This window comes from Dawidia cretensis (genome assembly GCF_018598175.1).
Classification (GTDB): domain Bacteria; phylum Bacteroidota; class Bacteroidia; order Cytophagales; family Cyclobacteriaceae; genus Ohtaekwangia; species Ohtaekwangia cretensis.
The window spans coordinates 1-115,343 of record NZ_JAHESE010000001.1 but is presented as its reverse complement, the minus strand read 5'-3'; the positions used below and the strand labels follow the sequence as shown (position 1 = coordinate 115,343).

At 51.6% G+C, this 115,343-nt stretch carries 93 protein-coding genes and 1 tRNA gene (1 of these 94 running past the window's edge); 48 read left to right on the top strand and 46 right to left on the bottom strand.

Going from position 1 to position 115,343, the window contains the following annotated elements; genetic code table 11:
* Positions 1-511, top strand: partial view of an N-acetylmuramic acid 6-phosphate etherase gene (murQ, locus tag KK062_RS00470; protein WP_254082263.1) — the 3' portion only. 293 nt of this gene lie to the left of the window's left edge; the window shows 511 of its 804 coding nt (coding positions 294-804); its start codon lies beyond the left edge, outside the window; the stop codon is at positions 509-511.
* 3 nt (positions 512-514) lie between these two features.
* Positions 515-1,081, top strand: coding sequence for a hypothetical protein (locus KK062_RS00465; protein ID WP_254082262.1), 567 nt, complete (start codon positions 515-517; stop codon positions 1,079-1,081).
* Here the strand turns inward: KK062_RS00465 and KK062_RS00460 are convergent.
* The 4 genes from KK062_RS00460 to era all read right to left on the bottom strand — a co-directional run bounded on the left by KK062_RS00460 (position 1,063) and on the right by era (position 4,239).
* Positions 1,063-1,689, bottom strand: coding sequence for a SprT-like domain-containing protein (locus KK062_RS00460; RefSeq protein ID WP_254082261.1), 627 nt, complete (start codon positions 1,687-1,689; stop codon positions 1,063-1,065). The genes KK062_RS00465 and KK062_RS00460 overlap by 19 nt on opposite strands.
* A 59-nt stretch (positions 1,690-1,748) precedes the next feature.
* Positions 1,749-1,928: a hypothetical protein gene (locus tag KK062_RS00455; protein WP_254082260.1), complete on the bottom strand. Its 180-nt coding sequence runs from the start codon at positions 1,926-1,928 to the stop codon at positions 1,749-1,751.
* Between the two features lie 74 nt (positions 1,929-2,002).
* Complete coding sequence (gene der / locus KK062_RS00450; RefSeq protein WP_254082259.1) at positions 2,003-3,313, bottom strand: ribosome biogenesis GTPase Der; 1,311 nt, start codon at positions 3,311-3,313, stop codon at positions 2,003-2,005.
* A gap of 35 nt (positions 3,314-3,348) precedes the next feature.
* Positions 3,349-4,239: a GTPase Era gene (gene era / locus KK062_RS00445; protein ID WP_254082258.1), complete on the bottom strand. Its 891-nt coding sequence runs from the start codon at positions 4,237-4,239 to the stop codon at positions 3,349-3,351.
* 151 nt (positions 4,240-4,390) lie between these two features.
* Between era and KK062_RS00440 the strand changes: the two genes are divergently transcribed.
* A tRNA-Met gene (locus KK062_RS00440) sits at positions 4,391-4,463 on the top strand.
* 369 nt (positions 4,464-4,832) lie between these two features.
* Positions 4,833-5,645: an adenine-specific DNA-methyltransferase gene (yhdJ, locus tag KK062_RS00435; protein WP_254082257.1), complete on the top strand. Its 813-nt coding sequence runs from the start codon at positions 4,833-4,835 to the stop codon at positions 5,643-5,645.
* 24 nt (positions 5,646-5,669) lie between these two features.
* Here yhdJ and KK062_RS00430 read toward each other — a convergent pair whose 3' ends face one another.
* Positions 5,670-6,644 carry a quinone oxidoreductase family protein gene (locus KK062_RS00430; RefSeq protein WP_254082256.1) on the bottom strand — a complete coding sequence of 325 codons (975 nt, stop codon included), beginning with the start codon at positions 6,642-6,644 and terminating at the stop codon, positions 5,670-5,672.
* A gap of 264 nt (positions 6,645-6,908) precedes the next feature.
* Between KK062_RS00430 and KK062_RS00425 the strand changes: the two genes are divergently transcribed.
* Positions 6,909-7,385, top strand: a complete 477-nt coding sequence (locus KK062_RS00425) for a hypothetical protein (RefSeq protein WP_254082255.1) — start codon at positions 6,909-6,911, stop codon at positions 7,383-7,385.
* Here KK062_RS00425 and KK062_RS00420 read toward each other — a convergent pair.
* Both KK062_RS00420 and KK062_RS00415 read right to left on the bottom strand, forming a co-directional pair.
* A complete protein-coding gene (locus KK062_RS00420) occupies positions 7,370-8,614 on the bottom strand; it encodes an adenylate/guanylate cyclase domain-containing protein (RefSeq protein ID WP_254082254.1) in 1,245 nt (414 codons plus the stop codon). The two genes, KK062_RS00425 and KK062_RS00420, sit on opposite strands and share 16 nt — an antisense overlap.
* Before the next feature lie 15 nt (positions 8,615-8,629).
* Positions 8,630-10,192: a T9SS type A sorting domain-containing protein gene (locus tag KK062_RS00415; RefSeq protein WP_254082253.1), complete on the bottom strand. Its 1,563-nt coding sequence runs from the start codon at positions 10,190-10,192 to the stop codon at positions 8,630-8,632.
* 239 nt (positions 10,193-10,431) lie between these two features.
* On the opposite strand from KK062_RS00415, the gene KK062_RS00410 reads away from it, so the two are divergent.
* From KK062_RS00410 to KK062_RS00400, 3 genes are all read left to right on the top strand, one after another.
* Positions 10,432-11,037 (top strand): short chain dehydrogenase, encoded by a 606-nt coding sequence (locus KK062_RS00410; protein ID WP_254082252.1) that lies wholly within the window; start codon positions 10,432-10,434, stop codon positions 11,035-11,037.
* 11 nt (positions 11,038-11,048) lie between these two features.
* Entirely contained in the window at positions 11,049-11,267 is a 219-nt protein-coding gene (locus KK062_RS00405) for a putative antibiotic biosynthesis monooxygenase (protein WP_254082251.1), read from the top strand.
* Positions 11,268-11,396: 129 nt separating this feature from the next.
* Entirely contained in the window at positions 11,397-12,032 is a 636-nt protein-coding gene (locus KK062_RS00400) for a hypothetical protein (RefSeq protein WP_254082250.1), read from the top strand.
* Positions 12,033-12,059: 27 nt separating this feature from the next.
* Here KK062_RS00400 and KK062_RS00395 read toward each other — a convergent pair whose 3' ends face one another.
* From KK062_RS00395 to KK062_RS00385, 3 genes are all read right to left on the bottom strand, one after another.
* A complete protein-coding gene (locus KK062_RS00395) occupies positions 12,060-12,929 on the bottom strand; it encodes a DUF808 family protein (protein WP_254082249.1) in 870 nt (289 codons plus the stop codon).
* A 220-nt stretch (positions 12,930-13,149) separates the two neighbouring features.
* On the bottom strand, positions 13,150-13,509 hold the full coding sequence (locus KK062_RS00390; RefSeq protein ID WP_254082248.1) for a hypothetical protein: 360 nt from the start codon (positions 13,507-13,509) through the stop codon (positions 13,150-13,152).
* A 28-nt stretch (positions 13,510-13,537) separates the two neighbouring features.
* Positions 13,538-14,461 (bottom strand): WD40/YVTN/BNR-like repeat-containing protein, encoded by a 924-nt coding sequence (locus tag KK062_RS00385; protein WP_254082247.1) that lies wholly within the window; start codon positions 14,459-14,461, stop codon positions 13,538-13,540.
* A gap of 161 nt (positions 14,462-14,622) precedes the next feature.
* On the opposite strand from KK062_RS00385, the gene KK062_RS00380 reads away from it, so the two are divergent.
* Positions 14,623-17,040, top strand: a complete 2,418-nt coding sequence (locus KK062_RS00380) for an ABC transporter permease (protein WP_254082246.1) — start codon at positions 14,623-14,625, stop codon at positions 17,038-17,040.
* 99 nt (positions 17,041-17,139) lie between these two features.
* Positions 17,140-17,517: a cupin domain-containing protein gene (locus KK062_RS00375; protein WP_254082245.1), complete on the top strand. Its 378-nt coding sequence runs from the start codon at positions 17,140-17,142 to the stop codon at positions 17,515-17,517.
* A gap of 80 nt (positions 17,518-17,597) precedes the next feature.
* Here the strand turns inward: KK062_RS00375 and KK062_RS00370 are convergent, their stop codons facing one another.
* Positions 17,598-18,251 (bottom strand): hypothetical protein, encoded by a 654-nt coding sequence (locus tag KK062_RS00370; RefSeq protein WP_254082244.1) that lies wholly within the window; start codon positions 18,249-18,251, stop codon positions 17,598-17,600.
* 119 nt (positions 18,252-18,370) lie between these two features.
* Here KK062_RS00370 and KK062_RS00365 point away from each other — a divergent pair, with 119 nt between their 5' ends.
* Both KK062_RS00365 and KK062_RS00360 read left to right on the top strand, forming a co-directional pair.
* On the top strand, positions 18,371-19,654 hold the full coding sequence (locus KK062_RS00365; RefSeq protein WP_254082243.1) for a hypothetical protein: 1,284 nt from the start codon (positions 18,371-18,373) through the stop codon (positions 19,652-19,654).
* 93 nt (positions 19,655-19,747) lie between these two features.
* Positions 19,748-20,566, top strand: coding sequence for a hypothetical protein (locus tag KK062_RS00360; protein ID WP_254082242.1), 819 nt, complete (start codon positions 19,748-19,750; stop codon positions 20,564-20,566).
* Here KK062_RS00360 and KK062_RS00355 read toward each other — a convergent pair.
* Complete coding sequence (locus tag KK062_RS00355; protein ID WP_254082241.1) at positions 20,555-21,388, bottom strand: helix-turn-helix domain-containing protein; 834 nt, start codon at positions 21,386-21,388, stop codon at positions 20,555-20,557. The genes KK062_RS00360 and KK062_RS00355 overlap by 12 nt on opposite strands.
* Before the next feature lie 138 nt (positions 21,389-21,526).
* Between KK062_RS00355 and KK062_RS00350 the strand changes: the two genes are divergently transcribed.
* Both KK062_RS00350 and KK062_RS00345 read left to right on the top strand, forming a co-directional pair.
* Positions 21,527-22,657 carry an acyltransferase family protein gene (locus KK062_RS00350; RefSeq protein ID WP_254082240.1) on the top strand — a complete coding sequence of 377 codons (1,131 nt, stop codon included), beginning with the start codon at positions 21,527-21,529 and terminating at the stop codon, positions 22,655-22,657.
* A gap of 6 nt (positions 22,658-22,663) precedes the next feature.
* The gene (locus KK062_RS00345) at positions 22,664-23,212 is read left to right on the top strand and encodes a cysteine hydrolase family protein (protein ID WP_254082239.1); all 549 of its coding nucleotides are present in this window, start codon (positions 22,664-22,666) and stop codon (positions 23,210-23,212) included.
* A gap of 3 nt (positions 23,213-23,215) precedes the next feature.
* On the opposite strand, the gene bla is transcribed toward KK062_RS00345, so the two are convergent.
* Positions 23,216-24,091 carry a subclass B3 metallo-beta-lactamase gene (bla, locus tag KK062_RS00340; RefSeq protein ID WP_254082238.1) on the bottom strand — a complete coding sequence of 292 codons (876 nt, stop codon included), beginning with the start codon at positions 24,089-24,091 and terminating at the stop codon, positions 23,216-23,218.
* A gap of 58 nt (positions 24,092-24,149) precedes the next feature.
* Between bla and KK062_RS00335 the strand changes: the two genes are divergently transcribed.
* Positions 24,150-25,343 carry a winged helix-turn-helix domain-containing protein gene (locus tag KK062_RS00335; protein ID WP_254082237.1) on the top strand — a complete coding sequence of 398 codons (1,194 nt, stop codon included), beginning with the start codon at positions 24,150-24,152 and terminating at the stop codon, positions 25,341-25,343.
* Positions 25,344-25,352: 9 nt separating this feature from the next.
* On the opposite strand, the gene KK062_RS00330 is transcribed toward KK062_RS00335, so the two are convergent.
* The 7 genes from KK062_RS00330 to KK062_RS00300 form a co-directional block, all read right to left on the bottom strand.
* Positions 25,353-25,994, bottom strand: coding sequence for an ankyrin repeat domain-containing protein (locus tag KK062_RS00330; RefSeq protein WP_254082236.1), 642 nt, complete (start codon positions 25,992-25,994; stop codon positions 25,353-25,355).
* Between the two features lie 187 nt (positions 25,995-26,181).
* Positions 26,182-26,454 carry a hypothetical protein gene (locus KK062_RS00325; RefSeq protein ID WP_254082235.1) on the bottom strand — a complete coding sequence of 91 codons (273 nt, stop codon included), beginning with the start codon at positions 26,452-26,454 and terminating at the stop codon, positions 26,182-26,184.
* Between the two features lie 183 nt (positions 26,455-26,637).
* Positions 26,638-27,402, bottom strand: coding sequence for an SDR family NAD(P)-dependent oxidoreductase (locus KK062_RS00320; protein ID WP_254082234.1), 765 nt, complete (start codon positions 27,400-27,402; stop codon positions 26,638-26,640).
* Between the two features lie 111 nt (positions 27,403-27,513).
* Positions 27,514-28,431, bottom strand: coding sequence for a helix-turn-helix domain-containing protein (locus KK062_RS00315; protein ID WP_254082233.1), 918 nt, complete (start codon positions 28,429-28,431; stop codon positions 27,514-27,516).
* A gap of 36 nt (positions 28,432-28,467) precedes the next feature.
* Entirely contained in the window at positions 28,468-29,310 is an 843-nt protein-coding gene (locus KK062_RS00310; protein ID WP_254082232.1) for a DUF3037 domain-containing protein, read from the bottom strand.
* The gene (locus tag KK062_RS00305) at positions 29,307-30,113 is read right to left on the bottom strand and encodes a HipA family kinase (RefSeq protein ID WP_254082231.1); all 807 of its coding nucleotides are present in this window, start codon (positions 30,111-30,113) and stop codon (positions 29,307-29,309) included. Before KK062_RS00305 ends, KK062_RS00310 begins: the two co-directional genes overlap by 4 nt.
* 15 nt (positions 30,114-30,128) lie before the next feature.
* Complete coding sequence (locus KK062_RS00300) at positions 30,129-31,136, bottom strand: helix-turn-helix domain-containing protein (RefSeq protein WP_254082230.1); 1,008 nt, start codon at positions 31,134-31,136, stop codon at positions 30,129-30,131.
* Positions 31,137-31,323: 187 nt separating this feature from the next.
* Between KK062_RS00300 and KK062_RS00295 the strand changes: the two genes are divergently transcribed.
* The 4 genes from KK062_RS00295 to KK062_RS00280 all read left to right on the top strand — a co-directional run bounded on the left by KK062_RS00295 (position 31,324) and on the right by KK062_RS00280 (position 38,451).
* Positions 31,324-33,747, top strand: coding sequence for an outer membrane beta-barrel family protein (locus tag KK062_RS00295; RefSeq protein ID WP_254082229.1), 2,424 nt, complete (start codon positions 31,324-31,326; stop codon positions 33,745-33,747).
* Between the two features lie 119 nt (positions 33,748-33,866).
* A complete protein-coding gene (locus KK062_RS00290) occupies positions 33,867-35,972 on the top strand; it encodes an IPT/TIG domain-containing protein (protein ID WP_254082228.1) in 2,106 nt (701 codons plus the stop codon).
* A 38-nt stretch (positions 35,973-36,010) separates the two neighbouring features.
* Positions 36,011-36,787, top strand: coding sequence for a carboxypeptidase-like regulatory domain-containing protein (locus KK062_RS00285; RefSeq protein ID WP_254082227.1), 777 nt, complete (start codon positions 36,011-36,013; stop codon positions 36,785-36,787).
* Between the two features lie 368 nt (positions 36,788-37,155).
* Positions 37,156-38,451, top strand: coding sequence for a hypothetical protein (locus KK062_RS00280; protein WP_254082226.1), 1,296 nt, complete (start codon positions 37,156-37,158; stop codon positions 38,449-38,451).
* A gap of 173 nt (positions 38,452-38,624) precedes the next feature.
* Here KK062_RS00280 and KK062_RS00275 read toward each other — a convergent pair whose 3' ends face one another.
* Both KK062_RS00275 and KK062_RS00270 read right to left on the bottom strand, forming a co-directional pair.
* Complete coding sequence (locus tag KK062_RS00275) at positions 38,625-39,197, bottom strand: pentapeptide repeat-containing protein (protein WP_254082225.1); 573 nt, start codon at positions 39,195-39,197, stop codon at positions 38,625-38,627.
* Between the two features lie 64 nt (positions 39,198-39,261).
* Positions 39,262-41,736: an ABC transporter permease gene (locus KK062_RS00270; protein ID WP_254082224.1), complete on the bottom strand. Its 2,475-nt coding sequence runs from the start codon at positions 41,734-41,736 to the stop codon at positions 39,262-39,264.
* A gap of 566 nt (positions 41,737-42,302) precedes the next feature.
* On the opposite strand from KK062_RS00270, the gene KK062_RS00265 reads away from it, so the two are divergent.
* From KK062_RS00265 to KK062_RS00255, 3 genes are all read left to right on the top strand, one after another.
* Entirely contained in the window at positions 42,303-42,650 is a 348-nt protein-coding gene (locus tag KK062_RS00265; protein ID WP_254082223.1) for a hypothetical protein, read from the top strand.
* Positions 42,651-42,785: 135 nt separating this feature from the next.
* Positions 42,786-43,130, top strand: a complete 345-nt coding sequence (locus KK062_RS00260) for a c-type cytochrome (protein WP_254082222.1) — start codon at positions 42,786-42,788, stop codon at positions 43,128-43,130.
* A 26-nt stretch (positions 43,131-43,156) separates the two neighbouring features.
* Positions 43,157-43,663 carry an anthrone oxygenase family protein gene (locus tag KK062_RS00255; RefSeq protein ID WP_254082221.1) on the top strand — a complete coding sequence of 169 codons (507 nt, stop codon included), beginning with the start codon at positions 43,157-43,159 and terminating at the stop codon, positions 43,661-43,663.
* Positions 43,664-43,763: 100 nt separating this feature from the next.
* On the opposite strand, the gene KK062_RS00250 is transcribed toward KK062_RS00255, so the two are convergent.
* A complete protein-coding gene (locus KK062_RS00250) occupies positions 43,764-44,663 on the bottom strand; it encodes an Abi family protein (RefSeq protein WP_254082220.1) in 900 nt (299 codons plus the stop codon).
* Between the two features lie 618 nt (positions 44,664-45,281).
* Between KK062_RS00250 and KK062_RS00245 the strand changes: the two genes are divergently transcribed.
* Together KK062_RS00245 and KK062_RS00240 are read left to right on the top strand one after the other, a co-directional pair.
* Positions 45,282-47,261, top strand: a complete 1,980-nt coding sequence (locus KK062_RS00245; protein WP_254082219.1) for a glycosyl hydrolase family 18 protein — start codon at positions 45,282-45,284, stop codon at positions 47,259-47,261.
* A 7-nt stretch (positions 47,262-47,268) separates the two neighbouring features.
* Entirely contained in the window at positions 47,269-49,419 is a 2,151-nt protein-coding gene (locus tag KK062_RS00240) for a discoidin domain-containing protein (protein ID WP_254082218.1), read from the top strand.
* Positions 49,420-49,491: 72 nt separating this feature from the next.
* Here KK062_RS00240 and KK062_RS00235 read toward each other — a convergent pair whose 3' ends face one another.
* On the bottom strand, positions 49,492-51,873 hold the full coding sequence (locus KK062_RS00235) for a PAS domain-containing sensor histidine kinase (RefSeq protein WP_254082217.1): 2,382 nt from the start codon (positions 51,871-51,873) through the stop codon (positions 49,492-49,494).
* A gap of 149 nt (positions 51,874-52,022) precedes the next feature.
* Here KK062_RS00235 and KK062_RS00230 point away from each other — a divergent pair, with 149 nt between their 5' ends.
* The gene (locus KK062_RS00230) at positions 52,023-52,358 is read left to right on the top strand and encodes a PH domain-containing protein (protein WP_254082216.1); all 336 of its coding nucleotides are present in this window, start codon (positions 52,023-52,025) and stop codon (positions 52,356-52,358) included.
* A gap of 99 nt (positions 52,359-52,457) precedes the next feature.
* On the opposite strand, the gene KK062_RS00225 is transcribed toward KK062_RS00230, so the two are convergent.
* On the bottom strand, positions 52,458-52,661 hold the full coding sequence (locus tag KK062_RS00225) for a hypothetical protein (RefSeq protein WP_254082215.1): 204 nt from the start codon (positions 52,659-52,661) through the stop codon (positions 52,458-52,460).
* Between the two features lie 155 nt (positions 52,662-52,816).
* On the bottom strand, positions 52,817-53,995 hold the full coding sequence (locus tag KK062_RS00220) for a LacI family DNA-binding transcriptional regulator (protein ID WP_254082214.1): 1,179 nt from the start codon (positions 53,993-53,995) through the stop codon (positions 52,817-52,819).
* Positions 53,996-54,232: 237 nt separating this feature from the next.
* On the opposite strand from KK062_RS00220, the gene KK062_RS00215 reads away from it, so the two are divergent.
* The 7 genes from KK062_RS00215 to KK062_RS00185 are packed head-to-tail and all read left to right on the top strand — an operon-like array spanning position 54,233 to position 68,182.
* The gene (locus tag KK062_RS00215) at positions 54,233-57,271 is read left to right on the top strand and encodes a SusC/RagA family TonB-linked outer membrane protein (protein ID WP_254082213.1); all 3,039 of its coding nucleotides are present in this window, start codon (positions 54,233-54,235) and stop codon (positions 57,269-57,271) included.
* Between the two features lie 33 nt (positions 57,272-57,304).
* Positions 57,305-58,816: a RagB/SusD family nutrient uptake outer membrane protein gene (locus KK062_RS00210; protein WP_254082212.1), complete on the top strand. Its 1,512-nt coding sequence runs from the start codon at positions 57,305-57,307 to the stop codon at positions 58,814-58,816.
* Positions 58,817-58,828: 12 nt separating this feature from the next.
* The gene (locus tag KK062_RS00205; RefSeq protein ID WP_254082211.1) at positions 58,829-59,644 is read left to right on the top strand and encodes a sialate O-acetylesterase; all 816 of its coding nucleotides are present in this window, start codon (positions 58,829-58,831) and stop codon (positions 59,642-59,644) included.
* A complete protein-coding gene (locus tag KK062_RS00200; RefSeq protein WP_254082210.1) occupies positions 59,641-61,626 on the top strand; it encodes a glycoside hydrolase family 2 protein in 1,986 nt (661 codons plus the stop codon). Before KK062_RS00205 ends, KK062_RS00200 begins: the two co-directional genes overlap by 4 nt.
* 15 nt (positions 61,627-61,641) lie before the next feature.
* Positions 61,642-63,918, top strand: coding sequence for an FAD-dependent oxidoreductase (locus KK062_RS00195; RefSeq protein ID WP_254082209.1), 2,277 nt, complete (start codon positions 61,642-61,644; stop codon positions 63,916-63,918).
* Positions 63,908-66,493 (top strand): glycerophosphoryl diester phosphodiesterase, encoded by a 2,586-nt coding sequence (locus KK062_RS00190; protein WP_254082208.1) that lies wholly within the window; start codon positions 63,908-63,910, stop codon positions 66,491-66,493. Before KK062_RS00195 ends, KK062_RS00190 begins: the two co-directional genes overlap by 11 nt.
* A 21-nt stretch (positions 66,494-66,514) precedes the next feature.
* Positions 66,515-68,182, top strand: coding sequence for a sodium:solute symporter family protein (locus KK062_RS00185; protein ID WP_254082207.1), 1,668 nt, complete (start codon positions 66,515-66,517; stop codon positions 68,180-68,182).
* Here the strand turns inward: KK062_RS00185 and KK062_RS00180 are convergent, their stop codons facing one another.
* Positions 68,183-68,668: a DinB family protein gene (locus KK062_RS00180; RefSeq protein ID WP_254082206.1), complete on the bottom strand. Its 486-nt coding sequence runs from the start codon at positions 68,666-68,668 to the stop codon at positions 68,183-68,185.
* A gap of 192 nt (positions 68,669-68,860) precedes the next feature.
* On the opposite strand from KK062_RS00180, the gene KK062_RS00175 reads away from it, so the two are divergent.
* From KK062_RS00175 to KK062_RS00160, 4 genes are all read left to right on the top strand, one after another.
* The gene (locus KK062_RS00175; RefSeq protein WP_254082205.1) at positions 68,861-70,702 is read left to right on the top strand and encodes a glycoside hydrolase family 9 protein; all 1,842 of its coding nucleotides are present in this window, start codon (positions 68,861-68,863) and stop codon (positions 70,700-70,702) included.
* Between the two features lie 355 nt (positions 70,703-71,057).
* A complete protein-coding gene (locus KK062_RS00170) occupies positions 71,058-71,780 on the top strand; it encodes a response regulator transcription factor (protein ID WP_254082204.1) in 723 nt (240 codons plus the stop codon).
* Positions 71,781-72,128: 348 nt separating this feature from the next.
* Positions 72,129-75,368 (top strand): SusC/RagA family TonB-linked outer membrane protein, encoded by a 3,240-nt coding sequence (locus KK062_RS00165; protein ID WP_254082203.1) that lies wholly within the window; start codon positions 72,129-72,131, stop codon positions 75,366-75,368.
* A 13-nt stretch (positions 75,369-75,381) separates the two neighbouring features.
* The gene (locus tag KK062_RS00160; protein ID WP_254082202.1) at positions 75,382-76,896 is read left to right on the top strand and encodes a SusD/RagB family nutrient-binding outer membrane lipoprotein; all 1,515 of its coding nucleotides are present in this window, start codon (positions 75,382-75,384) and stop codon (positions 76,894-76,896) included.
* A gap of 57 nt (positions 76,897-76,953) precedes the next feature.
* Here KK062_RS00160 and KK062_RS00155 read toward each other — a convergent pair whose 3' ends face one another.
* Positions 76,954-77,184, bottom strand: coding sequence for a hypothetical protein (locus KK062_RS00155; protein ID WP_254082201.1), 231 nt, complete (start codon positions 77,182-77,184; stop codon positions 76,954-76,956).
* A gap of 135 nt (positions 77,185-77,319) precedes the next feature.
* Between KK062_RS00155 and KK062_RS00150 the strand changes: the two genes are divergently transcribed.
* Positions 77,320-78,012, top strand: a complete 693-nt coding sequence (locus tag KK062_RS00150; RefSeq protein ID WP_254082200.1) for a hypothetical protein — start codon at positions 77,320-77,322, stop codon at positions 78,010-78,012.
* Positions 78,013-78,086: 74 nt separating this feature from the next.
* Complete coding sequence (locus KK062_RS00145) at positions 78,087-79,124, top strand: aldo/keto reductase (RefSeq protein WP_254082199.1); 1,038 nt, start codon at positions 78,087-78,089, stop codon at positions 79,122-79,124.
* Between the two features lie 100 nt (positions 79,125-79,224).
* Here the strand turns inward: KK062_RS00145 and KK062_RS00140 are convergent, their stop codons facing one another.
* Positions 79,225-79,836: a hypothetical protein gene (locus KK062_RS00140; RefSeq protein WP_254082198.1), complete on the bottom strand. Its 612-nt coding sequence runs from the start codon at positions 79,834-79,836 to the stop codon at positions 79,225-79,227.
* Positions 79,837-80,015: 179 nt separating this feature from the next.
* Between KK062_RS00140 and KK062_RS00135 the strand changes: the two genes are divergently transcribed.
* The 3 genes from KK062_RS00135 (at position 80,016) to KK062_RS00125 (ending at position 83,889) form a co-directional block, all read left to right on the top strand.
* Complete coding sequence (locus KK062_RS00135; protein ID WP_254082197.1) at positions 80,016-80,363, top strand: PadR family transcriptional regulator; 348 nt, start codon at positions 80,016-80,018, stop codon at positions 80,361-80,363.
* Positions 80,360-83,014, top strand: a complete 2,655-nt coding sequence (locus tag KK062_RS00130) for an ABC transporter permease (RefSeq protein WP_254082196.1) — start codon at positions 80,360-80,362, stop codon at positions 83,012-83,014. Before KK062_RS00135 ends, KK062_RS00130 begins: the two co-directional genes overlap by 4 nt.
* A gap of 62 nt (positions 83,015-83,076) precedes the next feature.
* Positions 83,077-83,889, top strand: coding sequence for a 3-keto-disaccharide hydrolase (locus tag KK062_RS00125; RefSeq protein ID WP_254082195.1), 813 nt, complete (start codon positions 83,077-83,079; stop codon positions 83,887-83,889).
* Positions 83,890-83,894: 5 nt separating this feature from the next.
* Here KK062_RS00125 and KK062_RS00120 read toward each other — a convergent pair whose 3' ends face one another.
* The 9 genes from KK062_RS00120 to KK062_RS00080 form a co-directional block, all read right to left on the bottom strand.
* Positions 83,895-84,275, bottom strand: coding sequence for a hypothetical protein (locus tag KK062_RS00120; RefSeq protein WP_254082194.1), 381 nt, complete (start codon positions 84,273-84,275; stop codon positions 83,895-83,897).
* 13 nt (positions 84,276-84,288) lie between these two features.
* Positions 84,289-85,416, bottom strand: coding sequence for a fatty acid desaturase family protein (locus tag KK062_RS00115; RefSeq protein WP_254082193.1), 1,128 nt, complete (start codon positions 85,414-85,416; stop codon positions 84,289-84,291).
* Positions 85,417-85,628: 212 nt separating this feature from the next.
* Positions 85,629-86,084 (bottom strand): VOC family protein, encoded by a 456-nt coding sequence (locus KK062_RS00110; protein WP_254082192.1) that lies wholly within the window; start codon positions 86,082-86,084, stop codon positions 85,629-85,631.
* Between the two features lie 63 nt (positions 86,085-86,147).
* Positions 86,148-86,504: a hypothetical protein gene (locus KK062_RS00105; RefSeq protein WP_254082191.1), complete on the bottom strand. Its 357-nt coding sequence runs from the start codon at positions 86,502-86,504 to the stop codon at positions 86,148-86,150.
* 16 nt (positions 86,505-86,520) lie between these two features.
* Positions 86,521-87,273: an SDR family oxidoreductase gene (locus tag KK062_RS00100; RefSeq protein WP_254082190.1), complete on the bottom strand. Its 753-nt coding sequence runs from the start codon at positions 87,271-87,273 to the stop codon at positions 86,521-86,523.
* Between the two features lie 103 nt (positions 87,274-87,376).
* Positions 87,377-88,114, bottom strand: coding sequence for an SDR family oxidoreductase (locus KK062_RS00095; protein WP_254082189.1), 738 nt, complete (start codon positions 88,112-88,114; stop codon positions 87,377-87,379).
* 100 nt (positions 88,115-88,214) lie between these two features.
* Complete coding sequence (locus tag KK062_RS00090; protein ID WP_254082188.1) at positions 88,215-89,147, bottom strand: helix-turn-helix domain-containing protein; 933 nt, start codon at positions 89,145-89,147, stop codon at positions 88,215-88,217.
* Positions 89,148-89,248: 101 nt separating this feature from the next.
* Positions 89,249-89,569 carry a hypothetical protein gene (locus KK062_RS00085; RefSeq protein WP_254082187.1) on the bottom strand — a complete coding sequence of 107 codons (321 nt, stop codon included), beginning with the start codon at positions 89,567-89,569 and terminating at the stop codon, positions 89,249-89,251.
* A gap of 189 nt (positions 89,570-89,758) precedes the next feature.
* Positions 89,759-89,986, bottom strand: coding sequence for a hypothetical protein (locus KK062_RS00080; RefSeq protein ID WP_254082186.1), 228 nt, complete (start codon positions 89,984-89,986; stop codon positions 89,759-89,761).
* A gap of 504 nt (positions 89,987-90,490) precedes the next feature.
* Between KK062_RS00080 and KK062_RS00075 the strand changes: the two genes are divergently transcribed.
* The 3 genes from KK062_RS00075 to KK062_RS00065 all read left to right on the top strand — a co-directional run bounded on the left by KK062_RS00075 (position 90,491) and on the right by KK062_RS00065 (position 93,957).
* Positions 90,491-90,940 (top strand): hypothetical protein, encoded by a 450-nt coding sequence (locus tag KK062_RS00075; protein WP_254082185.1) that lies wholly within the window; start codon positions 90,491-90,493, stop codon positions 90,938-90,940.
* A gap of 97 nt (positions 90,941-91,037) precedes the next feature.
* Positions 91,038-92,345: a chorismate lyase gene (locus KK062_RS00070; RefSeq protein WP_254082184.1), complete on the top strand. Its 1,308-nt coding sequence runs from the start codon at positions 91,038-91,040 to the stop codon at positions 92,343-92,345.
* 181 nt (positions 92,346-92,526) lie between these two features.
* Positions 92,527-93,957, top strand: a complete 1,431-nt coding sequence (locus tag KK062_RS00065; RefSeq protein WP_254082183.1) for a GAF and PAS domain-containing protein — start codon at positions 92,527-92,529, stop codon at positions 93,955-93,957.
* A 12-nt stretch (positions 93,958-93,969) separates the two neighbouring features.
* Here KK062_RS00065 and KK062_RS00060 read toward each other — a convergent pair whose 3' ends face one another.
* The 7 genes from KK062_RS00060 to KK062_RS00030 form a co-directional block, all read right to left on the bottom strand.
* Positions 93,970-94,935 carry an AAA family ATPase gene (locus KK062_RS00060; protein WP_254082182.1) on the bottom strand — a complete coding sequence of 322 codons (966 nt, stop codon included), beginning with the start codon at positions 94,933-94,935 and terminating at the stop codon, positions 93,970-93,972.
* A gap of 3 nt (positions 94,936-94,938) precedes the next feature.
* Complete coding sequence (locus tag KK062_RS00055) at positions 94,939-96,300, bottom strand: peptidylprolyl isomerase (protein WP_254082181.1); 1,362 nt, start codon at positions 96,298-96,300, stop codon at positions 94,939-94,941.
* Position 96,301: 1 nt separating this feature from the next.
* The gene (locus tag KK062_RS00050; protein WP_254082180.1) at positions 96,302-97,210 is read right to left on the bottom strand and encodes a peptidyl-prolyl cis-trans isomerase; all 909 of its coding nucleotides are present in this window, start codon (positions 97,208-97,210) and stop codon (positions 96,302-96,304) included.
* Entirely contained in the window at positions 97,164-99,137 is a 1,974-nt protein-coding gene (locus KK062_RS00045) for a peptidylprolyl isomerase (RefSeq protein WP_254082179.1), read from the bottom strand. Before KK062_RS00045 ends, KK062_RS00050 begins: the two co-directional genes overlap by 47 nt.
* A 24-nt stretch (positions 99,138-99,161) precedes the next feature.
* Complete coding sequence (locus KK062_RS00040) at positions 99,162-99,581, bottom strand: ATP-binding protein (protein ID WP_254082178.1); 420 nt, start codon at positions 99,579-99,581, stop codon at positions 99,162-99,164.
* Positions 99,578-99,916: an STAS domain-containing protein gene (locus KK062_RS00035; protein WP_254082177.1), complete on the bottom strand. Its 339-nt coding sequence runs from the start codon at positions 99,914-99,916 to the stop codon at positions 99,578-99,580. The genes KK062_RS00040 and KK062_RS00035 overlap by 4 nt, the downstream gene beginning before the upstream one ends.
* Positions 99,917-99,987: 71 nt before the next feature.
* A complete protein-coding gene (locus KK062_RS00030) occupies positions 99,988-102,057 on the bottom strand; it encodes a GAF domain-containing SpoIIE family protein phosphatase (RefSeq protein ID WP_254082176.1) in 2,070 nt (689 codons plus the stop codon).
* Positions 102,058-102,275: 218 nt separating this feature from the next.
* On the opposite strand from KK062_RS00030, the gene KK062_RS00025 reads away from it, so the two are divergent.
* On the top strand, positions 102,276-110,885 hold the full coding sequence (locus KK062_RS00025; protein WP_254082175.1) for a beta strand repeat-containing protein: 8,610 nt from the start codon (positions 102,276-102,278) through the stop codon (positions 110,883-110,885).
* 467 nt (positions 110,886-111,352) lie between these two features.
* Here the strand turns inward: KK062_RS00025 and guaB are convergent, their stop codons facing one another.
* Positions 111,353-112,825, bottom strand: a complete 1,473-nt coding sequence (guaB, locus tag KK062_RS00020) for an IMP dehydrogenase (RefSeq protein ID WP_254082875.1) — start codon at positions 112,823-112,825, stop codon at positions 111,353-111,355.
* Positions 112,826-112,985: 160 nt separating this feature from the next.
* Here guaB and KK062_RS00015 point away from each other — a divergent pair, with 160 nt between their 5' ends.
* From KK062_RS00015 to KK062_RS00005, 3 genes are all read left to right on the top strand, one after another.
* Positions 112,986-113,669 carry a septal ring lytic transglycosylase RlpA family protein gene (locus KK062_RS00015; protein ID WP_254082174.1) on the top strand — a complete coding sequence of 228 codons (684 nt, stop codon included), beginning with the start codon at positions 112,986-112,988 and terminating at the stop codon, positions 113,667-113,669.
* A gap of 101 nt (positions 113,670-113,770) precedes the next feature.
* On the top strand, positions 113,771-114,562 hold the full coding sequence (locus tag KK062_RS00010; RefSeq protein ID WP_254082173.1) for a sulfite exporter TauE/SafE family protein: 792 nt from the start codon (positions 113,771-113,773) through the stop codon (positions 114,560-114,562).
* A gap of 248 nt (positions 114,563-114,810) precedes the next feature.
* Positions 114,811-115,343: Glu/Leu/Phe/Val family dehydrogenase (locus KK062_RS00005; protein WP_317195726.1), on the top strand; the 533-nt coding region annotated here is incomplete at its 3' end.

The following is a 115,343-nucleotide window of genomic DNA, read 5'->3' as shown; positions in this document are numbered from 1 at the left end:
TGACAGAGCCATTCGCCGGGCAGTAGAGAACGCGGAAGACGACGCGGAACAAGCCTGGAAAGACCTGCAGGAATATAACATCAGCTCCCGCGATGTATTGGTGGGCATTGCCGCCTCTGGCCGCACGCCATACGTTATCGGGGGACTGACCGCGGCGCGGAAGCACAACATCGCAACGGGCTGTATCGTGTGCAATGCCGGCTCGGCCGTAGCCCGGGAATCGGACTTCCCAGTAGAGATTGTGGTGGGGCCGGAATTCCTCACGGGCAGTACACGGATGAAGTCCGGCACAGCCCAAAAGCTGGCCCTGAACATGATCACGACCTCGGTCATGATCCGTCTCGGCCACGTACGGGGCAACAAGATGATCGACATGCAGCTGACCAACCACAAGCTGGTGGAAAGGGCCGTCCGCATGATCGTAGACGAGCTGGGCATTCCGACCGAAAAGGCTGAGCAACTGCTGCGCGAACACGGTTCTGTCAGAAAGGCTATTGATAGCCAACAATGACACATGCACGAGATAGAACCCTATTACAACTGGCTTAAGTATTACGATCCGGCAGAAGACGAGCGCTCGCCCTTCTACGGTAAAGAGTATAACTTCGATCGGTACTCCGAAACCATCTACGGCTACTACATCGATCCCGCCTGGGACAGCATCGGCTCGGAAACATTATACATCAAGATTCTCTACGCCGACTACGACGCCGGCTATTGCGTTATCGAGTTTATCGGCGAGTGGAACGACACCCTGCATAACGACATCATGACGCTCAAGCGAAATATACTTGAAGTGCTCCTCCACGAGGGTATAAATAAGTTTATCCTGATCGGCGAGAACATCATGAACTTCCACGGCTCCGACGACTCGTATTATGAAGAGTGGTTTGAAGAAGTAGGCGATGGATGGATCGCGGCCGTTAACTTTCCCGAGTTTGTGCGCGCCGAATTTCAGAAATATCACGTCGACCAGTATATCAACATGGGCGGCACGCTGCAGCTAGACCGTTGGCGTACGCTGCTGCCCACAGTGTTTTATGACCTGGTCAGCAATTTCATTCAAAGAAGACTGAACTGAACGTCGCTCACCTGGGCATCGGCAGGCACCAGGTAGTCACGCTTCGACTTTAATTCGCGGCAGACTACCCGCGTACGGCGCAGCTTACCCTTTTGAAAATAACGGTCTTGAAGCTTAAAAATGCTGCCTTCGGGGATCTCCGACAGGGTAGCGAAACGGTGGGCATCCTTGTCAAACCTGCGTAGGGCCAGGGTTAGTTCGGCGTCGGCAAACGAACTGGCCTTTGGATTGATCATGTGGCGTCTTAGGACATGTAAGATTTCCTCCGGAAACACAGTTTCCCAGAGCATGGGCACCATCAATTCCGTAAACATCGTCTTCCATTCCTCGCCGTGTGGATCCACCCGGGCGCCATGCCTGAGATATACACGCAGGTGCGCAACCTCATGTACATACGTTACCAGGAAGGTATAGGGATTCAGGTCGTGGTTCAACGTAATACGGGGGTGGCTGCGCGTATTACGACTGGTAAAATCACCCACCTTGGTCTGCCGGCTTTTGGTCAGCTTCAGCTCAAAGGGGCTAGCCTGCCACAAGGCAAAACAATACTCCACCGAAGAGGGGGGTAGGTGTTGCTGTAATATGGGTAATACCTTGTCTGGGCGCATATAAAAGCAAAAAGGCTTTAGTTACCTAAAGCCTCTTAATAACAATCTTTGCAGTCGGATTAGTGAGCTGCAGTCGTGTCAGTTGCAGTTGTGTCAGCAGCAGTTGTATCAGCTACAACAGGTGCAGGAGTTTCAACTACAGTTGTGTCAGCAGCAGTCTCAGCAGTTTCTTTCTTGCCACAAGCAACGAATGCCAGTGCGAAGCCACAAACGGCTACAAATGCGATAAATTTTTTCATAGTTTACAGGTTTTAAAAAATTTAGCGCAAATATACTACGATTCTTTCGTTCGCTTTCAAGCGGGTAATAAAATTTATTTTTTACGAAAGATCAGGCGGACCGGTACCCCCTCAAAAGTGAAGTGCTCACGGATCTTGTTTTCAAGATACCGCTGGTACGACTCCTGGATATACTGAGGCAGGTTACAAAAGAATGCAAACGATGGAAACCGCGCATTTACTTGTGTTATGTACTTGATCTGGATCAGCTTACCCTTGATCGACGGCGGCGGATAATGCTCTATTTCACGTAACATGATGTCGTTAAGCTTCGAGGTTTGCACCTTTTTCGTCTTGTTTTCAAACACTTCAACCGCCTTCTCGACTACCTGGAAAATCCGCTGTTTTTCCAATACCGAGGCAAAAATGATCGGAATGTAGTCGATCGGTGCCAGCTTCTCCAGGATATCCTTCTTGAACTTGTCCGACGTCTTGGAGTCCTTCTCGATCAGGTCCCATTTGTTGACCATGATCACCATGCCTTTGCCCTGCCGTTGCGCCAGGCTGATAAGGTTTACATCCTGCGACTCCATACCACGCTCCGCATCGATTACGATAATAACAACATCGCTCTCTTCCAGCGCACGTAACGAACGCAATACAGAGTAAAACTCGACGTCGTCCTTTACCTTACCTTTTTTCCGGACCCCGGCTGTGTCGACCAGGATAAAATCTTTACCAAAAAGTTTATAGCGGGTATGGATCGCGTCGCGGGTGGTACCCGCTTCATCTGTTACAATCGTACGCTCGGTACCAAGCAGTGCGTTCAGGAATGAAGACTTCCCAACGTTGGGGCGTCCCACGATCGTGATCTTGGGAATGCCCGCCTCGGGATCTTCAGTTCCTTCCGATGGAAATACTTTTACCACCTCGTCCAGCAGATCACCCGTGCCTCCGCCGTTCTCGGCAGAGATCGGAAAGATCTCACTGTCCAAACCCAGTCCGTAAAACTCGGCAGCCAGGATCGACTTGTCGGGAGTATCCGCTTTGTTAGCGGCGACAAAAATGGGTTTCTTCGAGGCACGCAAAACATTGGCAAACTCTTTATCAAAACCCGTCAGACCATCGCGGCAGTCTACCATAAAGATGACAACAGACGCTTCGTCGATCGCCAGCTTTACTTGCTTGCGTATCTCCGACTCAAACTTATCTTCCGAACCGGTAACAAAACCGCCGGTGTCGATCACCGTAAAGAATTTACCGATCCATTCGGCATAACCATAATGCCGATCGCGGGTCACGCCCGGCTCGTTATCCATAATGGCCTGGCGTTTCTCTACCAGCCTGTTAAAAAAGGTAGACTTCCCGACGTTCGGCCTCCCTACTATTGCTACAATGTTTGCCATGTTGTCTTTTCCGTGTGTGCTATTTCGATCATTAATTATTCCAGGTATCCGAACTGCCGAAGCTTAAACTTTTCCTTGCGCCAGTTGTCGGCCACTTTCACGTGTGTTTCGAGGAATATCTTTTTCGCGAAAAATGATTCCATATCCTTTCGCGCCTGCATGCCTACTTTCTTCAGCGAGCTCCCCGCTTTTCCAATAATGATGCCCTTCTGTGAGTCGCGCTCAACATAAATGGTGGCAGCAATGCGGATGATATCAGGCTCTTCTTTAAAAGACGTCACGCTCACCTCCGTGCTATACGGTATCTCCTGCTCATAATTCAGGAAGATCTTCTCGCGGATGATCTCCTGCGCAAAGAAGCGTTCGGTGCGGTCCGTATATTCGTCTTGGGGGAAGTACGCCGGGTGTTCAGGCATCAACGAAAGCAGCTTCGGCAACAACGTATCTACCTGTTTACCAGTTTGAGCCGATACGGTCACGATCTCGCGCAAGTTGGGCAGGGAGCTTTTCCAATAAGCAACCTTATCCTCCACTTGCGAACCCTTCGCCAGGTCGATCTTATTTAATACGAGCAGAATAGGTGTCTTTATGTGCAGGAAGCGCTCAAAAAGCTCCGGTTCATAAACATCGTCTATCGCTACAACCAGCAAAATAGCGTCTGCATCTTCCAACGAAACCTTGACGTAGCTCATCATTGCCTCGTGCAAAGAGTATTTTGGTTCGAGAATCCCCGGCGTGTCAGAATAAACTACCTGAAAATCGGCACCATTCAGAATTCCCATGATGCGATGACGTGTCGTTTGTGCTTTTGCGGTGATGATGGAAAGGTTCTCTCCCATGAGTTTATTCATGAGCGACGACTTTCCCACGTTGGGTTTACCAACAATGCTGACGAAGCCCGCCTTAAAATTTGATGATTCAGCCATAAATGATTTTACAAAGGTAACTTGTTTTTTATATGTGAGAAGTCTACTTTTGCAAACGATTTGACAGAGACCCCTAAAAAGGAACAAAAATTCAGATCTATTTTCGCAGCCGGCGAACTTTTCAAAGAGATAAGTCATTATAAAGATACATCGCGGGGTGGAGCAGTTGGTAGCTCGTTGGGCTCATAACCCAAAGGTCACAGGTTCGAGTCCTGTCCCCGCTACACAGGAAAAGGCAACAGAAATGTTGCCTTTTTTGTTTTAGAATAGGTCTCTTTTTTCACATTTTTAAGTGAGGTTGTGTAGCATTTAAATATTCATTGCACTTATGAATAGCAGCGAAGTTATTATTTACCGAAGGATGGTGACATTAAAATCGATGTTCACCTGGACGACGGAGAGACTGTTTGGCTTACTCAGGCTCAAATGGCCGCACGCTTCAGTAAAAGGACAAAAGAACAATTTCGGAGCATATAGGGAATATTTTTCGGGAAGAGGAATTACGGGAGCCGACGGTAAGTCCTATGAAACCAACCACTACAGTCTGAACGCCGTTTGTAAATTACTTATAATTACTACACGAACTTTCTGTAATGGAAATACTGGGGAGTAATAGTCATAAAATAATCAAAGGGGATGCGTTGTTAGTCCTTGACTCGGCAGTGGATGATGAGTCTGTAGACTTGATCTTTGCCGATCCTCCTTATAATATCGGTAAAAACTTCAATGGATTAAAAGACAAGTGGAAGAATGATGACGAGTATGTCAGTTGGTGCTATACATGGTTGGAAATCTGTATTAGAAAATTGAAGCCAAACGGGAGTTTCTATGTAATGACATCGACTCAGTTTATGCCTTTTTTTGACATTTTTTTACGATCCAAAATGAAAATATTGTCAAGGATTGCGTGGCATTATGATAGTTCAGGCGTTCAGGCGAAAAACTACTTTGGGTCAATGTACGAGCCGATTTTGTTTTGCGTGAAAGATGACAAGAACTATACATTCAATTCAAAAGATATTTTAGTCGAGGCAAAAACCGGAGCGAAGAGAAAACTTATTGACTATCGCAAGAATCCTCCTCAGATTTATAAGTCTGAAAAAGTTCCTGGTAATGTTTGGGAATTTCCGAGGGTCAGGTATCGCATGGATGAATACGAGGAACATCCTACTCAAAAACCGACCGCCCTGCTTGACCGGATAATAAAGGCTAGCTCCAATGAGGGTGATTTGATTCTGGATCCATTTTCGGGGACATTTACCACTAGTTTTGTTGGTAAGACGCTAAACCGAAGGACTATAGGAATAGAGATGCAGGAAGGATATGTGAGGATCGGCCTTAGGCGATTAGGTTTGAGCGATGAATACAAAGGCGAAAAACTTGTGAAGAAAGTTCGCGCTCTTTGAAAACGAAGTTGAGCCTTGAATTTTTTATATGACGACTACTAATCTCTCTCCACTTGGCAGGTCCATGTCCCAAATCCGTTCAATGTCGCTGAGATCCATGCGCCTTGTAACCATTTTTAGTTTTTTCACTGCGGCTAGTTGAAACATCTCCGGAATAATTTCTGTGATCAGTTGCTTCATCTCATCCTTCGTCCAACTGCCCAACCCGGAGCCTGACAGCTGCAAATTAACGCTTCGCAAAATCTCAGAAGACAGCTGAATCGTATCACCCGCCATAGATCCTATCGAAACGAAGCGCGTTCGATGCGTAAAAGCACCGGTACCTTTTAATGTTTCGAGAATGAGCGCTGCAGTGTGTCCCCACAAATAATCCACAACAATGTCAATAGGCGTATGCTGATGTATGTCTTTTAGCCCTTTCACGAACGCTTCATCGTTGACCGTTAGCAGACATTGGTCTGCCCCGAGTTCTTTCAAGGATTGTAACGCTTGCTCATTTCTTCCGGTCACAATAATCTTTCCCGCGCCATAAATCCGGGCAATCTGTACTGCCATCTGGCCGGTAACGCCGGTGGCGCCATTGATCAGCACCGTTTCGCCAACCTTCATGTTTGCGCTAAATCGCAGCGCCATAGCGGACCCCGCAACGGCATTCGGAAGAGCTGCTGCCGTGGCATCATCGATACCATCGGGCAGCTTTATCATTTTACTTTTGTCAATGACTACCTTTTCTGCCAGCATGCCCGTTATGCCGAGCGCATAAACTCGTGTTCCGTCTGCCAGTAACCCTACACCGTCGCTACCAGGCACAATGGCTTGTTCTTTAGCGTCTTTCGTAGAATAATGTTCTCCACTCGCGCGTGACTTGTCCACGTTCTTAATGGCCACGGCCTTTACAAAGAGGGTATCTTGTTCGTTGCGATTGGTAATAGTAGGCTCCGGAAAATCTTCGGTGTATTGGGGGCTTCCGCCTTTTTGAAAAATTACGGCTGCTTTCATAGTGGTAGTAGCTTTAGTTGTAAATAATATTCTGATTACAACACAAAACTACAGCCGTACCAGGCGCCCCCGCGATAACATTTGTTAACAAATCACTTCTTTGCCAATTTACTTTTAATGCGGCTCAGATGAACCGTTGTAACTCCCAGATAAGTTTCGACTTAAAAGGTAATTTTTTCGTCTTTTAGACAAGTGTAGTAACTTGCCGCCATTTCTGCGAAGTCTGTATTCGAGGCTGCGCACCGTGAATTTAACCAGAATAATATGCTTTTGTTTTTAATGGGCATTGGAATGGATGCCCCAACGATTGCCGTGATCTTGTTTTTGTTAGTCCTTTTCGGATTTCTCGCCTTTTATACATCCCGAATGATCTTTCGGAAAGTGCTGAAAGATGCATCGAACGAAAGGATTAACAAGCTTTCCCGCATATCGGCGATCATCTTGTCGCCCATACTGCTCATTGGTGTTGTCACGCTGTTGATATATGTTATGATTTTGATGACTCCCGAGCTGTCGCCGGAAGAGGAGGCTATTCAATATTATGAGACGATCGAGGAGGACATTCAGGAAGATCTGAAAGTAGGAATGTCCAAAATAGATGTACTCGAAATGTTGGGAGACAACGACACAACGCAATCCGTCATGGTCTACGACTTGTCACTACCCGAAGAAAAGGGAAAATACCTGTTGGAAATCCATTTTGACAATGGACGCCTTTCCAGTTTTCAACGAAAGGAATAGGCAACCCGTTGCTTGTGGCTGATCGTAAACAACGCTATTTTTTCATCACGGCCCCGCAGCGCGCTTTCTCCCAACGACTGGGCCTTAAACCTTCCTGAAAGATCGAGGCGGTTCACGAGCGTCCCGGAAATCAAGATGTCAACATTATAGCTATTGCAAAGCGATTGTATACGCGCCGTGGCGTTCAGAACGTCGCCGGTAAAAATGATATCCTTCTTGACAACGCCTATTTCTCCCGTGGTTACTTTGCCGAAGTGAAGACCCGCTTTAAATGTCGGGACCACTCCGAACTTTTTCAGGTACTCTTCTTTTTGATGTTCAAGCGCCGACTGCATAGCATAAAAGCACTGAACACAGTGGGCATCTTTCAATCCCTTCCTCATGCGCCACGAAATGACAACTTCATCGCCGACATACTGATAAATCTCGCCTTCATGGCGCAGGATGGGGTCCGACAAGTCGGAAAAATAGGCCTTCAGCATGTCGAAATATTTCAGGTGTCCTATTTTCTCAGCGATCGTTGTCGATGACTTCATGTCTACAAACATAAATATCCTTTCTTCCTCCCGTGGCGTATGATATCTGCCTGTTAAAAAATTAAGGAGCACTGCCTGACCAAGATTTTCACTTACTTCCAGATAAAATAAGGATATAACGATGATCGCCGCGATGTAAGCCTCGACACTCCAGAACGCATAATGGGAAACGAAGAGCTTGACATGGTGTAACACCCGTGCATCGAGAATATGAGTGTCAAGAACCGTGGCATTATAGATGGTCGTGATGATGAGCAGGATCAAAACGATAATAGCCAGGTAAAGCAGCGTTTTGAACGCGATCTTCCTGGCCAGACTCATGCTGCTAAACAATCCATGCAGATACAGGGCCTCGATAGTGCCAAACGCCAGCCCGAGCAGGGTCGCCGATAACAGCGTGGCGAAAATAGTGGCTTCGAACTGATAGGGATTTCCCGTACTTGGGTAATATGTTAGATTCCCGAGAAGTCCTTTTTCAAGAAAGCTATATACGACACCCGCAATGCCCCAGATCACACCAAAAGAAATAATCTGAAATACATTGTGTCGAAATTTGTAGGATAGCATAAATACTGCGAGTAAACCCACTGAAATGTAGGCATGAAAACCCAGTTTTGAAATATGCGCTAAACACATCTTCATGAACATCGTGGAGCTCATAAGTAAAAGCATGAAGCTCATTACAAGCTCCATGCCTTTCTCATTGTATTACTTTTTAAGTAGCCGTTCAGTTTTTGTTACACCGTCTACTTCCAGGTGAATCAAGTACACACCTTCCTTCAAATGCGACAGGTTGATGGCTTCACCCGAGCCTACGGCCTTGGTGGGGACCACCTTGTGACCTTGCTCATCGGTAATGGTAAGCGTGGCCTGCTTGCCATCAAAGTTTATCACAACCTTGTCAGTCGACGGGTTGGGGTATATGGCGCTGGTAACAGCAGGCTTGGCCGTTGCAGCGGTAGCCGTTCCTTTTTCAAAGAATTCCAACTCTGCCAGCTGAAGGAGAGAGCCGCTGTTGTTGGTGAAAGTCAGACGATAGTAGCGGTACGCGGTACTGTTCGTGAATGTAAACACACGCTTCTGATAACGATAAGGAAAGTCTTCACCACTGCGTGTATCCAGATTTGTCCACGTCGTGCCGTTTGTGCTGCCTTGCAGCGTCCAGCTGAGTGGATCGCGCTCAACGGCATCGTTGGCCGAGGTGATACTGTAACGGTCCACGACATAGTTGGTCGTGGCTTGATATTGTACCCACGCTGCGTTGTGGAACGTCAGGTACTTGGTCGTATGGCTGTTGTCAATGAGGTTGCCAACGCTTTCCGCCGCCGGTGAATCGCTATACTGGGCGCTCACGCTTCCACCCAGGTTGGTAATATCATTGCCGTTGTTGACTGTATTCGAGTAAGGGAACGGGAATTGATATTGAGCTTGAATGAATTGAGCTTCCCACTCGGCAGGCCATCCAAAAGCAAGCGTAGCCTGTGCTTTCAGGTTCGCATTGGCGGCACCACTCCAGAAATGCACGAACTCGCCCCAGTTCATGTCGCGCGCATAATTGTTACCATTCTTAGGGAAGTGCTGTGCCAGCAGCACAAAGTAATTGTTCAATAGCGCGGTACCACCATGGTTGGCATAGATGGGATAGAACCAATCGCGGAACCAGAAAGTGTTATTCCTCGGAAAGTTGTCGCTATTATTGATCATCAGGTTGTACCAGCGGGTTACATCGCCTGTACGTCCCAGTCCCACATAAACATCATAGTTAAAGATCTCAGCCCACTTGCTATCACCCCATAGCGGACGGTGCGGCGAACCATGAATGCCTTTAGAAGCGCCTTCCACGATGTGGGCCACTTCATGTGTAGTTAAATCCAGATCGTTGCCGGCGCCGCTTGTCCAGGGGCCAGGACCGCAGTCTGTCACGTTTCGATTGTCGTGCCCGGCGTCGAAGTACGTGGAAGGATGTCCACCGCTGTAGCGGCCGGTGTGAAAGATGGCGTACAGGCGGTTTTCAGTACCGTAGTTTCCATAAACGCTTTTAGTGTAGCGCCATACGTCACCCATATACTGGAAGGGCCACGTAACACTGGAGCTTACGTTGTTATCGTAATACACAGCCAGGTCGTTGTCATAATAGACACGGTTCAAAACCTGGTTGTGTTCAAACCAATGCTCCTGCCAGGTGGCGGGAGGGGTCTGAGCATGAGCGGTGACGCACAACAGCACAACGGCTGTTATCAATGCGAATCTGTTGGTTAAAGTTCTCTTCATATTAGTTGAGTTTAAAGTATGGCCGATCGGGGGCATCGGCAACGGAGGGAAGGTAACAAACCACTCATGCAACGAACGGTATCAGTTATTGAACGGCACGGTCTAATTATTGTGCGGTATAATATTTAACCCAGGTAATGACTGGAGATTTGGGCATTTGTCCCATTCAATTTAATTTTTGTCCTACACGGCTACGCATGTGGAGAAGTAGTTTTGCATACGAATCAATATTCAACAGCATGAAAGCAAAAAAGAAAATCGTTATCGTAGGCGCTACAGGGACGATGGGCAAATACCTGGCCGGTGCCTTTGAAAAAGAGCACGAAGTCATCCGGGTTGGTACAAAAGGGGGAGACTTTCAGGTAGACATCACCTCGACAGAATCTATCGGAACCTTATTCAAAAATACCGGCTCGTTCGACGCGCTGATTTGTACAGCAGGCCCCACGTATGTTGGTCCCTGGAAAAACATGAGCGATAAAGAATTCCGCAAGGGACTGGAAGGCAAACTGATGGGCCAAATCAATTTGGTGTTGATCGGCCAACATCATATCAATCCAAAAGGATCATTCACACTCATCACAGGAGCATTAACACATGAGCCCGTCATGAACTTCGCCAACGCTTCCGCCGCTAACGGCGCAGTAGAAGCCTTCGTACGCGCCGCTGCCATTGAACTGAAAAATGGCGTTCGCATCAACGCCGTAAGCCCAACGGTAATCGAGGACTCATCACAATACTTCCCCTTCTTCCAGGATATCCCCGTCACCATGAAACAACTGGAGTATGGTTTTCGCAAGAGTGTCTTTGGAGCAAATACCGGCCAGGTAATCAAGCCCTACTAGGATAACGCCGGATGAAGACAAAAATGAAATGGATGATGACCCTGAAGATCTGGGTCGTCATCTTCCCATCCATAACCTTGTTCCTCTCAATGTTCGGTCCGGCGCTGTCAGCGCTGCCGTTATACCAGCGAACATTCCTACTGACTGTCGTATTAGTGCCATGGATGGTCTTCGTTGGCTTGCCTGTCATAGACGCCGTGATTCACCGGATCTTCAAAAGGAACGCTTGACCGGAACATTGGTCCGGCTGGTCCGATGTACGCTGGAAGGAGGATTATACAGTCGCCTTTCTGTTTTGTCCTTCAAAAACGCTTTCTGAATTGTCAGGAGAAATTTACCTTTGGAGTTAAGCGCTGAGTATGATAGACTATTTTCAGAAAGCAACAAACTATGCTATAAAGAAGTTTGGCAACGAGTTCGCTGTAGATCGGCGTAGTATTGTTGATGGTGAAGATTTTTTCAGCTTTGTATGCCATACAAAAGCATTTCTGGACACAGGCGACTTTTCCAAAATGACCGTTGGTCGAGGGTACACGTTTATAGTAAAGCGGGACAATAAAATTGTTTCGTTTGGAAGTGGGTTGTCATTTGAACACGCCCGGACAACATTGGAAAAATGGTTGGCGACAGAAGTTAGAATAAAAAAACATAAGCCTGAATTTGACCCAGAAAAAAAGTATGGCATTCAGATCACGCGTATCAACAAACGTTGGGTAATAGTTGATAAGCTCTTAAAGTTCGAAGTTTCCTACACCGTTCCCGAGATTGTAGGAGATTCGATTTTTAGAATTCCCCAAAAATATAATAGTAAGCTTCTTGAAAAAAGATTGGCCGAACTTCCCGCTACGTTTTGTGGCATTAAAGACAGGCTTTCTTTGATTGATGAATTACTGGCAGCGGATGCCTGCGATTTTAATCTGGTGGAACACCAGGAGAAAAGCTTCGCTAAATATACAGCCAGGGCTACTGAAGAGGATTTGATACCTGTTTGGTAATAACGGCTAGGTTATTGATCGGGTCCGTTAATCCCGTTTCAGCAACGCGAATATCTTCTTCCCACCGCTCACAACGGCGACTACGACGAGCCCCGCAGCGAGTCCCAATATAAACTCTTTAATGGTCGTCGGCATCTCCGGAAAAAGATGATGGAGATAATCAATGTTATGGGCAAAAATCCCACCGGAAACTAAAATCAAGGCGATGGTGCCAATGAAACCTATAAACTTAATGATGATCGGGAGCGACTTAACCATTAGATGGCCGAGTTGTGATACAATACCTTTGTCGGAAGAATGTTTAATGAGCTTGTAACCGATATCATCCATCCGAACAATAAGTGCCACGAGGCCATAGACGCCTACTGTTGCTAAAATTGCAACAATGCAAACTATAATGATTTGCATGCTTAAGCTCTTATCCAGGACAGATCCCAACGCAATAATGACAATCTCAACGGAGAGGATAAAATCGGTCGTGATAGCAGATTTAATTTTTACTTTTTCCAAAGAGCTGTTGTTTTCATCATGCTCTTCTATTACTTCATGACCCGCCTTTGAACGGTGAAAAAGATATTCAATAATCTTCTCTACTCCTTCATACGCCAGGTAGAGCCCTCCTAACACCAGGCTGACGATAATAGCGGTCGGAAAAAAAGCATTTAACAATAAAGCAATGGGGACAATAATAACCTTATTGATAAAAGAGCCTTTTGTAATCGCCCACAGCACGGGCAGCTCACGTGAAGCCAGAAACCCCGTTGCCTTCTCGGCATTGACGGCCAGGTCGTCGCCCAATATCCCGGCCGTTTTGCGCGTGGCCACCTTGCTTGCAACAGCAACGTCGTCCATCAACGCCGCTAAATCATCCAGAATAGAAAAAAAACCTGAAGCCATAGTGCTATCGTTCCAAACGGCAGCAAAGATAAAATTTAAATTCGATTCCGTGCCTTCAAATCCACGTCGTGGATACGTGGTTTTCTCTCCACAATTAATCTACAAAAAACAATTTTCGTTGTTTTATTTGCAGCGGCACAACACTTTCAGACATGAAATTGGCACTGGTCAGATAGATGCTTTTACGAGTAGAGTCTTTCAGGGCAACGCTGCATGCATGCTATTTCTTCATCTGCTCCTTTGCACGTACTGCCGACACGATTGCCACAGTAAGGATGATCATAGCCACCAGGAACACCCCCCGGAAAAAAAGGAACGAGACCAAGCCTAGAATAACGGCGAAGGCTGCTCTGATCAACGCCATGTTGTAGCTCGTTTCTGCCTGCTCGTGCACTTCTCGTTTCTGTTCGAGCATGACATCCATGGCTACCTGTCTGGCCAGGTTCGCCGGTACACCTTGTTTCTCAAGACGGGCATAAATAGTTTCGGCATCCAGGCCGGAACTTTTTAGTCGTAGCGCGGTCAGGTAGGCTTGCTTCCTGATTTCCTCTGCTGTTAACACTTCTTTTGATTCATTCATGCGCCCATAATGTTGTAAAGGTAAAGCTTCACCGCGACCACTGAGAGCTTCCAGCAACAATGGTGTTCCCGCTGACAACCAGCTCTAGAACCGGAAAATCCTTGGGAAGGCCTTGATTGGAAAGTGCCCAGCCCAATAAGCCGTGTTTTATATAAACACCATCCCATTGACCTGCCAGCAACGTATTGTCTTTTTCAATCACCTGAAATGTATATTTCGGAGGCATGCCAGCTTGATCACTTTTCCACGAAGCACCTTTGTCATCGGAAATAAAAAGCTCACTATACGTAAGCGCATAAATGTTTTTGCGATCCACGCCGAGATTGTGCAGGGAACGGCCCGGCATGATCTGTTTCCAATCCTGTCCGCCTTTGCTTTTTTTAAATAAGCCCCGATTGGTGCCGGCATAAAGGTCACCGTCCAATGCCCGCATGCCATTTACCTGTAATCCGTTTTCCTCATGCTCAGGAATCCACTGATTGGTGGATTCCTGAAGGACGTATAACCCGCCGTTGGTTCCGGCGTAAACCTTTTGTTCGAGATAGGTAAGTTTACGGATCGTCAGGTTTTTTAAACCGCGATTAAAAGACGCCCAGGTTTTGCCCCCGTCTGATGAGATGAACAGCCCGTTGTTTTTGGTGCCCACCAAGATTTTGCTCTGATGAAAGCAAAGCGCGTCAATTTCATCGGTTGTTGGAATAGTTGCCAGAGTAGACCATTCGCTTTTTGCAAAATTGAAGAGAAAGATGCCGTGCTGTTTTGTCGTTAAGCCCAGGAGCCCCGGGGCGACGGCTATATCCGATAAAAAAATATTGTCGGGAAGCCCGGCGCTGGTATTCTCCCAGGTCTGCCCGTTATCGGTGGAGAAATATACAATTCCCTTTGCTGGCTCCAGAAGTACTTCCGGACAGAAGCTCAAGGTAATCCAGATAAAAGATAACAACATCGTCATAAGTTTAGCGAAAGATAATAAGATGCAGTATACTGTGTAATGTCCGCCGGCGGACAAAAACGCCCATCCGCGACCAGGCAACACTTCTATTGGTACAAAACAACGTTATTTTGCGCATGGCACTATTTTAGCAATAACTCAGAACGCATCACCCCACCGCCATGTTATTCAACTATCTCCGCATAGCATACCGCACCCTTCTCAAGAACCGGATCTTCACGATTATCAATATCACCGGCCTGGCCCTGGGCATGGCAGCATTTCTTTTCATCGTACAATACATCCGCTTCGAACGGAGCTATGAAGACTTTCACAAAAACGCCGACAACATCTTCCGCGTGACCGTGGATTTTTATAATGGTGAGCAATACGACATGACAGATTGTGAATCGTATGCACCCCTGGGTCCGATGCTGAAAGAAAAAATGCCCGAGGTAATAGACTTCGTCAGACTATACGGCATGGACGGGTCTATCAACATACGGGTGGGATCCCAAAACTTTCTGGAGACAAAACTATATTGGGCCGACCCCTCCGTACTAACCGTGTTTAGCTATCCGTTGTTGCACGGCGACGCCGCCACCGCCCTTACCGCCCCCTTTGAAGTTATAGTGACCGAATCCGTGGCGAAAAAATACTTCGGTCGTACGGATGTCATCGACGAGCTGATCGAAGTCGACAATAACCCCTACCGCGTCAAAGCCGTCATGGCCGACCCGCCGCCCAATACGCACATAAAGTTTACATTCTTACTCTCCCGGCTGTCGTTAAAGACACTAAAGCCTTGGTACCCCGATGACAAATGGAATAATAACAACGAATATACGTATATACTGACCACCCCGGGTACAGACCTTCAGCAGCTGAATAAGAAACTCCATGCCCTGACAGAGACCGAGCTCAAAGGCAAGTTAGAGCAGGAATACTTCGTAGCCGAACCGATTAAAGACATCCATCTCTATTCCAACAAAGCATACGAGCCCGAGCCTCCGGGGAATATCAAAGCAGTATATTACCTCAGCTTCATCGCCGTGTTCCTCATCGTCATTGCCTGGGTGAACTATTTAAACCTGTCAACGGCCCGCGCCATGGAACGCGCGCGCGAAGTAGGCGTACGCAAAGTGATGGGGTCGCTCAAAGTGCAGCTCGTGTTTCAATTCTTATGGGAATCTATCCTCGTAAACGTACTGGCCGGTGCTATAGCACTGACGTTGCTACAGGTCGCATTCCCCTTGTTTCAGAATATCTCCGGGCAACCGGCGCCGCTCATCATGCTGCACGATCGTTCTTTCTGGTTATTATTCATCGGTTTGCTGACTGCCGGGTCATTACTGTCGGGTGTCTACCCGGCCTTTGTGCTCGCATCGTTTAGCCCAACCACGGTGTTGAAAGGAAAGTTCCAATCTTCTACACACGGACAGCTACTGCGCAAGGGCCTCGTGATCTTCCAGTTTAGCGCCACCGTTGTATTGATCATCAGCATGTGCACCGTCTACCTGCAAGTACGATTCCTGCAGCACTACGACCTGGGGATGAACATCAACCAAACCCTCGTGCTCACGGGCAAACAGGTGTCGTTACCCGACTCCATTGCCCGCCGCGCCAGTCAGACGCTCAAGACAGAGCTTATGAAGAACCCCGATATACAATCGGTCTACCGGGCGGCATCGCTCCCGGGCGTGAACATCCAGGAACTCAGCACCACACACATGCTTCGCCTGGGGCAGTCGTCCGAGAACGGTGGCGGGTACTTATACTCCTACATCGCTATCGATGCCGATTTTATACCGTCTCTTAATATGACCTTGCTGGCAGGACGCAACTTTGAAAACGGCGTTCCCAATCACGATCAGATAATCGTCAACGAAGAAGCCGCCAAAGCACTTGGATTCGCTAGTCCGGAACAGGCGGTCGGTACTAAAGTTACCTTCCGCACACGCCACAATGCCGAAGGCTCAACGATCATAGGCGTGCTTAAAAATTTCTATTTCCGGTCTCCCAAGGAACAGCACCTGCCCATGCTGTTCAACTATGGCGAGGCAGCCGACTATTTCGCCGTACAGCTCACAACTTCCGACATGAAAAAGACAGTCGCATCGGTGGAAGACGTATGGCGTAAAGTATATCCTAACACCGTATTCGATTATTTCTTCCTGAACGAACGCTACGACAACCAATACCGCGCCGATACAAACCTTCTCCAGGTCATGACCGCATTCTCCGGGTTGATCGTTTTCATTGCGTGCCTCGGCCTGTTCGGACTTTCATCGTACACCATCCTGCAGCGCAAAAAAGAGATCGGTATTCGCAAGGTCCTGGGCGCCTCGGTCAGTACGGTGGTCAGCTTGCTTTCGCGTGACTTTATGAAAACCGTGATCGTGGCCGCGCTCATCGCCGTGCCCGTCGCCTATCTCCTCATGCAGCAATGGTTGGCCGACTACGCCGTGCGCATCACGCTCCATGCAGGAATATTTTTGTTTGCCGTCGCCTTTGTATTGCTGTTGGCGCTGCTTACAGTGAGCGTCCAGACGATTAAATCAGCCATGGCAAATCCCACAGACTCGCTCAAGCAAGAGTGAGTTCCGGCGCCTCCCCCGCCATAAAGATTACCGCCTAACAATAGCATTTCTGAAGTTCGTACGCTAACATAGTGCCTGCATAACGAACCCGTACGAACCATGGAAAAGAAAATAGAGGCCATAAACATCATGCAAAAGTTCTCCTTGTTTGAAAAACAATGGACACCACACATCATTGGCGAGCTGAACGGCCAATATGTGAAACTCTGCAAACTGAAAGATGACTTTGTATGGCATAGCCACGAAAATGAGGACGAGCTATTTATGGTGTTTAAAGGCACCTTGCTGATGGACTTCCGCGACGGCCGCACAGTCGAGGTAAAAGAAGGCGAGATATTGATTGTCCCTAAAGGAGTCGAACATCGCCCGCATACCAACGGCGAACTGGTTTTTAACCTGCTCTTTGAACCAAAAGAAACATTACACACCGGCAACGTAGAAAGCGAAAAGACCGTGAAGCAATTAGATTGGATCTAACGCGGGATAGCACCATCCGAATACAAAAAAGAGGTTGCGGCACACAACCTCTTTTTTGTTCTTACACAACGACGTCAGCTCTACTGGCGTGTAATCTTAAGGTTGGCGAACATACCCGAAACACCGTCGTTCCACAAGCCGATGCGACCGGTCTTGCGGGTATTTAGTTTTTTGACTACCAGCGATGGCGTGGTGGCATTGTCGACATATACTTTCACGTCGGTACCCCCTACATCAATCCTGGCGTGGAACCAATCCGTAGCGACAGGCGCCGGCGTCACAGCCTTTTCATAGAGGCCGTTCTGCTCCTCGCGCAGCCGGTGCCAGGTATAGTCGGGGTGGCTTACATACTGTACCGCGTGAATCTTCCGCACGGGATCTTCCGCGCGGAAGTTAAAGGGCCGGAAGTACACCAGGTCATACGTCGTTGTGTCGACGCCGTGGAATGCAACACCGATGAAGCTCATCTGAAAGACATCATAACCCTTTAAGTCGACCTCAATAGTCCCTGTCGAAAACTCTTCGCCCGTGATCCAGGCCACACCCGTCAGGCTAATGCCTTGCTTCTGGTTTCGGGCGTCCGTTATCGGATACGGGTTTGGCAAATACACCTGAAACTTCCGTTCTTTGAGTAACTGCTGCAGATCGTACGTCCTGGCTTGTTGCGCAACGACCGGTAAAGCGAGGGCTAGCAACGTTAAAAGCAGGAGTGAGGATTTTACGTTTGTGTTCATAGTGACGATGGTTGAAAGATTTTCTAGTACAACGCAAAAATGGCGTTCACACCGGCCATCAACCCGGCCACAGAGCGTCCATTTACCGGTCATATGTCGTTTATTGTTGATGTTACCCCATGGCGGCCGATAAAGACTATATGGAACATTACCGCGCACAGGTGCAAGCCCGCCTGTGGAGTGATCCGCACACCCGGCCGCGCCAACGCGAGCTCGAACAGCTGGCCGACCAAATTGAACAACGCTCCGGCATACGCCTCAGCCTCTCCACACTCAAACGCCTGTGGCGCGACGACGTCACACAGGTACCGCACCCCTCCACGCTCAACGCCCTTGTTTCGGTACTGGGCCACACCAGCTGGGCCGACTTTAAACAGGCCACCGTCCTGACGCCCGAACTACAGACAACGTCAATACCCCCAACGAAACCCGTCCGTCGGATCGCCAGCGCCTGGTGGTGGGCCGCTGCCGCCTCTGCTGCGCTCGTTACCTTGCTGGTATTATTACAAGCCACTAACCGTACCGCAAGCCCGCGCCCGCTCGTCTTGCCGGCCGACATTCCCTTCCAGGCCGACAAGACGGTCACCGTTGGTGTACCCAACACCGTTCAGTTCCGGTACGACGTCAGCCATATCACCGCCGACAGCTTCTTCATTCAACAGTCGTGGGACCCACGCGACAAAGAAGCGATCGACCCCGCCAGCCATTATCGTTCCTCCGTATATTACCTGCCCGGCTTCCACCGCGCCAAGCTCATCGTAAACGACTCGATCGTACGCAAAGTCCGCATCCACATCAAAACTAACGGCTGGCTGCCCGTGGCGGACTATGCCGACAATAGCCGCGAGCCCTTTTACTTAGACAAGATAACCGAACCGGGCACCGGCGACCTGCACATCACCGAAGCGCAACTGGCCGCCGCGGGTGTAGACATCTCCAAACGCTTTCAATTGCGCTACTACAACATCCGCGACTTCGAGCATATCACTAGTGACAGTTTCACGCTGCAAGCACGTCTGAGACTTGACAGCCTGCAAAATATACCGTGCCCCAGGGCGCAGGTAACGATCGTAACCGAAGAAGATATATTCTACTTACAGCTCACCACGCCAGGCTGTGTAGGCAAATTATACCTGGGCATGGGAGAGACGAGGCAAGGCGCCGAAAACCATGACCTCTCCGCGTTGGGATGCAATCTATACGACTGGCAGACTGTACAGGTACACAATAAGGAAAAACAGGTCACCATATCCTTAAATCATCAACCCGTTCATACAGTATCGTATAAAAAAGACTTTGGTAAAATAGTAGGAATAGTCTTTAACTTCATCAGCCCCGGGGCAATCGATGACGTGATTCTAAAGAATGGGCAGGGGGATGTAATATACGAGACGGCGTTCTAGGGGTTCAGCGCCCATAAACCGTCATTCGGGTAGTATTGTTTGTTCTTTCATTTCGAAATCAAAAGCTTTACAAACATAACCCCATCCTTACCTATGGAAAAGCTAACAAAAGCAGGAAACATCGCCTTTGGTCTTGCCATGGCGTGTGTCGGCATACATCAACTCTTCTACGGCAAGTTTTGCGTTATGATTGTACCGGACTGGCCCGTACAAAGCCCGGCGTATACCTTCCTGGCGTACGTCGGAAGTATACTACTCGCCGGAGCAGGCCTGGCGATAGCATTCAACTGGTACGCGCGGGTTGTGTCCTTACTCCTGGGAGGATGCCTGTTGATGTTGCTCGTCGCGAGCTATATACCCTTTGAGTTTCTACACAACCCATATTATCATCACATCGCCACGTGGGCCAATGCTTTTAAAGAACTGGCCTTTGCAGGCGGAGCTTTTGTAGTCGCCGGCACCTATAAGACGGACGACCCGTATCGATCATCGTTGCTACGCCTGTTAGAAAAACTTATACCCGCCGGCCATTGGTTCTTCTCCATCACCATGATCATCTTTGGCTGTATACACTTTCTATACCTGGAATTTGTGCAGAAGCTCGTACCCGCGTGGATGCCCTACCCACAATTCTGGACAGCCTTTACCGGTGCATGCCTCATTGGCTCCGGCCTTAGCATCGTGACGCGCATTCAAACCCGCCTCGTAGCAAACTTGCTTGCACTCATGATTTTGCTTTGGTTCTTTATGATACACATCCCGCGTGCCATTGCCACACCCTTCGAAGCCGACGGCAACGAGGTCACATCTGCATTATCAGCATTAGCCTTTTGTGGCACCGCCGTCGTCATCGCCAACGCAGCCGCACGCCGTCGTGAGCAGGTAACAAAGCATTCCGCTTTAACAAATTGACCACTTACCCTCCTCGGCCAGGACCAGGTTAAGAGCCGAAGCATTGGTCGTAAACGCATGCGGCGTCAGGCCCGTAAAAAGCTTGAAGTCCTTGATGAAATGAGACTGATCGAAATACCCTGAATCGTAGGCGATACTCGTAAGATCCTGTTCATTCGAGTGAATCAGGTTCAGGCTATAGTTGAAGCGGTTTATTTTACATAACAGTTTCGGCTGCAAACCGGTATATTCGGAAAACAGCATCGCCAGGTAACGCGGAGAGATATTGTTGCGAGATGAAATGGCCGCAATGCGCTCGGTGCTGAAATTATACTTCAGACTATTGACGATCTCACCCACAAACTTCAGCTTTGCTTGCCGCCGGGTCGACACCTGCAATCGGGCCAGCAGATATTGTTCCAGCAACGTGATGCGCGTACGCAGATCGGAAATGTCCAGCAACCTGGTGTGCAGCGTGCGAAGCGTGGGGCCAAACAGATCGACCGCGTCGATCGTTTCATTGTTCAGGGCCTTCATGCTCTCCTCAAAAAAATAGGCAAGCGAGTGCGGATAGAACCGTATGCCTAACATGGTGTTGGCGCCGCTCGACTTGATGGCCAGTGGCTTGGTAATCTGCCCCCAAAGCTCTACGGAAGCCGTGGTATAGAATTCGTTGTTCTTTTGGAATTGCCAGTGGCCATTGCCGAGGTTGAAAATCACCTCCGTATTGCCGCTGGGGTATACCGTGTCGCTAAAAGCATCAATCGGCCCCGATTCGTAGAAGTAGAAACACTTCACGAAGGGCTTCAGCGTAGGGCTCGGCTTGATCTCCTGGAATACCATCGTTGTAAAAAAGAATCGTCTCTAAAGATACGTAATTCTTGTAAAACCGGTTTTCAGGCCGGTTACGGGCACAAAGAAACGACCTGACACGCTCCGGCGATTGTAAAAAACGGAAAAACGTTTGTATTTTAATCTTTCATGACTACTGCAACCCTGGCGAACAAGCCCCATTATCTCATCCTCGATGGCCTTCGTGGCGTGGCGGCTATCATCGTCGTAGCGTTTCACGTGCTGGAAGCCCATTCCACCAGTCACCTCGACCTGATGATCAACCATGGCTACCTGGCCGTGGACTTCTTTTTTCTGCTCTCCGGTTTTGTCATTGGCTATGCCTATGATGATCGTTGGGGGAAGATCACCATCGGCGAGTTCTTCAAACGCCGCCTCATACGTCTGCAGCCCATGGTGGTTATGGGCATGCTTGTCGGCGCAGCGTTCTTTTATTTTCAGGACTCCGTCATATTTCCCAACATCCATTCCGTCTCTATTGCACGGTTGCTGTTGATCATGCTCATTGGCTTTACCGTACTCCCCGTGCCGCCCTCCATGGACATACGAGGCTGGGTAGAAATGCATCCGCTGAACGGACCGGCGTGGTCGCTCTTCTTTGAATACGTCGGCAACATCCTCTACGCCATCGGTGTTCGAAAACTCCCGAACTGGGCGCTGGCGATCCTGGTAACACTAGCTGCCGCGGCACTTATACACCTTACTACCCGGGGCGCTACCGGCGATGTGATTGGCGGCTGGTCGCTCGAGCCTTCTCAGTTTTACATCGGGTGCGTACGCCTGATCTTCCCGTTCTTTGCCGGTCTCCTGTTGTCTCGCATAGCCAAACTCACGTATATCAAAAACGCATTCTTCTGGTGCAGCCTGCTGCTGATCATCGTTCTCAGCACACCGCGCATCGGCGATGCCGACCACCTGTGGATGAACGGCCTCTACGAATCCGTCAGTATCATCGTGCTCTTCCCGCTCATCGTCTACCTGGGCGCCAGCGGCGACGTAAAAGGCAAATACGCCGGCCGCCTCTGCAAGTTCCTCGGCGACATCTCGTATCCCATCTACATCACACACTATCCCATCATCTATACCTACTTCGGCTGGGTATACGATAATAAATACAAGCTGGAGGACGTATGGCCGGTCGGCTTGCTCGCCTTTGCTTCCAGCATAGCCCTGTCATATCTTTATTTAAAACTATACGACGAACCCGTACGGGCCTGGCTGACGAGAAAATTATTGTTGAAGCCTGCCAACACGAACTGACAGACCATGGGAGAAAAAGCATTACTGATTATCGACATGCAAAAGGGCGCTTACATGGAGGCGCCTTGCTTCGACGCGGAGGGAGTACTGATGCGCATCAATCAATTGGGAGAGATCTTCCGACAGGCCGGCTGGCCGGTCTTTCTCATTCAACACAACGGCACAAAGACAAATGAATTTATACCCCACACACCCGCATGGGAGTTTCTGGATGAATTGGTCGTCTCGCCGACCGACATCGTCATGAGCAAGCAGGCCCACGACGCATTCTATGAAACGACGTTAGAGGAAGAGCTTACCCGGCGCGGCGTTCGAGAACTGTACATTACCGGCAGCGCCACAGACTTCTGCGTGGAGTCGACTGTTCAATCAGCTTTATCGAAAGACTACCAGATAGTGGTCGTTAAAGACGGCCATACCATGAGCGACCGCCCCCACCTTTCCGCCAAAGCAATCATCGAGCATTACAATTGGATCTGGGAGCTATTGATTCCCACGCGCGGCTGCATTACAGTGCAACCCTTCGAAGTGCTTAAGGCCTCGCTTAGCCAGTAGCTATCATTTTTCTTCTTTTAAGCGCCGGTCATAATCTTGTTTTGCCCTATTAATAGAAGCTTCAAACAAAGGACGGTCGGCAAACACCTCAGGTTTGTACGGATCGCCCGGCTTGCGTTTATCGTGTAAATCAAATTGGCTGGCATGGGCCGCCACCCAAAGATCAAACGGCTGCTTCTTTAATACCTCGAATGTGTGGCGATAATCCTGGCCCACTTGCGGATAGGCAGCCATACCTTTCAGGCGCGTCTGCGGTAGGATAGTCGGTATATTTACAATCAATACTTTCCAGGCGCGCTTGTCGTCGCGAGTATCCAACAGAAAGCTGGTCGACCCCTTGGTATGCCCCGGGTGGTGCAGCACCCGCAGCGTTGTCGTACCAAGACGGATCGTGTCACCATCGTGCAGTAACCGGTCGGCCTGTAAGCCCACAAACGTCGGGCCGTTGCCACCCATTATAAAGTCCGAGTTGCCGCCATCGGCCAGTACCGTGGCGTCGGCTTCCTCTACCATCATGCGCGCGCCCGTAATCTTTTTGATCTCCGCCATGCCGGCCACGTGGTCGTAGTGCGCCTGGTTTGTCAGCAAGATTTTGACATCGCTAAAGTTAAAGCCCAGCGACTCGACGTTTTTGCGGATCATCGGTACCGACTCCGCCAGTCCGGTGTTGATAAGAAAGTGCCCCTTCGGCGTGGTGATCAGGTAAGACGCCAGGTCATACGTGCCCACGTAATACAAGTTACCGGCGATGCGAAACGGCTCATAGGGTTTTGACCAGGCAGAGTCGTTCCAGGGCAGCGGTGCAAGCTGTTGTGCGGTAGAAGAAAAAACGACAGCCAGCAGGCACACCGTCAGGCAGAGGCGAAGGGATGTAAACATGATCATGGATTTCGCTCTAAAGATTATAAAAAATCTTTATACTTTTAATTTTTACTCCATGGATCGTATCATCCTCACACCCGAACAAGCTCGCAAGATCATTCTGCACGCCGCAGGACTGTGGAAGCGTGCGCCCTTTGGCAAAGGCAAAGAGGCCGTATACAAATTCATCGACCACCTCGGCTTTCTTCAGATCGACAGCAACTGCGTCGTAGAGCGCGCCCATCACCACGTCATCGCCACCCGCGTGCCGGACTACCAACCCGAGTGGATCGACTCCCTGCAAGCCGACGGCCGGGTATATGAATTCTGGACCTTTGCCACGGGCTACATGCCCATGCACGCCTATCGCTACTCGCTGCCCGTACACGCCGCGTTTGACGGTAAATACGAAGTGGCACCCGCCGAAACAACACTCCAGCGCAAGATCCTCGACCGCATCGGACGCGAAGGCCCGCTCATGGCCCGCGACTTTGAAAACGACCGCACCACCAAAAGCACTGGCTGGTGGGACTGGCGCCCCTCCAAGCGCGCCCTCGAACACCTGCACCTCAGCGGTAAGCTGATCACACTACGCAAAAAAGATTTTCAGAAGGTATACGACCTGCCCGAGAATGTACTGCCTGCCGACCTCGACCTCACACCCCCGACCGACGACGAGTTCACGCACCATGCCATCCACCGCGCGCTCAAAGCCCTCGGCGTCGCCTCGCTAAAAGATATAGCCTACACGTGCCGGTTTGTAAAGATGCCGTGGAAGACCGCCCTACAGCAGTTAGTTGACACGGGGAAGGTATGCGCCGTCGACGTCACCGGACTGAAAGGTGGGCCGTACTACATGCTACCCGAATACCGGAAAAAATCCATCACCTTGTCCGGCGATGTTTTTATCCTCTCGCCGTTCGATATCCTGAACGTGCTGCGCCACCGCCTGCGCGATTTCTTTGAATTTGACTACCAGGTGGAATGTTTTGTGCCCGCGGCAAAACGTAAGTATGGCTACTTCTCATTGCCGATCCTGATCGGCGACAAGTTTGTAGCACGCATGGACTCGAAGGCTGACCGGAAGAAACGTACATTGCAGGTTAACAACCTGCACTTCGAATCCCTCAAACAAACAAAGACCATGATCGCCGAAATAGGCGAAGCCATTCAGGAGTTTGCCAAATTCAACCAATGCGAAGCCATCGTGCTGCAGAAATGCAACGACAAGGCTGTGCTCAAAACCCTCCGCCAGCAGTTTTCGGAGTAAGAGAAAAACTTATTGCAATAACGCTTTCAGCTCGGCATCGCTGTCGTCCAGGAATTGGGTGATATGTTTACCCTCATTATTATAGGTATTCTTTTCAGCCCCGGCTGCCAGGAGCATACGTATACAATCCACCTGGTTCCGTCGATTCCGGCCGCCGAGGTATTTATAGCCATGCACCGCCCAAAGCAAGGGCGTGCTGGTATGGTCGATACAGCGAAGGTGTATATCGGCCCCCGCGCGGATCAGCCGGTTGACAAGTTTCGGCAAGCCAGTCCATGCCGCCCAATGGAGTGCCGTAGCACCCCCACCGCCAACGTGGTGAATATTGGCACCCCGGATGGCATACAAAATCCCCGTCTGCTCCGCCAACAGACTCGCAGCCGTCATGAGCGGAGTATCCTTGCGCGCAATCAGTCCGAACCCGTCAATGTTGGCGCCGTGGTCCAGGAAGATCGACGCCAGCTTCACGGCATCGCCGTCGGAATACGTGCCCGTAAAAACGCCGTCGCAGATCCGGTGTAACGGATGTGCCAGAGCCCGGTTCTCTTCGTCAAAAGGAAGCCCTTCGTTGGCCGCCGCCGGATGTTCCGAAAGCGCCCGCCGTAACCCGTCGTAGTCCAGTGAATTCATCAACATCCTGATTGCTGCCATAGGCGGAAGATATCACTAATTCCGCGCCTGTCGAAGTAACCCGACGCACATGTGACATAATCCCTGTTCTTTGTGACGAACAGAATGTGGAGAGGAAAAAAGCAGCCGCCCGGCAGGGGGCGGCTGCTTACATTAGCTTCCAAAACGGGCTATCAGATGGCGTGATAGTCCCAAAATGGGGGGCATCTTAAAGCTCATCTACACGTTGCAGGCTATCCACCTTGGGTTTGATCTCCACCAGGATGGCGGCCGCCCGGCCATAGTTCGGATCTTCCTGCCGGACTTTCGTCAGACTGGTATAGGCTGCTTCGTAGTTCTTTTTGTTATAGTTTTCCACGCCATAGCGGAAGTGATCGATCGGAAACAATATGCTGAGGACAACAATGAAAACAGTAAAGCCAACAAAGCCCAGCAAAGTCCTTTTGCTGAAGAGGCTCTTTTCCTTCTCGGGGGTAGACATGGTTTAGTAGGTATAGTATTGCACAATCACAAACGCATTTTTCATGCCAAAGAAACGAGGTAAGATCTCAGCTTGCTAAAATTCCGATTTATACAACGCAAGAAGAATAGCCACATACTACCAAAACAATAAACCCCGCAACGGACCTGCCGTGCGGGGTTTCTTATTATTATAGTAAGATTATTACAGGTTCATCCCACCGGATACCTCCAGGCGCTGCGCGGTGATCCACCGAGCCTGCTCCGTACACAGAAATGCTACCACACCACCGATATCATCCGGTAAACCTACACGTCCGAGTGCCGTCTTTTCAGCCAGGTGTTTATTCAGGTGAGCGTTGTCACGCACCACACCCCCGCCAAAGTCCGTTTCAATGGCACCCGGTGCCACCGTGTTGACGGTGATGCCCCGCGCGCCCAGTTCCTTCGCCTGGTACCGCGTCAGCACTTCAATGCCTCCCTTCATCGCCGCATAGGCAGCATACCCCGGCTCGGAGAACCGTGCCAGGCCACTCGAGATATTGATCACGCGTCCGCCGTTGTTCAGAATCGGCAACGCATGTTGTGTCAGAAAGAACGGCGCCTTGAAATGAACGTTAAAGAGCTCGTCAAACTGCGCCTCCGTGGTGTCGGCAAATGTAGCATACACGCCCATGCCGGCGTTGTTCACCAGGAAGTCGAAGGCCTCCGCCTGAAATGTACTCTTCAATGTCGCCTTCAGCTGACCGAAGAACGGCTCGAAGTTTTTGCTGTCGGCAACGTTCAGCTGCAGTGCTGCCGCCTTCACCTTCAGCCCCTGCAGTTCTGTCACGACTGCGTCGGCTTCCTTTTGCGCTGTATTATAGGTAATGATTACATCAATTCCGTTTTCGGCCAGGTTCAGCGCCATGTCTTTTCCCAGCCCGCGGCTCCCACCCGTGACCAGGGCAATCTTGTTCTTAGATTCCATCGTTGTGTTGTGATTAATTGTAGCACAAAGATGGTGGGCCTGGCGCCCACAGCATTTGCGAGGATCAATCGAAGATTTGCGAATTTCAAATAAGGGGGATTCGCCCACCGGCTAAGCGCGGAAAGCCAGTGGTGTCAGGGCCGTGCGCTTCTTAAAGAAGTTCGAAAAGTGCGCCACCTCTTCAAAGCCGAGCGAATAAGAGATCTCGGACACAGTCCAATTGCTATTTTTTAACAGGATCTTAGCTTCTTGCAAAATGCGATCGCTGATGATCTTTGTCGTCGTAGAGCCCGTTGACTCCTTTAATACTTTATTGAGATGATTGACATGTATCGCGAGCCGGTCAGCATAATCCTTCGGCGTACGCAGGCCAAGCGACTGCTGCTGCGGCACCACCGGAAACTGCCGCTCCAACAATTCCGTAAACAACGACGACACCCGGGCCGACGCCCCATGCGCCGCCGGCACCGTAGCCCCCGGCCGCAGCTTCTGCCCATAATGGATCAACTCCATCACATAATTCCGCAGCAAGTCATATTTATAAGCATAGTCTGATGCCACTTCCTTCCGAATCCGCCGAAAGATATCCGCTATATCCGCCGCCTCATCGTCCGAAATCTCAAACACCGGGCAACCCCCGGGCTGGAACAACGGCAGGTTATCAAGCGTCAAACCATGCTGCGTCTTATTAAGAAACTCACCCGTAAAAATACAGAACGCCCCCTGCTGCCTTTCACCTTGCGGCAACCAATGATACGGCACCTTCGGCGTAGCAAAGAGCAGGGCCTGCTTCTCAATCTGAATCACCTTGTCCGCATACTCCGCACGATTCGCACCCTGAATAAAACTGATCTTATAATACGCCCGTCGATCATACGGCATCGCCATCGGCTTCCCTGCCACCGCCGCCAAATCAAACACATTAAAATGTCCCTGATGCTGATTCCCCTCCGGCACCGGCATGCCAGCACTTCCCTTACCTGCATCTTGCAGCTGCTTATAAAACTCCTCTACAGAAACAATCTTCACGATAGGCGATTGGGTGATGAGTTAATTGCAATGAGATTAGATAGCTGAAAGCTCTAGTATAGTCTTATTAGAATACTGCTCGATCTTGTCTTCGGTTATAATCTCCTTAGGGGCATTTGCCTTCTTGAGATTATCTAATGCATTTTCATAAGCAAGCAGCAATGTTGTATTTCGAGGTTTCGCGACTAGCAAGTCGAAACGATAATTGTGATTTTTGGCATAATCGCCAAGCAAGTTTAAAGTGCCATAGTATCGAATTGATTTGTCTTGAATCGCTTCTTCCGTCGCAAGATCAAAACTAATGGGTTGTATGAAATTGGTGGAACCGTTCTTCCAAGCTAATTCAAATTTCAAAGTCAATCCATTAGCGATAATGGTGCTGTCCTTTTTGAATTTATGTTTCAGTTCAGTATGGTTATCAAAAACAAGGGATTTATATTTTCTCAATAAAAGCTCTTCATGATATTTCGCCTTTTCATCCAGGGAGGGTATAAGTAGACGAGCATAGGATTGTATTGTTTCCTCATGAGATTTTGGGGAATCAAAGTTAATGACAAATACAGGCTCAGAAAATTGCAAGGCAGTCTCATCCTCGCCGAGAATGTGATCATGTATGTAATTTTTAAAACTGATTTTGGGATCAGTTTCAAAACCTATTTCTCTTTTTTGAGAGACTTTTTGTGAAATGTTTCGAAGAAACGCATCAAAGAGCGAAGAATCGAAATTTGGATATATCGATTCCAAACGATGACTATCACCTTGAATGAAGGTGATAATTCTCTCGCTCGGGAAGTGAAAAAGTAATCCAATATTCAACGACTCACCTAATGTCAACGAGTGTTTGTACTGTAAAATCGAATATAGAAAGTAATTACTCATCTCAGTGATTTACGCAAAATCTCAACAAAGGTAGCACAATTTTGTTTAACGAACTGTAGGTATGACAAGACAGCCACACGGTTAGTATCATAAAAATGGGCCTCTAATTGGTTAAAATATGGGATTAATATGTTTAAGTTAACAGTTCGAGTCAGTTCTTCAAAAGCGTTAAAATAGTCCTCTTCAATTTTTGTCTGCGAATTGATCAGGTAATCGTAGCTTATGTGATAACGGGTAAATCGTTCTTCCCATATCCCCTTGATGAGATTGTCTTTTGTTTCTTCGCTGAAGTCAAGTGCCATTTCATGATCAATAACCCAAGCCTTATCAAGCGCAGTTAACAATAAGTTCGGTTTGCGTTGACCTCGGTCTCCATTTCGTATGAAACTATCGAAGGCATAGAGTGTATCGACCTCTAAGTACTTCGTTAATAATGTTTCCTCGAGTCCTGACTCAAAACGAAAATGTCCTTCTATCAGTTCAGTGCCAAACTTAACCCGTTCATCTCTTTTGTCGAGTACTGACTGTTCTTCGCGGCCGAGGCGCATCACGAAGTCGTTTGAAAAGTGAATCAGCGCGGCTGTCGGAGCATGTAAGTCGAATTCTTTGGCTAAGACATTTCCTACCACTTCCGCGGTTACACAGTTCTTGGACTCAATTTGTGACGTGGTATATAACTTAACGATATATTGCTTGGGTCCTTGAGGTGTTTGGACGATTACACTCCAGGGTTCAGTATGTCCACCTTTCCTGATGATGCGTTGGAATGAGATTGCCTCGTATTCGGGAAGTCCTTGATTCATATATTGCGCTATAGACTAATAACTGGATTCGATTTTAACCTGCTCCCGATACTGCGTCGGCGTCATCTGCGTAGCAGCCTTAAACGCCACATTAAACGACGTCACCGTCCCAAACCCACAGTCATACGCAATGCTCGCCACCTTTTCCTGTGCATAGACCGGGTCCGCCAGCATCGTCTTCGCTTTCGCAATACGATATTGATTCACAAACTCCGCAAAGTTCTTTCCCTCTTGCTCATTAATAGCCTGCGACAAATCCCGCGCGCTCACCGACAGTTGCTCCGCCAGGCGTTTCAATGTAAGCTCACTATCCAAATAAGCATCGTGCTGCTCGAACAAGCTCTTAACCTGCTGCACCAGCTGACGGGCCGTCGCACCGTCGATCGTCGAACTGGTATACTTCTCCAACGCAAACACATGTCGCTTCAACAGCATGTACGAGAAAATATAGACCAGCAACGAAAAGAACACCGCACCTAAAATATAGAAGGGAATAAATCCAAGATACACGCCTCCATATACCAGCAGCACCGTACTCACCCCAATCACAATATTGCGATACCATGACTTCAGCCGTGTACCAACCGGTACCTTAAAAAGGTAAAACCAGGAAACCACCAGGTAGATCGTCTGGTGCAGCAGCACCGACGGATAGAGGATCCGTGACAACAGGCTGCCGTCGTTGGGAATGATCGGGCTTAGCAAAAAGTATAGCCCGAAAGGAACCAGGTGCAGGTACTGTCGGGCAGCGAAAGCTTGCTTTTCCAACAGTGCCTTCCCGTAGAGCCACAGCAAGGGCCCGGTAGCAAGGACGGTGGCGATGGCCAGGTTGCGCACGCGCGGGTCGAGGTCCAGGTAGACAAACACCACCGATTTGCCGATGCGCACCGTGAGGCTTAGCAGCAGGAACGCCAGCAGCAGGTTCGAGCGCCGGTCGCGGAGGCTGAACAAATACACACACAGGAACAATGCCTGGATCACCCCCAGACAGCTCAATACTAATATGACACCTTTAGCAACCATGATCTTTGCAGTCCAACCGATTTCTTCCGCTCTCAATTAACCCATAAGCTGTTACTTTATCATTACGGAGTGGGTGATATTTTAGTCTACTGACCCTGGCCACCGCGCCCCGACTTTTTCAAGAAACGCCCTTTTTCATTATAAAAAACATGTTTTTTAAAGTGTTCCACGGCCTTACATCGCATCCTTGCAAGAAAAACAAGAGGAGATGGACCGCCCGATGCCTATGCGATACACACTGATCAGTTTACTGCTGACACTGCTTTCAGCACATGCCTTTACCCAGGACCGACACACCCTGACCGGCCGGGTCGCCAGCCCAACCGGCGAGCTACAGATGGGCAATGCCCTGGCCCTGTCCGTCCGCGACTCCAGTCTGCTCCAGGGCGCCAGCTTCCTGGAAGGCGATTTTACGTTGGCCGATCTGCCCCAGCACGAGGTGCTCCTGAAGCTAACGTCCATCCAGTTTGGCGATACTATTCTGTATGTATCCCTGGCCGGCCGGTCCCGTGTGGACCTGGGCACCCTCATCGTGCGCGACAACCCGGAGCTACTCGGTGAGGTTGAGATCACCGGCGACGTGCCCCTGTTCACCACCCGCGCCGACGGCGTGCTGCAAGTCAACGTAGCAAATACCGTACTGGCGACCAGCAGCTCGGTGCAAGAGATTCTGTCACGCTCCCCCAATGTCATCTCCGACGACAACGGCCTCTCGGTCTTTGGTCGAGGCCAGGCGATTTTATATCTCAATGGCAAACGCATCACGCAAGAACGCCTCGGGTCGGTATCAGCCGCGCAGGTAAAAAGCATCGAGATCATCACCAACCCGCCGGCATCCTACGACGCCGAAGGGCAAGCCGTGATCAACATCATCACCAAAGCCGACATGCCCGATGGCTACCGTGCCACCGTTAACCAGCAGGGAACATGGTCGCAATATGCCGGCGGCGCCACCAATACCCAGATCAACGCCACCGCGAAGAAAGGGCGCATCGACGTGGCCGGTAACTTCGACCTGCGCCGCGGCAACGAGCGCGAAGTGCTCAACACCACGCGCACACGTCCGGCCGACACAGACTACATGAACTCACAACTACGGTGGGATCGCCAACGCGATTACAAGGACGTGTCGAACTACAGCCTGGGGATGTCATACGCCCTGCGCGGCGGCAGTTATGCATCCGTAGAATACAACGGCTTCCATGAACGCATCGACGACGACCTGCAAAGCCGAAACTTTATCACCACCCATACTGAAGACAGCCGCTATAGCTCGCGCACCGCACGCATCAATCTCACCCGTAACAACGCCGTTACCGTCAATAGCAAAACGATGCTCGACACCCTGGGATCTTACCTTTTCGTTGGCGGCCAGCTCTCAACCTATAGCTGGTATCGCGACGACGATATCCGCGAAAACAACCTTGTCAACAACGATGAAACCATCCGCGTTTTGGGAAGCCATCAAAATAACCCCATTAAAATTCTCAGCCCACAAGCCGACTTCGTGCATGTATTCCCTCGCGGAGGCAGACTGGCTTTTGGCACCAAGCTTAGCATCGCCCGTGTAGCGGCCGACCTGTCGTTCTACGAAATCGGCGAAGGCGGCGAGCATACTCCTGATCCTCAGCGTACGAACGACTTCTCTTACGACGAAACTATCTCAGCAGCCTACACGCAATACGATGGCATCATCAATAAATCCATTACATACGGGTTGGGTCTGCGCGCCGAGCGGACGCACTACACCTTATACACCTCGATCCGCGAGCAAAGCACCTTTCGCGACACATACGTAAACCTCTTCCCGCAAGCACAGATCGCCATTACAGCATCGCCAGACCTCAAGCTGCGCGCCGCATATACTTCACGCATTATACGTCCGTCATACCAATCACTCAGTCCCGCGCTTATTTACCAGGACGCCTTCACCTCTTCCGCAGGAAACCCCGACCTGAAACCCGAAAAAGTACACGCAGTGGAATTAGGTGCTGCCTGGCGTATGCTCGACCTAAAAGCCGGTTACAGCTATAACATCACGCCTATGAGTGGTGCGGCCATCCGCGGTGACGATGACAAAAGCTATGTGCTAAAAGCCATCAACCTCAGGCGTGGCCACAACTACTTTGCCACCGCCTCGGCAACGTTCAGTCGCTCCTGGTTCACATCCACTAACAGTGTGAGCGTCAGTTATAGCAAACGTATTGACAGCGACAACGGATTCACCATGCTGGCCGTCAGCCCCCAGGTGTATTTATACACTAACAACAAAATAAACGTCGGTAGGCTGTTCTCCTTACAACTCCTGGGCTGGTACCTTGGCCAACGCTCGCAAGGCCTATATTTTGACTATGACCGCTGGCTCGTCACACTGGGAGCTGAAAAAGAATTCCTGAACAAGGCCATCAAAGTCAGCATCACCGCCAACGACATGTACCACACCAGCTATCCCTCCGGCCACTACGACGTCGGCCAAACACATATCATCTACCAACGCACGTTTAATACCGACTACTATCGCCTCATCGTCACCTACACCTTTGGGCAGCTAAAGAAGAGCAGCTATCAAAGTCAATCCACCGGCGCTACCGAAAATAGTCGCGTACGATAACAGTGTGACACTGCATTGTCTCCATCCTCCATCCTGGGGTATATTCCAATTGGCCCCCCGTTCATGTAGTTAACTGCCCGCCCTTTTCGCCGTATCCACAACTACACAAAACCTGTGCGATGAAAAACGTATTCTACCTCCTACTGTGCGCGATCCTCCTATCCAGTTGCCACGACGACGACCAGGCAACCCCCAACGATCCCGTTGACCCGATCACCGATGAAGTTCGCATCGAAACCCTCGAATCCTGCCGTGCCAAATATGAATCTCTGCTGGCTACAGACGAAGCAACTGCCTCACAACAATTATTAGACTGGCTTAAAACACAGCCCAACATTGCCGACGCCGGCATTGCCGAAGAGGAGAAAAACGTATGGGCCTATTTTCGTGACGGCCGCTCCATTATGTTTGTTAATAACCTAAAGCGCGTTCCTCACGGACAACAAGGCGGCCGCCAGGAGCAAGCTGAGACAGCTGGTGCGTTGCCTGTCTATGGCACTGATCCCGCGGCCCGTCCGCAGGAGCTGCCGAAACAAAAGAAAGTGACGCTTCTCAACGGTATGGGGACGGGCTTCATCGACCCTACAGCTGCCATAAAACAGATCTTTGCAAAATCCAAAAGCGACTACGACATACACAGCGATATCGCTTCCGTGGAGAACCTCAAAAAGATCGGTAACGACCACGCCATCTTTTACCTCAGCACGCACGGCGGCGCCACCGACCTGAGACAAGTAGGCGGCAAACAAATTCCCGCGACGCTCGGCTTCTGGACAACCGACAAGTGTACGCCCGCAAATGAAGCCGCCTTCAAAGACGACCTCGATAACTTACGCCTCGGCTACATGGTCGCCGCGAACGACGAGCCCTCGCCCGGCAACGTGACGGTGGAGAAGCACTACGCTTTTACCGCCGCCTTTGTCAAAGAACACATGAGCTTCGGCGAGAACGCACTGATATATTTTACAGCATGCAACGGCTTTCGCGAAATGCCCAGCGGCGTAGAGTTCCGGGAGACCGTCATCAGCAAAGCGGCGAACAAACACGCGGCCTACCTCGGCTGGACAAAACCCATCTATGAATCCGACGGCTATGTTGCCGCCAAGTTTGTATTCGATCGCCTGCTCGGCGCCAACGCTCCCGGTGGTGGATCAAGCTTTCCCATTCCCCAGGAAGATCCTTTTCAGCGCCCGTTCGACATCGACGCTGTTATGAAAGACATGGCGACCAAAGGATTGAATGTGTCGGACGTAAAAGAGGGTAATGTCGTAGAGCAGTCTGTCTTTAAGTGCTACAACAAGATTAGTCCGGATACGCGTTTCGTCCTTACCCCCAGCATTGCTTACCTCGAGATGTACGAATACTTTGACTGGCTCTACATCCGGGGCATCTTTGGCGATGACCCCGGCGCCAGTGAGCGCACCGTTACGATCGATGGTGTGAAAGTAGAAGTAGTAGACTGGTCGCGCGATCAGATCCAGTGTAAGATCCCTTCGTCGGGAAAAGGATCTGCGGGCGATGTCGTCGTGACGATCCGTGATCACGAGAGTAACCCGCGCCGCTTAACGGAATGGCGTGGCACATTGAAATATACCCGACCGTCCGCCGGTGCGTATAAAGAAGAGACCAACATTGCTTTTCACGTGCGCCGTGATGTTGGCTACTATCGCAAGACTCCGGCAGCAAATCCTGTGAAAGTTGAGCCCACGATATACCCCGGCCCCGCCCGCGACACGAAGGCTACTTATAAATTTGGTGGTGATGCTAAATACGTAGCGAATCCCGGAAACTGCACGTATACCTACTACGCCGCATGGGGTAACAGCCAGGGCACTCTTCCGATGTTCGATGGACAGCGGCCGACGGAGCCCAGTATATTGGTGATCTCTACCGAAAAAGATGACGGCTTTGAGTTGCGCGCACTGTCATTTCTCAATCCCAAAACTACTCTTAATTCTGTCTATAACGACTGGGTATGCCCCGATGACAGTGGCACATCCGACAGAGAAGAAGTTGCCATGGGCCTGGAAAGCCCCACCGAAAAGTTCCAGCTCGTTAACCTCGTGTTCGATGCAACTTTTAACATCCAGCCTGGCAAGATCCAGGACAAAGGTGACGATCGCTCCCTCATTGAGTATGACGGCGACAGACCGGACTTTACCATCACGCTCGAGTGGAGCACCATGGCACCAAACTTTCCCCCCGACCCGGATCAGCCGCAGTAGTACCATCCACATCCATCACTAAAACCTCTTTATAACCCATGCTCTACACAAACACATCCGCGATGAAGGCTACGCTTTGTCTCGTGGCTACGCTCGTGCTCGTCACCGCTTGTAGCGACGATGACGAAGCCTCCGACGATACCGTCAACCCACGTGAAGGCTATATTACCGGCAAAGTAGTCGATACACAGGGCAACCCCATAGCGGGTGCCGAAGTGGTAATCGACAATACGATGTTTTACAATAATAACATCATCGTACAAACAAACGCAAACGGTCTATACGAGGCCGCACTGCCTACGGTTGGGACGTATGCCGTGTCTGCATCCATACAGCATACGCTAAACAACAAGACGTATACACTGGACCTGGCATCCGACGTGACGGACGTGTTGAGCAACGAAGGCGGTGTCGTTAATTTTGAATGGAAGCTTACAGGAAAAAAGCCGGAAGACATGACAGGCTATTTTGGTGCCAGCGTTAGTGTCAACGGTGCTATCGGGAGTGAGATATATGATCCGGAAAATATTATCTTTACGCTTGAACCTGTTGGTGAATTGATAGACGGCTCCAAAGGCAAAACATTAACGATGCGTACGGGCGAGCCGTATTCAGCGGAGTACGGCAGCCTGGTCGACATTCCCCTCGGCCGATATATAATGACGGCTTCCTACGAACAGGACGGGAAGACGATTTCTTTGAAGATCCGGAACATGTTCGATGCGTCGTCTGTTTATTCCACGAGTTTTCAACTAAATTTTGAGCCTGAGACCGTGGCCGGAGACAACATGGCAATCATTGAATATCTGGAATAGACTTATCCACAATTTCCCCAAAATTGTATTCCAGGCAGACTCCGCGGACCGGCGAATAAACTCCAATCAGCCATACTTCGAATATCCCCGGAATAACAGAGAATCTCGGATAGTCACCGGACAATCCAGGTGTCTGGAGTCATCTGCCTAGTTATTAAATAGATATCCAATAATTTAAAAAGAGATTAGCAATAGATATTCAATACTATAAATGGTATTGAATATCTATCTCTAAAATTCGTATTGAAAAAAAAATATCTATTTAATTGATAGGAGGAAGATATACTTTTGCTACCTTCGATTTATACTCCGTTATGACCCCAGCGGCTGTTTAGAGTTATGTATTCGTTGAACAAACTGTTTAGTCTATGGCCTTCTTAGAGGGATTGAAATTCACCGGAAAGCTAGGCGAATTGAGCGCCTATCGTATGCGCGGATGTTCCAAAATCGTTGTCCGCCGCAAAGGCGGGCCTTCCGCAGATCAAATCAAAAAAAGCCCTAATTTTACCAACACCCGGTATACGATGTCGGAGTTTGGAGGTTGCTCGCGCATGGGTAAACATGTGCGCTATGCGTTACATCCGCTCAAGACGTTGTCTGACAACAACTTTGGCAGCGACGTCAACAGCGTCATGCGCAAGGTACAACTTCAGGATAAAACAAGCCTGTGGGGACGCCGGAATATTATACTTTCCGACTACGCGCGGATTCTGGAAGGATTTCCGCTCAACACGGAAAACCCTACGTTCGATTCCGTGGTGCGCAATCCGGTATACTATACGATTGATCGCGAGCGTCGCGCAGCGACCGTGAATATACCCCATCTGTTACGCAGTATCAATTACTTTCCGCAGAATAACCATGCGATGTTCCGCGTCATTGTCACCTTGGGCGTTGTGCCCGACATGACATTCGATACAGTGTCGCGCGAGTTCCAGCCGCCAAAATGGTTTGACGCAGGCTACTTCCCGACCGAAGTTTCTACAACGTGGTATCCTTCATTGGAAGGTATGCCGGCCGCCACATTAGCGCTCGAAGTGAAAGAAACGCCGCCGGACAATGGCTGGTCGCTGATGTTGTCCATCGGTATACAGTATGGTGCTTTGCACGAAGGTGGCGAGATCAAAGAGTTGAAACGTTTTGGTGCGGCAAAGATCGTCGCCTTGCGCGGACGAAACAACGATAATAGTGATGCGTTGCCAACTCCAGATGAAAAGCAGACATCCGGATTGGTTGAACCGCCTGCGGGTGTGGCCGAAGCTGTACCACAAGATGATATGCCCACTGTGATGATAGGGCCAGAGAACGATACGCCGCAGGTAGCAGCAACGGGTACAGCCGCCGCTTCCATGGCTATCCCTACACAAACATTTTGCTATCATTATGTTTCAACTTCTGCGCGGACAACCGAGCCGGTCGCCGCGACGTATACATATTCTTATACAGTAGCCGATACAACCACCGCGACGTCTAAGCCCGTAAAGCAGAAGGCGGAAAAGTCGCCTGCTTCATTCGCTGAAGCAAAAAAGCCGAAGGTGATCCAGGATAACAAGCCCGCTGCCGAGCGATGGTGCATGACGGATAGGCCATTGTTCGGCGATGAAATTCCCACGGTCGAAGCATCGTCTCCACGATATATAATGTCGGGGCAGTGGCGATTATAGCCTGAAGGTTATCACCGACATCCGCTGTTATGCAAAATGGTGGCGGAACGGCTCGATAAATCTCTCCTCGTTTGATTTGATCGCAAACACGATCCGCTCAAAACGATTTTTAAATTTTCCATCTTTTAAATGCTGCGCAAAATACGTAGCGGGTGGGCGTTGGGTTGCAGGCGTCACTCAATTTTGATTTTATACTTGTCCAACAGTCCCACGACACCGCTCAACGAGAACTTAGCTTTGGTCAGGTGATTACGCTCGGGGTCCATGGAATAGTTATAGGCAGTGCGCAGGTCGGCCCCTTCCAGTAATGTGTTTTCGAAGCGTGCGCCCAGCAGGTCGCAGTCGTCGAACTTGGCATTGGTCAGGTCGGTTTCGATGAACTCGGCTTCTTGCAGCTTACAGTCTTTGAACGATGTGCCCTTGAGTTTGAGACGATAGAACGAGGAGAAGTTGATAATGCACGATTCAAAGCGGAACGCCAAAAGAAACTTGCTACACTCGTCGAAGCGGGCGCCGAGGATTTTACAGTTGCGGAAGGTGACGTCGCGGAAGGAAGCGTCTTGTAGTATGGCCATGCTCAGGTCGCAGTTGACGAACTTGCATTCTACAAACGTGCTGCCCGTCAGGGAAACCGAAGCAAGGGTACAATTATTAAAAGTGCAGTTATCGTATTCACCGCGTTCGAAGCCGTTGGTGCGAAAGTCGATGCCGGCGTAGTCCTGGTCCTGCGTAGATTGCTTGCTCATGAGTCTATAAATAAACACAGCCAATCTACGGAAAACGCATCGTTTTCACTACTCGCCGTACCGACTACTCGTAGCGCAGCGAATCCACGGGATTGGTACGCGCTGCCCGCAAGGTTTGGATACTGACGGTCAGAAGGGAGATCAGCAGCACGATGGCGCCGGCACCGATAAACGCGAAGGGCGATATCGATGTGTGGTAGGCAAAGCGCTGAAGCCAGCTGTTCATCAGGAAATATACCAGCGGTACACTGAGGACGATGGAAAGCGCGATCAGTCGTACATAGTCTTTTGAGAGCAGTACAAAGATGCCGCCTTCGCTGGAGCCCAGCACTTTGCGGATGCCGATCTCTTTGGTGCGCTGTACTGCGGTGTAGGCGGAGAGTCCCAACAGCCCTAAGCAGCCGATGACGAGGGCCAGTGTGGCAAACGTGGTGAAGAGCACGCCGAATTGACGCTCGTTTTTATACTGGCGATTAAAGTAATCGTCGAGGAAGAAATAATCAAACGGATTGCCCGGGAAGGACTTTTCGTAAGCAGCCCGTACGTTGGACAAGGTGCGCTCGAGGTTGTCGTGGTCGGTGGTGATGCGCACCGAGTAGAATTCACCGTCATAGGCAGAACATTGGAATACGACGGGCGTGATGGTTTGCTTAAGCGACAGTTGATGATAGTCGTTGACAACGCCAACAATGATACTGTTGAAATCGTAATCGCTAAACGTAAGCGGTTGTCCGATGGCCTCGGCCGGTGTTTTGAACCCCAGGGCTTTTGCTGCGGAAGCGGTAATGACAAGCGATGTGTCGGGGTCTTGCACATAGCTCTCCGAGAAGGTGCGGCCGGCAAGCAGCTTCATTTTAAAGACATCGGTAAAGTTATAGTCCATCGCGTTCAGGATGACGGTAGCGGATTTGTCGTTGGCTTCGCCATAGCGTTTTATCTGCGCCTTCCACTCGCGTTGTGCGCCGGGTACGGTGGTAGACGAGGCAACCGATTGGATGGCGGGATCTTTCCGCAGCTCGTTGTTAAAAACATCAATAGCAGATTCACGTTGCTCGGGCATGACACCGGGACGTTCCACCACCAGCACCTGGTCTATGTTGACGCCAATGTCGCGGCTCATCATAAAGTTCAATTGTGTATACACTATAAAAGTGCCGGCGATAAGCGCGACCGACGCCATGAATTGAAATACTACCAGGGCGCGACGCAGTACGATGCCGCGGGTGCTGTTCTTCAGCTTGCCTTTCAAAATAGTGGCAGGCTTGAACGACGATAATACAATGGCCGGGTAGAATCCTGACAGGATCGTGCCCGTTGCCCACAGTATCAATACCAATACAATAAACCACGGTTGGAACAAGTGCGTCGGCTTCAGTGCAAGGCCCGAGAGCGTATTAAAAGATGGGAGTGCCGCGCCGACCACCGCCAGGGCGACAAGCACTGACAGTAAGTTGACGATTGCCGATTCGGCCAGGAACTGGCGTATGAGTTGAAAGCGTGCGGCACCCATCACCTTGCGTACCCCTACTTCCTTGGCGCGTTCCAGGGCTTTGGCAGTGGAGAGGTTGACATAGTTGATCCAGGCAATGGCCAGTACAAAGAGACCAATGAGCCCCATGAAATTCACAATGCTCTCGTCGCCGTTGGCTTCGACCTCGTCGGAGAGGCGGGAAGTGAGGTGAATGTCACGTAGCGGTTGCAGCGTCATGACGTAACGTTCGTTGCGTTCTTTCAGGTCGGGTACTTTCTCGGCGATGATGGCCGGCAATTTGGCTTCGACCGTACGCGGGTCTGTGCCGGGACGCAATTTCATGATTGTATACATGTCATTGCGCCTCCAGCTGTTGTCGTAGCGGGCTACGCCGAAGTCGGGGCGGTCGGGACGCGTGCGTGTGAATAAGGTCTTATAGGAGAAGAGAATATCAAATTTGAGGTGGGTATTATCGGGAACGGTGGGGACCACACCGGTGATGTGCACTAATTCGTTGTTGTTATCGTCGTCCTGCATACGCAGGGTCTTGCCAATAGGGTCCTCGTTGCCAAAGTACCGGTGGGCGAGCTCCCGGGTAATGACGGCGGTATTGGCTTCTGCCAGGGCGGTGTTAACGTCGCCGCTCGTGAGGGTATAGCCCATCATGGAGAGGAACGCGGCGTCTGCGTATAGGAATCTCCGTTGTTTAATGGCGATGGGTGGCAGGGCTTCCTCGTTGGTGATAACGACATTGTTTTTGAAGCCCATGTTATACAACCGCGCATAATTTTCAATTTCCGGCAGGGTAGCTGCTAGCGCGGGGCCCGCAGCGGGGAAATTTTCGGCGGTGGAGCGTACGTGCTCGGGACCGTTGTATGTATCGAGCGTAAGGCGGTACGTATTGTCACCTTCGGGTACAAAATCTTCGTAACCTGTCTCAAACTTTACATACTGGGCAATGAGTAGAAACACGGCCATGCCGATGGCCAACCCCAGCATATTCAGAAGTGAAAAGAATTTATTCTTTAGGAAGCTACGGTAGGCGCGGCTGAACATGGTCTGGATCATAAGGTTCTATGTTTCGGCATATGGCATTTTGCAAAAAGGTCGCCAAAAGTCCATTAAGGATGAAAAACAGGCCTGAATGAAAGAAATTCGGTGTTTTCGCGCTTCGCAGCGGGCGTGTCGTACAATTGTTTTGTCCGCTTACGACCGATTTTTTTTCGTTTTCGGTCGGAAGGCTGGCTGTTATCTATCCACAATCTATCCACAAAACGTGATTTAAGGATGGAGGTATCCTTATACTGATAGAGCCTTTAAAGGTCTTTAGATCATTATGACATGACAGTATGTACGCGTGTGACGGACATTTTAATACATAAAAATTTTAAAATGGGAAAGGGGAAAACTACTGTAAGAATAAATGTCGGAAGTGAATTTTATAGCAAAAGCACTTGTTCTAGGAACTTTGGAGGTGATGTTGCGTAGAAGTATCTGCAGGCGGACGTGTGTTGGGAGCTAGAAAAATTATGAAGAAAATCATTCTGATCGTTAGGTAGTTGACGAAGTAACCTGAACATCAGTAGTTATTAATATCTTTTTTGAAGTTATCTTGTCAGGGATTTTAAGAACTCATGGAACTCACACAACGGGCATACAAAGACGAAGTAGAGAAATTCTCGACAGCCCAGGTGATTGATATGATCCGCCAGCTGCGTGATGAGCTGATCGCGGACTTCCTACAGGAAGAAAAGCTTCGTACTTTTTTCGTCGAGCACTACGATGTGAAGAGCCTCAGCCAGGTGCGCATCGAATTTTTGAAACGCGATCTGAAAGAGATTCAGAAGTCGCCGCTCGACCTGGCCCACTACGCCGGTCTTATTAAGCTGATCAAAGAGACAAACTCAGCCGCCCTGTCGGGGGGTAATGATACGCTCTTCTTTAATGAGCTGGAGACGGTGTTTAAGAAGTATACGTACTAGGCGTCACGCCACACTCTCTTTCTTTAATAACGGCTTTTGGAACGCGTGCAGGGCACGGAATGTCTGAATTCTGTCGGTTTTGTTCTATCCGGCGGGCCGTGTTTTGAGGTACTTGCCTCAAAAACAACAACTACTATGTCTTATTCCAATGTTGAAAGGCACACTCTTCGGCTGGCGGGTGTGGCCGTATTGCTGACCTTGCTGGCGGTTAGCAGCGCGTTCAGGCAGGTGCCCGTGGCGCAACACCCTGGTGCAGGAGAGAATTTATATAAACAGCATTGCGCACGCTGTCATGGTAACGACGGGACCAAAGGGATGTTTGGCGCCCGGGACTTGCAACGAAGTACGTTGGCGGATACGGCGGTGACTTTGCAGATCCAGCGCGGGAAGGGGTTTATGCCCGGCTTCCGGAAGAAGCTTTCGCCCGCACAATTACAAGAACTCGTGACTTATGTGAAATCTTTACGCGTACAACCATGAACCTTCGAACGAATACCCCTACCACTATGACTTTATCCACTATTCTTCTGGTGATTGCCGCGATTACGACCGGTCTTATGGCCGGGCTGTTTAGTGCCTGGTCGTATGCCGTCAGCCCGGGACTGGCGCGCGTGCAAGATGTAGAGTTTATCGCGTCCATGCAGGCGATGAATCGCGCGATTCTTAATCCTGTTTTTTTGCTGTGCTTTTTGGGTACGGCGTTGCTGTTGCCGTTGGATGTATACCTTCAGTACCGGTCGTCGTTGCCGGTGCGCTTCTGGTTTTTGCTGGCGGCGGCAGTCTTATATATAGTGGGCGTGATAGGCATCACGATGGGAGGCAACGTACCCTTGAATGAGGCATTGGATGCTTTTCGATTGGACGCGGCTTCGCCGGAAGAGATTTCCCGGCAGCGCGCGGCGTTTGAGGGGCCGTGGAATAGGTTGAATGGGCTGCGTACATGGGCGTCAGTATTGGCTTTTGTGTTGACGGTGCTTGCGTGTGTGATGCCGGGAGAGCGGGATGCTGCGTAGTAGTTACTCGGTAGGTGCTTTAGATTTTGGGGCGAACGTACATGATCCCTGTGGGTTCACGATAGAAGGTGATGTACTCCTTACGCAGTAGTTAGAGTATTTAGTCCTTCCAAATCATGCTATCTTCCCAATCGACTGTAAAGCCCATTTCTGCGAGATTCACTTGTGGATATTCTTTAAAGAGTTTTTTTAACCTCTTCTTACATGATGCGTTAGGGTTAATTTTTGCCAGCATTGCTAACATGCATGACAATGTGCCATACAGCCTTTTGTTCGTATCTTCATTAACAGATGCCAAAAAACACTTGTCTTTGTCAGTCGGAATGATTGGCTTTAGCGGAAGGTGCTTGTTCCAAAGTCTGTTATGATGGGCACAACAGTTCCTGATAAACGATATACTTTTTAGCCACGATTCGAAAAGTCCAGGAGTGATTGCATAGCAGTAGGCGATTGCGCTCCTTTCCTGACTGGCTTTCAAGTTGTCGTACAATTTTGATATTTGCCCAAACGTGAGAATCTGAACCACCATCCATATAGGCGGTAGGGATGGCTCAGAATATTTTCTTAGATAATGTTTGATGAACGGATCATGACATTCTATGCAATATTCCTCGACATCCTTTAGGAATTGTTGATGGTGCTCATATTTTCTAAAGTGAGTTCCGTCCAGGTACCAATGAGACCCATGCTTAAGGGCCATTATATTGCATAGATTTGTCTTGACAGAGATTTCAATTCGTTCGCACATGTCAAGAAGCGTCTGTCGCAGCCTTCTATCAAACAGGTAATGATCTAATACCTCACTGAAATGTATCCCCTCTTTAAATTCTGCAGTGCCATCTCTTTTTAAAAACGGATGCATGTATCCAGAGAGGCGATAGTAGCCAATATGGCTTAGATATATCTTAACTTTTTCTGGCTGATCGATTAGTAGTTTGCGTTCGATTAACTGGACAACGAGCATGTCGTCGCTCTTAGCGGGTTTCTCAAATTTTACCATAAATTCAGATAACGGGAAAAAATGTCCCGGCAAGTGTGCATAGAGACCAGAGGCCTGCCGGGATTTGTCACTTCAAACATAACTAATAAAATTAGTGATGTCAACAGTGCATGGCAAAAAAAATACAATTTCATTTATCTACCTGCAATGCCCGCTCAGATGGATTTTTACGTCTTTTCTCGTAAAGGTTGAATGACAATACTTGTCGTGACTTCATATGTTGAAATAAATATAGCACACTGCTATAAGTGAACTAAGTCATAATATTTCCGAGGAGATTATGGATAGAATAATTTATTCAGTGACCTTTTTGTGTTCCCGAGTTTTCGTTGTGAGATAATGTGATCCTTTAGATGGTCGGTAATCTGAAGACTGCCAAGAGGGAGTCATTCCGGAAGAGTCGGGATGCCAACAAGCAGCAATCTGCGCAACTTTGTGCAACAAAATGAGGGCTGTAATAGTGCGAGAAGTATACATCCAGTTGGGATCGTTCCCAACTGGATCGTTGCCTGGAGTATATTTCTTTTAATAATTCTGCGCTGCCGTTTAATAAGTCGATTCCTTTTCTAGGGCGGTTGTCCCATAGCTTAGGGGCGTATTCACATAATCCCCTTTTTTATGAAAAGATTATATCTGTTTCGATCGGTATGTGCCTCACTGCTAGTGCTGTTGTGCCAGTTCGTGTATGCGCAATTTAAAGTTGTGGGCTACCTGCCTTCCTGGGCGGGTAACGTAAGCGATGTGCAGTTCAGTAAGCTGACGCACATCAACTACGCGTTTGCTTTGCCGACTCCCACGGGTGGCCTGCAAAGTTTAGGCGGTGGTGCCTCCAAGCTGCAGAGCCTCGTATCGGCGGGTCATGCTGCCGGCAAGAAGGTGTTGATTGCGGTCGGTGGCTGGAACAACGCTGACGATAGTGCATTTCGGTCACTGGCGGCCAATGCTACTTACCGTACAAATTTTGTCAATGCACTGCTGGGCATGGTGAACCAATACAACCTGGACGGCGTGGACATCGATTGGGAGTACCCAACCGGTGCTGAGTCCCCGAACTTCACATTGCTGATGCAACAGCTTTCCAACGCGCTGCATGCGCAGGGTAAGCTGTTGACGGCAGCTGTGGTAGCGAGTGGGTCGACCGGTGACGGTGTGCAGGCCCCTGTATTCGGGTATGTAGATTTTCTGAACCTCATGGCATACGACGGCGGTGGCTCGAACCATTCGACGTATAACTATGCCGTGCAGTCGCTCAACTACTGGAAGGGCCGTGGTCTGCCGGTGAGCAAGGCTATTTTGGGTGTGCCGTTCTACGGCCGCTCGGCGAACGAGTATGTAGGGTTTGACGACCTGCTGGTCCGTGGTGCCAGCCCGAACGCTGATAGCTTTAACGGCGTGGGCTACAATGGAATCCCAACGATCAAAAGCAAAACCAACCTGGCCTTCGATCAAGGCGGTGGTATCATGATCTGGGATCTTTCGGATGACGCGAGGAACGCCAACTCGCTGCTGACGGCCATCGATCAGGTGGTGCAACAACGTGGTGGTGGAAACCCCGGCTGTGTGCCGGTAGCGGCAAGCTCGGATGATGGCAACGTGCCGGCCAACGTGCTCGACAACGACCTGAACACACGCTGGTCGGCGACCGGCGACGGTCAGTGGATTCAATTCTGCCTTGCCACACCGGCTTCGGTTACCGGCGTGCAGGTTGCGTTCTATAGCGGCAATACCCGCACGACAACCTTCGACGTGCAGACATCGGGTAACGGTACCGCCTGGACAAATGCCGCGACGGGTCTGGTGAGCAGTGGCACCTCGCTGGCGCTGGAGACTTTTACCTTTGCAGCACGTACCGCACAGTATATCCGTATCGTAGGCCATGGCAACTCGGTCAACGCGTGGAACAGCCTGACGGAAGTGAAGATCACCACGGAAGCGCCGTCGATCCCGGTGGGACAAACGGTTTGGCTGCGGGGCTTCAACAGTCAGTATGTAAGCTCGAAGAACGGCGTTGGCCCGATGTGGTGTAACGCTACCGTGGTGGCAAACTGGAACCAATTCCTCGTGGTAGATGCCGGTGCGGGTAAAGTGGCCTTGCAGAACCAAAGCTTCTATGTGTCGTCGGAGAATGGCGCGCAGGCCATGACGTGTAGCCGTGCTACCGTGCAGGACTGGGAGAAATTTGATTGGATTACCAATGCTGATGGCACGGTATCGCTGCGCGGTAACAACGGCCTGTATGTTTCTTCCGAGAACGGTACACAAGCGATGACGTGCAACCGTCCGACGATCGGTGGCTGGGAGTCATTCGCCTGGAGTGTCGTAACACCCGCTTCCGCCGCACGCATGGCACCGATCAACGCTGCCAGCCTGACGCTGTATCCCAACGAAGTATCAGACAAAGTACACTATGTATTGCGGGCAGGCGCCAGCGTACACGAAGTGAAGGTGGTGAACCTGAACGGTGAAGTGGTGTATCAGGCGACAGGCGAGGCGCAAGCGGAGAATACGATCGAGGCGTCGTCGTGGAAGCGTGGTATTTACTACGTGACCATTTCCACCACGGGCTTCGCAAAATCTATCCGGATCATTAAAAACTAAACCTACTATGAAGAAGATATTATTAACGGGTATGCTGGCCGTTGCTTTGTTGACGTCAGCGTTTGCCCAGGCCCCGGCGGCATTTCGCCATCCGGGTGTATTTAGCAGTCAGGCCGAGCTGGCCTTTATCAAATCAAAAGTGGCCGCCAACAGCGGCCCGATCGTGCAAGGCTATAATGTGTTGGCCGGCGACTCGCGCGCGAACCTGAACTATAATCCGGAACCGTATGCTGTGGTATATGTAGTAGGCTCCGGTGGCTCGCCGCAAGAGGCAGCTTTCCGCCGCGATGCACATGCCGCCTATGCGCATGCCATCCGGTGGGTAGTAACGGGCAATGTGTCACATCGCAACAAGGCGGTGCAAATTCTGAATGCCTGGTCGGCGACGTTCCAAAGCATGACGACCGATGCCGGTACGCCGAACCAGCGTACGCTGGAGGCTTCGTGGGCATTGCCCATCTGGGTGGCCGGTGCGGAGATCATCCGGTATTATAACAACGGCGCGGCGGGTTGGGCGCCGTCGGAAGTAACACGCTTTGAGTCTTTCATAAACAAGGTGCTGACGTATGTGAATGGTCCAATCTACCAAACGGCGAACTGGCTTATTTCGAAAGACCTGGCGCTGATGTCGGCGGGTATATTTATGAACAATGCATCGCTCTATAACCAGGGTTACAATCACGTAACCGGTCAGTTGGATCAAATCAACACCGCGGGTCAGATTCCCGAGTTGTTCCGCGACTTTGTACACTCGCAGTATGTGCTGATCGGTCTTTCGCAGTGTGCGGAGGTAGCGCATCAGCAAGGTAGCGATGCGCTGTTTACCCGCACGAGCGGTGCTTCACAGCCGCGCCTGCTGTTAGGTGCTGAAGCGTATGCGAAAGGTCTGCTGGGTACTGGCTCGCCGAACTATCGCGCCGACTCGGAATGGGCACGTAAAAGCGCTCCGTATGAAATTCTGCTGTCGCGTTATACCGCATTGGGTTTGAGTGTACCGCAGACGCGTACCTATGTGTTGAATCAGAACCGTCCGGAGACTGCGATCGAAGATCACTTCCTCGGCTGGTTGTCGGCGACACACGCCGAGCTTCCGACCGGTACAGATCCCAACCCGGGCTGTGTGCCGGCAGCGGCGAGCTCCGATGATGGTAACGTTCCGTCGAATGTACTGGACAACGACCTCAACACCCGTTGGTCTGCCAATGGTGATGGCCAGTGGATTCAATTCTGTCTGGGCGCGCCGGCGTCGGTTACAGGTGTACAAATCGCATTCTATAGCGGCGACACCCGTACGACGACGTTTGATGTACAAGTATCAAATAACCCGAGTGCGGGCTGGACAACGGTAAGTGCTGGTCTGACCAGCAGCGGCACGTCTGTGGAGCTGGAGACATTCTCTTTTACCCCCGTCACGGCGCAGTATGTACGCATCCTGGGTCATGGTAATTCCGTGAATGGCTGGAACAGTTTAACGGAAGTGAAAGTGAGCACGGCAGCACCGACGATTCCGATAGGACAGACGATCTGGCTGCGCGGTTTTAACAACCAGTATGTAAGCTCGAAGAACGGCGTAGGTCCGATGTGGTGTAATGCTACGGCGGTAGCGGGTTGGAACGGTTTCCTCGTGGTAGATGCGGGTGGTGGCAAGATCGCACTGCAGAACCAGGGTATGTTTGTTTCTTCGGAGAATGGGACGCAAGCGATAACGTGCAACCGTGCCACTTACGAAGATTGGGAAAAATTTGATTGGGTTGCGAATACCGACGGTACGATTTCGCTACGTGGTTTCAATGGCTTTTATGTATCGTCGGAGAACGGCACAGTGGCGATGACGTGTACGCGTGCAACAATCGGCGGCTGGGAAGCTTTTGCGTGGGGTGTTGTGGCTCCCGCAGGAGCGGCCCGGCTCGCTGTCACTGCGACGAATGATGCGGTGTCCGTATATCCGAACACGGTGTCTGACAAAGTGAATTATACGTTACCGGAAGGTACGCAGGGGCACCGCGTGCAGGTGAAGGATCAGACGGGGCGGGTTGTTTATACTGCCACAAATGTAGATGCTACCAGCCTGGATGCTTCGAATTGGAAGAGTGGACTATATTATATTATGATTACAGCAGACGGCGTGCAGAAGTCCTTTAAGGTCATCAAGCCGTAACGAAAGATACACAACAATTAAGTAGGGTTTAAACGTTGTGACGCCGCCAGTGCCAGGAGGGGACTGGCGGCTTTATTGCGTTACTGGTAAAATTATGTAGAATGTAGACCCCTGCCCCGGTGTCGAGTGCGCGTATATCTCCCCTTTATGGTTCATAACAATCTTTTTGCACAGCGCCAGGCCGATGCCGGTGCCGGGATAGGATTGGCGGTCGTTAAGGCGTTGGAAGATGATGAAGATTTGCTCGGCGTATTCTTCGGAGAAGCCGATGCCGTTGTCGGCAAATTCCAGTTGTATATAGGAGAGGTTATGATCTATTTCGAGGTGTGTTTTTACTTCGGCGTCCGTTAGCGCGCGGGCGTGGACGTGTATGAGCGGTGGCCGGTCGGTGCTGGCAAACTTGAGCGCGTTGCTCATGAGGTTGGTGAAGAGCTGATTGAGCTGCAAGGGTATACCGCGGATGATGGGGAGGGGGTCGACACGAACGGTGGCTTTTTTCTGTTCGATCAACAGCTCGAAGTCGTTGTGTACGTTGGCGACAACCTCGTTAAGATCGACGGCGGTAAAGATCTCGCCTTCGCGTGAGAGCTGGGAGAAGTTGAGAATACTTTTTATAAGCGCCTGCATGCGTGTCGACGCGGCGGTAATTTTGTTGAGGTAGCCTTCGGCACGTTCGGGCATCGGCTCGATGCTGCTGCGCAGCATTTCGCTGAATGTGGCGATCTTGCGGAGCGGCTCTTGCAAGTCGTGGGAGGCGACATAGGCGAACTGTTGCAGCTCGGTGTTGGAGCGCTTGAGGTCGCGGGTGCGTTCTTCGATCTTGCTTTCGAGGCTTTCCTGAAATATTTTTTGATCGTGCACGTCGGTGCACGTGCCGACCCACATTGTTGGCTCGCCCTGGGCGTTGAAAATGGGTACGGCCTGTGTGAGGTGCCAGCGGTATTCTCCCCAATTCTTTTTATACCGCACTTCCCGTTTAAACGCGACGCGTGCTTCTATACATTCCAGCCATTGGCGGATCGTGCCGGCAATATCGTCCGGATGGACTACGACCGTCCAGCCATGGCCTTCACCCTCGTGCGGGCGCTGGCCTGTGTAATGATACCATTGTTCGTTGAGATAGGTAGCATCGCCGGCGGAGTTGGTGGTCCAGGCCATCTGCGGCAGCGATTCGAGTATAGTCTGTAAATAATCGCGGGATTCTTCGAGTTTTCTTCGGGCGGCCACCCTGTCATTGACGTCGAGTATCATGATCATGACGCGGTTGTCTTCTGTCTCCGGATCATTGATCGGCGCGTAGGCGAGGTCGACGTAAATTGTTTGCAGGGAACCGTGTCGCTGCAGGCGGAGCGGTACTTCTTTGAAGTTATAGGGCAAACCGGTTTGCATGGCATGTGCCAGGGTAGATTCCAGCTCGGGCGTTCGGCCATCGGCCAGGATCGTCCACAGTTGGTTGCCAATATACTGATCGCGGGTGCTGCCTGTCCAGTGGAGATATGCATCGTTGACGATCTCGATGGTGAAGTTCTCGTCTTTGACGATGATGATGCCGGCGGGCGTTTCGTTGACGAGCGCGCGGAAGTTGCGTTCGTTCTCAATCAACTCTTTCTTAGCTACCACCGACTCCGTTACGTCGATCGCCATGTGGTGGACGCCATAGATCACACCCTCAGCATTTCGGAGGGCTTTGTAGGTATAGTTGAAATAGAAATCTTCAAGCTCGCCGTTTTCAAATAACCGGGCTTTGTCTTCACGTCCCTCATACGTCTGTCCCGTAGCATAGACGGTTTTGAGTCGTTCGATGAAAGGCTGGCCCTTTAGTTCGGGTATCGCCTCTTCGAAGGGCTTGCCAATGATGGACTGGTCCTTATCCCAGAACTTCAACATGACGTCATTGGCATATTGGATACAGATCTCGGGTCCGGTATAAAGTGCCGAGCCTACCATGGATGTCTCTGTAATCAGCGTGCGGAACCGTTCCTCGCTGTCACGCAACACACGTTGCGATGCTTCGTCGGCCATCCGAATAGCCTGCTGGGCTTTCTCCTCGGCAACCACCACCCGTTGTTGCGCTTCTACCTGGTTGGTTACTTCATACCCCATCAGGAGTACGGACTCGATGGAGCCGTCGGCGGCGCGCAAGGCTTTTCCCATGAAATTAGCATACACAGTACGGATCGTGCCGTCTGACTCCCGGAGGTATACCTTATTTTCCCGGCCGTCATAACCAATGCCGGTGCGGTACACTTCGGCGACGGCCTCGTAAGCACCCTGGCCTTTGAGTTCGGGCATGGCGACGAGTAGCGGTTTCCCGATAATAGAAGCATCTTTGCCCCAAAGCCTGAGCGTCGCGTCGTTGGCCAGCGCAATGACCAGCTCAGGGCCGGTGAGCAGGGCGGTTGAGATGGGTGCTTCCTTGAGGATATGTAGTAGTCGGTCCTTGGATTCCTCCATTGTTAATGAGGCTTGTCTATGCGCATGGCCGTGGCATGTTTAGAGAAGCGGTAAATTTAAAAAACTATGCCGTAGATCATAGCCAAATTCGGGATTTGCGTCAATATGGGCGGTAATTGGTATCTTGCTCTTGCTTATTATGGCCCGTTATGAAAGCAATGCAATATCCCAGTAAAAAAGGTGTGCTGACCGGCAGCATCATGGCCATTGTGTTGTTGCTCCTGGTAGGTGAGATGCTTGTGCTTCCCTTCCATGAGAACCCCATAGCCTATGCCGTGCTGGCGTTGCCGGTCGGACTGATGGCATGGACGTGGTTTGGCACATCCTATAGGATCGATGCCGGGCACCTGTATTTTGCCTCCGGACCTTTTCGCGGCAAGATCGCGTTAGCGAGTATCACGCAGGTGACGTGTGGTGAGACAATATGGGTTGGCTACCGGCCGGCATCGGCGGGTAAGGGTATCGTTGTACGCTACAACCGTTAGGACGAGATCTATATCTCACCCAAAGATCAGGAGGCTTTTGTTGCCGCGCTGGTGGAGCGCAATCCCGGGATTGCCGTTGTCGTAAAGAAATGATGATGCTTACCGGGCGATAACCTGATAGCTCTTTTCGCCGGACGCTTCTACCTCGCGGATGACGCGACTTTGTTGCAGCTCTTGCAGCATCTGACTCATGATCGCTTCGTTTTCAGCACCCAGGTGGGCGAGTAGTTCCTGATACGTTTTGATATCGTTGGGGGCCTTGCGGAAGCTGGTGATGAAGTTCAGAATATCAATCTTTTTCATGGGCGTCGGCCGTTTTGGTCGCTACAGAAAGCCGACAACAATCCTTATGCCATACGAAAATAGGCCATTCTTTCGCGTTAATTCATGTGTGTACCGCAACGGATGTCCGTAGCCGGTCAATGTCTGCACGCTTGCGGATGGCGGAAGCGATGTGATCAGGAAGCAAAAGCCTTCGTGCGCAATGACGATGCGCGGATGATCAGCTCGGTTTTTAGTACGCGCTGTATGGGAACAAAGGGACCTTCTTCCTGCTCGATCTCCTGTAATAAGAATTGCACGGCAGTCTTGCCAATCTCATCGAGCGGTTGCGCGAGGGTAGTCAGCGCGGGGTCGATGAGCGCTGACGTAGGCTCGTTACTAAAGCCGACCACCGCCAGCTCGGCAGGTATACGAATGTTGCGGCTTTTGGCTGTGAGAATGACCTGGATGGCTGCGGGGTCATTGACGGCAAAGATGGCATCGGGTGGTTGCGGCAGATCGAGCAGCCGTCTTGCGCAGGCTTCTGCGCTTGCTTTGCTGAGATCGTAGTATACAATCAATTCTTCGTCGACCGGCAGGTTGTGGTCGTGCAGTGCGTCGAGGTATCCTTGCAGGCGCTCGCGTCCGATCTGTAGGTTTTGCGGGCCGGCCAGGTGGGCAATGCGGCGGCATCCTTGCTGGATGAGATGCGTCACACCTTTATAGGCGCCGTCATGGTCGTCGACCAGCACTTTGGAAACATCGAGCCCTTCGCAGATGCGATTAAACATCACGAGCGGGATACCTGCCTTTTGAAATTTACCAAAATGCTCGAGAGTCTTGGTTTCACCGGTGACGGAGGCGATGACGCCGTCTACACGGCTGGCCAGTAGCACCTGCGTGTTGGCGATCTCGGTTTCGAGCGACTCGTTGCTTTGGCAGATGATGACGTGGTAGCCCGCGGGGTTGGCGACTTGCTGCGCGCCAATAATAATATAGGGAAAGAAGCTGTTGATAAACTCGGGCACGATAATGCCAAGGGTATAGCTGCGGCTCCTGGCGAGGCCCAGGGCCAGCAAGTTGGGTTGATAGTCCAGCTGCAGGGCCATGTCGAGGACAGCCTTGCGGGTGTTGGCGTTGATGTCGGAGTGGCCTTGCAATGCGCGCGATACGGTAGACTTCGAGATGTTCAGCGCGCTGGCAATGTCCATGATAGTGGTCTGGTGACGGCGGTGTAGGGTGGGTGTCTCGGGCTCCGCGCCGGCCGGCTGACTGAAATAGCAGTCGCAGCGCTTACAGTAGTACCGTTGTTTGCCGCGCACGATGCCTGCTTTTGCAATGGCATCCACATCCCCACATTTAATGCACTTGACCATGATCAGATTTAGGCTCGGAGGACCAGGATCTGTAGTCATCCATCTTGAAAAGTAGCGAAAAAATTTCGGCTTCGGAATGCCGCCATCGATTGAAATTTTTACCACGGTAACGATTCCGAAAACTACCGGGAGCGCTTTCGCAACCGGTCTCGATAGTTTCTGAAGGCCTGTTTCAATCGTTAGCAACCGGTTTTTTAAAGACATCCGTTACTTTTCCAGTCACAAACTAACACACCTATGAGAAATAACTCTACGAAACTGCAGGTCCTGTTACTCGGGTTCCTGCTTTATTTTCTGGCCAGCCCTGGCTCCGTCTACGGTCAGGGGGCTACGGTGCAGGGGAAGGTGAGTGCGGAGACGGGGGAAGCGCTGCCCGGCGTGAACATCGTTGTAAAAGGATCGTCGCGGGGCACCAACTCCGACGCCAATGGCGAATATGTATTGCAAGGCGTAAACCCGGAAGAGGTACTGGTATTCTCCTTTATCGGATATACCGCACAGGAAATTACGATCGGCCAACGTACTGTGATCGACGTCGTGCTGGGCGCCGACATCGAGACGCTGAACGAAGTGGTTGTGGTTGGGTACGGCACGCAGCGGAAAATCGAGACTACGGGCTCTATCGCTTCGGTCAAGTCAGATGACATTGTACAAACTCCCGTGACCAACGTCGCGCAAGGTCTGCAGGCGCGTGTGGCGGGCGTGCAGATTACGCAAAACTCGGCCGCGCCGGGGGGTAACATCAGCGTCCGCATCCGCGGTACAAACTCCATCAACGGTACGTCTGAGCCCTTGTACGTAGTCGACGGTATACAGATTTCCAATACCGGGGGTATTACGGATGTGAGCCCGCTGTCGATGATCAACCCCAATGACATCGAGTCGGTCGATATCTTAAAAGACGCGTCGGCGACGGCGATCTATGGCGCGCGTGGTGCGAACGGCGTGGTACTGATTACTACAAAACGTGGCAAGGCTGGCTCTACGCGGGTGACCTACGACGGTTACTACGGCGTGCAGGAGGTTCGGAAAAAACTGGATGTGCTGAATGCCGCGGAGTTCGCGCAATTGGAAAACGATGTTTACAAGACTGCGATCTATGCAGACCCCGCCGCGGAAGGAGAAGGCATGGACTGGCAGGATATGATCTTCCGCGCGGCCCCCATGCAAAGCCATCAGATTTCCGTAAACGGCGGTAGTGAAAAGACACAGTTGGCACTGTCGACCAACTATTTTGATCAGGACGGAATCATCATCAACTCGGGGTTTAAACGGTATTCACTGCGGCTGAACATGGACCACCGGGTCAGCGACCGCGTGAAGATCGGAACGAGCATCATGGGCAGCAATACCATCAGCCAGGGCATTCCCACGGGTACCCAGGACGTTGGAAATGCGGATGTCGTGACGGCCAGCATTGTGGGAGCAGCCATCGGCGCACCCCCTACACTGAAACCCTACCGTGACGATGGCACGCTGTTCCCGTTTGCCGAACAGCGCGACGGCCGTTACCGGGAAGTGACGAACCCGCTGGGCCTTGCATCGGTAAAAAATGAAGACAAGATCCAGCGTATGCTGGGCAATGTATACGGCGAAGCGATGCTCGCCAAAGGCCTGACGTACCGCGCGTCCTTTAACATAGACATGCAAAGCGGTCTGCGCGATTATTATTCACCGCGGTATATCATCGCCACGAAGGACCTGAATGCCAGCTCGGGCAGTGCGAAGAAGACTAATACAAATAACGTCATGCTGCTGCACGAAAGCATCCTGACGTATGCGCGGCGCATAGCCGAAGCGCACACCTTAAAGTTCACGGGGGTGTTCGCCACGCAGTCAACCCAGTACCGTGAGAACTTTACGATCGGCAACGGATTTCCGAACGATGCAACGACAGACGAGGCCTTGCAGCTGGCGACGAGTGTGTCGACTTCCAGCAAACGGACGAAAGAGCGCCTGGACTCGTACATGGGCCGTATCAACTACGGGTTTAAAGACAAGTATTTCTTTGACGTGACGGCCCGGGTGGATGGCTCGAGCAAGTTTGGGGAGAACTATAAATATGGTTTCTTCCCGGCGGCATCCTTCGGGTGGCGGATCATTGAAGAAGATTTTATGCAGGCTATTCCGGCGATCACCGATCTGAAGTTGCGCGGCAGCTATGGACTCACCGGAAATGCCGGCGCGATCGATCCGTATAAGTCCTTGCCGTTGCAAGGACCGGGCAGTGATTACCAGCTCAATCACACCTATGTGAAAGGCATTAGCCCGCTGGGACTTTCGAACCCCGATCTGCGGTGGGAGAAGTCGCTGCAAGCCAACCTGGCGTTGGACATAAGCCTGTTCAATAACTGGTTGAACCTGACTGTAGAGGTATATAGAAAGAAAACAACGGACTTGCTGTATGAGAAGACGCTGCCGCTGTCGTCGGGTTATGGCACGATCATGACCAACCTGGGCGGTATTGAAAACAAAGGGTTGGAGCTTTCGGCGAATGCCCGTATTCTGGACGGTGATCTGAAATGGAACGTGTCGGCCAACTTTACGGCCAACCGCAATAAGGTAACAGATATCGACGGTGGCGTTACACAAGAGCGATTCATTACCAACTATACCTTGCTGAAGGTGGGCCAGCCGCTGGGGGTTTTCAAGACATACCTGTTTGACGGCATCTACCAGACGGGTGAGACGATTATACCCGGTGCCGACGGCCGCATTGGCGGCACAAAGGTGCAAGACTATGATCAGAACAATGTAATCACCGCGGGTGACCAGGTTATTACCGGCAACCCAAATCCGGATTTTATCTTTGGTTTTTCTACCAGCCTGGCGTATAAAAGTTTTGATCTGAGCGTATTTCTGTCGGGCACCTATGGCAATGACGTATATAATGTAAGCCGTGCTTCTTTTGAAAACCCGCTGGGCCAGCGCAATCTGCTGCAAGGTACGGTAAACCGCTGGACGCCGGAGAATCCTAACAATGAATATGCAGGTGCCCTGCAGGCCGGTCGCTTGCCGATCACAGACCGGTTTATTGAAGACGGATCCTACCTGCGTTGCAAGAACGTAACGCTGGGGTATGTGTTGCCCCAGATCAAAGGGGTTAACCGGGCGCGCATCTATGTCAGTGCAAACAACTTGTTTACTGTCACGAACTACTCAGGTTATGATCCGGAAGTAAATACGTATGCCGGGCAAAACACCGCGATCGGTATTGACAACTTCGTATACCCATCGTCAAAATCGTTCCTGGGTGGCATACAGGTAACATTCTAATCGAAAGCAACCAGAACATTCAACAAAAGCTATATGAACAATATTCTCAAAGCTTTTCTTCTCACCGGCAGCGTGGCGCTGGCGCTCGTGTCGTGTGAGCTGGAAGAGGAGGTTTATTCTTCCATCTATACGGAGAATTTTTATAAGACGGCGTCGGATGCCGAGGCGGCCATTGCGGCGGCCTACGATCCTATTTCGGATATGTACGGCGGGCCGGCAGCGTTGCTGTCGTCGGACTTGAGTGCGGATCAAACCTATCCGCGCATTGCGGTGTCGCGCAATTCGCTGACGTTGTTTTCGTACGATGCCAGCTATACAGCACAGCGCACGGCCGGTCGCGTGAACGAGTCGCCGCAGCAAATCTGGGCATCGTCCTATGACGGTATTGAGAAATGCAACTGGGTGATCGAGCGGGTACAGAGCACACAAATGGACGCCGCGCGAAAGAACGAGATCATGGGTGAGGCGTATTTCCTCCGGGCCTTTTACCACTGGACGGTTACTAAAAACTTTGGCGATGTCGTGGTGAAGACAAAGGCCAGCGACGTGGAGGCCAATGCCTATGTGGGCAAAAGCGCAAAGGCCGATGTGTATAAACAAATTTATAGCGACCTGGATTCCGCGGTGGCCAGGTTGCCCGAGCATTCGGCAGGGTTGGTGAAGGGTCGTCCTTCCAGGCAGGCGGCGTTGGCGCTGTATGCAAAGGCCGCCCTGTATAATGAAGACTGGGCTATGTCGCTGGCAAAATCAGAGGCTGTTATGACGAATGGCTATCTTACGCTGATGGATAGCGTGCGGGATATATACGATGTGGCGAAGGAAGATATCGCACGCGTGGAAAATATCTTTGCGTACGAAGCAGAGTCGATCAATTCGGTGTCAGGATCTACGTCGTCGAAGTCGCACCAAATGAGCGGTCTCTGTGGCCCTCCGGGCAATGCGGCGCCCGCGTATGGTAAGACTACCTATGGCTCTTTCTTTGCCTACCAGGCTTTCTTTAACTCGTTCGATCCGAACGACCGTCGGCGAGGTATGCTGGACACGGTGTTCGTGAAGTCAAATGGTGCCATTGTGCACCAGAAGGATATTACGCCCATCACCAAGGATGCAGTGTTGGTAAAGAAATACCAGGACCCGGTATCGCCGACGGGTGCCACGACCAACAATATTCCCATTTTGCGCATGGCGGATGTATACCTCATGGCGGCAGAAGCCGAGGCGCGCAATCAACAGGGGGCCACGCAAAAGGCGTATGACTATATTAATGCTGTTCGCGCACGGGCGATGATCGATGATCTGCCCGCGGGTATGAGCTTGCCTGATTTTATCGACGCTGTATTGCAGGAGCGTTCGTGGGAGTTTTTCGCCGAGGGTGACCGCTGGTATGACCTGACGCGTACGAACACGTTCCTGGATGTGATACCGAATGCGGTCAACAGTGTCTATGCCGAGCGACATCCGGAGGCCAGGCACCGGTATTTCCCGATCCCACAGGATGAGATCAATGCCAATACACAGTTGGAGCAAAACGATCCCTGGAAATAAGAGGTGCAGCGCATGCGGATACTTTTCACACTTTGGGTTTTGCATATGGTAGGGTTGGGCTATGCCCAGGACCTGCAGCTATACCTGCTGGCAGGTCAAAGCAATGCGGTGGGGCAGGGTGATAGCGCCTTGTCCCCCGTTTGCTCGGCCGGTTCGGCGTGGGAATATGTTGCGACCCACGATGTGTTGGTGGCGTTGAAAGATCCGTTTGGGCAAGACGAGCTACATTTTCAACGTGCACATACCGGCAGCCTGGCGCCGGTACTAGCGGAAACGTTGTATCGGCGTACTGGTAAGCCGGTAGTGTTGATCGCGGCCGCCCGGGGTGGAAGCTCGTGTCATCAACTGGCCGAGCTTAACGACTACGGCACGTGGGATATGCAGGGGCGTTTGTTATTGATGCCGTTCGCCATTCAGAAGGTACTGGCCGCGGAGCGCAAAACGGGTAAGCACCTGCAAGGAATTATCTGGGTGCAAGGTGAGCGTGACGCAAATGCTATCAACGACGGGAAGCTTACTGCGGAGCGTTACCGGCAAGCATTGGAAGGTGTTATTGCACGGTTTCGCGAAGCGTTTGGGAAAGAGCTTCCTTTTTATATTGTGCAGACCGGGTATTATACCGGTCATCCGCGAACAGGCTTTGACGCCGTTCGTCAGGAACAAGAGGCAGTGGCTGCTGCGGATCGCCATACACAGGTTGTGTACCGCGGCACCACATCTTTTGCAGACAAAGGGTGGATGCACGACGCCATTCATTATAATCAAACAGGTTTAAATCATATCGGCACCGCGGTCGCGGACGCCCTCGTAAACAATTATCGTCCATGAAGCTTAGGTATTTATTGATCGTCTTTTGTTGTCTACCGGTTTGTCTGCTGGCCCAACAGCGTACCGCCTTGCACGGGCAGTGGAGCTTTGCGCTGGACCCGGTACACGTGGGGGAAGCTCACGCATGGTATGGCCCCGATTTTCCATTGACCCGGTGGGACAAGGTAACGGTGCCACATTGTTTTTCCGTGGATCCACGGTATATGCTCTATACCGGCACGGCATGGTATGTAAAGAAATTTCAGCACGCCGCCGTACCGGCAGGGCATCGCGCATACCTGCGCTTTGAGGCGGTGTTCTATAAGGCTCAGGCATGGCTGAACGGTCAGCAGGTAGGCGCACACGAAGGGGGCTACACGCCGTTTGAATTGGATATTACGGAGGCGTTGAAAGGTGAGAATACACTGGCGTTACAAGTGAACAATGCCTGGGATACAACGACCATTCCCGGCGCGAAGACACGTATTCCAGATACGGATGAAAATACGGGCCAGCTGTTTCCGTGGATTAACTACGGCGGCATTACACGCGAAGTGTATGTTGTTGTGCGGCCGGAGGTATATGTACAGAATGTAAAAATTACAGCCGACCCGGATTTGACCAGGAAGACGGCGAAAGTAGCGTTGGCAGTACACGTACGGAATGCCAGCGGTCGCGTGGCGAAACCGGCCGTGCAAGTGACGTTGTATCGCGGGGTCGATAAGGTGCCGGTCAAGATCGCGGTAAAGGTGCCGGAAATACCGGCGGGTGCGACAACGGTTGTGCAGGCAGAAGCTGTGGTACCTGCGAAGGAAGTGAAGCTGTGGTACCCCGACGACCCCGTGTTGTATAAAGCCGAGGTGGTGACCGGTGCGGATACCTTGTCGCGCATGTTTGGTATTCGCCAGGTGGCCGTGCAGGGCACGCAGTTATTATTGAACGGAGAGCCTATTCGCATGGGTGGCTGCAACCGGCCGCTCGACTATCCGGGCTATGGCTCGATGGATCCCACAATAGTATTGGAGAAAGATCTGACGTTGATCAAAAACGGGAGCATGGAGCTGTCGCGGATCAGCCACTATCCTGTGTCGACCCAGTTGCTGGATTGGGCGGATGCCCACGGTCTGCTGATCATTGCCGAAGCGGGCAACTGGCAGTTGACGCCAAAGCAAATGGCAGATCCAGCCATGCGCGCACGGTACCAGGCGCAGTTGCGTGAGATGATGGAACGTGATTGGAACCATCCCTCGGTCATTGCCTGGAGCGTAGGAAACGAATATCACTCCCATAAACCCGAGGGACAGGCGTGGACAAAGGATATGTACGCCTATGTCAAGTCGATCGATGCCTCGCGGCTCGTGACGTTTGCCAGCATGTTTGTGTTTCGCGACATCATTCAGAAGCCGGAAGACGAAGCGTCGCAATATGTGGACTTTGTGAGCGCCAATATTTATGGCGACCATTTAAAGAATTTGAAGCATATCCATGCCTTATATCCGAACAAGCCGGTATATATAAGCGAGTTCGGTCTGCGCACCGATGGTGTCAAGGATGAACAGGACCGTGTGCGGCATTTGCAGAAGGCTATGCAGGATTTTCGGCAGTGCGATTTCCTGGTGGGCGCGTCGGTCTGGACGTTTAACGATTACATGAGCCGTTTCCCCGGCACCAATCCCAATGGCTACCGGCCGTGGGGGTTAATCTCGCCCGAGCGCGACCTCCGGGGCATGTACCTGACATGGCAGGAAGAATTTGCGCCGGCCACCCTCGCGGTAAAGGTGTCGGATAAGCAAGTGGCGGTTACCGTCACGGCACGCAACGATTTTCCGCGCTATACGCTGCGCAACTATACCGTGCAATGCGGTAGTAAGTCTGCTGCGATTGACATGTTAAAGCCCGGGGAAAGTAAGACGCTTACGCTGGAGGTTGCGCCGGGTGCGGCCGAGGTGAGCCTGGTGAAGCCGGGTGGCTTTGTCGTAGTTAAGAAATCCATTCATCCTTAAACGTTCAACGGTAACATGATTGTATCGGAAAGTATAGCTTCCAGGTCGCTGCGGCAGGATGTGCTGTCGGCAGACCTGGTGATTGTAGGGGGAGGTTTGTCGGGTACCTGTTGTGCGATTACAGCTGCGCGGGAAGGCCTGAAGGTGATCCTTGTGCAAGACAGGCCGGTGCTGGGTGGCAATGCTTCCAGTGAAGTGCGGCTGTGGGTATTAGGCGCGACGTCGCACATGGGGAATAACAACCGATGGTCGCGTGAAGGCGGTGTGATCGACGAGATCCTTGTGGAGAATATGTACCGGAATCCAGAAGGCAACGCGGTGATCTTTGATACGGTGCTGCTCGATAAAGTAGTGTCGGAGCCGAAGATTACGCTGTTGTTGAATACGGCCGTCATGGAAGTGACCAAGGCCGGCGATGCGATTGCGTCGGTGCGGGCCTTTTGCAGTCAGAACTCGACCGAGTATGTTTTAAAGGCACCGCTGTTTTGTGACGCATCGGGTGATGGTGTTGTGGGCTTTCTGGCAGGGGCGGCATTTCGCATGGGCGCAGAGACCCGGGAAGAGTTTAATGAAGCATTTGCGCCGGAGAAAGAGTATGGCGAGCTGCTGGGGCATTCGCTATACTTTTACAGTAAGGACGTGGGCAAGCCTGTCGATTTCGTAGCACCGGCGTATGCGCTGCATGACATCACACAGATTCCACGGTATCGTAAGTTCAATGCAAAGGAATATGGCTGTAACCTTTGGTGGGTGGAGTATGGTGGCCGGCTGGATACTGTACATGAAACGGAGACGATCAAGTGGGAGCTGTGGCGGGTGATCTACGGTGTGTGGAATTATATCAAGAACTCCGGCAAGTTTCCAGAGGCGCGTAATCTGACGCTCGAGTGGGTAGGCACGATTCCGGGCAAACGGGAGAGCCGCCGGTTTGAAGGGGATTATATAGTAACACAGCAGGATATTGTTGAGCAGCGGCCGCACGATGATGCCGTGGCGTTTGGTGGCTGGTCGATTGACCTGCATCCTGCAGACGGTGTGTTTAGCGAGCGGCCGGGGTGTAATCAATGGCATGCGAAGGGTATCTATGATCTACCGTATCGCAGCTACTATAGCCGGAATGTAAAAAACCTGTTCCTGGCCGGTCGGATCATCAGCGTCAGTCACGTGGCGTTTGGTTCGTCGCGCGTGATGGGTACAAGTGCCTACGGTGGGCAAGCGGTCGGCATGGCAGCGGTGGTATGTAAGCAACATAGTGTGTTGCCCGCCGATTTGTTAGCGAAAGGTTTGGTGCCGGAGCTTCAGCAGCGGTTGATGGTGCGCGGGCAGCATTTGCCGCGTCTGCGCCTGCACGACGACAAGAACCTGGTGAACGATGCCTCCCTTCATGCGTCGAGCACGTTGGCGCTACAGGCATTTCCGGAAGGTGAGCCGCGGCCACTGAGTCCTGCGGTGGCGCAAATGTTGCCATTACTGGCCGGGCCGATGCCCGGTGTATCGTTTCATGCCTATGCGGAGGAGCCTGCTACATTGGAAGTGGAGTTACGCGTCAGTAGCAAAGCCGGTAATTATACACCGGATGTGACACTGGCCACGGTGCGCAAGGAGCTGGCCGCCGGTAAGAGCTGTGTTGACCTGGTATTTGATGTTGAGCTTCCGGCTACGGCATATGCCTTTATTGTGTTCCTGAAAAACCCACTGGTAAAAGTGCCTTTCTCGTCGCAGCGTGTGACGGGAGTTTTATCGGTGTTTAACCACATCAACGAGGCCGTGTCTAATTATGGTAAACAAACGCCGCCCGACGGCATTGGCATGGATGCGTTTGAGTTCTGGTGCCCGCAACGGCGCCCATTGGGGCAGAATGTAGCGCTGCGGTTGTCACAGCCGTTGACGTGTTTTGGTGTGGAGAATATTCGAAACGGCATGGCACGACCGGTAGATGGTCCCAATGCCTGGGTGGCGGATAGTAAAGATGCTGCGCCCACACTGACGCTGACGTGGGACGCCCCCCGTACCATTCGTACGGTGGTGTTAAAGTTCGATACCGACTTCGATCACCCGATGGAAACGGTGTTGATGGGGCACCCCGAGAACGTGATGCCGTTCTGCGTACGTCAGTATACGTTGCGCGATGAGCGGGGCACGGTGGTGTATCAACGTGAAGGAAATTATCAGACGCAGAACGTGATCCGATTCAACGAGCCGGTGACGACGCGCTCGTTGACATTAACAGTAGCACATCCATCGGCGGAAGTTCCGGCGGCGGTATTTGAAGTACTTTGTTATGAAGATTAATATGAGCAGGAGTGTATTGATAAGTTTTTTAATCGCCGCGCTTGGCGTGGCGGGCTGTAAACAAAAGGATGTAAGCCTTGCCAACGAGCGGCTGCAGCTCCAATGGAAGCAAGAGGCGGATGGCTGGCACGCGACCGGTGTGCAGGTGCGCGTGGGCGGCGCCTGGCAGGAGGTGGGCAAGCCGGAGGGAAGTTATACATTGCTTTACAGTGCGCAGAAGCCCGATAGCACTCCGACGGTGTTTAAGACAAATACGGGTGTACCATTTCCCGAGCCGGTATATAGATATCAGCAAGGTTTTTGGAAAGATGCTACTTCGCCGGTATCGTTAAATACGGCGGGTGAAGCGGTTACAGGGTTTCCGTCGGATGTGAAGGCCGACGGCAAGCGCCTGGTGTTTACCGTTGACAATGCATGGGCCAGCATCACGGCATCGTGGGCATTGGATGAACGGTTTCCGAATGACGTGGTGGTAGAGCTCCAGTGTATCGTGAAGAAAGCGGGATATTATTCCTTTGCCACGCCTACGTTGGCGACGGTGCCAGAGGGTGACATGGCGTGGGCCACGGTGCCAGGGTATTTTCAGGGCGACTCGATTCAGCCCGACTTTGTCCGGGCGTATGCGTATGGACAAGGCGTGCCGGCCTTGCCGGTGATCTATCGCGAGCGTTGTGCCAGTACGCTGGCAGCGATTGTCGATACGAAGCAGTCGGTGTCGCTGGCGGTGATACCCCGCCCGGGACTGGGCCGCGATCCGTGGGCACACGACCACATCACGCACGAGGACTGGCACATCGGCTTGTCCCACCGCAACCGTGCAGGTGCTTTGTCACCTTCGCTTTATTATCCGGTATTGGGCCAGAAGCCCTCGCGCCTGCAAGCGGGTGATACGGTAAAGTTTGCCTTCCGCTATAGTTTGCGCCACGGCACGTGGTATGACCAGGTGAAACATACCGCCAACGATATATATCAATTTAAAGAAACGCTGACGCTGCGTCAGAACAAACAGTCGCTGACACATCGCATCGAAGCGATGTACCGTTACCTGACGGACACAAAAACTTCGATGTGGCACGTGGAGTCTTTTGAAGGCAGGCAGATCGGCGGGCAATCGTATCTCGGTGGTGTCGTGGGTTCGCAGGGCGATGCCATCAAAAATTCGGACTACGGTGCGATGTGGATGCTGGCCAGGGCTACCGGCGATGCGTCATTGCAGAAAAACGTGTTGCCCTATGCCCTTAACTTCAAGCTGGCGCAGCAACAAACCACGCCCGGTTTCTTTCAAGGTGCTGCCATGGGGCAATACTATCTCGCCAAACGTAAAGTGTTTGTAGAAGAGTGGGGTGAGTTTGTAGAACCGGTGAGTCTGACATACTACACGATGTTAGACGACGGGAACATTTTGCTGTTTGAGCCCAATCACAAAGTATTGTTGGAGCGGTTGCGCCTGGGCGCCGAGTTATTGTTGAAGTGGCAACAACCGGATGGCAGTTGGAAGGTGGCGTATGACCAGCATACGAAGGAGCCGTTATTTCGGGATATTGACGATCTGCGGCCAACCTTCTATGGATTGATCGTGGCACATCGCATTTTGAAAGATCCCAAATACCTGGCTGCGGCCGAAAAAGGCGCGGCATGGTTTATACGGCAGGGCGTAGAGAAGGGACACTTTATTGGTGTATGTGGTGATGCGCGGTATGCGCCGGACTTTGCGACAGCGCAATCGGCGCAGGCACTGCTGGACCTATACGATATTACAGGCAAGAAAGAATACTTGGAAGCGGCCTTGAAAACGGCCCGGATCTATACTACGTCTATTTATACTCACCCCATTTCCAGCCGGCAGCCGAAGACGGTATATGGCACGCCCCGCGAAGATTGGGAAATTTCACAGGCCGGGTTGAGCTTTGAGCACGGCGGCATCATGGGCTCTGCGCAGCGGCAGGGGCCGATACAGCTGGCCAGCCATGCGGGCTTATTTGTGCGGGCGTTTCAATTGACGCAAGACTCACTGTTTATTGATATGGCCCGTGCGGCAGCCATTGGGCGTGACGCCTTCGTCGATTCCGCCACGAGCGTGGCGTCGTATTACTGGTATGCCATGAACAAAGGCGCAGGGCCGTATCCGCACCATGCCTGGTGGCAGGTCGGATGGATCACGGATTACCTGTTGGCAGAGGTGCAACTGCGTTCGGCCGGTGACATTACCTTTCCGCGCGGCTTTGTGACGCCGAAGGTCGGACCGCACCAAAGCTATGGTTTCGCTCCGGGTACCATTCATGGAGATTTAGCTGACCTGGTAATCCGGCCGGGCCTGATCGTGTGCGACAATCCGTCTGTTGAATATATAACAGCATATTCTGCTTCCAAAAATCGCTTGTTTGTCATACTATTGAATGATCAGCCTACAGCGGTGCATGCACCGGTGGCGATACACGTAGACAAATGGAGGCCCGGCGTGCGGGTGAAAGCTATAACAGCGGTGCCCGGTGGGCAGTCCGTGGCGAATGGCCCGACCGTCAATGTCTCATTGTCGCCGTATGGCCTGGCCGTGTATGCGCTGGATCTTCAATAGTATTTTTCAACTTCTGATTTCATGGTACAACTGGATTTTATTGTCATGGCGGTGTTCGCCGTGCTGATCTTTGCGATCGGGCTGGCGTTTACCCGCACGGGCAGCAAAAGTAGTCAGGCTTTTTTTGAGGCCGGAGGAGAAACACCCTGGTGGATCAATGGGCTGTCACTCTTTATCAGCTATTTTTCCGCGGGGACATTTGTGGTGTGGGGGTCGATTGCCTATAAACATGGGTTGGTGGCCAATACCATCCAACTGACGATGGCGATCAGCGGCTTGATCGTGGCCGTATTTATTGCAGCCCGCTGGAAACGGACGGGCACGCGCACTGCGGCAGAGTATATCGGCGTCCGCTTTGGCACAAAGGCGCAACAGTTTTATACCTACCTTATTTTAATCCTCAGCCTGGTCAATACCAGTGCCGTCTTATATCCCGTGGGGAAGATGGTGTATGTGGCGACGCCGTTTTCGTTGGAGGCCTGTATTATTGGTATCGGCATCCTGATTGTGTTATACACCGCGGCGGGTGGGTTATGGGCCGTGCTGGTCACGGACGTGGTGCAGTTTATTATCCTGATGGCGGCCGTGTTAATTGTTATACCCGCGTCGTTTGCGCAGATTGGCGGCGTGAGCAACTTGTTCCGTCAGGCACCGGCCGATTTCTTTGAGCCGTTCGCCAACGATTATACCGCCGGCTTTATGCTGGCCTTTATTGGATACCAGACTGTTTATATCGGTGGAAACTGGTCGTATGTACAACGGTATACCAGCGTGTCGAGTGAGCGCAATGCGAAGAAGGTGGCGTACCTGTTTGCTTTCCTGTATGCCCTGAGCCCGGTCATCTGGATGCTGCCGCCCATGGTTTATCGTATCATCAATCCTGGTTTGCAGGGGTTGGAACCCGAAGGTGCTTATATGATGCTTTGCCAGCGTGTGTTGCCGGCGGGGTTGATTGGCCTGGTGTTGTCGGGTATGATCTCCGCTACTTCCAGCAAGGCGAATACCACGATTAACCTGTCCGCCACGGTATTTGCTCAGGATGTATACCGCAGTGTGTTTCGGCCCGACGCGTCGGAGAAGGAGCAGATTCTCGTTGCGCGGCTTTTTACACTGCTATTCGGCGCCGGTACAATTGGTGTGGCGTTATTGGTGCCGCTGGCCGGGGGCATTGTGGAGGTAGTGTTGAGCGTTGCTGCAATTGCAGGGGGTGCTTTGTTTGCACCCATTATTTGGTCGCTGTACTCTTCCCGGCAAACGGCATTCTCGGTGGTGTTCACAACGATCGTAGCATTGGTCGTAAGCTTATCCTTTAAAGTATTGCTGCCGGCATTCGCAGGATTTAAACTGGATCGATCGGTAGAAACGTTATTGGGCGTGGGCTTGCCCCTGGCTGTGCTAGGCATCTTTGAATACTATTATTATACCCAGGGTATGAAGTCGCCGCGTGCGCTCGCCCTGCAACAAGCCCCTACGCGCGAGACGCCGGCGGTTCAGCAAGTCCAACACGAAGCGGCACAACAGCAGAACCGGTTTGGTATTACTGTCATTATCGCGGCCGCAGCCTTTGTCGGTGCGGGCATTGCTTTGCTGGGTGTGCTCGCCGGCAGTAACATGACCGTGGTGGCGGTTGGCAGCGTCATTTTTCTGCTGGCGGGCACGGCCCTGTATCGGTATGTACTGAAGGCATAATTAATCCCAATCGCCTAACAGGCGGCGTACGACAATGATCTCGCCGGTGTGGTAAGCGTTGTGATCGGCAAGGAGCAACGCTTCGCGCAGCAGGGTTTGTCCGTCGCCATGCTCGAACGGTTCCAGCAGGTCGCGCTTGGGATTCTTCAGCAGGTTGAAGAAACGCGTGCGGTCTTCTTCTATCTGCGCCAGCGATTTTTTCCAGGCATGATCGCTTACTTCGTCGGGTACTTCTTCGGGCCAGTATCCTTTGGGCCAGGGTGGCGACTCGTGTGTGGCAGAAGTACAGAACTCTACAATATCCCATTGCGTGATGCGGATGTGCTCTACAAGTTGCCAGATGTTATAGGGCAGTGACGTGGGTGTACGCGTGCGTAATTCTTTGGACAGTCGCGCCACTGATTCTTCGAACGAGACGTGGGCGTTGCCTTTTTGAATGCATTGAATCAGCTCGGTGACGATGGTCTTGCGTTGGGCCGTTTCCATAGTAGATCGTTTAATGGATCTCTATAAAAAATCTAGCCTGCCGGCAGGCAGGTCCGCCTGTCCTATTGACGGAGAGTGTGCTTTTTAACACATCCCAATCTTTTGCCGGTCATCCGGTCAATCATTCTTCCGATGCAATCGTTGTTTGAAATGGTCCTTTGGTAGTGGATGTTATCTTAAAATTCCAATCGTATGCCCATCCCAAAATCCCATTCCTTTCTTTGTATTCTTTCGCTTTGTCTGTTATCCTTTTTCACGCAGAGTCAGCAGCTTCGTATTCTAACCAATCACCTGGGCTATGAAGCCACGGGACCCAAACATGCCGTGGTGCAGGGAAAGGTTGGCGACGGTGTGACGGCCTTCCAGGTGAAGGACAGTCAGACTGACGCCGAGGTATTTTCGGGTACAGTGGCGCAAGCGGGGCCGGTACAGAAGTGGAAGGACTGGCACTTCTGGACGCTGGAGTTTGACGGTGTGACGAAGGAAGGTTCGTATTACATAGCATGTACCACCAGCAAAGGCGTGATCCGCTCCTTCCCGTTTGTGATACAGGTGGATGTATTGGAACGCAACACCCTTTCGAATGTAGTATATTATTTCAAAGGGCAGCGGTCGTCGGGATTGCTCGATAAGGCAGACCGCACCCTGAAGCTCGAAGATACCAACACGGCCGTGGATGCACACGGCGGGTGGTATGATGCTACCGGCGACTATGGCAAACACCTTTCACACTTGTCGTTCTCGACGTATTTTAATCCACAGCAAATATCGCTGACGGTGTGGGGACTTTTTAAGACCTATGCTTTGCTGAATACACGTGACAAGGTTGCCTTTAAACAATATAAACGTCGTGTACTGGACGAGGCGATGTTTGGAGCCGATTACCTCGTGCGTGTAAAAAATCCGAATGGATCATTTTACCGCTCGGTGTCGGGACATGGACCGGAGAAACGTCCGGAGGATCGTAAGATCGGTAAAGACTCGAAGGGCTATGCGATCAAGACGATCGATACCAAAGACAAGACGAACCCCGGCGACATTGAACGCGTGTCGAGCCAGGCTACCTATGAGGTGAGCTATCGGGCAGGGGCAGGTCTTTCCATCGCTGCTTTGGCGATGGCCAGCACGTATTCTGTGTCTGGCGACTATACGGCTGCCGACTACCTGCGCACGGCGGAAGAAGCCTTTGCTTTTTTGGAAAAGAACAATATATACTATACCAACGACGGCAAAGAGAATATCCTGGATGACTACAGTGTGCTGATGGCCGCCACGGAATTATTCAAGGTGACGAATAAGCCGGTATACAAACTTGCTGCCGACAAACGTGCAAAGAACCTGATGGGCCGTTTGATAACCTCCGGTACGTACCAGGGTTCCTGGCGTGCCGACGCTGCCACGCGCCCGTTCTTTCATCCATCCGATGCCGGCCTGCCGGTGGTGGCATTGCTGAATTATGCCCCGGTGGCCGACGAAGCTGTGCGCAAGGAAGTATTGGCATGTGTCAAGAAGTCACTGACCTACGAACTGCAAGTTACGGGCGAAGTAAACAACCCTTTTGGCTATGCGCGGCAGCTGGTGCAAAACAAAGATGGTGTGAAACGTACCGCCTTCTTCTTTCCACACGACTCGGAAGCAGCGCCGTGGTGGCAAGGTGAGAATGCACGGCTCGGTTCATTGGCGGCGGCGGCCCGGTTGGCAGTACCATTTTTCTCCGACGAAGCTTTTCGCGGCAAGCTGCAAGTGTACGCCTGGAATCAACTGAACTGGGTATTGGGCTTAAATCCCTATGACGCCAGCATGCTGCATGGTACAGGACGTAATAACATTGCGTACATGTTCTTTGGTACATATCAATATACGAATGCGCCCGGCGGTATTAGCAATGGCATTACCGGCGGTTATAGCGACGAGGCCGATATTGACTATGACCTGAGCTATCTCAAAACCGGTAAGGACGACGACTGGCGCTGGGCAGAGCAATGGCTGCCGCACGGTGCGTGGTACATGGTGGCCACGGCAGTGGGTCAATAGGCAACCCCGCGGTCGCAATTTTATATCGAATTAAGTTGTTTCTAATCCCGTTCTAATCTCCTTGAGACATCTTTGAGATCGGCAGCGCTTTACCGTGTTGCCGTGTGTTCCATTATTGCCCGAATGTTACAACATGCATTTATCGTCAGGCGAAATTGCTATAGCCTGCCTGCCGTACACGCGCTTCCAGCGGCTGTGCGGGAGGTTGACGGTGTAGAATAGAGGATGATGGAGCGTTTTTGTTAACATTGGTATAATAATATTTAATAAGTTTAGTGAGTATTGTCTGTGCCTCCCACCACCTGCGGCGAGACGGAGTCGAAGAATTAAAATTAGGGAAGTTAAAAGAGATACTATGTTTTATAGAAAGAGAGTGGTTTTGGTCGATCGGGATGAGCCATTTCAAAATGTTTTGAAATATGTGTTGTCCTCGCTGGATAAGATCCTGATCGTGAACCAGTATGCCGAATGTGCGGATGCGCTGAAAGGCCTGGACCGGGACCAGCCCGATATCATTATTATGGATATCGACTTTGTGTTTCTCAAAGGGCCGGAATTTATAGCCCGGGTAAAAAAGAAATACCCGCGTATCGACATTCTGGTCATCTCTGACTATACCGACGAAGACATTGTACTGAATGTTATTGGCAGTGGCGCTTCGGGCTTTTTATTAAAGCAGAGTTGTTTGCCGCAGTTAGCGGAGTCTATTGATAATCTAATGAGAGGTGGTGCACCGCTCGATCCATTTATCGCGCGCATCGTGATCAATGCCCATCATACTGGTGACAGCTCACCGCTGAGCAGCCAGGAAACCACGGTGCTGAAGCTCATGATGAAGGGCCTTACCTACCGCATGATCGCTGATGAGCTCGGCATTGCAAAAGATACTTCGAAGACACACATCAAAAACATCTATAAGAAGCTGGAAGTAAACACACGTGCGCAGGCGGTGTCGAAGGCCATAGCCGACAGGCTTGTGCCGTCTAACTTCTTGCCGAAGGTGAGCTGGTATATCTATTATGCCCTGGGACTGCTTTCTGAAGAGATGATGTCGGTCTCAATCTTTACCGAACTCTGATCTAACGGAAGGACAACACGCAATTAACAGAAAGGCCGCGAGGCCTTTCTGTATTTTAGAAGGGTGATAAAGATCACCCACAAACGATTGCGTCTGGCGGCATGGATTCTATTTCAAAAATTTCCTTTGTCGTCATTTTATAGCGGTTAATTCGCCCTTGCTCTCCATAAAATTCTGTCTCGTCACAGGCACCTCCCGCAAATAGAAATAGACCGGTTTAGTATAGAATAACCCAAGATGGGTTATGTTCTGTACCCCAAGCCTCTCACAAGTGGGGTATAAAGAGTGTATTTTCTGGACCTGCCGGCTGTCCTATCATTGCTTTCATATTAACCTAAATTCAAACTTATGAGAAGAACTCTACTCGCCTGCTTCGCGGCAGTGCTGACGCTGGCGTCTTTTAGCCTGGCGCAAGCGCAAGAACGGATCACAGGCAGGGTGTTTTCCGCAGAAGACGGAGGACCACTGCCCGGTGTGAACGTTGTGATTAAAGGTACTACCAACGGAACCGTGACCGATGCCGAAGGAAATTATTCCTTAACGGCTCCCCCAGACGGTGTTTTAATTTTCAGCTTTATTGGTCTTGCCACGCAGGAAGTCGCCATTGGCGGCCAGACATCTCTTGTTGTGAACATGGCGTCGGACTCCCGACAACTTAGTGAAGTAGTGGTGACAGCCCTCGGTATCGAGCGGAGCAAGAACGAGCTGCCCTACTCAGCGCAGGAGGTTCGCGGAGAGGATATGACCCGCAACCGTTCCACAAACTTTGTCAACTCGCTCTCGGGCCGTGCAGCCGGTGTGGACGTGAAGACCAACAACAACATGGGGGGTTCTACCAACATCGTTATTCGTGGTTACAAGTCCATTATGAACAACAACCAGGCTTTGTTCGTGATCGACGGTGTGCCCGTATCGAACGCCAATACGAACACCAACAACCAACGTAACGGTGCTCCCGGCGTCGACTATGGTAACGCCGCCGCCGACATCAACCCTGACAACATCGAGTCGGTCAACATCCTGAAAGGTGCTGCGGCTTCAGCGCTTTACGGCTCGCGTGCTTCGAATGGTGTCATTATGATCACGACCAAGAAGGGTCGTAAAAATACCTTCGACATTATTGTGAACAGCGGCGTTACCTGGGGTAAGATCGACAAGAGCACGTTCGTTAAATTCCAGGAGGAATATGGCGGTGGGTATGTGCAGACCTTCTCTCCCAGCGAAACATACAATGGAGTTGAGCGTCCGGTGCCGAACTTCACGGCAGATGCTTCTTTCGGTCCGAAATTCGAAGGTCAATCGGTATATAACTGGGATGCTTTTGATCCTAATCACCCCAACTATCACCTCCCTACTACCTGGAGATTTGCGGAAAACGGTCCGGAATATTATTATGAAACCGCCAGACAATCCAATCAAAGCATTTTGCTGAGCGGTGGTAATGACAAAACAACCTTCAAAGTGGGCTATACTCGCAGCGATGAGACCGGCGTATTGCCAAACAGCGAGCTGAACAAAAACATGTTCAACTTCTCGACCTCGTTTGATTTCACGGAAAAGCTGACCGTAACGGCGTCAGGTAACTACACACGGGTGGAAGGTCTGGGCCGCTATGGTACAGGCTATAGCTCGGCGAACCCGAACCAGGTATTCCGCCAGTGGTGGGCTGGGCATGTGGACATGAAAGATCTACGTGATGCGTATTTCCGCAACGGACAGAACATTACGTGGAACTGGAATGCTGACCGGAACCGTCCGATCTACATGGATAACTCGTACTGGACACGCTACGAAAACTTCGTCGATGACACACGCGACAATTACTTCGGTTATGTTTCCGCCAACTATAAGGTTAACAGCTGGCTGAGCGTTATGGGCCGCGCCGCGGTGAATACCACCGTGGATTATCAGGGCGAACGCATTGCGGTTGGTAGCAACGGTGTTCCTAAGTTCGAGCGTTTCGACCGTACGTTTTCAGAATCCAACTATGATCTCTTGCTAAGCGCCAATAAAGACCTGTCGAAAGACCTGAATTTGAAGGCTTACGTCGGTGGTAACATGCGCCGTAGTGAAATGAACTCTGTTCGTGCTTCTACCAGCGGTGGTTTGGCCGTTCCAGAGCTGTACTCGTTGTCGAATTCCAGAACTCCGATGACGCCTCCGACGGAGGTGCTGGAGAAGATTGGTGTCGACGGAATCTTTGCCAGCGCAACCCTGGGTTACCGTGAAATGCTATTCCTCGACATCGCAGGTCGTCGCGATCAATCGACAACACTGCCGGAGGACAACGACACATTCTTCTATCCGTCTGCTGCCGCCAGCTTTGTGTTCTCGAAACTGCTCGATGCACCCTGGCTGACACACGCCAAGGTGCGTGGTAACTATGCACAGGTAGGTAACGACGCGCCTCCGCTCTCGATCTATGACGTATACGACAAGCCTGCGGCCATGGGTTCAGTGCCTTTCTTCTCGTTGCCCAACACCAAGAACAACCCCGATCTGAAACCTGAAAGAACAAACAGCGTGGAAGTAGGTGTTGATGCGGACTTCCTGGACGGCCGCTTCGGCTTCGACTTCACCTGGTACCGCACCAGCACGTTTGACCAGATTCTGCCGGTTACGACCACCGGTGCAGCCGCCTACACGGCCAAGTTTGTAAATGCCGGTGAAATGGTAAATAAAGGCATCGAGGTTTCGGCTTTCGTAGTTCCTGTACGTACCACCAACTTCTCCTGGATTGCCAACCTGAACTTTACGCGTAACCGTAACGAGGTTATTGAGCTCTACAGCCAAGGCGGCGTTCCGGTGACGAACATTCCGATCTCGGTGAACGGTGTCGCCTTTCAGGGTGGTGTAACGCTGAATGCTGCTGTCGGTCATCCGTACGGTGTCATCCGTGGTACAAACTATACGTACCATCCGGATAACGGTCAGCCTGTTGTAAATGCGAATGGTTACTACCTCCCGACGGCCAGCTCGAGCGAGATCATCGGTGATCCGAACCCCTCCTGGCTGGGTGGTATCAACAACACCTTAAAGTATAAGAACCTGAGCTTGAGTTTCCTTGTCGACATTCGTCAGGGTGGCGACATCTTCTCGCTGGATATGTGGTACGGCGATGGTAGCGGCGTGACGCCTATCACGGCTGGTCTTAACGACAAAGGCAATCCGAAGCGGGATCGCGTAGCCGATGGTGGTGGTGTATTGCTGCCGGGTGTGAACCAGGACGGTACGCCGAACACTACCTACGCTGAAAACTACAACGGTAGCGGCGCCACGGCGTACGGCTATGTTGCCAACGGAGGCGGTGGCGCGCCCCGCGCGGCGTATGTATACGACGGTAGCTATGTGAAGCTGCGTGAAGCGGCGATTACGTATACTATACCGGCTTCGTTGCTGACGGGTCTGAAGTTTGTAAAAGGCATCGACGTGTCGGTTATCGGCCGCAACCTCTGGATCATCCACAAAAACATGGAATACTCCGATCCGGAAGAAAGCATGAGCTCAGGCAACACTGCCATGGGTTACCAAAGCGGTGCTTACCCCACTGTTAGAAACTACGGTTTTAATGTGAAGTTTAGATTCTAATACCTTACGAATCATGAAAAAAGTATCAATCATATTACTTTCCATCGCGTTGTTGACCTCGTGCGTCGATTCGCTGGATGACTATAACATCGATCAGAAGAAAGCCGGTGTTGTAACGGCCGAGACGCTTTACAGCGCCGCGCTAAAAAACCTGACGGACATTGTAACGACCCCCAGTGTAAACAGCAACAACCTGCGGTTGTATGTACAACATTGGACGACCACCACGTACCTGGACGAGCCGCGGTATATCATGACATCGCGCACCATTCCTCAAGCCTTCTGGGACGCGCTGTATCGCGACGTACTGGCCGACTTGAAAGAGGCCCGTCGTATTATTGAGGCCGATCAGTTCATCCTTCCGAACGTAAAGAATAATCAGTTGGCCCAAATCGGTATCCTCGAGGTGTATTCATGGTCGGTACTGGTAAATTCTTTTGGTGACATTCCTTACAGCGAAGCGCTGGATATCAACAACTCCCTGCCAGAGTATGAAGACGCACACACCATCTATCTCGATCTGCTGGATCGCCTGGATGTCGCCCTGGGGTTACTGAATACCACGCCAGCCGCTCCCTATACCATCGGCTTCGGTGGTGGTGACCTGCTGTACAACGGAAAGACGAACCCGATCAGCTTCTGGGTAAAATTCGGTAACTCGCTGAAATTGAAACTGGCGATGGTAATCGCAGATATTCCTGCCGATGCTGCCCGTGTAAGCAAAGCGGTGACAGAAGCTACCCGTGATAATGGCGAGTTCCTGATGAAGGCGAATGCCGACAATGCACGTTTCCCGTATATCAACGATGCACCGAACAACAACCCCGTAGCGACAAATACAAACTCGCTGTTTACGAGCCGTCAGGATTTCCTGCCATCGAATACGATCATCGATCAGATGAATTCGACTTCAGATCCGCGCAGGTCTGCATGGTTCACGCTGTGGGTTGCGACACCCCCAGAGGGGCAACCTGCTCCTCCCGGTGTCTACAAGGGTGGTACATATGGTCAAACGAACACGCCGGTTACGCAATTCTCGCGGTTGAGCGCACGCATCATTGCCCCAACTGCCGAAGCATTGCTGGTGGACTACTCTGAAGTAGAGTTCCTGTTGGCCGAAGCCGTAGAACGCAATCTCATTGCCGGTGATGCAGCGGTTCACTACAATAACGCGATCACCGCTTCGCTGTCCTACTGGGGTGTAGCCGGTGGCGATATCACGGCCTTCCTGGCCCAACCTGCCGTGGCGTATGCAACGGCTCCTGGCGACTGGAAAGACAAGATCGGTACCCAAAAATGGCTGGCCCTATTCAACCGTGGTTACGATGCCTGGGTTGAATGGAGAAGATTGGATGCTCCGGCATTGGTTCCCCCTACGGTAACTAATCAAACGTATATTATCCCGAAACGCTTGATTTACCCGGTTATCGAGCAGCAGGTAAACGGCGCGAATCGCAATGCGGCGGTTGACAAGCTGGAGGGCGGCCAGGACGTGGCGGCAGTGCGCTTGTTCTGGGATGCTGAATAAAAGAAGCAATTTAGTTATAGCACGAAGAGGTTGCCGATGGCAGCCTCTTTGTTTTTCTTACTCTTCCATAATAAATGTGTGCGGGCTCGTCTCGCTGTAGAAGCGTTGGCTGTAGTTGTCCCAGGCGCGCATGCCTTCGCGGATCTCTTTGATGTCTTCCACTTTGGATTCTGCCAGGATGTTCGTTCCCAGCATTTTATCCACGGCCAGCCGTTCTTCCCATTCTTCGGGGGTGTAGAAAGTGACCTTTACGTATCCTTTGCCAATGACCCGGCTTACCATTTTCATACCTCAATTCGGTTTTAGCCGTCAAGCTACTCCTTTTTGGGAGTTTGTGAAAGCGTAAACCATGCATCGACTGGACAGAATATCTTACTATTATTGGAAGATAGAACGACTATCTTAATAATTAGAAATGTTGAAATGAAATATTACGAAATAAGAATGGCTTCCGACCCTGCTGTTACAGGGCTGCGAGATGGAGGATCACAGGTCGAAATAAGTCGGGATGGGTTTGTTGACAAAAACCAATACGATAGATTGATGAGCTTTATTATTGGTACTAACTACTGGGAAAAGGAGGACTATAATGTGGATGTTATCTTCAATAACATTGAGTATGGTGTTGCCGAAAGGAGTGCGAAGCTCAGCGATTTTATTTGTTTTCGTCCTCATATTGTTGAATGTCCCTATATAGTAAGCGATCTCGCTAAGTCCGTTTTGGAGCGTTTTCAGATGGGCGAACATTGTTTTTATCCGATCAAACTATATAAGAATAAGGTTGTTCAGAAGGAACGCTACTACCTGTTGTACACGCCTATACTTGATTTTGATATCGTCGATTATCCCAGTACGTCCTTTTATACCGGCCACGCTATTTTAGGAACCAAAAAGTATATTCCAATAAAGAGCAGGGAAGACAAACTACGCAATCCGCTTGTTTGGGTAGAAAAAGGAATATTAACGACCACATTTGACAAAACACGTGATTTTTTTCTTTCAAAGGTCGGCGGGGATTTTGCCTCTGAGCAGCTTATGGAAGAGATTCTTCATCAGGGGCTAACCGGCCTTAATTTCCCCCGCGAGAAAGGAGCCATTTTCGAGTATCCGGAATAGCACACTCATTCTAGCATCTTGCCATATATTCGAACTTTATCGATATTTCCCGTCGAACAATAAATTAAAGAGCGATGGAATACAGACAACTTGGCGGCTCGGGGCTGCGCATTCCCGTGCTGAGCTTTGGTACGGCTACTTTCGGTGGTGGCAATGAATTCTTTAAAGCCTGGGGCTCGACGCAGGTAGCGGAGGCCGCACGCATGATAGACCTTTGCCTGGAGGCGGGTGTGAACCTGTTCGATACGGCGAATGTCTATTCACGGGGCATGTCGGAAGAAATTCTGGGGCAGGCCATTAAAGGGCGGCGCGACAAAACGCTGATCTCGACCAAGGCAACGTTTCCGATGGGTGACGGTGTGAACGACTTCGGTTCTTCCCGTCATCACCTGATCCAGCAGTGCGAAGCCAGCCTGCGCCGGCTTGGCACAGACTACATTGATATCTACCACATGCATGGCTTCGATGCCAACACACCCGTGGAAGAGACGCTGAACACGCTCAACACGTTGGTGCAAAGCGGTAAGGTACGGTATATCGCGTGCTCTAATTTCTCCGGATGGCATCTCATGAAGTCGCTTTCGGTCTCCGAACGTTACGGCTGGGCGCGTTATGTGGGCCACCAGGCATACTACTCGTTGCTGACCCGCGACTTTGAGTGGGAGCTGATGTCACTGGGCGTTGATCAGAAGGTTGGCACGCTGGTATGGAGCCCGCTTGCCTCGGGTTTGCTGAGCGGTAAATACCGCCGTAATCAGCCCGTGCCGAAGGAAGCGCGCGTAGCCCAGGGGGGAAGCCCCGTGCCGGCCCATGCTACGCCCGACGAAGTATTGTACAAAGTGCTCGATGCCCTGGATGAAGTAGCGGCAGAGACCGGTAAGAGCGTTGCGCAGATATCGTTGAACTGGCTTTTACAACGCCCCACCGTCTGCAACATCATCATTGGTGCGCGTACCGAGGAGCAGTTAAAACAAAACCTGGCCGCCGTAGGGTGGAACCTCACGACCGACCAGGTTAAAAAACTGGACGAAGCCAGCGCCATGCCGACAGCTTATCCTTATTGGCACCAACGCGACCACGCCATGCTGAACGCAGCACCCGCACTTTACTAAACCTAACCTAAACCTAAACAATATTTGCGGTGGAATGATTACTGTGGTACCCGTGCTACTGCACCGGTACCGCAGCTCTCAAATACACTGAGGGAAAGTGTCATTCTTTTTCCGAGAAGCCATCTTCATCGGCTGATATTCTGCCGGACCCATCGTCAATCCAGTACCCGCTGGCGTTATCGCCGTTGTCGAGCATAAAGAGTGAATAGTATAAATCTTTAATGCCGGTGTTGGTCATCGTGCCCGATGTTACCTGGATCATCCGCGCATCGTCGCCATTGGCAGAAGCGTTGATTTCAGCAAACACCGAAAACTTGTTGCCTGTACCGGATATAAAACTGCCAATACCTTCGCCACTTTCGGGAGCATTCTCATAATTCACTGTCACGCTCAGGTCTTCATTGTCCTGGTCAAAAAATGTTACAACATAATCGTTGAAGATATGGCCTGGCTGATAGGGGTCACCTTCTATATTGGAGGCTTTCAATTCCAGGGGCGATGCGCGGAAAGTGCCCGTCAGGTCGGGTGGTGTCAAGCCGCCGTGAATGGGCATGCCCTGCGACTTCATTTCGGTTAATAGCGCGGCGGGTACCAGGTTGGTGATGTCTTCCGAAAGATCGTCGGCCGGTTTGTTGTCATCATCATCGCTGCCGCAGCTGCTTGCACTGACCAGTAGAATACTTGCCAGCAGACTGAAAACAATTTGTTTCATAAAGGGTAGAGGGGTTATTGGGTTCAAAGAAACAACGTCGGTGCCCGTCGGGCAATAACCCTTTTGGGTATTTAAAAAGCCTTTTTTGGCAGGCCCAAGGCACTTCCAAAATTATTTGATACTAAATTGTAGAACATATCATTCGATTCTTCGTTATTTACTCTACAATCTAGTAACAAATGAAAGAGACGCGTTTAGGAGAGTTCGAAGAAGTGATGCTGCTGTTGGTAGGTATCCTGGGTGAAGACGCTTATGCTTTTAAGATTGCGGAGGAGTACGAGACCCAATCCGGCCGCGCCACATCAATCGGCGCAGCGCATTCTACGCTGGACAGGCTGGAAGCGAAAGGCTTTTTAAAATCAGAGATGGGTAACGCTACGGCCGAACGTGGTGGCCGGCGCAAGCGCATCTTTACCATTACGGCATTGGGTAAGCGTGTATTGAAAGAGTCGCGCGATTTTCGCATGTCGCTGTGGAGCCAATACCCGGCCTTTGCTGACAAACTGAATTACCTCGGCGCCTTTTGAAAACACCTACTACGACACCGCCGCCACTGGCTCAACGCCTGCTGTTGCGCTTCCTGCGTGAAGACCTCGCAGAAGATGTCATGGGTGACCTGGAAGAAGATTTTTACCGGACGCTGAACCATAAGAAGCCCTGGCGCGCGCGACTTCACTACTGGTATCAGGTCATTCATTATATACGGCCCTTTGCTCTGCGCAAATCATCACCCCGATCCTTAAATCATTACGCCATGCTAAAAAGTTACTTTACTGTGGGCTGGAGAAGTCTCTCCAAGAACAAGATGTATTCGTCGATCAAGATCGGCGGCTTTGCCCTGGGCATTGCCGCGTGTATGTTGATCACATTATTTATTCGCGACGAGCTGCGCTACGATACGCACTATCCGGATAAAGATCGTATTTACCGCATGTATGAGGTATACAATGATAATGGTGAGATTCAACGTGGCACCTGGTTTCAGGCGCCGTTTGCCCGCGCGTTGAAAGAAGATTTTCCAGAAGTAGAAAAGGCCGGGCGTTACCTGTCAAGTGAGTTGTTTGGCGCTGGGGGTAACCAGCTGCGTCGGGCCGACGAGACGGACAACACGTATGAGAATGACTTTATCTATATGGACCAGGAGTTGCTGGACATTCTGAAGTTCCCGGTGGTATATGGCCATCCGAGTCATTTGTTGGACAAACCCCGCACCATTGTCATCACCAAAAGCAAGGCCGATAAATATTTTCCGAATGAAAACCCAGTCGGCAAACAACTGGTTGTGAACAATGACCGCGATAAGCCCTTTACGGTGGGTGGCGTTATAGCCGACCTGCCGGAGACATCGCATTTTAAATTCAGCTTTGCAATGACCATGCAAGGCGTGGAGTTCTGGCCGGGCGAACAAACTACCTGGACGGCAACCAACTATCCCACATATATATTGTTGCGGCCGGGTACAGACCCGCGCGCATTCCAAAAGAAGCTGGGTCTGATAACCGAGAAATACCTACTGCCGATGTTGAAGGAAGTCCGTCGTGCCAATGCCGAGGAAATGGCCAAAAATTATAGTATAGACCTGCAGTCGATTGCCGACATTCACCTCTATAGCACTGGTATTCAAGATGGTCTCAGTCACAGTGATATACGCTTTGTATGGTTATTCGGCGCGATTGCCGGCTTCATCATGCTGATTGCATGTATTAACTTCATCAACCTTTCTACCGCCAAGTCGGCGAACCGTGCGAAAGAAGTTGGCTTACGAAAGACCGTGGGCTCGCACCGTAGCCACATTGTATACCAGTTCCTGACCGAATCATTACTTTTTAGTGTGGTTTCATTTGTGTTGGGCGCGGTCCTGGCATGGCTACTGATACCATATTTTAATCAGTTGGCCTCGAAGTCGCTGGTATTTCCGTGGACGGCCTGGCAACTCTACCCGATGTTGGTCGGAGCAACTATTGTCGTGGGTATATTGGCTGGGATTTACCCTTCATTCTATCTCTCATCCTTCAAGCCCATCAGTGTTCTAAAAGGAAATTTGAGTCGCGGCAGCAAGAATGCGACGATGCGAAGCACGCTGGTTGTTTTCCAGTTCGCTACCTCCATTGTACTGATTGCTGCTACAGTAATTATCTATCGCCAGATGGATTATATCCTCAACAAGAACATTGGATTTGACAAAGACCAGGTGGTATTGGTACAAGGCCTTAACACGCTGGAACGTCAGCGACAAACATTCAAAGAAGAATTACAACAGTTGTCGTTTGTGAAAAGCGCCACCCTGGCAGATTTTTTGCCTGTGCGTGGTACAAAACGCAATGGCAATGGCTTCTGGGAAGAAGGCAAGAAGACTACCGAAAAAGCGGTGGGTGGTCAGTTTTGGGGAGTTGATCATGATTATATCCAGACGCTGGGGATGAAGATTGTAGAGGGCCGTGACTTTTCCGCGAAGATGCCGACCGACTCAGGTGCTATTATCATTAATCAGTCCATGGCGCGTGAACTGGGCTTGAAGGAAGCTGTTGGTAAACGCATTGAGAATTATCGTGGGTGGGAGGTTATCGGTGTGGTGGAAGATTTTCACTTTGAGTCGATGCGCGGTAAGATCGAGCCGCTGACGATGGTACTGGGCCCAGGCCAGAATATACTTTCGGTGAAGGTAGATGCCACTGACATGGCCGGCGTGCTGTCGGCGATTGAAACTGTTTGGAGGAAGTTTTCCCCGCATCAGCCTGTACGATACGCTTTCCTGGACGACCAATATGCCAATATGTATGCTGACGTGCAACGCATGGGCCGCATCTTTGTGACGTTTGCCTGCCTGGCCATTGCCGTCGCGTGTCTGGGTCTGTTTGCCCTGTCGGCCTTTATGATAGAGCAACGCGGCAAGGAGATCAGCATTCGCCTGGTGCTCGGTGCGTCGATGAAAAATATATTCCGCTTGCTGACGGTAAATTTCCTGAAGCTGGTATTGATCGCGTTGGTTATCGCCATTCCCATTGCCTGGTTTGCCATGCAGAAGTGGCTGGAAGATTTTACGTATCGTACGGAAATTACCTGGGACGTCTTTGTGTGGGCCGGCGTACTGGCGGTAGCCATTGCTGTCCTGACGATCAGCTACCAGTCTGTCCGTGCTGCCCTGGCACGGCCGGTGGATAAACTCCGGTCGGAGTAAAAACCGCCCCTATAAATTTAGTGTCATATCTGTAACAAGATGCTTATCTTGCTTGTACAGATATGACACGTTTTTTTATACCCCTGCTAAGACGCTCACTGCCGCTGATGGCACTGAGCCTGCTCCTGATCACCTGCAAGCCCTCCACTCCCTCTACGGAGGAGGCCGCATGGATCTCCTTATTTAACGGAAAAGACCTGAACGACTGGGTCGTCAAGATCCATCACCACGACGTCGGTATAAACTTCGGGAATACCTTTCGCGTGGAAGACGGTATGATCAAGGTTCGCTACGATCAATACGGCGACTTTCAAGATCAGTTTGCTCACCTATACTTTAAGCAACCCTTTTCACATTTCCACCTGGTAGTAGAGTATCGTTTCACCGGCGAGCTGCAACGGGGCGCACCCGACTATACTATGTTAAACAGCGGTGTGATGTACCATGCGCTGGATCCACACACCATGCTGAAAGAGCAGGACTGGCCGATCTCGGTCGAAATGCAATTCCTGGCTGGCCTGGGCGATGGCCAGCCACGGCCTACCGGTAACATGTGCTCGCCGGGTACGGACATTGTCTACAATGGCACGTTATACGACGGCCATTGCCTGAACTCCACGTCGAAGACATATGATCGCGACGCCTGGGTGCGGGCAGAACTGATTGTGCTGGGCGATTCTTTGGTCACGCACATCATCGAGGGTGATACGGTGCTGCAGTATACACATCCCACCATCGGTGGCGGCGTGGTGCACGGCTATGACTCGGCGGTTTGGAAGCCGGGCACGGCGCTCAAGGAAGGGTTTATTGCACTGCAAAGCGAAGGGCAGCCGATCGATTTTCGCAAGGTAGAATTGCGCAACCTGGCGAAGTGATCAGGCTAGAGCCGTTTCGGTGATGCCAGGTTAATCTTGGCGAGCTCGCGTATAAGCAGCACAAAACATAAGAAGGTAATGACATTGATTGCGAGGGCGCCGCCCAGGCGCACTTCAATATTTAATCCCGTTTTAGAATAAAACCGGAAGCTTTCTCCATAGACGTTAAACGAGCGAATGCCGTAATACACCAGCAACGTGATGATCGCCCAACCTTTGCGCTGCACGACCTGGTAGGCTACCCAACAGGTAAACAGCTCAACGACACACAGAAACAAAATAAGACCTTGCGCCAAATGGCCACTGGTAGCGGCCACGGCTACGTCGATTACAAAAGAAACGACGGTGACCACCAGAACGATGATACCGATAATGTTTTTCTTCATTCCCAAACAGATGTTACACGGCGGGTGCCTGTGCTAACTTGATTTTATTCGCCCGCAAAGCATCACGCCCGAAGCGGCGCAGCAGGCGATAGTGAGATGCCAGTGCTGTGGTGAACGTTGCATTCTCGTAGTAAGGAACGCCGAATTCCTGTGCGGTCTGCTCCACGATGTTTGATAATGCGCGATAGTGGGTATGACATACTTTGGGGAACAGGTGATGTTCCACCTGCATGTTCAGTCCGCCGCAGAAAAAAGTGGTCAGGAAACTTTTTCGGCCGAAGTTTGCCGTGGTGCGCAACTGGTGCACAGCCCAGGCATCTTCCATACAACCCGAGGTATGGGCTTCCGGAAACTCGAGGTCTTCTACGATGTGTGCCAGCTGAAACACCAGGCCAAGCACAAACCCTTTTGCCATTTGCATGGCGACAAATCCAATCATGAACTGCCACCAGGTGATCTGGTCCATCAGCAGCAACGGCAGCACAATGACCAGGACATAATACAATGCCTTAAAGAAAAATAGTTTGAAGTATTCTATACGTGGATGTTTCCGGGTGTCGTAGCTCCCGATACTGTTCTGAAAGAACTTTTGATAATCTTTCACGAAGATCCACGATAAACTGGCAAAGCCGTACAACAAAAACGCATAGAAATGCTGATACCGTTGTATGGCCGACGGACGGTCCTGGGGGCAAACGCTGACAAGTCCAGGGGCCACGACCAGGTCGTCGTCGTGGTCGTGAATGTTGGTAAACATGTGATGGACCATGTTGTGCGAGATCTTCCAATTATAGGTATTGGCGCCGATCAGGTGGAAGATCGAGCCAAGCGCGGTGTTCACCGCGGCATGCCGGGAGTAGGAACCGTGCAAGGCATCATGGCAGACGTTAAATCCTATAAACGCTGAAAACATGCCCAGCACAATGGCCATGGGGAGCATGGTAAGCGGAGCAAAGCCGCCCAACAAGATCAGCAAGTATAAGCTGAGTGTACCGCCGGCAAAAAGTATAGTCTTGGCAATCATGACACCATCGGCATGTCGCGAAATATTACCGGACGTAAAGTAAGCGTCTGCGCGTTTTCGCAACGTAGCATAAAAGCCACGGTAGTCATTATTAAATTTTAGGGTCGTCGGTGTCAAAATAAAGAAGATAAAAAGTAAACGATTTACCAGGTTGAACAGACTTTTCGATAGGGTGGGGCAAGGGCGAAATAGGCTATTCCCCTGTAAGATACGGCGAATTTGTAGCCCTTACAAACTGACAAGTGTAAGGCCCGACGGAATGCTCTAAAACGAGAAGTAAATACCATTTACGCGGTAGGCGGGATACGTAATTCTGGGTAGGAATGGCCTTATTCCCGTGCGTCGTTTACTTCTACCCAATAGCCGTCGGGGTCTTGCACCCACAATTGTTTTACACCGTCTACACGGGTAGTTAGGGCTTGCTTTTTACCGTCGCGATCTTCCCATGGCAAATTATATTTCTTAAGCAACACAATAAATGCGTCTACACTGGCCACGCTAAAACAAGTATGCTGGTTCTTGTAATATTCTTTCCGCGCGGGAGCGCCTTGTATGATGTGTAGCGCCGTACCGGGACCGGTTCGCAACCAGGTATGTTTACCATCGTGAAAAGGGTTGGTGATCGTATCGAGCCCTAACACCGTCTGGTAAAAGAATGTACTGGCCGCCAGGTCTTGTACATAAATGGCCGTATGGTTGAGGTGGGCCTTTGGGGCGCTGGTCTGCGCGTAGGAAGTCGTGCCGCAAACAGCGATCACGATCAATAAAAGAGCGATGCGATTCATACCGTCAAGATACGATAGTAGCCGGCCCCTGCCAATCGCGGGCAGGATGGCCGGCAGAATAGATCATTTCGCGGTGAGCGGATGCCCCAGGTATATAATTACCAGCGAAAGCAGCAGAAAGGGCACCTCGATGACAAAACCTTTAAGGTCTTTGTGTTGCAGCTCCAGCGCCATGATGAACAGGATGCTGGCGCCCATCAGAAAGTTGCCGTAGAGGAACGTGCGGGGAAAAGGAATCAGGAGGGCGCTGGAGAGTGTAATCAGTCCCAGCGCCGTTGCACCTGTATGCCCCACGTCCAGTCGCCCCAGCATGCGCAGCATATCGGGCTTTGCCGTGACCATGGCCCACCCTTGTTTAAGGCCCATGAAGATGGCCGTCAGCATGAGGATGGCCTGGATAATTTTTAAAAGCGTTGCCATGGTATAGTTATAAGGGTTAGTATTTTGATCCGCCGTTTACCAGCAAGTGTTGACCCGATACAAAACCGGCCAGGTCGCTGGCAAAGAACTCCGCTATGTCGGCTACGTCGTCTACCGTGGTGAGCCGGCCCATCGGTGAGCCATTCAGCAGTTCCTGGTAGAACGGGTCGCTGGTAGCCATTTCCATAAACACACCGGTATTTGCTACAGGGCCGGGGATAATGGTGTTGACCGTCACACCGCGATGGCCTATTTCCTTTGCCAGAATTTCTACCAGGTATTTGGGTGTGGTTTTGCTGCCGCCGTACACCGCCATGCCCTCCACGGGCGAAGTTGTGGTGCTGGACGAAATATAGATGATCCGGCCTTTATCGGCTATGTGCCGTGCGGCTTCTTGCAGGGTGAAGTACGAACCTTTTACATTGATGTTGAAGACGCGGTCGAATTGTTCTTCGGTAAAATCAGTCACGGGGAGTTGGATCAGCTCGATGCCCGCATTGGCCACGACGATGTCGATCTTGCCAAAGGCCTTTATACCTTCCTGGAACAGTCGGGCAACCTCCTGCGGCCTGGTAACATCGGCTTGTACGGCAATGACCTTCGTACCCATGCCGGTAATGTTCCTAACTACCTCCTCGGCTGAGGCTTTGTCGCGTGAATAGTTCAGGATGATACTGGCGCCGAGGGCGGCGTAACGTTCAGCAATAGCTTTACCGAGTCCACGGGCGGAGCCTGTAATCAGGGCGACTTTATTTTGAAGGGTGTTCATAGTGTTGGGAGTTTAGAATTGTAAAGGCAATAGTGTTCTGTGCGGCCTTGCGGCTGCGTGTGTTATGAATAGAAAAAGTTAAAGAAGAAGCGGTGCTGCCTGACTAAGCCATGGCACCGTTTAGGCCGATGTTCTGGCCGCTGATCCACTTGGCCTCATTGCTGGCCAGGAATGTTACCACGGGGGCGATATCCGAAGGTTCACCGATGCGGTTGAAGGCGGAGAGCGCAGCCAGGCGGCCAATGACTTCGTCACTTTTGCCGTTGGTAAACAGCTCGGTATTGGTAGGACCGGGTGAAACAGAGTTGACATTGATATTGCGTTTGCCAACTTCTTTGGCGAATACCCGCGTGAGCTGCTCGACGGCGCTTTTGGTCGCAGCGTAGGTGGCATATCCCGGCAGCATGGGCCGGTTTACGGACGTTGAGAAGTTAATGATCGTACCGTTGTCCGCCAGGCGTGTCGCCGCAGCGCGCATCGTATTGAAGGTGCCTCGCACGTTGATATCAAACTGGCGGGTGAAGTCGTCGTCGGTTGTTTCGCTCAGGGGTTTGACGATCATGATACCGGCGTTGTTAACCAGTACGTCGACACGGCCATAGGCAGCAATGGCTTCGTCAAACAAGCGGTCTACGTCGGCAGACTTGCTGACATCGGCCTGTACGGCTTTGGCCTGACCACCGGCGGCGACAATGTTTTTGACGACGTCTTCGGCCGACGCACGGCTGCCGGCATAATTAACAATGACTTTTGCGCCTGCCTGGGCTAAGGATTGGGCTACGGCCGCACCGATACCACGGGATGCTCCGGTAACGATAACTACTTTGTTTACTGTGCTCATGATGTTGTGTTGTTTAATTGAACGATACAAAGGTGCACCCTCCGACCCCCCGAAAAAGTACGGATTCTTAAGGACTACTTGTAAATATCCAAGATCATGCTTACCCCTGGTTGGGTGCGCGCCGGAAGGCGTTTGGCGTCAGGTTTGTGTGTTTTTTGAAGTAGTTACTGAAGTGAGCGGACTCCGAAAAGCCGAGCTGAAAAGCTATTTCCTTGACGGGAATGGATGAATTGCGCAGCAACGACTTGGCCTCGGCAATGGTCTTATCGCTGATCCACGCGCTGACTGAGCGGCCCGTTTTGCTCTTGATCACATTGCTCAGGTAATTGGGATGTAGGTTGAGACTCCGGGCATAATCCTGTGCCTGGAACAACGTATGAGTCTTGCCGTCCGCCAGGTCGCGGTAGTGCTTTTCCAACAAGCCTTTGAATGCCTTTACGATCTGCGAGCTGCGATTGCCCTCGTAGAGGGGGTTATAGTCCTCCCAGAAGTATTCTTTTACCTTGAGCAACACCACCACGAAGAGACTGCCGATAAGACGATGTTTATACGGCGACGCGGCCTGGTACTCCTTCAGGATCTGCAGGTACAGCCGCTCAAACTCGGTGTATACTTCCGGCCGCAGCGTGCGCGGCGGTACCGTCTCGGCCAGTAGGAACGAAAATTCCTGGAACACATCGGGATGCACATTCTCTTTTAAAAACGACTCGCTGAACGTAATGAGATAGACCTCGTCCATCTGCAGCCATTCAAACGACTTGTAGTGGCCGGGGTTGGTAAAATAGATCGTACCGGGCGAGGTATCGAAAACATGGTCGTCCGTCGAATACCGCCCATGGCCATTTTTGACAAAGACAAAGGAAAAGTAGTTGGCCCGGTACACCGGCGATTTAAAGGGCAGGTCCAGGTGTATTTCGGCCAGGTTGTGAATCGTAAATTCTGCCTCCGCGTCGATCAGGCCGACGGGCAGCCCGATGTCATGGTAGGTGTCATATAGATTGTCGAACCGTTCAATTCTTTCCTGATCCTTCATACACGTGGGCAAAGGCCCGGACGGGTTTACCGTTCTCACACTCCACACTCACACTGATTTTCCGGGGTGCTATAATACGACTTCGGGTGGATTTTTGCGAATCAGATCTGGGAGAAGACACGGTCTATGCCAATGTTGGCGCGGTCATACCCGTCGCGGAGTCGGGAGAAATGTTTATCCACGATCGCAATATTCCGGACGTGGCTGAGGTCTACCAATAGCCAGTCAAACGTGCGCGTCGCGTTGCCGCCACCATGTTGAAAACACCACAGCACTTGCGTACCGGTAGGGGATAAGCCATAGCAGTACGGCTCTACCAGCCGGTGAAATCCCTCATAATGGAATGAGAGTACTCGCCGGTATTGAATCGCCAGCAGGATCTCGACGTTTGCCGGTGCCGTTGTCGTTGGGTGTTTATGCATGTCGGGGGGGACAGATATGTCAAATACACGCCAGCGGCCAATGGGTACACTTCTGGTCCACGGCAGCCATGCTTGTGGGAGATACTATAAACGGGCTTATAGCAAATCTTAATTCAAGTTAAGGATTATACAGATAGTGTCAAATGCAGCATTATATTTCTTTGAGCAGCGTGCAGCATACGTGCACACTTATGACAATTGTTCTGCATAACGATCTTTCACATAGCGGCTGATATAGGTGCTTAGGCCTCTTCCCTCTCGTGCAAGAATCTTCATGTTTTGAATATGCTCTTTGCCGGTAACGGCATAATTATACTTGTACGTGGCGCCGGTACGGAATGCTACAATGATCGAGTCGCGTCCAATGCGATAAGACGCAATGCCGGAGTTGCCTTGCAGATTTTTGTAACGCTCCATACGTCAGAATATACAAATAATTATACCGTGCGTACTTCCTGCACGACTGCCCCGGGAAAGGCCTTGACTGTTGCCGGACACGGAAGGACCGGCAGGTCTTTTCGTACCGGATAAATAAGGTACAGTACCCCTATTGTACCGGTATGGCGGCTGTGTTAACCTCAGTTCAGCAAATATGCACTCCGTTGACGCGGTGAGGTTAGTTTTTTAGTCATTTTGTCAAAAATCCAGGTTTTTTTACCCAGTCGCGTATACCCCAGGCGATGCGCGAACGACTGGAAACCGTTGCATGTAGTACAATTGTACTACTCCGGATGGTACAATTGTACTATTCAGAACAAAAGACTTACAGTCGAGTATCATGTATGGATGTGTATGAAATACAAATGTTTGGTATAAGTATTAAAAGCAACTTTATTTTAACGACCCGGTGAAATGTATTTGTAGCCGGTCGAAACGATCAATCAAAAAATTTTAACCACAATTAACCCCTTTTGACATTGTATGAAACTTGTCGTAGAAAAGAACGGTACTATTGAGTACGACCCTACCGTGCCCTGCATCACGGCATCCTTTACTGATTTTATGTCCTCGGATCAATTCAAGGCATTTTTAGACAAAGGACTCACACACCTCATTGAGAAGAAAAAGAGCCACGCGCGGCTGCTGTGGCTCGCCGACACCAGCAAGCACGCCGTGCAGCCCGAAAAAGACATTCAGTGGGTAGCGGAGGAATGGAACCCGCGTGCACTGAAGGCCGGCATTAATCACGTCGCTTTTGTACTGCCGGAAAACGTTTTCGCTGTTCGTTCCGTGAAGGGCTACGCCGCAAAATCGGCGGCCAAAGAGGATGAAATCAAGGAGGGTGTCATGACCGTCGAGTTCTTTGGCAAAATAGAAGATGCCAAGGAATGGTTCCGGAACCTGAAGCCGGTTGCGGCGGCTCTTAAATAAGATTTGTTACTCAGCAGGGGCCTAGGGGCCCCTGCTGCCTTTTCAGGCTTTGTTGTTAGTATGTTTTTGTATTGTCTCAACTTACCCTACCTACCGTATGAAAATCCAAACAGCCATCTCTACCCAAAACAAAAGAGGGTTTACCTACACTCTCACGTCTTTCGGAAAAGCCTTTGTTAACGCCGCCTCTAAGGCTACCCATCCCGTGATGGATATTGGCGCTGCTTATGGCGTAGCCACGTTGCCCGCGTTGTTGACGGGTGCCCATGTCGTCGCCGTCGACATTGACGATAGCCACCTGCAGGCCATTCGCGATACTGTCGGTGATGTATTACAACCACATTTGAAAACTATGCATGGTCGCTTTCCTCATTTTGACAGGGAGCGGGAATCGCTCAGTGCTGTTTACATGTCGCAGGTGCTGCCGTTCCTGAATGGTGAAGAGATTGAAACGGGTGCCCGCAAGGTATATGACTGGCTCATTCCCGGCGGCGAAGTTTTTATCGTATCGTTCACACCGTACATCGACCACGTCAAAGCATTTATACCCGTTTACGAAGAGCGCCGTCGCCAGGGCGTACGCTGGGCCGGGTATATCGACGATGTAGCCCACTACAGCCACGACCCCGCCATCTATAGCCACCTGCCCAACCAAATCCACCACGTGGATGCTGACGATCTGACGTGGGCGTTCCAGAACGCTGGCTTTACCATTCGCGAGGTGCGCTACTTTGGCGAAGAAGAAGGCGAGTTGCCATCGGGCATTCGCATGGACGGCCGCGAGCGCGTAGGCCTTGTTGCCGTGAAGCCCTTTGCCCGCGACTACCGCGGCGAATTGGGCCACTGGGAAAGCATCGCGACCATGCCGGCCGATATTGTGCCGCCCGTGCTGCGCGCGTGGCTCTACAAGCCATTTGTATTGAGTCATGCGTTAAAGCGTGTGTGTAGCAATTTTGCCGTGAGCGTTTGCGATCAGTCCATCAAGCCCATGTATGCTGACGAAATCTCTGCGTTGCAGTGCTATACCTGCTCCGATGGCTATGTGCGCGAAACGTATTTAGGCAATGTCGAAGATCCGCTGGTTTATGCCCGCGTGACGATGCCCGAGACAACGTACCGCGCCTGCCAGGAGGCGCTGGACAACCTCGGCAATCGCCCGATCGGTGAAACTCTACTCTATAATAACCCAAACGTTACCCGCAGTGGCTTCGAAGTCAAACGCGTCACCGGAAATGACGAGCTATTGTTTGATGTACTCGTACACTCGCACTTCTTCAAGGCCGAGGTCGAAAAGAGCAGTCGTGTATCCCAGCTATGGGCGCGCCGCTCTATCTTCCACATGCGCGGCCACCCGTTGCTGATCACCGAAGTATTTTTGTGCAACATTCCCGACTACCGCGATTAAACAGTGAGAGCGTGAGAGCGAGAGCGAAGAAAAGAAAGAACGCCGTCCGCTCTCACACTTCACACTGTTTTTGCACACTCACACTGTTCCATTCCTGATATTTATCATGTTACTGAATAATGTTTATCAACTCCTGCACTACGGGAAAATCGGTACTTCGTTCCTGTAGTCAGGAACGTATATGAAAACAGAACAAAAATGGGCCGTCATCGGTCTTGCCATCGGCATGCTTTGTCCGCTGCTGCTAGTGGCACAACGCCTGGGAGAAAGTCACAACACCTGGGGAAAAACCGCGGCCAACGGACTGGCCATTGCCACTCCCGCCGTATGCGCCGCAGGAGCCTTCCTGGCGGGCCGGAAAATCACCCGCAGTGAGGAGCGGTTTGCACAGCAGATCGACAACGACCGGAAACAATGGTTCATGCTCGACGACTTTATCGGCAGCCTCGACCGGGGCGACATGCGCGCACAAGTATCCAATGATTTTAACGATCGTAAGATCGCCGCACAGCTCGACGGCTACAAGACCAAATTGATGGCCGAGAAAGAAGAAGAAGCGCGGCGCACATGGGAGACGCGCGGCCTGGCAAGCTTCGGCGAGCTGCTGCGCGCCACCACCGACCTGAGCCATCTGGCCGACGATGTCGTTCGGTTCCTGGTAAAGTATGTTGACGGAAACCAGGGCTCGATCTTCTTCTTGCAGGAACAACCCGACGAAGAACCGGTGCTAACCCTGGCCGCGTGCTATGCCTACGAACGAAAAAAACACATGACCAAAACCATTGCACCCGGTGAAGGATTGGTGGGGCAGTGTTACTTTGAAAAAGAAACCATCGTACTACATCAGGTACCGAAAGATTATATCCGCATCACGTCCGGGCTGGGCACGGGTGCACCGGGATTTATCGCCATTGTGCCGCTCAAGACCAACGACCAGGTAAACGGCGTGCTCGAGATTGCTTCGTTCAAAAAGCTGAGTAATAACGCGGTGAAGTTTTTAGAAAAAGCAGCAGAAGCTTTCTCTTCCGTGATCCAATCCATGAAGACCAACGACCACGTGCGCACACTGCTGGAGGCCTCGCAGCGCCAGACCGAAGAGCTGCGCAGCCAGGAGGAGGAGATGCGCCAGAACATGGAAGAGATCCAGGCTATTCAGGAACAAATGAGTCGTCAGCTGGAACGCAATACCGTGATTCGCCACGCGCTGGAAGCACGCGAAAAAGTACTGGGGCTTACAACCATCTTGTCAGAGTCAGACGTATTCGGCACCATCCTGTTTGCCAACGACAAGTTTTGTGAGCTCGCGCAATATTCGCAGGAAGAGCTAATCGGCAAACCGCATAATTTGATTCGTCATCCGGATATGCCCAAAGAGATCTTCCGGCAGATGTGGGTGGAGATTAAAGCCGGCAATGCATTTCATGGCATCATCAAAAATCGCAGGAAGGATGGATCGCACTATTGGGTCGACTCTACGATTGTACCGGTAATCGAAGACGGAAAAATTGTAAAATATATCGGCGCGCGATACCACATCAAAGATGATGATGTGGCGGAAAAGTTATTCTTCCGCCAGATGCGCCGCATGGGGCTGCTCGACTTGGTCCGGTAATAAGGCCAGGGATTAGATCAGGCGCTCGATCAGCTCGTCGACGCTGATACCTTCCGCTTCGGCCTTGAAGTTCCGTACGATGCGGTGGCGTAGTACAGGTTTGGCGATGGCCCGCACGTCGTCGATGTCGGGAGAATATTTACCGTTCAGCAAAGCATGGCACTTGGCGCCGAGCACCAGGAACTGCGAGGCCCGCGGTCCGGCTCCCCACTCGAGAAACTCGGTGGCGACAGCCGATGCGCCGGCTACACCCGGCCGGGTTTTATTCACCAGGCCCACGGCGTATTCAATCACGTTATCGACAATGCTCACCCGGCGCACCAGGTGTTGAAAGTAGGCAATCTCCTCAGCGTTCAACACCTTGTTCACCTGGCGTGTCTCGTCGCTGGTGGTATTCTTCACGACCTCCACCTCTTCGCGGAAAGAGGGATAGGTCAGTTGAATATTAAACATAAAGCGGTCGAGCTGCGCTTCGGGTAGCGGGTAGGTTCCTTCCTGCTCGATCGGGTTCTGCGTAGCCAGTACAAAGAACGGGCCGGGCAGGTCGTAACGCTGGCCCGCTATGGTCACAGCATGTTCCTGCATGGACTCCAGCAGGGCGGCTTGTGTTTTCGGAGGTGTACGGTTGATCTCGTCGGCGAGTACAATGTTGGCGAAGATAGGGCCACGCACAAATTTAAAGTTGCGCTCTTTGTCCATCGTTTCGGCGCCGACGATGTCAGACGGCATCAGGTCGGGCGTAAACTGTATCCGCTTGAACTGCAGCTCGAGCGAGGTGGCAATGGTTTGTACCAACAGGGTCTTGGCGAGCCCTGGTACGCCTACCAGCAACGAATGGCCATGACAAAAGATGGCTGTCAGGATCTGGTGTACAACGTCTTCCTGGCCGATAACGACCTTTGATATTTCAGACTTTAAATTCTTATAGGCCGCGGCAAGGGCATCGGCAGCTTCGACATCAGAGGCAAACTTCGTCATTCGTTATTCATCTAAAATTCCACAATAATCATAGGCGTCGTCGATGCTGATAAAGACATCTTTCCGGGCCTTCTGAAACCACTTCTGCAAGATACGGTCCTTTTTCTCATTCAACGTAGCGTCTTGTATCCGCGACCAGTCCGCTTCCAGGGACGCCTGGTGTGGGGCGACGCGCGAACGGTAAAATAAGATACGCACGGCATCTTTACCGTCGTCGGTGCGGTATACAATGGGGTGAGAGACGTCGCCGATCTGCATGGAGTCAAGCTTGAAGAACACCACCGGGTCGAGCTCGTCCACCATCAGGCGGATGCCTCCATTGGCGTCGCTGAAGAAGCCACCATTGCCTTTCGTCTCTACATCGTCGGAAAATTCTTTCGCAGCCTTCTGGAACTTGATGCTGTCGTTTACAATCAGCGTGCGGATGCTGTCCAGGTTTTTGCTGGCCTTTGCCAAATCCGACTCGGAAGGCTTTGGCGAGATCAGGATGTGGCGCGAGTGGTACTCGTTCCCCCGGCGCTCGAGCAGCTGCATGACGTGAAAGCCGAAGGGTGACTCGAAGGGCATCGAGATCTCGTTCGGCTTGAGCCGAAACGCCGTGGCTTCGTACTCGGGCACCATGCGGCCGCGGCCTGACCAGCCCATGTCACCACCGTTGGTGATCACACTGGGGTCGGAAGAATACTTCTTCGCGAGCGTGGCCCAATCTTCACCTGCCAGCAGGCGGTTGCGCAGTGCGACCAGCTCGGTGCGCGTAATGTTCTTTTGGTCTTCGCTGACCTTGGCAATCTTAACGATCTGTGCTACTTCTACGGAAGCAGAGAAGTAGGGAAGACTATCCTTGGGAATCTTGCTAAAGAAACGACGCACTTCAGCCGGCGTTACCACCAGCCCATCGGTCATGACACCTTCCATTTTGTTTACGATCATCTGCTCGCGCACCTGGTCGCGCAGTTCCGAGCGGATCTGCTCCAGCGGCTTGCCATACAGCTCCTCCAGCTCGTCGGGCGAGCGGCCGGACTGCGACAGGATCATATCCATACGGCGTTGCGTGTTAGCGTCTACTTCGGCATCCAACACCATGACCGAGTCGATCTCGGCCTTTGCCATCATAAGTTTATTGCGGATCAGCATCGCCATCAGCTGGCAGCGAAGCTGTTGTCCGGGCGGGCGGCCGTTGGTCAGCTGGTCCTGGTAGAGCCGGTCCAGGTCGGACTTCAACACTATGTAGTTGTCTACTTTGGAGATGATCTCATCTACCACAAAGCCTGTCGCCTCCTCGTTCTCCTGTGCCGAAGCCTGAAAGGCCATGACGCCGGCAAACAGCGTCAGGGTCACGTACCTCGATATTCCTGCTATGTTCATATTACTTAAAAATCTCAAATTCCTTTTGGTCTAATGCCTTCGTATACGTCTCGTCCTCCAGCCGTTTGGCCAGCTCTACCTTGCGCTTGTTTAAGATGATGTTGCGGATATCGTCTTTGACAAACTCCAGCGGGGAAATGTTGTCGGACATCCGGTATTGGTCCACCATTAAAAAGTAAAGATAGCTATCGTCAGAGGTTTCGTAGTACGGTGTGGTTTTTAAAAACTGAATTTTATTGGGGATCTCCGCCAGAGGCGAATTCCGCACCAGTTCGTCAAACACCATCCAGCTGGAGTCGGAAATGTGATACGCCGCCGAAAAGCTAAGACAGTATGACTTCAATTCCTTCACGTCCTTGTCGCGGCTGGAATAGATCAATTCCTTGATTTTTCCTGTACGGGGGGCGTTTTTGGGCACTTTGATGAACGTCGCCTGGACGATATTCTGCTTCAGGATAAAATTGTCGATGTTGTCCTTATAGTACTTTTCGATCTCGCTGTTGGCAATGACAGTATCCAGGTGTTCTTTGATATAATAGGTCTGATATTCGTAGGCAATGATGCTGTAGCGATAGTCCAGGATCTTGCGTTCTACCTCCGCCTCGTCGATGTCGATCTTGCGGCTGGCTTCCTGGATCAGCAGCTGCTTGCGCACCCAGCTGTTGATGTACGCCTCGATGTGTGTAGCGCTGTCCTGTGGCGAGGTGCCGGGGGCAATAAAGCCTGCCAGCTCATCGCGGTACAGATAGGTATTGCCTACGCGCGACACAGCCTGCCGGTCTTCAGCGGCGCGGCCCGAGTCGTTTTTCATTTTGATAAGGTCGCAACCTGTCACCAGAAAGGCCGCCAGCAACCAGTGGCCTTTACTTCGCCTGAAGTTTCTGAAGAGTGTATTGCTTCCCTTTTCCATTCACTTTTACGGGGTATTTTTTCTTTAATTCCTCAATCCAGCGTTTTTCCAGGTCGCTCTGGTAGTCGGAAATGACCGACGGCCTTGCCTCTTCAAACGACATAAGGCCGGGGGGAATTATCTCGTTGAGCCGTACAAGGTAATATAATCCATTGTTTTCTGCGGTGTACACGCCCGGCGCGCCCCAGGTGACCTTCTGCAGCACCGGCTTCTCCTCCTTCGTAAACACGCCGGTCTCGGTCTTCACCTTGTTTTCGGCTGCTACTTGCTGGATTCGGGCTTCGTCGGCCTGGCCGCCTTGTAGCAGTGGCCGCAGGGTGGCCTCAAAGCCTGGCGTAGAGGCCGAATAAAACGTAGCCCGGGCCCGCTCACCAGCTTTATAGAGGGCCGCGTTTGCTTCGAAGAAGCGCCGCTGCCCCACCGAATCGGTCGAAGCTTTGTTCCAAACCTCCTTTTCCATGATCTCGAACAGCAAAATGCCTTCGTAATATTCTTTTAAGAGGTAGCCGTATTCGGGGTTTTCGCGCACGATCTTAGCCTCCAGCAGCGATAGGATGCTGGCATCGACAAAATGGTTGTATAACTGCTCCAAATACTTGGCGGGGTCTTGTGTATTGGGACGCTGCATTTTCTGCGCGTATTGCAAAAAGTCTTGAACAGTGTAGCTTTTGCCCGTCAGGGAAAACACCATGTCGCGCGCGGCGTTGGGCACGACGGGGGCTTTCCACTGGGCATTGTGCAGGGACGTGTCGCCCAGGGCCAGCACGCGGGCCTTCACCACGGCGTCCTCGCGGAACTGGTAGTCACGACGCCACTTGAGCTCCATGGCTTGCTTGGATAGCTGAGTGCGCTCGTCGCGGTTCACGCGGCTCTTGAGCGTAGGGCTTACGGCTTCAAAAGTGCCCAGTGGAATTTTGCGTTCCAGGCGCACGATGTGCCACCCGTAGGCGGTTTGAAAGGGGTCGGATATGTCGCCCGGATTTTTCAGGGCAAACGCCGTCCGCTCAAAGTCTGGAATGCTGGCCATTGCGCCGGGGCCAAAGGGCCGCAGCTTGCCGCCGTTGTCTTTCGAGCCCGGGTCTTCAGAGTATTGCTTACACAAATCGTCCCACTTCACACCCGCTTGTAATTCGTCGACGAGCTCGAAGATCTGGTTCTTTACTTTTTCGTTGTCTTTGCCTTCGCCTGTGCGCAGCATGATGTGCGACACTTCTACTTCGCCCTGCGAGGGGCGGCGATCGGCAATATAGAGCAGGTGGTAGCCAAAACGCGTACGCACCGGCATGCTTACTTGTCCGGGCTTGGTGGTATAGGCAGCATTCTCAAACGGATAGACCATCTGCAGCGCGGTAAAGTAGCCGAGGTTGCCCTGGTTCATGCGCGCGGAGGGATCTTCGGAATACTGCATGGCAGCTTTACCAAAGTCTTCGCCGGCAATGATCTTATTGCGAATATCGACCAGACGGTTATATACCGCTACGGTATCGGCAGGCGAAGCATCCGCTTTGATATTTAACAAAATATGCGAGGCTTTGACCTCTTCCTTTAAGCGCTCGTATGTAAGCCGCGTCAGGCTGTCGGTGATTTTGGTGTCGGGCAGGTAGGGACGGCGTAGCTCGTCTTTATACTGATTGTATTCGCGTATAAAGCTACCGGTGGTGTCCATGCCGCGGGTGCGGGCCTCTTCGACCTTCAGCTTGAAGTTGATGAACAATGTGAGATACTCATCGATCTTTGTCGTGGTGAAGTCCTCCGATTTGTTCTGGTGATTTTTGTTGTAGAGGTAAATAAACTCTTCGGCCGTAACGGGTTTCTTGTTAACGGTAAACAGCGTGACAGGCTTGGGTGCCTTTTTTTGTTTCTGCGCCTGCAGGGATGTGCTAGCAAAAGCACAACCGAGCAGAATACACACTGCAAATAGTCTCATAGGCGTTGGTTCGGGGTAAGGGGATTACTGAAAATGAACGGATTTGATCAGACGGCAAACGTTGCGGCCGCTGCGATTTTGATATTCGATTTTGTCCATGATTGATTTAACCAGACGGATGCCGAGGCCGCCCTTGCGTTTTTCCTGAACGATGTTGTCGAGCGCAGGCGCGTGAAATTGGTTAATATCAAACACGGTGCCGTCGTCGACAATCTCAAAGACCACCGGGTCGTTTTTATCAATGTCGATGTGCAGCTCAAACAGGTCTTCCGGGTTGCAGTGGTGGGCGTGTATCATCAGGTTTGAGCACATCTCGTCCAGTGCCAGTACAATTTCGCTGATCTCCAGATCGGCCACTCCATGATTTTTCAGCGATACCCGTATAAAATCACGCACGCCCTTCAGGTTCTCGATGCTGCATCCAACTTTATGCACGTATTTCATGCGATCATTTGCTTTGCCTCTACCTTATCTTTTCCAATCTGCAGCAGCTCGCCCAGTCCCAGGATACTAAAGGTATGCCATACCTTGTCGCTCATGCCAAACAGCACCATCTTGATGCCGCGGTCCTTGAACTCTTCGATATACGACATAAACACTCCCAATCCCGCTGATGAAATGTATTCGAGCGCACCGCAGTCCACAAGGATCTTTTCGAATCCTTCTCCCACACTCTTGGCAATCGCCAGATCAAGCTCTATGGAAGAACTGGCGTCAATTTCGCCGATGAGTGCGATCACATCTGCACCGTCTTCCTGTATTCTCCTGATGTGGATCATAGGTTATAACGTTGTTTTAATTTTAATGTTTTAGTTCCTGACCGGTCGCCTTTTTAGGGGCTGGCGGCCTATTATTTAAATTTCACGATCATGGTAGTGTAGTCGTCGTTGATATTCTCCGTACCGGAAAAATCATACAGGCGCTGGATCAACTGCTCCTGTATTTCCCGCACGGGACGATCATGTACCTCCATCACTATCTGCTCCAGGCGATCATAGCCGAACTCTTCATTCTTGCCATCCTTCGCTTCCGTGATGCCGTCGGTATACAGCACCATGATATCGTCGGGGCAATAGCTGAATTCGTTCGCCTGGATAAATTTCTTATAGCTTTTATTACGCACCATACCCAGCGCAACGCCTTTGTCCTTGAAATATTCCGTGGTTTTTTTTGCTGTGCTGTAATACAATACCGGGCAATGCCCTGCACGCGCATAGCGGATCTTTTTCGTTTGGGTGTTGATCATGAAATAGGTGGCCGAAATGAACGATCCGCGTTCCAGGCAGTATATTAATGCCTGGTTAGAACGCGACATGAACTCATCTGGTTCAATATCCTCCTGCGCCAGGCTATGAAAGATCCCTTTCATCTGCGACATGTGGAACGCCGCCGTCGTACCCTTGCCCGACACGTCGGCAATGATGAGCGAAACCAGGTGGTCGTTGATCCGCAAGGTGTCGTAATAGTCGCCGCCTACTTCGTCGGCAGATTCCGAGAACGCCGCGATATCAAAGTCGTCATCCTTTTCCAGCACAGCCGGCAACAGGCTTTTCTGCACCGTCTTGGCAATCTTGAGCTCCTCTTTGTAACGTTCGTTTTGCAGTGCCTCCTCCATGAGGCGGAAATTCTCGATCGATATACCCGCCTGGTTGGCAAAGGTCGACACGATCTTCGTCATCTCTTTATTAAAGCCATCGGGCAGCTCGCGCAGCAGCGCCAGCGTGCCGATGTTCTCGCCCTTGACATAGATCGGGAAGGCCAGGATCGAGCGGAAGCGCGAGCCCTTCAACGATGCCAGGTGCTTCGACAGGTTTTTGGTCTTGTCGCTGCTCTGTTCAAGAACACCCTTGACGTTGTGCGTCTTGAGGTGGTTGATGATATCGTACGCCTCTTTCTCGGTAATCTTATAGGTGAACAGCCGGTAATTATGTTGCCGCAGATTTACTTCCAGCCACGCCGCGTCGGCGAATACTGTACTGACGGATGTCTCCAGCAAAATATTGTATACGCTGTCTTCGCTCTGCTCGGTCTGAATGGACTGGCTGATGCGTTGGAAGTTCACCACCTCCTCCAGCTTTTGTTCAAAGACCGACGTCGTCGGCAGGTTGAACAAAATCACCAGGAAAGAGAAAATGCTGTACACCGTCACAAAGACGATCACCGACAGAATGAAGATATGCTCCTGGTAGTCGGTCAGCATCTGCATGGAGGGCATGGCCTGGCCGAGCACGGTCACCAACGTGCGGTTGGTGTAGATGAGATACAACAGGTAAAAGATTGTCAGCAGTAGCAACAGCAAGCTGGTCCATTTCTGGCGGAAGTTAAGGTACGCCACCCACTTCATGTTGCCCGACAACACCAGACCGGTCAGTACAAAGATGCCGAACATGGTGCCGTACAACCATTCCACCACCGGTATATTAAAGCTGTTGTACAAGAGGGAGAGCAGCAGCCCCACCTCAAAGAAAGTCCAGAGGCGTAGCAGCCACTTCGACTTCTGATACAGAATGAGCCGTTTCCACACGGTAAAGGCCATGAGCAGGAAACCGATCATGAGCCCGAGGTTGATCAGATAAATAAAGTCGTTAAAGACAAGGCTCTTGGGAAGCCGGGTGCTGCCCATAAGTACCTCCAGCAACCGCAAGCTGAGCGAGATCACCGTTGACACCAAACCGGTGGCAAATACACGCCAAAGCAGGTCGACGAAATTGAGCACTTCATCACGTTCGATCCGCAATTTGAAGTAATAGAAAACAGATAGGATATACAGGTTCAGCAGGATACCGGGCAGCCAGGTGGGTAGTTCCTGTTTGAGATTGCTCGAAATACTGAATACGATCGAAATTTCAGCAAATACCAAGGCCAGCCAGGTGATGACTCCCACCAGGAAAAGCAGTCGGGTAATGGCTTTGGTACGCATAGGATAAAAAAATGCCAATCATCTAAGATTGGCTCCGCAATAATAGGAATAATTCGGAAAGGTTACATGGCAGGAAAATGGGCTCAGGGCGTAATATTTTTCCGCTTACCTTTGTAAAGCCGGGGATATGTACATCTTAGAAAGTCTCCCCGAAAAACCCTTCTTTTTACTGTTCAGTATGTACATTTTTTAGCTTACGCTTAATCTTAATAGGTCATATGGTTCCTTCAATCTTTAAAACGGGCTGGCACGTGTCCATTACAGTGCTTGTTTTCTGCACCCTCCTGGGGGCTCAACAGGCAAGTGCTCAACAAACGTTTTACAGCCGAAATGCCACGGCTGGTGCCGGTAATGCCAATTGGGACGCAAATACTACATGGTCGAACACCGGTCACGGTGGCGCGGTTCCCTGTGGTGGGTGTCAACAAACGCCGGGTCCCGATGATGACGTGATCATTGCCGCCAACCATACGGTGATCTACCGGTCTGGCAACCAGCCTGCGGCCTCACTGCGCTCGGTGCTCAACCTTACCGTCAATGGTACGCTGCAATTTGGCAACAATAACAACACCATAGCATTTTCGGTCCTGAACGACGTCACTGTAGGCACCGGCGGAACAATCCGCAACGGTGCCACCGGTACAAACACCCACACGTTTAACATCGGTGGTGACCTGGAAAACAACGGTACCTTCGACTTCGGTACAGTACCTGTGGCCGCAAACCTAACCGTTTCGACTACAGTCGCTTTTACGGGCTCTGGCCAAACGATTACCGGCACCGGTAGCCTCATCCAGCTCTACAGAATGACGAATAGTGGCGGGAACGTATCGACCACCCAGCCGCTTCGCATAAACGGCACGCTCAACTTTGCCAGCGACGGCCTGCTGTCGGTACTGGCTCCGGCAAACATCACGTTGACCGCCGCGGCGACCATTCCTATTTATAGCGCAAACCGCTACATTGAGCTTGACGGTAAGGCTACGTCTACCAGCCAGCTGATCCGCGAAAACTCCGGTAGCGTCAATCAATGGCGTATATTTTATCCTGTCGGTACGCCTACCGGTGGCTATACGCCGCTCGATTTGAGCGCTGCAGGTGTCGTGGCCGGTGGAACCCCAACATCCGGCAGTACATTATCGATCAAACCGATCTTTAACACAAGTATTCAGGGACAGTTGCGGCGTACATTCCGCCTGTTGGTTTCGGGCAACAACGCCGCCACGACCCTCAATGCCGGCGCACGCTTCTATTATAATGAATTAGACGACATTTCGGGTGGTGACGTGGAGGCCAACTACGACACCAACTGGTTTCTGAATGCCGGCAACGGTTCATGGACATCCCTTACGGGCGGTACGGTTATGGCCGCCGACAACTATTTCACGGGCGCAGCCGGCCAACCGCTCCGCACGGGCACGTATTACTATACTATCGGTACTGCCAATGCTTACCCCATGACCTGGTATAGCTACCAGACCGGTTTCTGGAAAAACTGGGAGAACTGGACGCAAGATCCTTCGGGTACCACCCTGGTCAATCCGCTCAACCTGCCACCGCAACCCGGTGACCAGGTCGTGATTCTCAACGGCTTTACTATTACGGCCGATACTTCTAATATCGTCCTCGGCAGCACCACCATCCAGGGCGGTGCCGTGCTCGACATGACGACCATGACCGACAATACCCTGGGTACCGTAAGCGGTGCCGGTCTGTTGCGTATCGGTAGTGTCAACCTGCCGGCCGGTACGTACACCAACTTCGTGGCCGCCGGCACCGGTGGTACCGTGGAGTATTATAACACAGGGGGTGCGCTTTCGACAACACAAACAGTTTATAACAAGTTGTGGTTGACCAACAGCACCAACGCCGCCATCACGTTTGTCAGCGGTAGCGACCTGACTGTCAACAGTGACTTCAACATCACACAGACGGGAAGTAGCGGTACCGTTACCTGGCAGATAAACAACGGCTCTACCACCCGTCGCACGATCGTGCTGAGTGGTAACCTCACAGTATCGGCCAACGGCCGCATTCGCACCAGCACGGGTACCCCCACCGCGGCGCACCAAATGACCATCACGGGCAATATTGTCAACAACGGTTCCATCAAGCTCTTTGATGATACCGATACGCAATTGACGGACGCCGCCTATACGGCCGGTACGATCTATGGCCGTAACTTAAAAAGGAACGTTGTCGAAGTGACTGTTACCGGTCTGAGCGACAACAGCTTTACGCTGCATGGGCAAACCGACTTTTACCGGCTCGTTGTTAACAAGGGTACGGGCCAGCAGGCCATGCTAACGATCAACTCTTCCAACGTAGCCAACTTCCGTCTGTTCGGTCCCACTAACCAAAACTACTCGGGCGCCGCGCCTAATTATATATCCGACAATGCGCTGTCGCTGATCAACGGTACGTTGCAATTACAAGGAACCATCACCATTCCCAACCTCGTGATAAACGGCGGCGGCGGTATCGGCGGTGGATGGCCCATTCCGCAAAATGCCGCCCTGTGGGTAAACGGCGACAATATCGACATTCAGGTTACCAACACAACCGACACCGGCGACAACGGGCGTCAGATCTATGTATTCGGTTTGCTGCGGCTTACCAAAGGCACCATGAACCTCGGCTTCTCGCGCGGATTGCTCGGCGGTGGTTCCGGAGTATTCCAGATGGAAGGTGGTACCCTCAACACCTGGCAGATTCGAACGACCTATCTTGGTGCCAACAACCGCTTTGCATATAAACAAACCGGTGGCTCGGTGAACGTAGGAACAGCCGGACAGGTAGGCCCCAGCTTTCACGAATATCCGCGCTTTGCGCTGCCGTACCAGGAATGTACATTTGAAATGAGTGGTGGCAACCTGACCGTGGCAACCCCTACGGATGCCAATGGCCAGACGCGTAATGGTGGTATGCTTATCTACGCCGCCACGTCAAATATCAAAGTGACCGGTGGTAACGTCTATGCGCAGCTGCCGGCGAGTAATGTAAACTTTACCATCTGCTCCACCGCACCATTCTACAACCTGGATATTAGTAAGACTTCCACAGCAGGCACTTCGGGTGCCGTGCTGAGCTCGCTCATCTTCGATGATGGTACGGCATACACACGGCCGGCACAACCGCTGACCGTACTGAACGACCTGACCATCAGTGGTGGCGATGCTCTCCTGGATTGTAACAGCCTCGATCTGACAGTCGGTGGAAATTTTCAGATCGCTACCGGCACAACCTATCGGCCGGATGACAACACCACAACGTTCAACGGTACAGGCGCGCAGGCCTGGACGCAAAGCGGTACGATCGCAAACCTGTACCGGGTGGTCATGCAAAAAACAGCCGGCACCCTCACGTTGGGTGGATCGGGTACATTTCCGAACATCACCTCGTCGCTGGAGCTTACGGCCGGCACGCTGGCCGACAACACCAAGACGCTGACCGTCACCGGGACACTCAGCAACAGTGCGGTGCATGCCAGCACAGGCGCGGGTACGGGTGCCATTGTCCTGAACAACGCTGCCTCCAATACCATCGGTGGTGCGAATGGGACGTTTGGAAACCTGACTATCCAAACCGGTGCCGTGGTATACACAGCCGGTAAGCAAACCGTGACCAATACACTCCGCCTGGTCACCGCCAATACAACACTGAACATTGGGTCGTACAACCTGACCGTGCTGGGAACCATTGTCCCTTCGGCCGGTTTTGGCAACAACTGTAATATTGAGACGAGCGGCTTGCAAAATGCCGGCGGTCTGACAAGAAAAGCTACCTCTGCTGCGGATATTCTCTTTCCTGTAGGAACGAGCACGGTGCTGTATACACCCGTCACCATCAACGCCACCGCGACCACGGCGGGCACGATTACCGTTCGCCCGGTAAAAGGCGCGCACCCCAACGTTACCACCATCGGACAGAGCGTACAGTTTTACTGGCGTGTAACCAGCGACGGCTTTGCCGGCCTGGGCGCTGTCTCTCATAAAACCTATACCTACAGCACCGCCGCCCGCGATAATGCAGGCGCTGGATACCGTGCTGCGCGTTACGATCCTGTAACCTACAGTTGGTCGTATAGCAATGCGGCCTATGCCTCAAACGCTGTCCCGGGCACCACAACCATTGCCGTGGGTGCGTCACCCCATGAGTTCAATACGGGTACACCTGGCGCCTGGGTGAACAGCGCGGGCTCTATGCTCGACGGGGAATATACCGCGGGTAATATGGCGGCGTTCCAGACGGTAACCGTATACTACAGCCGCTTGAACGGCGCCTGGAACGCAAACACAACCTGGAGCACGAACCCCGACAGAGTGGCGGCTGCTACAGGCACACCGTGTCTGACCTGCCCCGTAGTAATCGGCTCGGCCGACGGCTCGCTGGCGCACACCGTCACGATCACCGATGCCAACAAGTCATGCGGTAGCCTCGAGCTGAACCTCAACGCCTTCCTGGATTGCGGTACGATTACGGGGCACAACTTCGGTACCAACGTCGGCGGTGGTACGGTGGCGGGACGGGGAACATTGCGTATAGGTTCGGCTGTATTCCCGGCGGGTGATTTTATCAACTTCCTCGGTCCCGATGGTGGTACCGTAGAGTGGTACGGGACCACCAAAACGCTGCCGGCTACAGGCCCCGGTCCACAGAATCTTAACCTTCTGAACTACTACAACCTCATTCTCAATCCGTACCCGGCGAATACCATCTACCTGTCGGCCAACGACATGCTGGTGTATAATAACCTGACGAAGACCGGTACCGGCAACATCTATATAGACGATACCGGAAACCGTAAGCTGGTCATCAATAATAATTTTGATATAGTGGAGGGTGCCTTCAGTCTCCGGACAGGTGCTGTGGCAGACATGTACGTGGGCAACATAACGATTGGTCCCGACGGTCTCTTTAATATGAGCGGTGCCACGGCGCAGGTGCATAACATTACCGTAACCGGAAGCATTGTCAACAACGGCCGCTTGTATCTTCGTTCGACCAGCCATGTTGCCAATCTCCTGTTTACAGGTGAGTCCAATGCCTCCCTGACCGGCACGGGTGAGGATGGTACCATATTAAACGTCGTTACCGTCGATAAGGGCACGTCGCAGACGCCGGTGCTGATGTTCGACCTGGGCGGTACCGTGCAGACGCTGGGTACCAACTGGCTGAACCTGGTCAACGGCACGTTCGCCTTCAATAACGAGAACACTTATACGATCAGCACCAATACAACACCCTATAACATTCCGTCGACAGCCCGCTTGAAAATAGACAAGGGTGTGGTGAATATCATTGGTAACGTTACCAACAACGCGGGTGACCTGACGCTGGCGGGAACACTGGAAGTAACCGGCGGTAGCGTCAACATTAATGCAGCCGCGAATAACCGGACTGTAAACAATGACATCGAATATGCCGCTGCCGGCACGCCGACCATTATTGTGAGTGGCGGTGATCTATACGTAAACGGATCCATTCGCCGCCCCACGACCACGCTGTCGGGCGCCCTGGTATATAACCAATCGGGCGGTACCGTGACTGTCGGCGGCCGTAACGCCGCAGGCGTCAACACCCGTGGTGTTTTTGAGATCGAAAATAACCCAGGGAGTAGCTTTACCATGACGGGTGGTACACTGTCGGTCAGTCGCTCAACGGCAGGAACGGCCTACGCCGATCTTTACATCAACCCCGTCACCAGCCATGTATTGCCCAATGCAACCATCGAGATCGGCACAAGCACCACAAGCGCCGTGAGCACTACGCTCAGCCTGAACATTGTGCCGACCATCGGCAATCTGAGCATCCTCGGTACAACGACCAAGCAGACAGTCAATATACGCTCCAGCAAGCTGAACCTCAGTGGAACGCTGCAGATCAACAACAACACCGAGCTCGAGACCAACACCCTCGATGTAACGATCGGTGGTGACCTGAGCATCCTCGGCACGGGTATATACGACGGCACGATCGGCGGCGGGAACACCACCACCTTTAACGGTAGCGGTGCACAGACCGGCGACCTGACCGCCACCAGTACCTTCCAGAACATCACGATTGACAAAGGAGCGGGTGTCGCAACCCTGACCGGCACAACTTCGATCAATAACCTGAACATCTTGCGCGGTGTACTTTCAGTGTCGGGTACACTGAACGTAAACGGTAATATTGTCAACAACAGCACGCAGGTGGGTAACGGCTTTATCATGATGAGCGGCACGGCCACCACGCACACCATTACCAGCGGTGGCGGTTCGTTTACAAACCTGAGCCTTGGCGGAACCGCCCTGACAAAGACAGTCGATGTCGTGGGTAACACGACCATCAACGGTACACTGGACTTCACAACATCCGGTACATACCGCTACCTCAACATCGCCTCCAACCAGTGGGTGTTCGGAAGCCAGAACAACCCGGTAAGCAATGCCGGCACGAACCGTTTCATCCGCACCAACGGTGTATCGAGCGACCTGGGTGTAGTGCGTAACTGGTCCACTGGCACAAATACCTTTACCTACCCCGTAGGTACACGTACCAACTATACGCCGGCTACCTATACCCTGAACGTATCGACCCCGGGACGCCTGACAGTTATCGCGGTGAACGAGCAGCACCCGACCGCCAGCGCGAACGGCCAGTATATTCTCAATTACTACTGGATGGTGCAGCGTGACAACTCGCTGGTTTATGGCAATAATGGCACGCATACATATCAGTTCCCGTCGGGCGTGGTGGGTGGTGGTAGCGGTACCTTCATGGGCGCACACCTGGACGCCATTAACCTGATCGGCTGGACACGGCCCGTGGGTGCGTTAAACGCAGCCGCTGCCGACCCGCGCATCCTGACCATCACCAACGGTCTGACATTCGACGCAAGTCCTTCCGTGCCGGCGAATATGCCGCAACCCGGCGGCGAGTATCACTATACAGCCGGTACGACGCAGACCTTGCCCAACCCGGTGCAGCCGGTATATACCCGCTATTCAGATGTCGGCGGAGGCAACGCTACGACGGCCAAGTCGGTCACAGGCGCCAATTGGAACCTGGCTACGAACTGGACGTTGTCGTCTACAGGCTATGGTCTACCGCTGAGCACCGTACCCGTTGGCCGTCCGGTGGTAATCCTTGACGAAGCCCGCATGAACATGAACACCTCCGGTCAGCGCGCGTTCTCCACCCGCATAGACGGCCTGCTCTATACGGGTTCACTCAGCACTCCGACCGTAGGCCACAACCTCGGCGCGATTAGCGGTACCGGTACATTGCGTACCGCAACCAATACACTACCGGCAGGTAACTATACGCAGTTTGTGTCCGCCGGTGGTGGTACGATTGAGTATATCGCCCCGATGACAATGAACAACCGTAACACATACAACCACGTAAGTGTAATCGGCTCCGGCGTGCTGACGATGACTAACACCGACCTGATCCTGAACGGCAATATGACGATCGGCACGGGCACAACGCTGGACAACTCCACGAACAACCGCGACATCACCATTGCTGGTAACTGGACCAACAACAGTACCTTCAATACCGGTACGGGCGCAGTGATCTTTACCGGCAACAACACACAGACGGTGAATGGCTCGACGGCCTTCTACAACATGGTTCTGTCAAAATCCGGCGGCCGGGTCGTTCTCAACGGTACAGGCACTACCACGGTGAACAATGCGTTTACCCTCACAACCGGCTACATGATAACATCGGCCACCAACCCGCTGATCTTTGCGCCGGCGGCAACGTGGACCGGTGCCGGCGAGCAGTCATTCGTCTCAGGCCCGATGCGCCGCAACGTCCCGGCCGGTGGCAGCTTCCAGTTTCCGTCGGGTGGCTTCAACACCCTGGCTCCGATAAACCGCTATCGCCCCGTGCGCCTGAGCAGCACGTCTGCGGCCGACACCTGGACTGGACAATACATTGCAGGCAGCCCGACCACCGACGGCTTCAACAGTGCGACCTTTAACACGGTCAACCTCGGCGACGTCAGCGTTCATGAATACTGGCTCGTCTCCCGCAGCGGCTCAGCCGCCGCTAACCTGACGTTGAGCTACGACGTGGGCAGCTATAAGCCACCGACTATCGGTGTTTTAGCGAACCTGCGCGTGGTACGCTGGACCGGCAGTCAATGGGACTTCCCTCCGGGTGCGACATCTTTCGTACAAGACGGTTCGACCGCTGCCGGCACGGTAACGGTATCGACAGTAACAAACTTCAGCCCTTTCACGTTCGGGTCGACAGATCAGTTCACGCCGCTGCCGCTGAAGTGGATCGACTTCACGGCACAACGTGCCGGCACCGGTATAGCATTGGACTGGATAACCGAGAAGGAACGCAACGCAAGCCACTTTGAAGTAGAGCGTTCGGAAGACGGCCGCACCTACACACAGATCGGCACTGTAGAAGCGGTGAACAGCGAAAGCAAGAACAAATACGACTTCTTTGACAAGAAGGCCAACATGCAGACGCGTTATTACTATCGCATCCGCCAGGTAGACCTCGATCAACAAAGCTCGTATAGCAACGTACTGTCTGTACTCGAGATCACCGGTGAGCAAAACGCTAAAGCGCGCTGGGCCGTAACGCCAAATCCGATAGTAGACCAGGTAATATTCTGGCAGCAAGACGAAATCAGCAACGGTCAGTTGCAAGCTGTATTGACCACTGCCACAGGGGTACAGGTATTCGTCGGTGCGGGTACGCTGCAGACACTGAACGAACGCATCGAGCGCGTGATGAATACCGCCGGTGCCGGCGTCTACATCCTACAGTTGTCTGATGGCAACTATCAAGAGAAATTCCGCCTGGTGCACTTGTAAGCACGCGTTGGCCAGGAATAAAAAAAGAGGCTGCCTAACTCAGGCAGCCTCTTTTATTTTTGGGTATAAAGGCCCGGGCCTTGCGATCAGCTCCTCCGTCTGTCACGCCTGCAGGCACATTGCCGCGCAACTTCGCCCTGCGCCTGGGAGCCTCGGGCGGGGCTTCAACGACCTCTGCGCTGTGTCTGCAGCAGGGCTTCAAAATGCCCGTCCGAGGTCGAGATATTCAATAGATATCCAATAATCAACCAATAGATCATGAATAGATATCCAACACTTATATAGGTATTGAATATCTCTTATAAATTCCTTATTAGAGACCAGCTAAAATATTCAATACTTTGGCAACCGATAGACTTGGGGGCGCCTTCCCGCCATTCCCAGGCCAGCGCGGCCGAATCTGGCTGAAAACAAAAAAGCCGCCCCAAATGACGGAGGCGGCTTCAGGCCCAACGGGGCGTTGCTTATTATTTACGGCTGTAGTTCGGCGCTTCGCGGGTGATGCTGACGTCGTGCGGGTGGCTTTCGGTGACACCGGCGGACGTTATTTTCACAAACTTGGCCAGTTTCATTTTCTCAATGTTTTTCGCACCACAGTAGCCCATGCCGGCTTTCAGACCGCCCACGAGCTGGTACAACACTTCCGACACCAGGCCTTTGAACGGCACGCGACCGGAGATGCCTTCGGGCACCAGTTTCTTGATATCGTCTTCTACGTCCTGGAAGTAGCGGTCTTTCGAGCCGTCTTCCATGGCTTCGAGTGAGCCCATGCCGCGGTACGACTTGAACTTACGGCCTTCGTAGATGATCATTTCACCCGGAGCCTCGTCGGTACCGGCCAGTAGGGAGCCGATCATCACACTGTCAGCACCACCGGCAATCGCCTTGACGATATCGCCGGAGAAGCGGATACCACCATCGGCAATGACCTTGGTGTCGGAGCCTTTCAGCGCTTTGGAAGCTTCGTATACCGCGCTCAGCTGCGGCAGGCCTACACCGGCTACCACGCGGGTGGTACAGATGCTACCGGGGCCTACACCCACCTTCACGGCATCGGCACCAACTTTCGCCAGCGCCTTGGCCGCTTCACCGGTAGCGATGTTGCCCACGATCAGGTCCAGCTCGGGATATTTTTTCTTCACGCGTTTGGCGGCTTCCATGACTCCTTTGGAGTGGCCGTGCGCAGTGTCAATGCTGATGACGTCTACACCTGCCGCCTTGAGTGCGTCGATGCGGTCGAGGATGTCGGGGGTCACGCCAACGGCGGCGCCTACACGCAGACGACCAAACTGGTCCTGGCATGCGGTGGGCTTGTTGCGTTTTTTCTGAATGTCTTTGAACGTGATCAGGCCGATCAGCTTATTCTTTTTATTGACGATCGGCAGCTTCTCGATTTTATACTTCTTCAGTATATCTTCTGCTTTTTCGAGTGTGATGCCTTCCGGAGCGGTAATGATATTGTCTTTCGTCATGATGCGCTCTACCGGCACGCTCATGTCTTTCTGAAAGCGCAGGTCGCGGTTGGTGATGATGCCGAGCAGCTTGCCCTGGTCGTCGACAACCGGAATCCCGCCGATCTTGAACTCACGCATGATCTTTTCAGCATCGGCCACGGTAGAATTAATGGCCAGTGTTACCGGGTCGAGAATGAGACCGCTTTGGGAGCGTTTTACCTTGCGTACCTGTTCGGCTTGCAGGGCGATCTTCATGTTTTTGTGAATGAAACCAAGGCCGCCTTCCATGGCGATGCCAATGGCAAGCTCCGCTTCCGTTACGGTATCCATAGCGGCCGAAACAATTGGAATGTTCAGCTTGATGTTTCGCGTGAGATAGCTGGAGGTGTCTGTGTCGCGGGGGAGTACGTCTGAGTAGGCGGGCACCAGAAGCACGTCATCATAGGTGAGGGCTTCAAAAAGGAACTTAGAATTATCGAGTGGCATGGCAAATAATTTACGAGTCATTATTTGCCGGGCAAAGGTACACTTTAATGAATAATACGCTGTGGTATGCTGAATATTTCTTTCAAGGTATGGTATGAGCGCTTATTTTATTCTGAAATTGAGGCGCCTGGTCTATTTTTGGCCGTCTAACCTATCGTTTATGAGAAGAATATTCTTTACGCTTTGTTTTAATTTTTTCCTGGTGCTCGCGTTTGCACAGGTTCAAACGGGCAAAGCTTCGTTTTATGCCGACAAGTTTGACGGTGTCTCCACCGCCAGCGGCGAGAAGTACCGGCACAACAAATTGACGGGTGCCCACAAGACACTTCCCTTTGGTACGAAGGTGCGGGTGACCAACCTGGCCAACAACCAGTCCGTGGAAGTGATCATTAACGACCGTGGTCCGTGGGTAGAAGGCCGCATCATCGACGTGTCGCGGTCGGCGGCCGAGCAACTTGGCTTTATCAACAAAGGACTGGCCGAGGTAAAGCTCGAAGTGATCGACCCTGGCAATGGCAAGACCAGCGACCTGGGCCGGCCCATCGACAACGTGATGGTAGAGGAGAAAGAGTTTTACAGCTTTGAAATTGAACGCCTGACCCCCAAGGGGTACGGCGTTCAAATCGGTACCTATCAGGAACTGGTGAACCTCATGCGCCTGACAGAAAACCTCAAGAATTCGTATAAAAAGAAAGTGACCGTACAAGTAAAGGTCCTCAACGGCGTAAAATATTATGGCCTCATTTTAGGTAATTTTAACTCACGGGCAAAGGCCGAGCAATTCCGCGCAGATATCCTTCCGAAGTTCCCAGACGCGTTTATTGCGGAATACAACCGCAAGTAATCGCATCTCATACATCCTCTACCGACTGACTCGATAAATTTCATTTCATTAAAATATGATCGTCCTTTGCGCGCACACGGGGCGAGTATATTTTTTTGTTTATGGAGATCATCGGGTATGTAGCATCGGTCGGCATCGGCCTTATCCTGGGGTTACTGGGCGGCGGCGGTTCGATCTTGTCGATCCCCATCCTGGTATACCTGTTTCACATGGACCCTGTCACCGCCTCAGCGTATTCACTTTTTATCGTTGGCATAACGAGCCTGGTAGGCGCCGTGCCCAAGTATAAGGACCACCTGGTAAACCTGCGCACGGGCTTTTTATTCGGTATTCCGTCGGTGATCGGCATTTTTGCCACCCGCAAGTGGGTCGTGCCCGCGATACCCGACGTGATCTTTATCTCGGAGTCGTTTATGCTCAGCAAGCGTTTTTTACTGCTGGGCCTCTTCGCGGTGCTGATGATCCTGGCGTCGTTCTCCATGATTCGTGAACGTAAGGAGCGGGAAGGCAATGAAGATCGCATCCGTCATTTTTTGGTGGTCGTGGAAGGAACTTTGATAGGTTTTTTGACGGGCCTGGTAGGCGCCGGAGGTGGTTTTCTGATTATTCCTGCATTAGTGCTGTTAACAGGGTTGCCTTTTAAGACAGCAGTGGGTACATCACTTTTTATTATTGCTATTAATTCCCTGACCGGCTTCCTGGGCGATGTTTTAAATTATACCATGGACTGGACCTTCCTGCTCTCTATCACCCTACTGGCCGTTGTCGGTATTCTTGTGGGCAACCGTTTGGCAGGCACGTTTTCTTCGCGTCAGCTGCGCAAGAGCTTTGGTTGGTTTGTATTGCTCATGGGCTTTTATATTCTCACCCGCGAGCTGGCGTTTAATACCTAGTCGCCGGATTGGAGACAGATTTTTTGCACGGTCTGCACGTGTTAAAAAGGCAATAAACTTTGGTGAGAATTCAAGAAACTGCATGTAAATTCTGCGGGGAAAATCACGCGATTAGATAAGTATTAGAAAAGTGTGGCGAACACGAGCTTTTGTTTGGAATTGAAAAGGCGTGATTCGAATTTATTTATCTTTGCAACCGTTTTAGTAACGGTTTTTCCGTATAAATAAAGACTTCTAAAAATTATCCTATGGCCTATATTGAACCGGCTCCATTGAAGGACAAAGAGAACCCCTTTGAAGCCATGATGTCTCGTTTCCATGTCGCCGCGCAGATCCTGGGACTGGAAGATGAGATCTACAACGTATTGAAGAACCCTGCCCGGCAGGTGATTGTGTCGCTGCCGGTGACGATGGACGACGGCAGCATTCGGGTATTTGAAGGATACCGGGTTATTCACTCAACGATCCTCGGGCCTTCCAAAGGGGGTATTCGCTTTGACCCGCATGTAAACCTGGACGAAGTAAAGGCCCTGGCGGCCTGGATGACATGGAAATGTGCCGTAGTAGACATTCCCTATGGAGGCGCCAAGGGTGGCGTGACGTGCAACCCGCGCGAGATGTCGGCCGGTGAGATCGAGCGCCTGATGCGCGCCTATACGCAGACGATGGCCGATGTGTTTGGTCCCGACAAGGACATTCCCGCCCCCGACATGGGTACAGGCCCGCGCGAAATGGCGTGGTTGATGGACCAGTATTCGCGTTCTGTCTCTTATCCCCATCT

What these genes read in the sequence shown, in the direction of transcription:
- KK062_RS00215 (WP_254082213.1), top strand. Translation starts at nt 54,233, where the DNA reads ATGAGAAATAACTCTACGAAACTGCAGGTCCTGTTACTCGGGTTCCTG.
- KK062_RS00185 (WP_254082207.1), top strand. Translation starts at nt 66,515, where the DNA reads ATGGTACAACTGGATTTTATTGTCATGGCGGTGTTCGCCGTGCTGATC.
- KK062_RS00325 (WP_254082235.1), bottom strand. Translation starts at nt 26,454, where the DNA reads ATGTCTACCCCCGAGAAGGAAAAGAGCCTCTTCAGCAAAAGGACTTTG.
- KK062_RS00310 (WP_254082232.1), bottom strand. Translation starts at nt 29,310, where the DNA reads ATGAGTAATTACTTTCTATATTCGATTTTACAGTACAAACACTCGTTG.
- KK062_RS00165 (WP_254082203.1), top strand. Translation starts at nt 72,129, where the DNA reads ATGAGAAGAACTCTACTCGCCTGCTTCGCGGCAGTGCTGACGCTGGCG.
- KK062_RS00135 (WP_254082197.1), top strand. Translation starts at nt 80,016, where the DNA reads ATGAAAGAGACGCGTTTAGGAGAGTTCGAAGAAGTGATGCTGCTGTTG.
- KK062_RS00195 (WP_254082209.1), top strand. Translation starts at nt 61,642, where the DNA reads ATGATTGTATCGGAAAGTATAGCTTCCAGGTCGCTGCGGCAGGATGTG.
- KK062_RS00420 (WP_254082254.1), bottom strand. Translation starts at nt 8,614, where the DNA reads ATGGAGCTTGTAATGAGCTTCATGCTTTTACTTATGAGCTCCACGATG.
- KK062_RS00350 (WP_254082240.1), top strand. Translation starts at nt 21,527, where the DNA reads ATGACTACTGCAACCCTGGCGAACAAGCCCCATTATCTCATCCTCGAT.
- KK062_RS00205 (WP_254082211.1), top strand. Translation starts at nt 58,829, where the DNA reads ATGCGGATACTTTTCACACTTTGGGTTTTGCATATGGTAGGGTTGGGC.
- KK062_RS00225 (WP_254082215.1), bottom strand. Translation starts at nt 52,661, where the DNA reads ATGAAAAAGATTGATATTCTGAACTTCATCACCAGCTTCCGCAAGGCC.
- KK062_RS00330 (WP_254082236.1), bottom strand. Translation starts at nt 25,994, where the DNA reads ATGGCAGCAATCAGGATGTTGATGAATTCACTGGACTACGACGGGTTA.
- KK062_RS00375 (WP_254082245.1), top strand. Translation starts at nt 17,140, where the DNA reads ATGGAAAAGAAAATAGAGGCCATAAACATCATGCAAAAGTTCTCCTTG.
- KK062_RS00460 (WP_254082261.1), bottom strand. Translation starts at nt 1,689, where the DNA reads ATGCGCCCAGACAAGGTATTACCCATATTACAGCAACACCTACCCCCC.
- KK062_RS00170 (WP_254082204.1), top strand. Translation starts at nt 71,058, where the DNA reads ATGTTTTATAGAAAGAGAGTGGTTTTGGTCGATCGGGATGAGCCATTT.
- KK062_RS00320 (WP_254082234.1), bottom strand. Translation starts at nt 27,402, where the DNA reads ATGGAATCTAAGAACAAGATTGCCCTGGTCACGGGTGGGAGCCGCGGG.
- KK062_RS00305 (WP_254082231.1), bottom strand. Translation starts at nt 30,113, where the DNA reads ATGAATCAAGGACTTCCCGAATACGAGGCAATCTCATTCCAACGCATC.
- KK062_RS00140 (WP_254082198.1), bottom strand. Translation starts at nt 79,836, where the DNA reads ATGAAACAAATTGTTTTCAGTCTGCTGGCAAGTATTCTACTGGTCAGT.
- KK062_RS00300 (WP_254082230.1), bottom strand. Translation starts at nt 31,136, where the DNA reads ATGGTTGCTAAAGGTGTCATATTAGTATTGAGCTGTCTGGGGGTGATC.
- KK062_RS00430 (WP_254082256.1), bottom strand. Translation starts at nt 6,644, where the DNA reads ATGAAAGCAGCCGTAATTTTTCAAAAAGGCGGAAGCCCCCAATACACC.
- KK062_RS00045 (WP_254082179.1), bottom strand. Translation starts at nt 99,137, where the DNA reads ATGAGACTATTTGCAGTGTGTATTCTGCTCGGTTGTGCTTTTGCTAGC.
- KK062_RS00235 (WP_254082217.1), bottom strand. Translation starts at nt 51,873, where the DNA reads ATGGAGGAATCCAAGGACCGACTACTACATATCCTCAAGGAAGCACCC.
- KK062_RS00060 (WP_254082182.1), bottom strand. Translation starts at nt 94,935, where the DNA reads ATGACGAAGTTTGCCTCTGATGTCGAAGCTGCCGATGCCCTTGCCGCG.
- KK062_RS00125 (WP_254082195.1), top strand. Translation starts at nt 83,077, where the DNA reads ATGACACGTTTTTTTATACCCCTGCTAAGACGCTCACTGCCGCTGATG.
- KK062_RS00370 (WP_254082244.1), bottom strand. Translation starts at nt 18,251, where the DNA reads ATGAACACAAACGTAAAATCCTCACTCCTGCTTTTAACGTTGCTAGCC.
- KK062_RS00050 (WP_254082180.1), bottom strand. Translation starts at nt 97,210, where the DNA reads ATGGAAAAGGGAAGCAATACACTCTTCAGAAACTTCAGGCGAAGTAAA.
- KK062_RS00035 (WP_254082177.1), bottom strand. Translation starts at nt 99,916, where the DNA reads ATGATCCACATCAGGAGAATACAGGAAGACGGTGCAGATGTGATCGCA.
- KK062_RS00085 (WP_254082187.1), bottom strand. Translation starts at nt 89,569, where the DNA reads ATGCATAAACACCCAACGACAACGGCACCGGCAAACGTCGAGATCCTG.
- KK062_RS00455 (WP_254082260.1), bottom strand. Translation starts at nt 1,928, where the DNA reads ATGAAAAAATTTATCGCATTTGTAGCCGTTTGTGGCTTCGCACTGGCA.
- KK062_RS00015 (WP_254082174.1), top strand. Translation starts at nt 112,986, where the DNA reads ATGAGAAGAATATTCTTTACGCTTTGTTTTAATTTTTTCCTGGTGCTC.
- KK062_RS00415 (WP_254082253.1), bottom strand. Translation starts at nt 10,192, where the DNA reads ATGAAGAGAACTTTAACCAACAGATTCGCATTGATAACAGCCGTTGTG.
- KK062_RS00025 (WP_254082175.1), top strand. Translation starts at nt 102,276, where the DNA reads ATGGTTCCTTCAATCTTTAAAACGGGCTGGCACGTGTCCATTACAGTG.
- era (WP_254082258.1), bottom strand. Translation starts at nt 4,239, where the DNA reads ATGGCTGAATCATCAAATTTTAAGGCGGGCTTCGTCAGCATTGTTGGT.
- KK062_RS00145 (WP_254082199.1), top strand. Translation starts at nt 78,087, where the DNA reads ATGGAATACAGACAACTTGGCGGCTCGGGGCTGCGCATTCCCGTGCTG.
- KK062_RS00260 (WP_254082222.1), top strand. Translation starts at nt 42,786, where the DNA reads ATGTCTTATTCCAATGTTGAAAGGCACACTCTTCGGCTGGCGGGTGTG.
- KK062_RS00290 (WP_254082228.1), top strand. Translation starts at nt 33,867, where the DNA reads ATGAAAAACGTATTCTACCTCCTACTGTGCGCGATCCTCCTATCCAGT.
- KK062_RS00100 (WP_254082190.1), bottom strand. Translation starts at nt 87,273, where the DNA reads ATGAACACCCTTCAAAATAAAGTCGCCCTGATTACAGGCTCCGCCCGT.
- KK062_RS00105 (WP_254082191.1), bottom strand. Translation starts at nt 86,504, where the DNA reads ATGGCAACGCTTTTAAAAATTATCCAGGCCATCCTCATGCTGACGGCC.
- KK062_RS00275 (WP_254082225.1), bottom strand. Translation starts at nt 39,197, where the DNA reads ATGAGCAAGCAATCTACGCAGGACCAGGACTACGCCGGCATCGACTTT.
- KK062_RS00265 (WP_254082223.1), top strand. Translation starts at nt 42,303, where the DNA reads ATGGAACTCACACAACGGGCATACAAAGACGAAGTAGAGAAATTCTCG.
- KK062_RS00385 (WP_254082247.1), bottom strand. Translation starts at nt 14,461, where the DNA reads ATGACGATGTTGTTATCTTTTATCTGGATTACCTTGAGCTTCTGTCCG.
- KK062_RS00090 (WP_254082188.1), bottom strand. Translation starts at nt 89,147, where the DNA reads ATGAAGGATCAGGAAAGAATTGAACGGTTCGACAATCTATATGACACC.
- KK062_RS00355 (WP_254082241.1), bottom strand. Translation starts at nt 21,388, where the DNA reads ATGGTATTCCAGGAGATCAAGCCGAGCCCTACGCTGAAGCCCTTCGTG.
- der (WP_254082259.1), bottom strand. Translation starts at nt 3,313, where the DNA reads ATGGCAAACATTGTAGCAATAGTAGGGAGGCCGAACGTCGGGAAGTCT.
- KK062_RS00405 (WP_254082251.1), top strand. Translation starts at nt 11,049, where the DNA reads ATGAAGACAAAAATGAAATGGATGATGACCCTGAAGATCTGGGTCGTC.
- bla (WP_254082238.1), bottom strand. Translation starts at nt 24,091, where the DNA reads ATGTTTACATCCCTTCGCCTCTGCCTGACGGTGTGCCTGCTGGCTGTC.
- KK062_RS00270 (WP_254082224.1), bottom strand. Translation starts at nt 41,736, where the DNA reads ATGATCCAGACCATGTTCAGCCGCGCCTACCGTAGCTTCCTAAAGAAT.
- KK062_RS00095 (WP_254082189.1), bottom strand. Translation starts at nt 88,114, where the DNA reads ATGAGCACAGTAAACAAAGTAGTTATCGTTACCGGAGCATCCCGTGGT.
- KK062_RS00210 (WP_254082212.1), top strand. Translation starts at nt 57,305, where the DNA reads ATGAACAATATTCTCAAAGCTTTTCTTCTCACCGGCAGCGTGGCGCTG.
- KK062_RS00250 (WP_254082220.1), bottom strand. Translation starts at nt 44,663, where the DNA reads ATGGTAAAATTTGAGAAACCCGCTAAGAGCGACGACATGCTCGTTGTC.
- KK062_RS00245 (WP_254082219.1), top strand. Translation starts at nt 45,282, where the DNA reads ATGAAAAGATTATATCTGTTTCGATCGGTATGTGCCTCACTGCTAGTG.
- KK062_RS00160 (WP_254082202.1), top strand. Translation starts at nt 75,382, where the DNA reads ATGAAAAAAGTATCAATCATATTACTTTCCATCGCGTTGTTGACCTCG.
- KK062_RS00255 (WP_254082221.1), top strand. Translation starts at nt 43,157, where the DNA reads ATGACTTTATCCACTATTCTTCTGGTGATTGCCGCGATTACGACCGGT.
- KK062_RS00155 (WP_254082201.1), bottom strand. Translation starts at nt 77,184, where the DNA reads ATGAAAATGGTAAGCCGGGTCATTGGCAAAGGATACGTAAAGGTCACT.
- KK062_RS00110 (WP_254082192.1), bottom strand. Translation starts at nt 86,084, where the DNA reads ATGAATCGCATCGCTCTTTTATTGATCGTGATCGCTGTTTGCGGCACG.
- guaB (WP_254082875.1), bottom strand. Translation starts at nt 112,825, where the DNA reads ATGCCACTCGATAATTCTAAGTTCCTTTTTGAAGCCCTCACCTATGAT.
- KK062_RS00395 (WP_254082249.1), bottom strand. Translation starts at nt 12,929, where the DNA reads ATGGCTTCAGGTTTTTTTTCTATTCTGGATGATTTAGCGGCGTTGATG.
- KK062_RS00390 (WP_254082248.1), bottom strand. Translation starts at nt 13,509, where the DNA reads ATGAATGAATCAAAAGAAGTGTTAACAGCAGAGGAAATCAGGAAGCAA.
- KK062_RS00380 (WP_254082246.1), top strand. Translation starts at nt 14,623, where the DNA reads ATGTTATTCAACTATCTCCGCATAGCATACCGCACCCTTCTCAAGAAC.
- KK062_RS00180 (WP_254082206.1), bottom strand. Translation starts at nt 68,668, where the DNA reads ATGGAAACGGCCCAACGCAAGACCATCGTCACCGAGCTGATTCAATGC.
- KK062_RS00075 (WP_254082185.1), top strand. Translation starts at nt 90,491, where the DNA reads ATGAAACTTGTCGTAGAAAAGAACGGTACTATTGAGTACGACCCTACC.
- KK062_RS00175 (WP_254082205.1), top strand. Translation starts at nt 68,861, where the DNA reads ATGCCCATCCCAAAATCCCATTCCTTTCTTTGTATTCTTTCGCTTTGT.
- KK062_RS00425 (WP_254082255.1), top strand. Translation starts at nt 6,909, where the DNA reads ATGCTTTTGTTTTTAATGGGCATTGGAATGGATGCCCCAACGATTGCC.
- KK062_RS00150 (WP_254082200.1), top strand. Translation starts at nt 77,320, where the DNA reads ATGAAATATTACGAAATAAGAATGGCTTCCGACCCTGCTGTTACAGGG.
- KK062_RS00065 (WP_254082183.1), top strand. Translation starts at nt 92,527, where the DNA reads ATGAAAACAGAACAAAAATGGGCCGTCATCGGTCTTGCCATCGGCATG.
- KK062_RS00280 (WP_254082226.1), top strand. Translation starts at nt 37,156, where the DNA reads ATGGCCTTCTTAGAGGGATTGAAATTCACCGGAAAGCTAGGCGAATTG.
- KK062_RS00200 (WP_254082210.1), top strand. Translation starts at nt 59,641, where the DNA reads ATGAAGCTTAGGTATTTATTGATCGTCTTTTGTTGTCTACCGGTTTGT.
- KK062_RS00230 (WP_254082216.1), top strand. Translation starts at nt 52,023, where the DNA reads ATGAAAGCAATGCAATATCCCAGTAAAAAAGGTGTGCTGACCGGCAGC.
- KK062_RS00030 (WP_254082176.1), bottom strand. Translation starts at nt 102,057, where the DNA reads ATGCGTACCAAAGCCATTACCCGACTGCTTTTCCTGGTGGGAGTCATC.
- KK062_RS00190 (WP_254082208.1), top strand. Translation starts at nt 63,908, where the DNA reads ATGAAGATTAATATGAGCAGGAGTGTATTGATAAGTTTTTTAATCGCC.
- yhdJ (WP_254082257.1), top strand. Translation starts at nt 4,833, where the DNA reads ATGGAAATACTGGGGAGTAATAGTCATAAAATAATCAAAGGGGATGCG.
- KK062_RS00400 (WP_254082250.1), top strand. Translation starts at nt 11,397, where the DNA reads ATGATAGACTATTTTCAGAAAGCAACAAACTATGCTATAAAGAAGTTT.
- KK062_RS00240 (WP_254082218.1), top strand. Translation starts at nt 47,269, where the DNA reads ATGAAGAAGATATTATTAACGGGTATGCTGGCCGTTGCTTTGTTGACG.
- KK062_RS00220 (WP_254082214.1), bottom strand. Translation starts at nt 53,995, where the DNA reads ATGGTCAAGTGCATTAAATGTGGGGATGTGGATGCCATTGCAAAAGCA.
- KK062_RS00070 (WP_254082184.1), top strand. Translation starts at nt 91,038, where the DNA reads ATGAAAATCCAAACAGCCATCTCTACCCAAAACAAAAGAGGGTTTACC.
- KK062_RS00335 (WP_254082237.1), top strand. Translation starts at nt 24,150, where the DNA reads ATGGATCGTATCATCCTCACACCCGAACAAGCTCGCAAGATCATTCTG.
- KK062_RS00040 (WP_254082178.1), bottom strand. Translation starts at nt 99,581, where the DNA reads ATGAAATACGTGCATAAAGTTGGATGCAGCATCGAGAACCTGAAGGGC.
- KK062_RS00360 (WP_254082242.1), top strand. Translation starts at nt 19,748, where the DNA reads ATGGAAAAGCTAACAAAAGCAGGAAACATCGCCTTTGGTCTTGCCATG.
- KK062_RS00410 (WP_254082252.1), top strand. Translation starts at nt 10,432, where the DNA reads ATGAAAGCAAAAAAGAAAATCGTTATCGTAGGCGCTACAGGGACGATG.
- KK062_RS00010 (WP_254082173.1), top strand. Translation starts at nt 113,771, where the DNA reads ATGGAGATCATCGGGTATGTAGCATCGGTCGGCATCGGCCTTATCCTG.
- KK062_RS00365 (WP_254082243.1), top strand. Translation starts at nt 18,371, where the DNA reads ATGGCGGCCGATAAAGACTATATGGAACATTACCGCGCACAGGTGCAA.
- KK062_RS00120 (WP_254082194.1), bottom strand. Translation starts at nt 84,275, where the DNA reads ATGAAGAAAAACATTATCGGTATCATCGTTCTGGTGGTCACCGTCGTT.
- KK062_RS00345 (WP_254082239.1), top strand. Translation starts at nt 22,664, where the DNA reads ATGGGAGAAAAAGCATTACTGATTATCGACATGCAAAAGGGCGCTTAC.
- KK062_RS00465 (WP_254082262.1), top strand. Translation starts at nt 515, where the DNA reads ATGCACGAGATAGAACCCTATTACAACTGGCTTAAGTATTACGATCCG.
- KK062_RS00055 (WP_254082181.1), bottom strand. Translation starts at nt 96,300, where the DNA reads ATGAACATAGCAGGAATATCGAGGTACGTGACCCTGACGCTGTTTGCC.
- KK062_RS00080 (WP_254082186.1), bottom strand. Translation starts at nt 89,986, where the DNA reads ATGGAGCGTTACAAAAATCTGCAAGGCAACTCCGGCATTGCGTCTTAT.
- KK062_RS00285 (WP_254082227.1), top strand. Translation starts at nt 36,011, where the DNA reads ATGCTCTACACAAACACATCCGCGATGAAGGCTACGCTTTGTCTCGTG.